At 50.9% G+C, this 115,343-nt stretch carries 108 protein-coding genes (1 of these 108 running past the window's edge); 61 read left to right on the top strand and 47 right to left on the bottom strand.

What is annotated here, in order from left to right:
- The first annotated feature begins 152 nt into the window (after positions 1–152).
- Positions 153–788: a glutathione S-transferase family protein gene (locus ABWW03_RS05895; RefSeq protein ID WP_353406971.1), complete on the top strand. Its 636-nt coding sequence runs from the start codon at positions 153–155 to the stop codon at positions 786–788.
- Between the two features lie 34 nt (positions 789–822).
- On the opposite strand, the gene ABWW03_RS05890 is transcribed toward ABWW03_RS05895, so the two are convergent.
- Positions 823–1,911 (bottom strand): alpha/beta fold hydrolase, encoded by a 1,089-nt coding sequence (locus ABWW03_RS05890; protein ID WP_353406970.1) that lies wholly within the window; start codon positions 1,909–1,911, stop codon positions 823–825.
- Between the two features lie 123 nt (positions 1,912–2,034).
- Between ABWW03_RS05890 and ABWW03_RS05885 the strand changes: the two genes are divergently transcribed.
- Complete coding sequence (locus ABWW03_RS05885) at positions 2,035–3,042, top strand: helix-turn-helix domain-containing protein (protein WP_353406969.1); 1,008 nt, start codon at positions 2,035–2,037, stop codon at positions 3,040–3,042.
- Between the two features lie 127 nt (positions 3,043–3,169).
- Positions 3,170–4,042: an ABC transporter six-transmembrane domain-containing protein gene (locus tag ABWW03_RS05880; RefSeq protein WP_353406968.1), complete on the top strand. Its 873-nt coding sequence runs from the start codon at positions 3,170–3,172 to the stop codon at positions 4,040–4,042.
- Between the two features lie 134 nt (positions 4,043–4,176).
- Here the strand turns inward: ABWW03_RS05880 and ABWW03_RS05875 are convergent, their stop codons facing one another.
- The gene (locus tag ABWW03_RS05875) at positions 4,177–5,427 is read right to left on the bottom strand and encodes a hypothetical protein (RefSeq protein ID WP_353406966.1); all 1,251 of its coding nucleotides are present in this window, start codon (positions 5,425–5,427) and stop codon (positions 4,177–4,179) included.
- Positions 5,428–5,681: 254 nt separating this feature from the next.
- On the opposite strand from ABWW03_RS05875, the gene ubiE reads away from it, so the two are divergent.
- From ubiE to tatC, 8 genes are all read left to right on the top strand, one after another.
- The gene (gene ubiE / locus ABWW03_RS05870; protein WP_353406965.1) at positions 5,682–6,443 is read left to right on the top strand and encodes a bifunctional demethylmenaquinone methyltransferase/2-methoxy-6-polyprenyl-1,4-benzoquinol methylase UbiE; all 762 of its coding nucleotides are present in this window, start codon (positions 5,682–5,684) and stop codon (positions 6,441–6,443) included.
- A gap of 17 nt (positions 6,444–6,460) precedes the next feature.
- The gene (locus ABWW03_RS05865; RefSeq protein WP_353406964.1) at positions 6,461–7,102 is read left to right on the top strand and encodes a ubiquinone biosynthesis accessory factor UbiJ; all 642 of its coding nucleotides are present in this window, start codon (positions 6,461–6,463) and stop codon (positions 7,100–7,102) included.
- A 5-nt stretch (positions 7,103–7,107) separates the two neighbouring features.
- Positions 7,108–8,703 carry a ubiquinone biosynthesis regulatory protein kinase UbiB gene (gene ubiB, locus ABWW03_RS05860; protein ID WP_353406963.1) on the top strand — a complete coding sequence of 532 codons (1,596 nt, stop codon included), beginning with the start codon at positions 7,108–7,110 and terminating at the stop codon, positions 8,701–8,703.
- Positions 8,704–8,781: 78 nt separating this feature from the next.
- The gene (hisI, locus tag ABWW03_RS05855) at positions 8,782–9,168 is read left to right on the top strand and encodes a phosphoribosyl-AMP cyclohydrolase (RefSeq protein WP_353406962.1); all 387 of its coding nucleotides are present in this window, start codon (positions 8,782–8,784) and stop codon (positions 9,166–9,168) included.
- 73 nt (positions 9,169–9,241) lie between these two features.
- The gene (locus tag ABWW03_RS05850) at positions 9,242–9,580 is read left to right on the top strand and encodes a phosphoribosyl-ATP diphosphatase (RefSeq protein WP_353407132.1); all 339 of its coding nucleotides are present in this window, start codon (positions 9,242–9,244) and stop codon (positions 9,578–9,580) included.
- Between the two features lie 50 nt (positions 9,581–9,630).
- Positions 9,631–9,882 (top strand): Sec-independent protein translocase subunit TatA, encoded by a 252-nt coding sequence (tatA, locus tag ABWW03_RS05845; protein WP_353406961.1) that lies wholly within the window; start codon positions 9,631–9,633, stop codon positions 9,880–9,882.
- 5 nt (positions 9,883–9,887) lie between these two features.
- Positions 9,888–10,295, top strand: a complete 408-nt coding sequence (tatB, locus tag ABWW03_RS05840) for a Sec-independent protein translocase protein TatB (RefSeq protein ID WP_353406959.1) — start codon at positions 9,888–9,890, stop codon at positions 10,293–10,295.
- On the top strand, positions 10,292–11,038 hold the full coding sequence (tatC, locus tag ABWW03_RS05835) for a twin-arginine translocase subunit TatC (protein ID WP_353406958.1): 747 nt from the start codon (positions 10,292–10,294) through the stop codon (positions 11,036–11,038). Before tatB ends, tatC begins: the two co-directional genes overlap by 4 nt.
- A gap of 68 nt (positions 11,039–11,106) precedes the next feature.
- Here tatC and dtd read toward each other — a convergent pair whose 3' ends face one another.
- Together dtd and pip are read right to left on the bottom strand one after the other, a co-directional pair.
- Entirely contained in the window at positions 11,107–11,547 is a 441-nt protein-coding gene (dtd, locus tag ABWW03_RS05830; protein WP_353406957.1) for a D-aminoacyl-tRNA deacylase, read from the bottom strand.
- A 104-nt stretch (positions 11,548–11,651) separates the two neighbouring features.
- A complete protein-coding gene (gene pip / locus ABWW03_RS05825) occupies positions 11,652–12,623 on the bottom strand; it encodes a prolyl aminopeptidase (RefSeq protein WP_353406956.1) in 972 nt (323 codons plus the stop codon).
- 163 nt (positions 12,624–12,786) lie between these two features.
- On the opposite strand from pip, the gene ABWW03_RS05820 reads away from it, so the two are divergent.
- Positions 12,787–13,380: a DNA-3-methyladenine glycosylase I gene (locus ABWW03_RS05820; protein WP_353406955.1), complete on the top strand. Its 594-nt coding sequence runs from the start codon at positions 12,787–12,789 to the stop codon at positions 13,378–13,380.
- Between the two features lie 63 nt (positions 13,381–13,443).
- The gene (locus ABWW03_RS05815; RefSeq protein WP_353406953.1) at positions 13,444–14,385 is read left to right on the top strand and encodes a DMT family transporter; all 942 of its coding nucleotides are present in this window, start codon (positions 13,444–13,446) and stop codon (positions 14,383–14,385) included.
- A gap of 88 nt (positions 14,386–14,473) precedes the next feature.
- On the opposite strand, the gene typA is transcribed toward ABWW03_RS05815, so the two are convergent.
- From typA to ABWW03_RS05800, 3 genes are all read right to left on the bottom strand, one after another.
- Positions 14,474–16,291, bottom strand: a complete 1,818-nt coding sequence (typA, locus tag ABWW03_RS05810) for a translational GTPase TypA (RefSeq protein ID WP_353406952.1) — start codon at positions 16,289–16,291, stop codon at positions 14,474–14,476.
- A gap of 225 nt (positions 16,292–16,516) precedes the next feature.
- Complete coding sequence (locus tag ABWW03_RS05805) at positions 16,517–16,987, bottom strand: hypothetical protein (RefSeq protein ID WP_353406949.1); 471 nt, start codon at positions 16,985–16,987, stop codon at positions 16,517–16,519.
- A gap of 156 nt (positions 16,988–17,143) precedes the next feature.
- Complete coding sequence (locus tag ABWW03_RS05800; RefSeq protein ID WP_353406948.1) at positions 17,144–18,097, bottom strand: hypothetical protein; 954 nt, start codon at positions 18,095–18,097, stop codon at positions 17,144–17,146.
- A 173-nt stretch (positions 18,098–18,270) separates the two neighbouring features.
- Here ABWW03_RS05800 and ABWW03_RS05795 point away from each other — a divergent pair, with 173 nt between their 5' ends.
- On the top strand, positions 18,271–18,753 hold the full coding sequence (locus ABWW03_RS05795; RefSeq protein ID WP_353406946.1) for an Lrp/AsnC family transcriptional regulator: 483 nt from the start codon (positions 18,271–18,273) through the stop codon (positions 18,751–18,753).
- Between the two features lie 33 nt (positions 18,754–18,786).
- On the opposite strand, the gene thiI is transcribed toward ABWW03_RS05795, so the two are convergent.
- Positions 18,787–20,241 carry a tRNA uracil 4-sulfurtransferase ThiI gene (gene thiI, locus ABWW03_RS05790; protein WP_353406945.1) on the bottom strand — a complete coding sequence of 485 codons (1,455 nt, stop codon included), beginning with the start codon at positions 20,239–20,241 and terminating at the stop codon, positions 18,787–18,789.
- Positions 20,242–20,656: 415 nt separating this feature from the next.
- Between thiI and glnA the strand changes: the two genes are divergently transcribed.
- From glnA to glnG, 5 genes are all read left to right on the top strand, one after another.
- Positions 20,657–22,063, top strand: a complete 1,407-nt coding sequence (gene glnA, locus ABWW03_RS05785) for a glutamate--ammonia ligase (RefSeq protein ID WP_353406944.1) — start codon at positions 20,657–20,659, stop codon at positions 22,061–22,063.
- 178 nt (positions 22,064–22,241) lie between these two features.
- Positions 22,242–23,300, top strand: coding sequence for a 1-aminocyclopropane-1-carboxylate deaminase/D-cysteine desulfhydrase (locus ABWW03_RS05780; RefSeq protein ID WP_353406943.1), 1,059 nt, complete (start codon positions 22,242–22,244; stop codon positions 23,298–23,300).
- A 120-nt stretch (positions 23,301–23,420) separates the two neighbouring features.
- On the top strand, positions 23,421–23,981 hold the full coding sequence (locus tag ABWW03_RS05775) for a DUF4124 domain-containing protein (protein WP_353406942.1): 561 nt from the start codon (positions 23,421–23,423) through the stop codon (positions 23,979–23,981).
- Positions 23,982–24,278: 297 nt separating this feature from the next.
- Positions 24,279–25,346, top strand: a complete 1,068-nt coding sequence (glnL, locus tag ABWW03_RS05770) for a nitrogen regulation protein NR(II) (protein WP_353406940.1) — start codon at positions 24,279–24,281, stop codon at positions 25,344–25,346.
- Between the two features lie 2 nt (positions 25,347–25,348).
- Positions 25,349–26,758: a nitrogen regulation protein NR(I) gene (gene glnG / locus ABWW03_RS05765; RefSeq protein ID WP_353407131.1), complete on the top strand. Its 1,410-nt coding sequence runs from the start codon at positions 25,349–25,351 to the stop codon at positions 26,756–26,758.
- Between the two features lie 21 nt (positions 26,759–26,779).
- Here glnG and ABWW03_RS05760 read toward each other — a convergent pair whose 3' ends face one another.
- From ABWW03_RS05760 to ABWW03_RS05745, 4 genes are all read right to left on the bottom strand, one after another.
- Positions 26,780–27,388, bottom strand: a complete 609-nt coding sequence (locus tag ABWW03_RS05760) for a GNAT family N-acetyltransferase (protein ID WP_353406938.1) — start codon at positions 27,386–27,388, stop codon at positions 26,780–26,782.
- A gap of 174 nt (positions 27,389–27,562) precedes the next feature.
- A complete protein-coding gene (secB, locus tag ABWW03_RS05755; RefSeq protein ID WP_353406937.1) occupies positions 27,563–28,066 on the bottom strand; it encodes a protein-export chaperone SecB in 504 nt (167 codons plus the stop codon).
- 215 nt (positions 28,067–28,281) lie between these two features.
- Positions 28,282–28,533 (bottom strand): glutaredoxin 3, encoded by a 252-nt coding sequence (gene grxC, locus ABWW03_RS05750; protein WP_353406936.1) that lies wholly within the window; start codon positions 28,531–28,533, stop codon positions 28,282–28,284.
- 10 nt (positions 28,534–28,543) lie between these two features.
- Positions 28,544–28,945, bottom strand: coding sequence for a rhodanese-like domain-containing protein (locus ABWW03_RS05745; protein WP_353407130.1), 402 nt, complete (start codon positions 28,943–28,945; stop codon positions 28,544–28,546).
- A 274-nt stretch (positions 28,946–29,219) separates the two neighbouring features.
- Between ABWW03_RS05745 and gpmI the strand changes: the two genes are divergently transcribed.
- From gpmI to ABWW03_RS05720, 5 genes are all read left to right on the top strand, one after another.
- Positions 29,220–30,773 (top strand): 2,3-bisphosphoglycerate-independent phosphoglycerate mutase, encoded by a 1,554-nt coding sequence (gene gpmI / locus ABWW03_RS05740; RefSeq protein ID WP_353406934.1) that lies wholly within the window; start codon positions 29,220–29,222, stop codon positions 30,771–30,773.
- A gap of 19 nt (positions 30,774–30,792) precedes the next feature.
- Positions 30,793–31,938: a murein hydrolase activator EnvC family protein gene (locus ABWW03_RS05735; protein WP_353406932.1), complete on the top strand. Its 1,146-nt coding sequence runs from the start codon at positions 30,793–30,795 to the stop codon at positions 31,936–31,938.
- Between the two features lie 115 nt (positions 31,939–32,053).
- A complete protein-coding gene (locus ABWW03_RS05730; RefSeq protein WP_353406930.1) occupies positions 32,054–33,361 on the top strand; it encodes a S41 family peptidase in 1,308 nt (435 codons plus the stop codon).
- A 6-nt stretch (positions 33,362–33,367) separates the two neighbouring features.
- Positions 33,368–34,138 (top strand): divergent polysaccharide deacetylase family protein, encoded by a 771-nt coding sequence (locus ABWW03_RS05725; protein ID WP_353406928.1) that lies wholly within the window; start codon positions 33,368–33,370, stop codon positions 34,136–34,138.
- Positions 34,139–34,270: 132 nt separating this feature from the next.
- Positions 34,271–34,504 (top strand): DUF6316 family protein, encoded by a 234-nt coding sequence (locus ABWW03_RS05720; RefSeq protein ID WP_353406927.1) that lies wholly within the window; start codon positions 34,271–34,273, stop codon positions 34,502–34,504.
- Positions 34,505–34,565: 61 nt separating this feature from the next.
- On the opposite strand, the gene ABWW03_RS05715 is transcribed toward ABWW03_RS05720, so the two are convergent.
- Positions 34,566–35,927, bottom strand: a complete 1,362-nt coding sequence (locus ABWW03_RS05715) for a hypothetical protein (protein ID WP_353406925.1) — start codon at positions 35,925–35,927, stop codon at positions 34,566–34,568.
- A gap of 217 nt (positions 35,928–36,144) precedes the next feature.
- Here ABWW03_RS05715 and ABWW03_RS05710 point away from each other — a divergent pair, with 217 nt between their 5' ends.
- From ABWW03_RS05710 to lepB, 3 genes are read left to right on the top strand one after another with little or no spacing between them, the layout of a single operon-like run.
- A complete protein-coding gene (locus tag ABWW03_RS05710; protein WP_353406924.1) occupies positions 36,145–37,065 on the top strand; it encodes a bifunctional enoyl-CoA hydratase/phosphate acetyltransferase in 921 nt (306 codons plus the stop codon).
- Positions 37,066–37,104: 39 nt separating this feature from the next.
- Positions 37,105–38,313, top strand: a complete 1,209-nt coding sequence (locus ABWW03_RS05705) for an acetate/propionate family kinase (protein ID WP_353406923.1) — start codon at positions 37,105–37,107, stop codon at positions 38,311–38,313.
- Positions 38,314–38,362: 49 nt separating this feature from the next.
- Positions 38,363–38,995, top strand: coding sequence for a signal peptidase I (gene lepB, locus ABWW03_RS05700; RefSeq protein ID WP_353406921.1), 633 nt, complete (start codon positions 38,363–38,365; stop codon positions 38,993–38,995).
- A 54-nt stretch (positions 38,996–39,049) separates the two neighbouring features.
- Here the strand turns inward: lepB and ABWW03_RS05695 are convergent, their stop codons facing one another.
- On the bottom strand, positions 39,050–40,339 hold the full coding sequence (locus ABWW03_RS05695; RefSeq protein ID WP_353406920.1) for a metal-dependent hydrolase family protein: 1,290 nt from the start codon (positions 40,337–40,339) through the stop codon (positions 39,050–39,052).
- Between the two features lie 37 nt (positions 40,340–40,376).
- Positions 40,377–41,717, bottom strand: a complete 1,341-nt coding sequence (pepQ, locus tag ABWW03_RS05690; protein WP_353406919.1) for a Xaa-Pro dipeptidase — start codon at positions 41,715–41,717, stop codon at positions 40,377–40,379.
- A 286-nt stretch (positions 41,718–42,003) separates the two neighbouring features.
- Here pepQ and ABWW03_RS05685 point away from each other — a divergent pair, with 286 nt between their 5' ends.
- The 3 genes from ABWW03_RS05685 to ABWW03_RS05675 all read left to right on the top strand — a co-directional run bounded on the left by ABWW03_RS05685 (position 42,004) and on the right by ABWW03_RS05675 (position 47,039).
- Complete coding sequence (locus tag ABWW03_RS05685; RefSeq protein ID WP_353406918.1) at positions 42,004–42,738, top strand: helix-turn-helix transcriptional regulator; 735 nt, start codon at positions 42,004–42,006, stop codon at positions 42,736–42,738.
- Between the two features lie 223 nt (positions 42,739–42,961).
- On the top strand, positions 42,962–45,286 hold the full coding sequence (locus ABWW03_RS05680; RefSeq protein ID WP_353406917.1) for a TonB-dependent receptor domain-containing protein: 2,325 nt from the start codon (positions 42,962–42,964) through the stop codon (positions 45,284–45,286).
- A gap of 91 nt (positions 45,287–45,377) precedes the next feature.
- On the top strand, positions 45,378–47,039 hold the full coding sequence (locus tag ABWW03_RS05675) for an alkaline phosphatase D family protein (protein ID WP_353406916.1): 1,662 nt from the start codon (positions 45,378–45,380) through the stop codon (positions 47,037–47,039).
- 78 nt (positions 47,040–47,117) lie between these two features.
- Here the strand turns inward: ABWW03_RS05675 and ABWW03_RS05670 are convergent, their stop codons facing one another.
- The 4 genes from ABWW03_RS05670 to ABWW03_RS05655 all read right to left on the bottom strand — a co-directional run bounded on the left by ABWW03_RS05670 (position 47,118) and on the right by ABWW03_RS05655 (position 52,099).
- Positions 47,118–48,527 (bottom strand): sensor histidine kinase, encoded by a 1,410-nt coding sequence (locus ABWW03_RS05670; protein WP_353406915.1) that lies wholly within the window; start codon positions 48,525–48,527, stop codon positions 47,118–47,120.
- Positions 48,517–49,380: a hypothetical protein gene (locus tag ABWW03_RS05665; RefSeq protein WP_353406914.1), complete on the bottom strand. Its 864-nt coding sequence runs from the start codon at positions 49,378–49,380 to the stop codon at positions 48,517–48,519. Before ABWW03_RS05665 ends, ABWW03_RS05670 begins: the two co-directional genes overlap by 11 nt.
- Before the next feature lie 75 nt (positions 49,381–49,455).
- A complete protein-coding gene (locus ABWW03_RS05660; RefSeq protein WP_353406913.1) occupies positions 49,456–51,381 on the bottom strand; it encodes a TonB-dependent receptor plug domain-containing protein in 1,926 nt (641 codons plus the stop codon).
- Between the two features lie 76 nt (positions 51,382–51,457).
- Positions 51,458–52,099, bottom strand: coding sequence for a response regulator (locus ABWW03_RS05655; RefSeq protein WP_166852837.1), 642 nt, complete (start codon positions 52,097–52,099; stop codon positions 51,458–51,460).
- Positions 52,100–52,199: 100 nt separating this feature from the next.
- Here ABWW03_RS05655 and ABWW03_RS05650 point away from each other — a divergent pair, with 100 nt between their 5' ends.
- Positions 52,200–52,925, top strand: coding sequence for a 16S rRNA (uracil(1498)-N(3))-methyltransferase (locus tag ABWW03_RS05650; protein ID WP_353406912.1), 726 nt, complete (start codon positions 52,200–52,202; stop codon positions 52,923–52,925).
- Between the two features lie 20 nt (positions 52,926–52,945).
- Here ABWW03_RS05650 and ABWW03_RS05645 read toward each other — a convergent pair whose 3' ends face one another.
- The 8 genes from ABWW03_RS05645 to pilG form a co-directional block, all read right to left on the bottom strand.
- Positions 52,946–53,416, bottom strand: a complete 471-nt coding sequence (locus ABWW03_RS05645; protein ID WP_353406911.1) for a chemotaxis protein CheW — start codon at positions 53,414–53,416, stop codon at positions 52,946–52,948.
- Between the two features lie 13 nt (positions 53,417–53,429).
- Positions 53,430–54,413, bottom strand: a complete 984-nt coding sequence (locus ABWW03_RS05640; RefSeq protein WP_353406909.1) for a chemotaxis protein CheB — start codon at positions 54,411–54,413, stop codon at positions 53,430–53,432.
- Between the two features lies 1 nt (position 54,414).
- Positions 54,415–60,402: a hybrid sensor histidine kinase/response regulator gene (locus ABWW03_RS05635; protein ID WP_353406907.1), complete on the bottom strand. Its 5,988-nt coding sequence runs from the start codon at positions 60,400–60,402 to the stop codon at positions 54,415–54,417.
- Positions 60,403–60,420: 18 nt separating this feature from the next.
- Positions 60,421–61,296, bottom strand: a complete 876-nt coding sequence (locus tag ABWW03_RS05630; protein WP_353406906.1) for a CheR family methyltransferase — start codon at positions 61,294–61,296, stop codon at positions 60,421–60,423.
- A 50-nt stretch (positions 61,297–61,346) separates the two neighbouring features.
- Positions 61,347–63,509 carry a methyl-accepting chemotaxis protein gene (locus ABWW03_RS05625; RefSeq protein WP_353406905.1) on the bottom strand — a complete coding sequence of 721 codons (2,163 nt, stop codon included), beginning with the start codon at positions 63,507–63,509 and terminating at the stop codon, positions 61,347–61,349.
- A 73-nt stretch (positions 63,510–63,582) separates the two neighbouring features.
- Positions 63,583–64,125 (bottom strand): chemotaxis protein CheW, encoded by a 543-nt coding sequence (locus ABWW03_RS05620; RefSeq protein WP_353406904.1) that lies wholly within the window; start codon positions 64,123–64,125, stop codon positions 63,583–63,585.
- Between the two features lie 31 nt (positions 64,126–64,156).
- Positions 64,157–64,519 carry a twitching motility response regulator PilH gene (pilH, locus tag ABWW03_RS05615; RefSeq protein ID WP_166852825.1) on the bottom strand — a complete coding sequence of 121 codons (363 nt, stop codon included), beginning with the start codon at positions 64,517–64,519 and terminating at the stop codon, positions 64,157–64,159.
- Positions 64,520–64,557: 38 nt separating this feature from the next.
- Complete coding sequence (gene pilG, locus ABWW03_RS05610) at positions 64,558–64,950, bottom strand: twitching motility response regulator PilG (protein WP_166852824.1); 393 nt, start codon at positions 64,948–64,950, stop codon at positions 64,558–64,560.
- A 449-nt stretch (positions 64,951–65,399) separates the two neighbouring features.
- On the opposite strand from pilG, the gene gshB reads away from it, so the two are divergent.
- The 4 genes from gshB to ruvX are packed head-to-tail and all read left to right on the top strand — an operon-like array spanning position 65,400 to position 68,316.
- Positions 65,400–66,347 carry a glutathione synthase gene (gene gshB / locus ABWW03_RS05605; RefSeq protein ID WP_353406903.1) on the top strand — a complete coding sequence of 316 codons (948 nt, stop codon included), beginning with the start codon at positions 65,400–65,402 and terminating at the stop codon, positions 66,345–66,347.
- Between the two features lie 57 nt (positions 66,348–66,404).
- Positions 66,405–67,274 (top strand): energy transducer TonB, encoded by an 870-nt coding sequence (locus ABWW03_RS05600; RefSeq protein ID WP_353406901.1) that lies wholly within the window; start codon positions 66,405–66,407, stop codon positions 67,272–67,274.
- Between the two features lie 16 nt (positions 67,275–67,290).
- Entirely contained in the window at positions 67,291–67,860 is a 570-nt protein-coding gene (locus ABWW03_RS05595; RefSeq protein WP_353406900.1) for a YqgE/AlgH family protein, read from the top strand.
- A 30-nt stretch (positions 67,861–67,890) separates the two neighbouring features.
- Entirely contained in the window at positions 67,891–68,316 is a 426-nt protein-coding gene (gene ruvX / locus ABWW03_RS05590) for a Holliday junction resolvase RuvX (RefSeq protein WP_353406898.1), read from the top strand.
- A gap of 17 nt (positions 68,317–68,333) precedes the next feature.
- Here ruvX and ABWW03_RS05585 read toward each other — a convergent pair whose 3' ends face one another.
- Together ABWW03_RS05585 and ABWW03_RS05580 are read right to left on the bottom strand one after the other, a co-directional pair.
- A complete protein-coding gene (locus tag ABWW03_RS05585) occupies positions 68,334–69,479 on the bottom strand; it encodes a PilT/PilU family type 4a pilus ATPase (protein WP_353406897.1) in 1,146 nt (381 codons plus the stop codon).
- Between the two features lie 24 nt (positions 69,480–69,503).
- Positions 69,504–70,538, bottom strand: coding sequence for a type IV pilus twitching motility protein PilT (locus ABWW03_RS05580; protein ID WP_353406896.1), 1,035 nt, complete (start codon positions 70,536–70,538; stop codon positions 69,504–69,506).
- 225 nt (positions 70,539–70,763) lie between these two features.
- Here ABWW03_RS05580 and ABWW03_RS05575 point away from each other — a divergent pair, with 225 nt between their 5' ends.
- The 9 genes from ABWW03_RS05575 to ABWW03_RS05535 all read left to right on the top strand — a co-directional run bounded on the left by ABWW03_RS05575 (position 70,764) and on the right by ABWW03_RS05535 (position 79,210).
- Complete coding sequence (locus ABWW03_RS05575; protein ID WP_353406894.1) at positions 70,764–71,501, top strand: YggS family pyridoxal phosphate-dependent enzyme; 738 nt, start codon at positions 70,764–70,766, stop codon at positions 71,499–71,501.
- Between the two features lie 61 nt (positions 71,502–71,562).
- Positions 71,563–72,387 (top strand): pyrroline-5-carboxylate reductase, encoded by an 825-nt coding sequence (gene proC / locus ABWW03_RS05570; protein ID WP_353406892.1) that lies wholly within the window; start codon positions 71,563–71,565, stop codon positions 72,385–72,387.
- Positions 72,388–72,485: 98 nt separating this feature from the next.
- Complete coding sequence (locus ABWW03_RS05565) at positions 72,486–73,082, top strand: YggT family protein (protein ID WP_353406891.1); 597 nt, start codon at positions 72,486–72,488, stop codon at positions 73,080–73,082.
- 6 nt (positions 73,083–73,088) lie between these two features.
- Positions 73,089–74,255, top strand: coding sequence for a homoserine O-succinyltransferase MetX (gene metX, locus ABWW03_RS05560; protein ID WP_353406890.1), 1,167 nt, complete (start codon positions 73,089–73,091; stop codon positions 74,253–74,255).
- A complete protein-coding gene (gene metW / locus ABWW03_RS05555) occupies positions 74,245–74,832 on the top strand; it encodes a methionine biosynthesis protein MetW (protein ID WP_353406888.1) in 588 nt (195 codons plus the stop codon). The genes metX and metW overlap by 11 nt, the downstream gene beginning before the upstream one ends.
- Before the next feature lie 8 nt (positions 74,833–74,840).
- On the top strand, positions 74,841–75,305 hold the full coding sequence (locus tag ABWW03_RS05550) for a DUF4426 domain-containing protein (RefSeq protein ID WP_353406887.1): 465 nt from the start codon (positions 74,841–74,843) through the stop codon (positions 75,303–75,305).
- Between the two features lie 57 nt (positions 75,306–75,362).
- Positions 75,363–75,965 carry an RdgB/HAM1 family non-canonical purine NTP pyrophosphatase gene (gene rdgB / locus ABWW03_RS05545; protein ID WP_353406886.1) on the top strand — a complete coding sequence of 201 codons (603 nt, stop codon included), beginning with the start codon at positions 75,363–75,365 and terminating at the stop codon, positions 75,963–75,965.
- Complete coding sequence (hemW, locus tag ABWW03_RS05540) at positions 75,962–77,095, top strand: radical SAM family heme chaperone HemW (protein WP_353406885.1); 1,134 nt, start codon at positions 75,962–75,964, stop codon at positions 77,093–77,095. Before rdgB ends, hemW begins: the two co-directional genes overlap by 4 nt.
- Positions 77,096–77,224: 129 nt before the next feature.
- A complete protein-coding gene (locus ABWW03_RS05535) occupies positions 77,225–79,210 on the top strand; it encodes an ATP-binding protein (RefSeq protein WP_353406884.1) in 1,986 nt (661 codons plus the stop codon).
- On the opposite strand, the gene ABWW03_RS05530 is transcribed toward ABWW03_RS05535, so the two are convergent.
- Both ABWW03_RS05530 and ABWW03_RS05525 read right to left on the bottom strand, forming a co-directional pair.
- Positions 79,211–80,662, bottom strand: a complete 1,452-nt coding sequence (locus ABWW03_RS05530; RefSeq protein ID WP_353406883.1) for a dihydrolipoyl dehydrogenase family protein — start codon at positions 80,660–80,662, stop codon at positions 79,211–79,213.
- Positions 80,663–80,677: 15 nt separating this feature from the next.
- The gene (locus tag ABWW03_RS05525) at positions 80,678–81,337 is read right to left on the bottom strand and encodes a TVP38/TMEM64 family protein (RefSeq protein WP_353406882.1); all 660 of its coding nucleotides are present in this window, start codon (positions 81,335–81,337) and stop codon (positions 80,678–80,680) included.
- 200 nt (positions 81,338–81,537) lie between these two features.
- Between ABWW03_RS05525 and ppk1 the strand changes: the two genes are divergently transcribed.
- The 7 genes from ppk1 (at position 81,538) to nhaD (ending at position 89,508) form a co-directional block, all read left to right on the top strand.
- Positions 81,538–83,646, top strand: a complete 2,109-nt coding sequence (gene ppk1, locus ABWW03_RS05520) for a polyphosphate kinase 1 (protein WP_353406881.1) — start codon at positions 81,538–81,540, stop codon at positions 83,644–83,646.
- A 192-nt stretch (positions 83,647–83,838) separates the two neighbouring features.
- Positions 83,839–84,162 carry a thioredoxin TrxA gene (gene trxA, locus ABWW03_RS05515; RefSeq protein WP_353406880.1) on the top strand — a complete coding sequence of 108 codons (324 nt, stop codon included), beginning with the start codon at positions 83,839–83,841 and terminating at the stop codon, positions 84,160–84,162.
- Positions 84,163–84,557: 395 nt separating this feature from the next.
- The gene (gene rho / locus ABWW03_RS05510) at positions 84,558–85,817 is read left to right on the top strand and encodes a transcription termination factor Rho (protein WP_353406879.1); all 1,260 of its coding nucleotides are present in this window, start codon (positions 84,558–84,560) and stop codon (positions 85,815–85,817) included.
- 203 nt (positions 85,818–86,020) lie between these two features.
- A complete protein-coding gene (folX, locus tag ABWW03_RS05505) occupies positions 86,021–86,386 on the top strand; it encodes a dihydroneopterin triphosphate 2'-epimerase (RefSeq protein WP_353406877.1) in 366 nt (121 codons plus the stop codon).
- Positions 86,387–86,394: 8 nt separating this feature from the next.
- Positions 86,395–87,072 carry a GTP cyclohydrolase I FolE gene (gene folE, locus ABWW03_RS05500; RefSeq protein ID WP_353406875.1) on the top strand — a complete coding sequence of 226 codons (678 nt, stop codon included), beginning with the start codon at positions 86,395–86,397 and terminating at the stop codon, positions 87,070–87,072.
- A 145-nt stretch (positions 87,073–87,217) separates the two neighbouring features.
- Complete coding sequence (locus ABWW03_RS05495) at positions 87,218–88,015, top strand: mechanosensitive ion channel family protein (protein ID WP_353406874.1); 798 nt, start codon at positions 87,218–87,220, stop codon at positions 88,013–88,015.
- A 248-nt stretch (positions 88,016–88,263) separates the two neighbouring features.
- Positions 88,264–89,508 (top strand): sodium:proton antiporter NhaD, encoded by a 1,245-nt coding sequence (gene nhaD / locus ABWW03_RS05490; RefSeq protein ID WP_353406873.1) that lies wholly within the window; start codon positions 88,264–88,266, stop codon positions 89,506–89,508.
- A gap of 38 nt (positions 89,509–89,546) precedes the next feature.
- Here the strand turns inward: nhaD and ABWW03_RS05485 are convergent, their stop codons facing one another.
- The 3 genes from ABWW03_RS05485 to ABWW03_RS05475 form a co-directional block, all read right to left on the bottom strand.
- Entirely contained in the window at positions 89,547–90,590 is a 1,044-nt protein-coding gene (locus ABWW03_RS05485) for a mechanosensitive ion channel domain-containing protein (RefSeq protein WP_353406872.1), read from the bottom strand.
- 39 nt (positions 90,591–90,629) lie between these two features.
- Entirely contained in the window at positions 90,630–91,904 is a 1,275-nt protein-coding gene (locus tag ABWW03_RS05480) for an O-acetylhomoserine aminocarboxypropyltransferase/cysteine synthase family protein (RefSeq protein WP_353406871.1), read from the bottom strand.
- Between the two features lie 83 nt (positions 91,905–91,987).
- On the bottom strand, positions 91,988–92,518 hold the full coding sequence (locus ABWW03_RS05475; protein ID WP_353406869.1) for a hypothetical protein: 531 nt from the start codon (positions 92,516–92,518) through the stop codon (positions 91,988–91,990).
- Between the two features lie 159 nt (positions 92,519–92,677).
- Between ABWW03_RS05475 and ubiD the strand changes: the two genes are divergently transcribed.
- Positions 92,678–94,171 (top strand): 4-hydroxy-3-polyprenylbenzoate decarboxylase, encoded by a 1,494-nt coding sequence (gene ubiD, locus ABWW03_RS05470; RefSeq protein WP_353406867.1) that lies wholly within the window; start codon positions 92,678–92,680, stop codon positions 94,169–94,171.
- Positions 94,172–94,222: 51 nt separating this feature from the next.
- On the opposite strand, the gene ABWW03_RS05465 is transcribed toward ubiD, so the two are convergent.
- The 7 genes from ABWW03_RS05465 to ABWW03_RS05435 all read right to left on the bottom strand — a co-directional run bounded on the left by ABWW03_RS05465 (position 94,223) and on the right by ABWW03_RS05435 (position 101,580).
- Complete coding sequence (locus ABWW03_RS05465) at positions 94,223–95,473, bottom strand: heme biosynthesis protein HemY (protein WP_353406866.1); 1,251 nt, start codon at positions 95,471–95,473, stop codon at positions 94,223–94,225.
- 1 nt (position 95,474) lies between these two features.
- Positions 95,475–96,722 carry a uroporphyrinogen-III C-methyltransferase gene (locus ABWW03_RS05460; protein ID WP_353406865.1) on the bottom strand — a complete coding sequence of 416 codons (1,248 nt, stop codon included), beginning with the start codon at positions 96,720–96,722 and terminating at the stop codon, positions 95,475–95,477.
- Between the two features lie 57 nt (positions 96,723–96,779).
- The gene (locus ABWW03_RS05455; protein WP_353406863.1) at positions 96,780–97,568 is read right to left on the bottom strand and encodes a uroporphyrinogen-III synthase; all 789 of its coding nucleotides are present in this window, start codon (positions 97,566–97,568) and stop codon (positions 96,780–96,782) included.
- 40 nt (positions 97,569–97,608) lie between these two features.
- A complete protein-coding gene (hemC, locus tag ABWW03_RS05450; RefSeq protein ID WP_353406861.1) occupies positions 97,609–98,547 on the bottom strand; it encodes a hydroxymethylbilane synthase in 939 nt (312 codons plus the stop codon).
- Between the two features lie 120 nt (positions 98,548–98,667).
- Positions 98,668–99,303, bottom strand: a complete 636-nt coding sequence (locus tag ABWW03_RS05445) for a TetR/AcrR family transcriptional regulator (RefSeq protein WP_353406859.1) — start codon at positions 99,301–99,303, stop codon at positions 98,668–98,670.
- Between the two features lie 411 nt (positions 99,304–99,714).
- Entirely contained in the window at positions 99,715–100,467 is a 753-nt protein-coding gene (locus ABWW03_RS05440; RefSeq protein ID WP_435372741.1) for a LytR/AlgR family response regulator transcription factor, read from the bottom strand.
- A 54-nt stretch (positions 100,468–100,521) separates the two neighbouring features.
- The gene (locus ABWW03_RS05435) at positions 100,522–101,580 is read right to left on the bottom strand and encodes a sensor histidine kinase (RefSeq protein ID WP_353406858.1); all 1,059 of its coding nucleotides are present in this window, start codon (positions 101,578–101,580) and stop codon (positions 100,522–100,524) included.
- A gap of 244 nt (positions 101,581–101,824) precedes the next feature.
- Here ABWW03_RS05435 and argH point away from each other — a divergent pair, with 244 nt between their 5' ends.
- The 3 genes from argH (at position 101,825) to ABWW03_RS05420 (ending at position 104,196) form a co-directional block, all read left to right on the top strand.
- On the top strand, positions 101,825–103,231 hold the full coding sequence (gene argH, locus ABWW03_RS05430; protein ID WP_353406856.1) for an argininosuccinate lyase: 1,407 nt from the start codon (positions 101,825–101,827) through the stop codon (positions 103,229–103,231).
- A gap of 275 nt (positions 103,232–103,506) precedes the next feature.
- Positions 103,507–103,956 carry a hypothetical protein gene (locus ABWW03_RS05425; protein ID WP_353406855.1) on the top strand — a complete coding sequence of 150 codons (450 nt, stop codon included), beginning with the start codon at positions 103,507–103,509 and terminating at the stop codon, positions 103,954–103,956.
- A gap of 18 nt (positions 103,957–103,974) precedes the next feature.
- Positions 103,975–104,196 carry a helix-turn-helix transcriptional regulator gene (locus ABWW03_RS05420; RefSeq protein WP_435372740.1) on the top strand — a complete coding sequence of 74 codons (222 nt, stop codon included), beginning with the start codon at positions 103,975–103,977 and terminating at the stop codon, positions 104,194–104,196.
- A gap of 13 nt (positions 104,197–104,209) precedes the next feature.
- Here the strand turns inward: ABWW03_RS05420 and ABWW03_RS05415 are convergent, their stop codons facing one another.
- The 3 genes from ABWW03_RS05415 to ABWW03_RS05405 all read right to left on the bottom strand — a co-directional run bounded on the left by ABWW03_RS05415 (position 104,210) and on the right by ABWW03_RS05405 (position 107,562).
- Positions 104,210–104,818: a hypothetical protein gene (locus tag ABWW03_RS05415; protein ID WP_353406854.1), complete on the bottom strand. Its 609-nt coding sequence runs from the start codon at positions 104,816–104,818 to the stop codon at positions 104,210–104,212.
- 85 nt (positions 104,819–104,903) lie between these two features.
- Positions 104,904–106,301, bottom strand: coding sequence for an alanine/glycine:cation symporter family protein (locus ABWW03_RS05410; RefSeq protein ID WP_353406852.1), 1,398 nt, complete (start codon positions 106,299–106,301; stop codon positions 104,904–104,906).
- 370 nt (positions 106,302–106,671) lie between these two features.
- Complete coding sequence (locus tag ABWW03_RS05405; protein ID WP_353406850.1) at positions 106,672–107,562, bottom strand: helix-turn-helix domain-containing protein; 891 nt, start codon at positions 107,560–107,562, stop codon at positions 106,672–106,674.
- A 160-nt stretch (positions 107,563–107,722) separates the two neighbouring features.
- Between ABWW03_RS05405 and ABWW03_RS05400 the strand changes: the two genes are divergently transcribed.
- Genes ABWW03_RS05400 through ABWW03_RS05390 form a run of 3 tightly spaced genes read left to right on the top strand, consistent with a single transcriptional unit; the run spans position 107,723 to position 110,895 of the window.
- Positions 107,723–109,066: a glycosyltransferase family 4 protein gene (locus tag ABWW03_RS05400; RefSeq protein WP_353406848.1), complete on the top strand. Its 1,344-nt coding sequence runs from the start codon at positions 107,723–107,725 to the stop codon at positions 109,064–109,066.
- 3 nt (positions 109,067–109,069) lie between these two features.
- Positions 109,070–109,801, top strand: a complete 732-nt coding sequence (locus ABWW03_RS05395) for a class I SAM-dependent methyltransferase (protein WP_353406847.1) — start codon at positions 109,070–109,072, stop codon at positions 109,799–109,801.
- 2 nt (positions 109,802–109,803) lie between these two features.
- The gene (locus tag ABWW03_RS05390) at positions 109,804–110,895 is read left to right on the top strand and encodes a prenyltransferase (RefSeq protein WP_353406845.1); all 1,092 of its coding nucleotides are present in this window, start codon (positions 109,804–109,806) and stop codon (positions 110,893–110,895) included.
- 25 nt (positions 110,896–110,920) lie between these two features.
- Here the strand turns inward: ABWW03_RS05390 and ABWW03_RS05385 are convergent, their stop codons facing one another.
- Entirely contained in the window at positions 110,921–112,144 is a 1,224-nt protein-coding gene (locus ABWW03_RS05385; protein WP_353406844.1) for a methyltransferase domain-containing protein, read from the bottom strand.
- 96 nt (positions 112,145–112,240) lie between these two features.
- Positions 112,241–112,858 (bottom strand): class I SAM-dependent methyltransferase, encoded by a 618-nt coding sequence (locus ABWW03_RS05380; protein WP_353406842.1) that lies wholly within the window; start codon positions 112,856–112,858, stop codon positions 112,241–112,243.
- Positions 112,859–113,060: 202 nt separating this feature from the next.
- Between ABWW03_RS05380 and ABWW03_RS05375 the strand changes: the two genes are divergently transcribed.
- Positions 113,061–113,576, top strand: a complete 516-nt coding sequence (locus ABWW03_RS05375) for a midcut-by-XrtH protein (protein WP_353406841.1) — start codon at positions 113,061–113,063, stop codon at positions 113,574–113,576.
- 6 nt (positions 113,577–113,582) lie between these two features.
- On the opposite strand, the gene ABWW03_RS05370 is transcribed toward ABWW03_RS05375, so the two are convergent.
- Positions 113,583–113,948 carry an acyl-CoA thioesterase gene (locus tag ABWW03_RS05370; protein WP_353406840.1) on the bottom strand — a complete coding sequence of 122 codons (366 nt, stop codon included), beginning with the start codon at positions 113,946–113,948 and terminating at the stop codon, positions 113,583–113,585.
- Between the two features lie 236 nt (positions 113,949–114,184).
- On the opposite strand from ABWW03_RS05370, the gene ABWW03_RS05365 reads away from it, so the two are divergent.
- Both ABWW03_RS05365 and ABWW03_RS05360 read left to right on the top strand, forming a co-directional pair.
- Entirely contained in the window at positions 114,185–114,907 is a 723-nt protein-coding gene (locus ABWW03_RS05365; protein ID WP_353406839.1) for an acyltransferase, read from the top strand.
- A gap of 67 nt (positions 114,908–114,974) precedes the next feature.
- Positions 114,975–115,343: the 5' end (the start) of a sterol desaturase family protein gene (locus ABWW03_RS05360; protein WP_353406837.1), read on the top strand. 492 nt of this gene lie beyond the right edge of the window; 369 of the gene's 861 nt are visible here — the first part of the coding sequence; the start codon lies at positions 114,975–114,977; its stop codon lies beyond the right edge, outside the window.

Raw genomic sequence — 115,343 nt, 5'->3', positions numbered from 1 at the left:
AACCAAAAACGTTATAACATAACACTATATTCAGTGATATATTGAGAGTCTACGGAAAAGATCGAAACCAATGCGGTGAGCCGTTCGCCTCATGAGACAAAATTCGACGGTTTCCGAATACAAGAAACGATGACAATAATAAAGGAGTTTCCATGATCGTTTTGCACCATCTGAACAAATCCCGCTCGAAGCGAATTATTTGGCTGCTGGAAGAACTTGGCGTTGAATACCGTATTGAAGCCTACCAACGAGATGCCCAGAGCAATCTGGCCCCCGAGGCCTTAAAAGCGGTCCATCCCCTCGGTAAATCCCCGGTGATTGAACACAAGGGGCGGGTAATTGCCGAATCCGGCGCCATCACCGAATTCCTTTGCCAGCAATATCGTCCCGATATGATTCCCGCCGCTGACAGCGACGATTACATCGATTATTTGCAGTGGATGCACTTTGCCGAGAGCTCCGCCATTTTGCCACTCCTTCTGAAGATGTTCATCGATAAAGACGGTGCCAAGATGAATATGTTGGACCAGTATGCCCAAGCTGAGGTTGCGAAGGTGATGGGCTTTTTCAACGACAAAGCCGGCGCCAACTTTTTGATTGGGAACACCCTCAGTGGCGCGGACATTATGATGAGCTTTATTGTGGACGCCCTGCATCGTAGTGGCGCACTGGCCTTCTTCCCGAATTTGCAACGCTATTATGAATTCCTGGCCAGTCAGGATCTCTTTCAAAAAGCAGACGAAATAGAAGCCAAACTGGATACTGCGGTGTCAATGGTTGAGGCTTAATGGGACAAGGGAAAGCAACGCTTTCCCTTGAAGTTTACGGTTGAGATTGAAGTGCCTTGATCGTCGACGTAATGCCCTCGGCAATATCCGAAAATTCCCATTCTTCAATGAAATGTCCTCGCTGCGGGTAGAGGGAGACGCGATGTTTAAGCTGGGGTAAATGCTGATACCACTGTTGTAATACCGAAGGTTTGGCCAACACATCCCATTGGCCAAAGTATCCAATCGCCAGAATACGCTCACCCCAAACTTCGGCTATATTTTCCTGTATATTTTGATAGAACCGATGACTGTCTTGCTTTCCCATGACATCGTCTTCGTACTGGTATCCATACCCCCAACAATGGGTCTGACGAGCATTCCGACGAGAGCTTCGACTGTTAATATCGCTTTTAAACATGTCGCGATAGAGTTTTTCCTGTTCACTCAATCTTCCCGAAACAGCGTCAACCAAAAACCCAAACAACTCTTTCGCGAAACTCCAGCGGCTGAAAATAGGCCGACAAACCACCAAGGCCGAAAGATACGGCCACAGGATGTTTGGCAACCAGTACGACAATCGATTCCATGATAAAAAACCTGAAAATGGAAAGGTGTCATAAGCCCATCCATCATCACGGGAAACGGGAAAAACCGTGGTATTCATAATCAGCATTGCCTTCACCCGATCAGGCTCATCGATCAAAGCACCTACACCAATAGGCCCACCCCAATCATGAATTCCCAGGAAGATATTTTGTAGATCCAGATGCTCGATAAGTTGCTTCAAATTTTGCGCGTGGTGAAAATCCACCATTTCGAAACTGGCCTGGTCGGACAAACCAAAACCAATGTGGTCCATCGCCACTATCCGAACATTTAAATCACTTCGGCCTGCCAAGTCGGCAATGATCTTGGCATAGGTGTAACTGCTCTCAGGGTTACCATGGACCAGCAACAAGGTTACCGAAGGCTCTTCTGTTCCAAAACTCACGTCGTAATAAAACAATTTTTTGCCGATATCTGGCCCCTTATTGAGTACAAGCCAGCGAGCATTATTCTGTCCACCAGGAATATAGTCTTCAGGCCAAGTTGTTAATAGAGTATTCCCTGGCTCGCGACTCACGGCATACGACACTGACATTAACCTTTCCCCTTTCATCGACACTCATATTGAGAGTTGTGAGTTTGGAACGAAACACAAGAATGAATGAGTTGAACTTGAGTCGATTTCGTGTCATTTTTGGCCAAAAATACAGGGTTTGTCATGATTAGTGTTTATTATGCACGGCTGGTGACCAGGGAATTGGAATTACTGGGCGTCGACCTCAAACAATTTTGGCGTCAAAGCCCCCTGAACGAAGAACAGTTACAGCGTGAGACGTATCTAGAAAACAGTGAATTTCAGGGGTTTTTGAGCTTGGCACTGACAATCAGTGAGCGTCCGGAGCTCGGATTATTGTTTGGCAAATATGCCGAAGCGTTTTCAAACGGGTTTGTCGGGCTTGCGGCCATCAGCGCTCCCAGCCTGCAGGACTGTCTACAGACCCATGTCAGCTACAGCCGCATGTTTGCCTCTTCCATCCATCTGGAACTCCACACCAAACAGTACAACGGACAACAGTATTTATGCGTTCAAGCGTATGAACTGGAAGACCTCGGGGACACCCGTCAAACCCAACTCGAGGTGTTTATGCGCACGGTGCAGAACTCTGTGCAAAATATTTTAGGGCGACCCGTTTACGATGGTCATTACCGCTTTGCCACGCCTCCCCCTTCCTACATCGAAAAATATCGCGAGTACTTCGACAGTCCCTGCTACTTTAATGAATCCGTCACCGCATTCGAAATTCCCGCACAGCTGGCCTTGGTTCGCCCCACAGCGTACAACCCCGAGTTATGGCAAGCAGCATTGGAGCGATGCAACCAGCAAAGTGATAAAGCCTCATCTCTGGGGTACAGCGAGTACACTCAACGCGTCCGGGAAATACTTCGTTGCAGCGGGCCTCCACTGTTGAAAGAAACAGATCTCGCTAAAGCCATGCACATGTCTCGCCGAACGCTCAATAGAAAGCTGGCAAAAGAAGGCTTTGGTTTCAGAATGATACAACAACAAGTTCAAATGGAATTAGTGACACAATATCTATGCAATAGTGCTTTGAGTATCGACGCCATTGCCAGTGTATTTGGATATCAGGAACCCTCGAACTTTCGCAGGGCCGTACGCCGATACTACGGCAAAACACCAATGCAGATTCGTACAGGTGTGAACTGAGACCAGCAACCATAGCCCCCATTCTCCACCGCACGCACTTCAGTAATTGCGGACACCAATTACTCCCAACAAAGGTGCTAGTCTTAGCAACACTTCCTCTCTTATCCAGTAGCAAAGGAACACCATTATGCTGGACGGACTCTCATTGACGGTTGCCAGTTTGCTTAAGCGTTTCTGGCAAGCCATCAGCGTCACCTGGCTTCTTACGTTATTGGAAACGGTATTGATGACATTGATACCGTTATTTATTGGCTTTGCTATCGACGGCTTGCTCGAAGACCGCCATGAAGATTTTATTACGCTCATGGCCGTGATGGCTGCACTCCTTATTCTCGGTGTCAGCCGAAGAATTTACGATACTCGGGTTTTTGGAACCATTCGTGTCGAACTGGGAAAAACGCTGACTCATCGATCCAGCGCACTGACCACATCCGTGGTGAACGCTCGGATAGGCATGGGACGAGAGCTGGTCGACTTCCTGGAACATCAGGCACCGGAATTAATGACATCCATTGTGCAGCTCATGATTTCAGTGCTTGTGCTTTATACCTTCCACCCAACCTTGGCACTGACGGCACTGGCAGCGGTTTTGATTATGCTGTTGCTATACAGCCTGTTTCATCGATACTTTTATCGTTTAAACTCGGCGTATAACCATCAGGAGGAAAAACAGGTCGATGTCTTGGAAACCCGAAAGCCGGAGCAGATTTCCCATCACCTGCGGCGTTTGAGGAAACTTGAAGTTAATCTGTCCGACACCGAATCCCTGGTATACGGATTGATCTTTTTGCTACTACTCAGCTTTGTTTCGTTCAACCTGTGGTTCGCCGCCAAGCACGTTGAAGTGACGGTGGGGAGCATTTTTTCCGTCATCAGCTATTCCTGGAGCTTTGTTGAATCCGCATTAATTCTTCCGGTGACACTGCAAGGTTGGTCACGATTGAGTGAAATCATGAGCCGAATCAATTCAGACATAAACACCGAGCAGAGCCTTAAATAGCACTCAAGTTGCGCACCCTCGCGCGCTTTCAACAAAGTGCAACTGGAAAGAGTCGGCCACCCTTCATATTCGGCTGAAATAAAAAAGGGATAAAGCCCAAGCGACTTTACCCCTTTCTTTTGACAGAACCCGCTTTATGCGGGTAGCGCTCTCATTTCAAAGAGGGCATCCAGAAACGCCTGACGTCGTGCCCGCATGGCTCGGCGTGCCACTTCCATTTCAGCTTTCAGCAATTCCAGTTTTTTGCGGAATTCAATTTTCGGCAATCTCGCCGCTTTTAGCTGTCCTTTCAATTGCACTTTTCTCTGCCGAAATTGTTCAAAACGCTGGGCCGCTTCCAACCATTCCGATTTTAACGCTTCCAGCTTTTCTTCCCAGGCTTGCCAACGTGCGGTTTTGGTTTGAGATTGCGCCTGGAGTAATTTTCGGCGAGCAAGAATTTCAGCTTCCTGACGCTTGTTCGCTCGATGCAAACCTCGCACCAAGCCGAATCCACGTAAGCCCAAAATAACGTAACGCGTCGGGTCCAACAACCAGCCGCTGACACCGAAGCCATTGCGGTAGTCACGAGCAAAATCGTGATGATCCGCATGGTGATTACCTTCACCAAGCGGCCCCAACCAAACGTAGTTATTCACTGCAGAACTGAACGCACCAGGAGTAAAACCCCACATATGTGTCACGCTGTTGACGGTCCAAGTGTTGTGCTGAGCCAGCACAAAACCGGCAATGCCAGCCATCATCATGCACAACATTCCAACAAACCCGGCCAGATACAAACCCAAGGCCATGGGCAGCAGGAAATTCAACACCACTAATAAAGGCAGATAGAGCTTCTCCTGCCAAACCAGAGCCGGATGATTCTTACTCTCGTAGGCGCGACGAATCATATCGTCTTCCGGGTGCTTAAAATAATAGGTCAGCATGTGAGACCAAACGAAATTGCGCCAAGCTTGCGGGAACCAGGTCGCGCTGTATGGGTCGCGGCGATGTTCACCGTTGCGATCCACGCCATGGTGGATAATATGCATCGCCGCCCAGCGGCGTACCGGGCCCTGTACGGCCATCACCTGGCCAATAAATCCGAACAAAATATGGACCGGCCAACTCACCATTTTCGCCGCGCCATGGGCAATCAAACGATGGCTGTACACCGTGGTAGCCAAACTGCCAATCAGTGCATGCAAAACGGTCCAGGCCAACATCCAGCGCCACAAACCTTCAGGGGCATAAACATAGGCGATGGGTGTGGCGATCAACGCCAACACATGGGTAATACTGAGAAAACTGGCGGTGACCCAATCTATTTTGAAGCCTTCTCTGAAGACATCACGAAATCGACTGTACAGCGGCGTTGGTCGTTGCTGAGATCCAGACTGCGACATAATAAACCTTAGTTACTACTATCTACTGAGCAAAATTGAAGTATAAACCATTTAAAAGTAGAAGCCCGCAGATTACGACAGGATTGACTCCAAATCGGCCAGTTTTGCTCAGAGGTCGCGGCCATGGACACGGCTCGCCCCCGAAAACCCTGCACTATCAGATTTCCACCGTTCAACTCTGACAGCCTATACGTGGCAATTACGCCCCCAGCCTGTAAAATAGCGCCCGACTTCAAACCAAGCGAAAAAGCACTATGAGCGAGCACAAACAGGATCAGGAAACGACCCATTTTGGCTACGAAACCGTCAATAAAGGTGAGAAAGCCGGTCGTGTTGCTGATGTATTCCACTCGGTAGCAGCCAAATATGACCTAATGAATGACGTCATGTCAGGGGGCATCCACCGTTTGTGGAAACGCTTTACGATCGAGCTCTCCGGTGTGCGCAAAGGCCAGAAGGTATTGGACATTGCCGGCGGTACCGGTGATCTCACCTTGAAATTCAGCCGTTTGGTTGGCCCGGAAGGCCAGGTCATTCTGGCAGACATCAACGATTCCATGCTGAGGGTCGGTCGAGACAAACTGATCGACAAGGGTGTTGCTGGCAATGTGCAGGTCTCTCAGGCCGATGCCCAATACCTGCCCTTTGCCGACAATACCTTCGATTGCATCACGATCGCTTTTGGCCTGCGCAATGTCACCGATAAAGACTTGGCTCTGCGCTCGATGCTGCGCGTTCTCAAGCCCGGCGGTCGGCTGCTGGTACTGGAATTCTCCAAACCCGCCAACCCTCTGCTGGAAAAAGCCTACGACGCTTATTCCTTCGCCTTTTTGCCGACCATGGGTCGCCTGATCACAGATGATGCCGACAGCTACCGCTATTTAGCGGAGTCGATTCGCATGCACCCAGATCAAAACACCTTGAAAGAAATGATGGCAGATGCCGGCTTTGCGGCCTGTGAATACCACAATATGACCGGTGGTATCGTCGCTCTGCACAAGGGCATCAAGCCCTAATCACCGAAGAGCCCACCATGGACCCCACGCTTATTACAGCAGCGTTCGCCAGCTTGGAGCGCATGATCAACAGCGCCCTGAACTACGACCCGGCCAGCCAGCAGCGCTTGCGGCAACTGGGCGATAAGACCTTGCACATTTGCTGTCAGGCCCCGGCGATAACCGCGTATGTCCTGCTCGAAGATGGTCGGGTGCATCTGCGCCAACACGACGATGGCCCCATCGACTGCCAATTAAAGGGCAGCGCCGCCGCGCTCGCCCAGCTGGGCTTGTCGAGTCAGCACAGCCTGGCGAATAGCGGCGTGCAAGTATTTGGCAGCACTGGCCTACTGATCGACCTGCAATCCATTGCCCGGGAGTTGGACATTGACTGGGAAGAGCCCCTGAGCCAGTTACTCGGTGATGTCGCCGGCCCAAGTCTGGCAGGCTTGCTTCGTAAAGGGATTCACTTCTTACGCGAACGTGAACCAGCCGTGTGGCAACGCAGTGGCGAAGCTCTGAGCGAAGAACTGCGCGCAACCCCTCACCCTTTTGAACTGGACGATTTTCACCAGGCCGTTGATAAAGTGCGCGATGACAGTGCCCGCCTAGAGGCCAAAGCCGCCAAGCTTAAACGTCGCCTGGACGCCGCCATTACTGCGGCCAAGCAAGGAAACTAAATCGAATGATGGCCTTTTTCCGCCTCCTGAAAATCATGCGCGTCGCAGCCCGCTACCGCTTGGACTTGCTGCTCGATGGACAGCAACAACCCTGGTGGCTCCGCTGCTCCAAACCCCTGCTGATCCTGTTCCCTAAGGGCGAACTGAGTCGCGGCCAACGCCTGCGCCACGCTCTGGAGGAACTCGGCCCGATCTTTATTAAGTTTGGCCAGCTCCTATCCACTCGCCCCGATCTCGTGCCTGCCGATATTGTCCGTGAACTGAACCATCTACAGGACAATGTCGCACCTTTCAGTGAGCGCGAATTCCAAGATATTGTCGAACGCTCTCTCGGCCAACCTGTAGAAGAACTGTTTGCAGAATTTTCTCCAGCTCCGCTCGCCTCTGCGTCGGTAGCCCAAGTTCATACCGCCACATTGAAAAGCGGTGAAGACGTTGTGGTGAAGGCCGTGCGTCCAGGCATTGAGCGCACTATTGCCGAAGATATTGCCTTACTGTTCCGCCTCGCGCGCCTGGTCGAACGTTTTAGCCAGGATGGTCGCCGCCTGCGCCCGGTGGAGATTGTTGAAGATTATCAGCACACCATATTGAATGAGCTGAATCTGCAGATGGAAGCGGCCAACGCCTGCCAACTGCGCCGTAATTTCGACCAATCTCCTCTGCTCTATGTCCCTAAGGTACACTGGGAATTCTGCCGCCAAAACGTCATGGTGATGGAGCGTATTTACGGTATCCCGGTCACGGATATCGAGCAGCTCGAAGCCCAAAACACCGACATGAAACGCCTGGCCGAACGGGGTGTCGACATCTTTTTCCGTCAGGTGTTTGAAGATAATTTCTTCCATGCAGATATGCATCCGGGGAATATTTTTGTCTCCCGAGACAACCCCAAGCAGCCGCAATACATCGCCGTAGACATGGCCATTGTCGGCAGTTTGAACCGCGAAGATCAGTATTATCTGGCCCGAAACATGTTGGCCATCTTTCGTCGGGATTATCGCCAGGTGGCCGAGCTCCACGTACAGTGCGGCTGGGTACCCGCCGACACGCCAATCGGCGAATTTGAGAACGCCATTCGCAGTGTTTGTGAGCCCATCTTTGAAAAACCTCTGGCCGAAATTTCTTTTGGCCAAGTACTGATTCAGTTGTTCCAGACAGCCCGTCGCTTCGATATGCAGGTGCAGCCGCAACTGGTGTTGCTGCAGAAAACCCTACTCAATATCGAAGGCTTGGGCCGCCAGCTCTATCCCGAGCTGGATTTATGGAGTACCGCCCACCCCTATCTGGAACGTTGGCTGAAAGATCGCTTTGCCCCGAAGGAGCTGTGGCGACAATTCAAACGCTATGCCCCGGAGTGGATGGAGAAGTTTCCCGAAATACCTGAGCTGATCTATGAAAACCTGGAGCGCCAGCGTTTGCGTCCTGCCGTAGCGACAGCGAAAGCCCCAGAGCCCCGAATACGCAAAGGCACATATCTGTGGCCTGTGATGGGCACCGCCTGCCTGCTGATGGCCGTCGGCCCAGCCGTGGTGAGCTGGTCTTATCAGTCGATGTTTCTGGGGGTTCTCGGCCTCGCCTTGCTCTGGTCCAGAGGCCGTTAACACTTCAAAACCCCAGGCAACTTTAGCCGGGACAGGCGCTATGCGATAATGCGGCATTGGCAGTATAAAGGTTGAGCAATGAATGATTGGCTAGACGAGGTAAAATGGGACGATGACGGCTTGGTACCCGCCATCGCCCAGGACAGCAAAAGCGGTCGAATTTTAATGATGGCCTGGATGAACCGGGAATCCTTAACCTTGACCGTCGAGCGAAACGAAGCGGTGTACTATTCACGCTCTCGAAAGAAACTCTGGCACAAAGGCGAAAGCTCTGGCCATACCCAAAAGCTTGAAGAAATCCGTCTGGACTGTGATGGCGACATGATCGTCATGCAAGTTCAACAAATCGGTGGTATTGCTTGTCATACCGGTCGTGAATCCTGTCTCTATCGCCGCTTTGAAAACGGCCAGTGGCAGGAAGTCGACCCGGTATTAAAAGACCCCAATGAGATATACAACAGCTGATTCCTGACCAAGAACGTTAATGCTCCAAGAGAGCATCAACAAGGAATCACAAAGCGAAGAGCGCAGCAGCACCATGGCAAACGACGTATTAACACAATTGTGTAAAATTTTGGAAGAGCGCAAACAAGTCGCCGATCCCGACAGTTCCTATGTGGCCAGTCTGCACCACAAAGGTCTGAATAAAATTTTGGAAAAAGTTGGCGAAGAGGCTGTTGAAACAGTGCTCGCGGCCAAAGATGCCCAAACCAGCGGCGACAACCGTGACGTCATTTATGAAACCGCCGACTTGTGGTTTCACACCTTGGTGATGCTCAGTCATCTGGGGGAAGACGCCAGCGCCGTCATCAATGAATTAGAGCGCCGCTTTGATCTTTCCGGTCTGGAAGAGAAAGCCGCGCGTAAAAACAGTTAAGCAACGACCGTCATAGAGCGTTGCACGATCTATAGAGCGAGGAAGTTATTATGGGTTTAGGTGGAATTAGCATTTGGCAGCTGTTGATCATTCTGGTGATCGTACTGCTGTTGTTCGGAACCAAACGTCTGAAGAATCTGGGCGGTGACCTGGGCGGTGCCATCAAGGGTTTCAAGAAAGCCATGAGCGATGAAGACAACGCTGAAAACAAAGATCAGGAAGAAACGCCCAAAGCAGTTGAAAAAGACAGCAGCGAGAGTGTGAACGCTGAAAAAACTGAAACTGAAAAAGCCGATAAGTAATCTCCATGTTTGATATTGGCTTTTTTGAACTGTTGCTGATTGCGGTCGTTGGCTTGGTGGTCATCGGGCCGGAGCGTTTGCCTGGAACACTGCGTAAGTTGGCGTTGTACTGGGGCCGCATTAAACGCAGCATCAGCGACACGCGCCAGGAAATTGAGCAACAAATTGGTGCTGATGATATTCGCCGCCAATTGCACAATGAAGAAGTCATGCAACGTCTGGCGCGCGCCGAAGCCGAGATGAACAAAAGCCTCGATCTTGAAGAGTCAGGTCATCACTCAAGCCACAGCGATCCTGCAGAGAATACCCAGCCGGACAACGCCGAACACACGCCCGCCGAGCAAGCTCCTGAGCCTGCAAGCGAAACCCGTTCAGCTAACGCCCAGCCAGAGAACAGCAAAACACCATCATGAGCGAAACCAATGAACAACAAGATGTTGAGCAACCTCTTGTTCAACATCTTATCGAGTTACGCGATCGCCTTCTGCGCTGCATCCTCATCGTATTACTGGTCTTTGCCGGCTTGTTTTATTTTGCCAACGATATTTACACCTTCGTAGCCGCTCCACTGCAAAAATTCTTGCCCGAGGGCGCCGGCATGATTGCGACTGAAGTCGCTGCGCCATTTTTAACGCCCTTTAAGCTGACCCTGTTTGCTTCCATCTTTGTATCGATGCCCTTTCTGATTTATCAAATATGGCAGTTCATCGCCCCCGCGATGTACAAAGAAGAGCGCCAGTTGGCCTTGCCGATTTTTGCTTCTAGCGTTGTGCTGTTCTACGCCGGTGTCGCCTTTGCTTATTATGTGGTGTTTCCACTGGTGTTTGGCTTTTTCACCTCAGTAGCTCCGGAAGGCGTCTCAGTCATGACGGATATGGGCAGCTATCTGGATTTTATTCTCAAATTGTTTTTTGCCTTCGGCATGGCCTTTGAGATCCCTATCGCCACGTTCATTCTGATTTCTGCCGGCGTCAGCACACCGGAAAGCCTGGGCGAGAAGCGGCCTTACATTATTGTCGGCTGTTTTATTCTTGGCATGTTGCTGACACCACCCGATGTTATTTCCCAGCTGCTGCTGGCGTTACCGATGTGGCTATTGTTTGAGGTGGGCATTGTTATGGGTAAAATGCTGGTGCGTTCGAAAGACAATACCTAAGGCGTTTCCTTCGTGACGAGCAAAATAGGTGAGGCAAGACGATATCAAGGCCCAGCTCCACCATAGTGTTACATTTCCAACATAAACGTCACCGGCCCATCGTTGCAGAGACTGACCTTCATATCCGCACCAAACTGACCACTGGCAACCTTGCCTTGATGTTTATCCCGCAAACGTTGTACAAAATAATCGTACAACACTTCGGCTTCCGCTGGAGGTTTGGCCGTTGAAAAACCGGGCCGCAAACCTTTTTTAGTTTCCGCCGCCAAGGTAAATTGAGAAATCGCCAACACACCACCTTCAATATCACTCACGCTCAAATTCATACGCTCTTCCGCATCAGAAAAAATGCGATATTTAAGCAACTTATCGAGCAGCTTATCCGCCTGCTCTTCAGTGTCATGTTTCTCAATGCCCAGCAATAACAGAATACCCTGTTCAATCGCACCAACTTCTTCGCCATCAATTACAACATTGGCATGACGAACTCTTTGAATTAAACCTTTCACATTTGTCCTTACTAAAAAGGCAACCGATAAGGGCTGCCTCTGAATGGGGGTTTGCCACACTGCGCATTGTGCGGCTTATTCCTAAAAGATCAATATCCCGCGAACTACGCGCCGCGATGAAAATCCCCCTTGAAGCGCTCAGCCATCTCTTCCGTGGCTCGAACCAGCGCATCAGTAATGCTCGGTTCGCTCGAGGCATGGCCTGCATCACGAATAATATGCAACTCGGAATCTGGCAGAGCATCATACAGACTCACCGCATTGTCCAAGGGGCACACCATATCGTAACGCCCGTGAACAATAGTGGTTGGGATACCCGCCAACTTATCGGCATGATCAATAATCTGGTTCTGCTCGATAAAGGCATCGTTTACGAAATAATGCGCTTCGATGCGCGCCATCGCCAAAGCCACATGGGGATCTGAAAAATGCGCTTCCTTATCAGCGCTGGGTCTTAGGGTAGAACAACGCCCTTCCCACAACGACCAGTGCTTGGCAGCGTTCATTTTTGCCAATTCATCACTTCCGGTGAGGCGTCGATAATAAGCCGAGATCATGTTCTCCCGTTCAGCCGGCGGGATAATCTCTTCATAGTCTTGCCAATAATCGGGAAAAATGTGGTGGGCACCCTCTTGGTAAAACCATTGCAGATCCCGATCTCGACATAAAAAGATCCCACGCAGAATCATGCCCATGACCTTATCGGCATGCGCTTGGGCATAGAGCAGACTCAGGGTTGACCCCCAGGAGCCACCAAATAGCACCCATTGTTCAACCTCCAGACGCTCACGAATCTGCTCAATATCGTCAATCAGCTTCTGGGTGTTATTGGCTTCCAGTTCAGCATGGGGCAAAGAGCGTCCAGCCCCACGCTGATCGAACAAAATGATTCGATACATTTCCGGGTCAAAGAAGCATCGGTCTTTCTGACTGCATCCGCCCCCGGGCCCGCCATGAACAAACAGCACCGGAATTCCCTCTGGATTTCCACACTCCTCAACATACAGTTGATGGCCATCCGAAACGGACAAATAAAACGTCTTATAGGGCTTGATGGAAGGATAGAGCATCAACATAGGTACAAGCACTCCTGGCGTTATGAATGACAACAGGCTAAAACGAGCCTCAGGAACAGTATAGAAGTTATTCTCCTGACAGTTTTGCAAGCATATCAAAGAAACGGCCCTTGCCCTAAAAAGCCATGCCCTTATGATAAGCAGGTCAATAAGGAGAGCATTCATGCCAAGCAAAAAATCCCCCTGCCGCTGCCCATGGCTAGACACCAGTAAAGAAGATTATGTGCGATATCATGATGAGGAGTGGGGCGTTCCCGTTTACGACGACAAGGTCATGTTCGAATTCCTGATTTTGGAATCAGCCCAGGCCGGGCTCAGCTGGTACACCGTGCTTCAGCGTCGCGAGGGTTATCGCAAGGCCTTTGCGAACTTTAATGCCAAAAAAGTTGCCAAGTTCGATACCGCTAAGGTTGATGAATTGGTGCAAAACCCAGGCATCATTCGACACCGTGGAAAAATCGAAGCCGCTATCAGCAACGCCCAAGTCTTTCTGGATATCCAAAAGGAATTCGGCAGTTTCAGCGACTATATGTGGGCTTACGTCGACCACAAACCCATTAAGAACAAGATCAGCAAATTGGAAGAATATCCCGCGACCACCGACATCTCGGATGCCATCAGCAAAGACTTGAAAAAGCGGGGCTTCAAGTTCTTTGGTTCAACCATCTGTTATGCCCACATGCAGGCCTGCGGCCTGGTGAACGATCACAGCCAAGATTGCTTCCGCCGCACCCAAGTAAACAAACTGGCGCGCTAAAGACCCTGCTTCGTGGTTCTGATACCATGGTCTGCTTTGCGTCATATTTAGCAGGTTTATACGATGATTCGCTCTGGAGTTTCGGCATTTTGGGCCCTGGTGATGGTGAACATTATCTGGGGCGGCGGCTTTGTGGTTATCGACAAAGCCATCGATATTGTGGCCGTCAATACCTTCAATACTTTCCGCTTTGGCTTGGCAGCTCTGTGCCTGTTACCTCTGTGGTGGGTTTCCAGGGAGCGTTCAAGCTTCAGTGGGCACGGCCCGGTACTTAAGGTCGGTTTTGGCCTCGGCCTGTTGTTGTTTTTAGGCTTCAGCACGCAAACCCAGGGCATGTTGTACACCAGCGTCTCCAATGCCGGCTTTATTACCGGCCTGTGTGTTCCATTAACCCCTGTCATCGCTTTTTTATTGTTCCGCAAACACGTGGACAAAGCCGTCTGGATCAGTGTCGCTCTTGCCACTGCCGGCCTCTACATGCTGACGGTGGGAGACAAACTGGAATTTAACAGCGGCGACATTCTGATCACCGTCTGCGCCATTTGCTTCGCCTCACACATCTGCTTCACCGACCGTTATGCCGATCGTTATCCGGTGGTATTACTGAGCGTGTATCAACTGGCGGCCGTGGCGGTGTACAGCGCCATCGCCGCCGTTTTAGGCATTGGCGAAACCCAGGAATATCCTCCACTGCTGGAACAACTAAGCAGTAGCATCGTTATTCAGGCGATTCTGTATTCCGCCATTCTGGGCAGCGCCTTCGCCTACTGGGCACAAACCTCAAGCCAACGTTTGCTTGAGCCTCACAAGGTAGCGCTGGTGTTTGCACTGGAACCCATCTTCGCCCATTTATTTGCGTATATTTTTTTGGACGAGCAACTCGGCGTCAAAGGATGGATTGGTGCCGGCCTGATCATCAGCGCCATGCTCTATGCGGAGCTTGGCGGGCGCCGAAAAGCCAAAATGCAACCACTGGACCAAACCAGCAGCCCGAGCCTGGATTAGAGTTTCAGAACACAGCCCCATGTTCGACAGACATAAAAAAACCGATGCCGTTAACGACATCGGTTTTTTTCGCTCAGCAGTTTGTAAACTACTTGGCGGCGTTTTTCGCGCGTTTACGCTCGTTTTCAGTCAACAGCTTTTTACGCAGACGGATGCTTTCAGGGGTGACTTCCACCAACTCGTCATCTTCAATAAATTCCAGCGCCTGCTCAAGCGTGTGCTTGATTGGTGGTGTCAGAATAGTCGCCTCATCAGTACCGGATGCACGTACGTTGGTCAGCTGTTTACCTTTGGTTGGGTTCACAGCCAAATCGTTGCTACGTGAATGAATACCGATGATCTGGCCTTCATAAATATCCACACCGTGCCCAAGGAATAAACGACCACGATCCTGCAAACTGTACAGTGAGTAGCTCAAGGTTTTCCCTTTCACCATGGAAACCAATACGCCGTTTTGACGTTTGGCCACTTCACCTTGCTTCACTTCACCGTAGTGATCGAAGATGCTGGTCATGATGCCGGATCCAGAGGTTAAGGTCAGGAACAAACCACGGAAACCAATCAAACCGCGTGACGGAACGATGAATTCCAATTTAACGCGACCTTTACCGTCAGGCTCCATGTTGGTCATTTCCGCTTTACGCAGACCCAACTCTTCCATCACCGCACCTTGATGCTGCTCTTCCACATCAATAACAACAGCTTCAAACGGCTCTTGCATAACGCCATCGATTTCTTTCTGAATAACTTCAGGGCGGGAAACACCCATCTCGAAACCTTCACGGCGCATGGTTTCAATCAACACTGACAAGTGCAATTCACCACGACCGGAGACAATAAATTTATCAGCACTGTCGCCCTGTTGTACACGCAGAGCAACGTTGTGAATCAGTTCCTGATCCAAACGCTCTTTAATGTTGCGCGAGGTAACCAGCTTGCCTTCCAAACCGGCGAATGGTGAATCGTTTACCATAAAGGTCATCGATACCGTTGGCTCATCAACACTGAGTGCTGGCAAAGCTTCAACATTTTCCGGATCACACAGCGTGTCAGAAATGCCCAGACCATCAATACCATTAATGCAAACAATATCACCCGCGCTGGCCAGCTCGGTGTCAACACGATCCAGGCCCAGGTAGCCTTTTACGTTCAGGACTTTACCTTTACGGGTAGAGCCATCGGCTTGGGCAATAACCACTTGCTGGTTCGGCTTCAAAGTACCACGGGTAATTCGACCCACACCGATTACACCCACATAGCTGTCGTAATCCAGTGCAGAAATCTGCATTTGGAAAGGCGCTTCAGGGTCTACATTCGGTGCCGATACTCGCTCGGTGATCATCTCAAACAATGGCGTCATATCTTCCGCCAGGTCATCAGGTTCATGACCGGCAACACCATTCAGAGCTGAGGCATAGATGATCGGGAAATCCAGCTGCTCGTCTGTCGCACCCAGGCGATCAAACAAATCGAAAACCTGATCGATAACCCAGTCAGGACGAGCGCCTGGGCGGTCAACCTTGTTCACGACAACGATAGGGTTCAAACCCTTCTCGAACGCTTTAGAGGTTACAAAGCGGGTTTGGGGCATTGGACCATCTACGGCATCAACCAACAGCAAAACCGAGTCAACCATCGACAGTACACGCTCTACCTCACCGCCGAAGTCGGCGTGCCCAGGGGTGTCTACGATATTGATGCGGTAACCATTCCACTCAATCGCGGTATTTTTGGCCAGGATGGTAATGCCGCGCTCTTTCTCCTGGTCATTGGAGTCCATCACGCGCTCGGCGCCTTCGTCGCGGCGGCTCAAAGTACCTGACTGGCTAAGCAGTTTATCCACCAGGGTGGTTTTGCCATGGTCAACGTGGGCAATAATGGCAATATTGCGTAAATTCTCGATCACTATGATGTATCTCTCTAAAAATCTGCCCTGCTGGGCTTAAGAAGGGGCGGCATTATACAGAGACTGCCTGACGAAATCATGACCAAATTTGGTTTTTTCCGGCCGGGGAGCTGACCGGGGAGAATACGGAGACTTTGGGGCCGCCAGCAAACTGGGAGTATGTGCTCACTTACTTTGTGGAAACATCGCTCAGACCCAATCGGCAGCGATGCCTGGACAAAAGGGCTATTGCCAACCGTAGCGGCTGCCTTTCTCTTTGCGTTGGGCTTTCACCTTCTCATTCTCGTTTTTGATCAACTCGTATTTCGCGAGATTGAGTTTGGAGCGATCCGAAGCGCAATTCACATAATAGTGATCGCTGGCGCCACCGCCTTCTTCGTTTTCATACAGATACGCTTCCATATAGACCAGGTATTGGCCTTTCTTCTTATCAAGGCGACTTGAACGGGTATCCACTGAAAGGGTTTTAAGCTGCTTGCCGAGACTCACCCGTGTGTAGCGTTCACAAGCAATGCGGGCATCGTTCAGAGTCAACTTACCGTAGACCGGAATGCCGTCGCTGAACGTATCCGGATCAGCCAATGCAGGCCCCTGGTTTGCGACAAACGCCCCCACGGCAATGGCCACCAACACCACCCCAACGATGATGCCTATGACCTTTTTCTGTTTGCTTTGATTGTGTGACGCTTTCGCCATGATCGCTTCGCCTGTCCGCAGCACTGTGCTTGATCGCCGTGCCTGATATAGGAGCTATCGGATAAACGGTCATGTTCTTTAGCGGCTTTTGGCATAAATGCTCATAAACTGGCGCTCACAATCACCAACAGCCGGCTCAACCTGAACGAAACAACACTACCTCGCGTCCGACACCCTGACATCTCGATAACAAAGGCGGGCGATGGAACGGTGATTGAACAAACGCGTCAGGACCGCAACCAGAACTAGGGAGAACACTAAGCGCCCCCAGAATACTGCGTTGAAATCGGCCCCAAGCAAGAGCACCAGCAAGGTGTCTTCGACCAAACTGTGGAGCAGGCTCAACATCATTATTGCGCTGAAGACGTCCTTTGGCTCAACTCGCCCCTGGCGAGCCTCATCGATCAGAATTCCCCCACCGAAAGCCATCCCCAACGTAATTCCTGTAATCGTGATTGTCATAGCGCTGCGGGCAATCCCCAAAAAACGCAATACCGGAGACAAGCACCAGGCCATCAGGGCTTCTACCCCAAGAATACGCAGCAGCCGCAGTACTGCCAGCAGCAAGGCCACAATCGCAAAAATCACCACAAAGCTGACCACCTGCTCCTGAACCCACGCCCACCAACTGGTCGCCACTTGGATCTCCGGTTGCCAGAGTAATTCCGCCGCCTGATCAGCGGGCCAGAATGCGTACATCTGCTTGAGCAACCAGGCAAAACCCAAGGCACCGGCAATGCGTAACACAAGGCTGAACATCACCGACACCCCCGCCTGACGGGCGATGGCGACTTCGACGGGCAAGCCGTGGGCAGTCAGCATCAACGCCCCCAGGATGCTGATCTGAGCCTGACTCAGAGATTCACCCAGTTGAACATACACCAGCATGCCGGCGTAAATATTGGAGAGCATGGTTGCCGCCCACACCAATGACATGGATTCCGGCAAGCCCACCGCATTCATCAGGGGCGCCAAAAACTCCGCCAGTACGTCGTTGAATCCCCAGTTGTCCAGCACCTTCACCACCACTACGACAGGCAACATGACTTTGAACAGGCTCCAGCAAACCCGATAGGTTTCCTCTGCCCAGGCTCGTAAAAATGACTGCATTCTTAGGTAGACCTCACAATACCGCCGCGCACAGGGCAGCGTGAAACTGACTTGGAAAGAGCCGTATTGTGCCTGATTGCTCCACACTTAAGTTTTTTAGTTATGCACCCTGGCTTAATATTTGATTTATTATTCTCCTAAAGCCTAATTTAATTTTTTAAAAAGCATCAGCCATGAAATCTCACAATCTGGACCGTATCGATATTGCCATCCTCTCTCAACTGCAAGAGAACAACCGCATTGCCAATCAGGCACTGGCAGCTGAAGTAGGGCTATCACCGCCAGCCTGCTTGCAGCGGGTCAAACGACTGCGCGACAGTGGCATCATTTTGAAAGAGGTCGCGGTATTGGACCCGCGTTTGGCCGGGCACGGTTTGCAATTGATCGTCAGCATCGAGATGGAGCGGGATCGCCGGGATATCTATCGAGCGTTCAGCGAGACCCTTCAAGACGCCAGGGAAGTCACCCAATGTTATGAAGTAACGGGTGAAATGGATTTTATTCTGTTGGTATCCGTGCGAGATATCCGCGCCTATGAACAATTTATCGACCGCGTTCTGCACAGCAATGTGAATATCCGCAAGTTCCACACGTCCATCGCCATTCGGACAGTGAAATTTGAAACCGCATTGGATCTACAGGCCGACAGTGAGTAGCCCAGGCGACTCACTGATAAACCGCCCCGGCGTTTAGGGGCGGTAAACCCCCACCTGGTACCCCTCATCGGCCAGGTGTCCGGCATGAAGCCTGCTCATAATGCCTTTGTCACAGTAGAGGTAGTGAGGCCCCCCTTCTTTCAAGCTGGCGGCTTTGCTGCTCAGACTGTAAAAGGGAATACACAGCACATCCTGTCCAGCCGGGAGTTTCAATGGGCTCTGTTCAACTTCATCGGGATGGCGGATATCCACCACCACCGCCGTGTCTGGCAATTGCTCCAGAATCTCAAGCTCAACATGGCTCTGCTCAGCATCCGCCATAATCTGGTCGATAGTCTGTAGTCGACGTTCCTGTACTGCACGTTCCAACACACTGAAATCAAAATTGTCTTCCTGCTCGAGCACATCGGCCATTTTGGCGGCGGTGGTCGGCTTTTTGGAAATCACACCGCAATATTCCGGCATCGCCGCCGCAAACTCTTCGGTCCCAATTCTACGAGAGATATCAATAATGTCGTTCTTATCCATGGTGATCAGTGGACGCAACACCAGAGTGTCGGTCACCTTATCAATTACCGACAGGTTGGTCAGGGTCTGGCTGGACACCTGGGCCACACTTTCACCAGTGACCAGCGCCTGAATCTCCATCTGCTCAGCCACCTGCTCGGCTGCGCGTAACATCATGCGCTTCAGCACCACCCCCATATGGGAGTTTTTAACATTCTTCAGAATCTCGCCCACGACCTCTTCAAAAGGCACAGTGACGAAACGCACTTTGTGGGACGCACCAAATTTGTTCCAGAGATAAAAAGCGACTTCTTTTACCCCCAGCTCATGCTCACGGCCACCCAGATTGAAAAAACAGTAATGGGTGCGCAATCCGCGCTTGATGGTCAGATAGCTGGAGACCGTGGAATCGAAGCCTCCGGAAATCAATGACAGCACAGAATCCTGGGTACCAATTGGGAAACCACCCAGCCCCTGGCGACGAGCCTCGACCACATACAGCTGATCATCTTTCACTTCCAATTGGACCGTTACATCGGGGTTTTTCAAACGTACACCCGCCGCCTCGGTGTGTTGATTCAAACCACCCCCCACATAACGTTCCAAATCCGTAGACGTAAAATCGTGGCTGCCGGCACGCTTAACACGCACGCAAAAGGTTTTATCCGCCAGAGCCTCTTTCCAGTGCAACATGGTTTTTTCGAACACATCGTGTTGGTCACCCAAAGGATATTGATGCACCAATGAGAAGTGCGCGATACCCGGGGTATTCGCCAACACCTGGCTGACCTTCTGAATCAACTCTGGATCATCACTCGGCGCCATAATATCGAGCTTCTCCCAGTCACGACTGACACGAACGGATGAATCCACGGGGCGGAGCAAATCCCTCAGATTATTACGCAACTGCTTAATAAAGCGCTTACGAACCGGGGCGCTCTTGATGGTGATTTCTGAGAAAAGTCGAACAATAATGTGCATAGGAATCGAATACTGGTCAGTGAACATTCTCGGCGGGGCCGAAGGGCGGGGGATTATAAAACAGTCGCCCGGATTTCTCACGGTTACTTTTTCATCACATTCTGCCTTCCCTATGAGCTCCGATTACAAATACCCGGCATGCCTCACATGCACAACGCACCAAAAGCGTTCGCAACACGGTCGAGGAAATCACAAGCACTACTTTGGTGCATTAAATTCAAAAAAACACCAATTTGGCGCACAACTTTGGTGCCATTTAAAGCCAAACCCACTGAATTAGGGGCAATCACCGAAATTTATGGCTGGCACGATATTTGCCAAGTGTAGATCCGTATGCATTAAGGCCGCACGACCAATAACGGTTTAGGCCGCGCATCTAATTTAGCCAATGACCATAGCCCCCTGGAGGTTGAACATGTCAGAGAATACCTTAAAGCTGATCGAAGAGAGCGAAGCCCGTTGGGTGGACCTGCGTTTTACCGATACCAAAGGTAAAGAACAGCACGTAACCATTCCCGCCAAAGTTGTTGATGAAGACTTCTTTGAAGACGGCCAAATGTTTGATGGCTCCTCAGTCGCTGGCTGGAAAGGCATTAACGAGTCTGACATGATTTTGATGCCCGATGATGAGTCTGGTGTTCTGGATCCATTCACCGATGAGCCTACCGTTATCGTTCGCTGTGACATCGTTGAGCCCTCCACCATGCAAGGCTACGAGCGTGACCCTCGCTCTGTTGCCAAACGCGCCGAAGAGTACTTGAAGTCTACGGGTCTGGGCGACACAGCTTTCTTTGGTCCCGAGCCTGAGTTTTTCGTTTTCGACGACGTAAAATGGAAAGACAACATGGGTTCTTGCGGTTACGAAATTAACTCCGAAGAAGCCGATTGGTCTACCGACAAAGAATTCGCCGATGGCAACATGGGTCACCGCCCACGCGTTAAAGGCGGTTACTTCCCCGTACCTCCTGTTGATAGCCTGCACGATATCCGCGCGGCCATGTGTAACGCTATGGAAGCCATGGGCCTGGACGTTGAAGTTCATCACCACGAAGTGGCAACGGCCGGTCAGTGTGAAATCGGTGTGGTTTTTAACACCATGGTTAAGAAAGCTGACGAAGTTCAGATTCTGAAATACTGTGTACACAACGTAGCTCACGCTTACGGCAAGACAGCGACCTTTATGCCTAAGCCCGTTGTTGGCGATAACGGTTCCGGTATGCACGTTCACCAGTCTTTCTGGAAAGACGGCGAGAACCAATTCGCGGGCAACAGTTACGCTGGCTTGTCCGAAACCGCTCTGTACTACATCGGCGGCATCATCAAGCACGCTAAAGCCATTAACGCATTCTCTAACCCAGGCACCAACTCTTACAAGCGCTTAATCCCGGGTTTTGAAGCACCTGTCATGCTGGCTTATTCCGCTCGCAACCGTTCTGCTTCGATTCGTATTCCGTACGTTGCGTCTCCGAAGGGCAAGCGTATTGAAGCTCGCTTTGCAGATCCAATCGCCAACCCATACTTGTGTTTCGCCGCTATGTTGATGGCTGGCCTGGACGGTGTTCAGAACAAGATCCACCCTGGCGATGCAGCAGACAAAGACTTGTACGACCTGCCAGCTGAAGAAGCTTTGGCCATCCCACAGGTTGCTGGCAGCCTGCGTGAAGCTCTGGATGCACTGAAAGAAGATCACGAGTTCCTGACTCGCGGTGGCGTTTTCACCGATGATATGATCGAAGCATACATCGACCTGAAGATGGAAGATGTATATCGCGTTGAGCAAACCACTCACCCAGTGGAATTCGATATGTACTACTCAGTATAAATCGCAACGCACTTGAAAAGGCCTCTTCGGAGGCCTTTTTTATTTCTCCGTTTTTCTTTTCAACCCACGACCCAGGGTTGATGTCCCTGCGAATCTACCGACACAATTATTCCTACTACCACGCCAACAAACGCGTATAATTGCTGCCCTAAAAACGTGCTAATTCGAGAATTCATCCATGAGTCGCCCGCTGTTTGAGGCATTCCCCCGCTTAAAGGATCGCATTCCTTTTCTGGCCATTGCCAAATTACCCACCCCCATTGAACGCCTTCCTCAGTTGGCGCCAAATTTATGGGTGAAGCGCGACGACAAAACCAACAGTTTGTACGGCGGAAATAAGATTCGAAAGCTGGAGTTTGTTCTCGCTGATGTCTTGCGCTCAGGAAAAAAAGAACTGGTGAGCTTTGGTGCCATCGGTACCAATCATGGTGTCGCAACATCCATTTACAGCCTGCAGATGGACATCCCCCTGCAGATGATTTTATTTGAGCAACCCATCACCAGCCAAGTGCAACAAAATTTGAAACTGATGCATCGTTTCAATGCACAGTTAAATTTCCGTGGCTCATTGTTAAAAGCCGCCGCAACGTTCTATTTGGGCAAATGGCTTCATGGCCGCAAACGTTATTATCTGACGGCAGGCGGTTCCACGATCCAGGGCTGCCTCGCGTTTGTAAACGCGGCTTTTGAATTAAAACAACAAATTGATGCCGGCTTATTACCCGAGCCCGATTATATTTATTGCCCGGTAGGCTCTAACGCTACCTTGGCCGGCTTAACCCTGGGCTGTGGATTAGCGGGCATTAAAAGCCAGCTGGTTGGTGTGCGGGTTGCGCCCTCTCACCTCGGCCCCATTCCGACTTGCACCTTCAGCACGGTACGCAAACTGCAGCGAGCCTGTTACCAGTTCCTCTGCCAAATCGATCCCGGCATCAAGCAACACTCACTCACCAAGTTCCGGTTAATTGACGATTATTATGGCCGTGGGTACGGCCATCCCAGTGATGAAGGTGAATGGGCCCAGACAATGTTTGAGCAGGCCCAACTTGAACTTGATCCGACCTACACCGCCAAAACTGCGGCGGCGGCGCTGAACTGCTGTGCGAATCACAATGATAAAAAAGTGCTCTACTGGCATACTTATAACTCGGCCAACGTCGCAGACATTGCCGCAAAAGCCGATCTGGCCAGTATGCCAAAAGCGCTGCAAGGGTTTATTCAGGCCCAGCCTTTATAGGCACCAAGAAGAATCGTACCGACAGGAGGTACTGAAAGGCGCCCCCCGCCCATCCAGCAAGGCACTTTTGGGTTCTCTGGTACTCTAAGTATCCGGTCTTATTCAGCACGGTAACAACATATGAAGCCTTATTTTGTTTTACTCCTGGCAGTTCTCGGTGCAGCGCCCTTGGCGGCTCAGATCTATAAGCACGTCGATGAAAATGGCAATGTCAGCTACAGCGACAAACCCGCTGAAGATCAAAAAAACGAACAAGTCGAGCTGAAGCCAATTAATACCACCCCCGGTATGGATCTGGAAAAACTGGCCAAGGAAAAACAGACAGTCGCCAGTCATTTCAACGCCGACTACCAGCTCTTTCTCAGCAGCCCCAGTGACGGCACTCACATGATGGCTCATCAACGCGACCTGCAGATCGAGGCCGGTTTCACCGTCACCATTCGCAGCAACAGCCCCGATCAAGCAAAAATAGAGCAGGAAAAACAGGCCGCGATGGCAGCGGCAACCATCGAAATTTATTTCAATGGTCGCAGGCTCGCCAGCGACAATGGCAAAGCCACCATCAAAGAAATCACTCGCGGGGAGCACACCGTCACCGCTCGCCTGGTCAACGGCAATGGTAAAGAGCTGGCTCCGTCGGCGAAAGCCACGGTTTGGGTGCACCGCCCCTTAAGACGATAAACACCCCATCCCAAAAATCCAGCTTGCCTCACAACGCCCCAAAAGCCCTCATGACTTGCACCACTTTGGTGCAAGAGTTTCCTGATTTCGCTATCATGCTTAAATCAGAGCGTGAATAGTCGTCTGACGTTCATAACTTTCCCTTAAAAAACAAATAGTTAAGATGTAACCCGCAATCCTTTCGCTACTTGGTTTGGTTTTTGCTGTATGCAGGGGGCATAGGGCAAATATGCGCTGAAGCAAGGCGGCCCCTGCCCAACAAGTGGCAAGCGGCCTAGAGGATTAGCCCAAAACGCGATGGAGCCTATGAATTATCAACAACTGCTCGATAGCTTGAATACTGCGGTGGTGATCGTTGATCCCGAACTGCAGTTGCTGCATATGAACCCGGCCGCCGAAAATTTGCTGGCGGTGAGTCGAGCGCAAGTGGCCAACCAATCCTTTCTGGCCTTCTTTCGGGAAAGCGATGAGGCCATCACCACTCTGCAAGAAGCCCTGCAGAAACAAAATCAATACACCAAACGCCGGGCCTGCTGGGTATTGCCCAATGGCAATCAATTGACCATCGATTACAGTGTGACGCCGCTTGCCGACCAGGAGGGCCTGGCCATTGAGATTCAACCTCTCGATCGCCTGCTGCGCATCTCCCGTGAAGAAGCCTTGCTCAGCGCCCAGGAAACCAGCCGAAACCTCGCCCGTAATATGGCCCACGAAATTAAGAACCCCCTGGGTGGTATTCGTGGGGCCGCCCAATTGCTATCCAAAGAACTCGACAGCGAGTCCTTGCGGGATTACACCCAAGTGATCATTGACGAGGCAGACCGCCTACGTAATCTGGTTGACAGAATGCTGGGCCCCAACCAGCCGCTGCAGCTCACTGCCGTGAACATTCACGAAGTTCTGGAACGCATTATTACGGTGATCCATGCCGAGGTGGGCAATCAGGTCGAACTGCTGAAAGACTATGATCCGAGTATCCCGGACTTCCCTGCCGACCCCGAGCAGTTGATCCAGGCACTTCTGAATGTGGCTCGCAATGCCGTGCAAGCTCTGCTCGAAAGTCATGTCGACAAACCCCAAATTACTCTGCGCAGTCGCGTACAAAGGCAATTTACAATCGGTCAACGCTTCCACCGCTTAGTGGTGCGGGTGGATATCATCGACAATGGCCCCGGTATCCCCAGCGCCATTCTCAGCCACATTTTTTACCCCATGATTACCGGCCGGGCCAGCGGCACCGGTCTTGGACTGGCCATATCACAACAGTTGATCAGCCAGCATGGCGGTTTGATCGAATGTGAAAGCGAGCCCGGCAATACTCAATTTTCAATTTATTTACCTCTTGGCAAGGCCAGCGAACCATGAATATGCAAGAGCAAACCGTTTGGATTATTGATGATGACCGCAGTATTCGCTGGGTGCTCGAAAAGGCACTCCAGCAAGCCAGCATCAAAACTGAAAGTTTCTCCAGTGGTGACGATGCACTGCATCGCTTGGAGCAGCAGCAACCCACGGTGATCATCAGCGACATTCGAATGCCGGGTACCGATGGTCTCTCTCTGCTTGCTCAACTTCAGGAGCGATTCCCGACCTTGCCCGTTATCATCATGACAGCACACTCGGATCTGGAAAGTGCCGTTTCAGCCTACCAGAGTGGGGCCTTCGAATATCTGCCCAAGCCATTCGATATCGACGAAGCGGTTGCTATGACGCAACGCGCTCTGACCCAAGCGGCCGAACAGATTCAGCAAAACCCGAACACCGAAGACAGTGATGCCGAAATCATCGGTGAAGCGCCGGCCATGCAGGAAGTTTTTCGCGCGATTGGCCGCCTCTCTCAGTCCAACATTACCGTTCTGATTAATGGCCAGAGTGGTACCGGTAAAGAACTGGTCGCCCAAGCGCTTCACCGACACAGCCCTCGACGTCAGCAGCCGTTTATTGCACTGAATATGGCCGCGATTCCAAAAGATCTGATGGAGTCGGAATTATTTGGCCATGAGAAAGGAGCGTTTACCGGCGCCAGCAGTCAACGCCAAGGGCGCTTCGAACAAGCCAATGGCGGCACTCTGTTTCTCGACGAAATCGGTGATATGCCCGCCGACACTCAGACGCGTTTGCTTCGAGTGCTGGCCGATGGGGAATTTTATCGCGTCGGCGGCCATGTGCCCGTCAAAGTAGACGTGCGCATCATTGCAGCCACCCACCAAAATCTCGAACAGCTGGTAGCCGAAAACCGCTTCCGGGAAGATTTGTTTCACCGCCTTAATGTCATTCGCATTCACATCCCCACCTTGTCCGAGCGCCAGGAAGACATCCCGAAACTGGCGGAGCATTTTATTCGCCGAGCCTCGAAAGAGTTGAATGTGGAACCCAAAATTTTGCTCCCCCAAACCCAGGCGTTTATGTGCTCGCTGGATTGGCCCGGCAATGTGCGTCAGCTGGAAAACACTTGCCGCTGGCTGACCGTCATGGCCTCCAGCCGGGAAATTCACATTGAGGATTTGCCGCCGGAGCTGTTGGAAAAACAACAGGGCAGTTCGAGTAGCGCAAATGGTGATTGGGAAAAATGCTTACGCCAGTGGGCTGACAATGCCCTGAGCCAGGGGCAAAAAGAAATTCTCAACAATGCCCTGCCCAGGTTTGAACGCGCCATGATTGAAACCGCCCTGAAACACACCGCCGGGCGCAAACGAGACGCCGCCGTTTTGCTGGGTTGGGGACGTAACACCCTGACCCGAAAACTGAAAGACCTGCAAATGGAACACAATGATTAAGGCCTGCCTGCTGGCAGGAATTCAGGAAAAACGCCATTCCATATAGCGATGCCCCGGTACTTCTGACACGGGTGACAGCCTCTCGGCACACACTTGAAACCCCAATCGCTCATAGAGCCTTTGGGCCGCGGGATTTTCCATCGACACATCCAGTGCCAAGCCGGCATAGCCATTTTCACGCGCGATGTCGGCGGCGTAATCAATCAGCTTGGAACCAATGCCCATACCCTGGGCTTCGGGCGCGACGGCCAGATGGGCCACCACCAGCATATCGTCGGCGGGAGGTTTGATCACCTCATCGATTACCGAAGAACGCTTTGCCACACCCCAAATACGCCAACGAAAAAAGCTCAGTACCGACATCACCGTTGGCAGATACATCGCACTCAAACCACGGCTGTCGTAATTAAACATAGACCCAAGAACGTGGCCATTGCTGCGCACCAACACATGGTTTCGGTGGGAATACTGTCCCTTATTGCGCTGCACAGCATGGTAGAGATAATCCTGTGCCGCTGGCGTCTGTTTACCAAAAACATAGTCGAACGCCTTCGGCCCCGAGCTGTATATCAGCCCGGCCATTGCCTCGGCATCTTCCGGAGCGGCATTTTCAATTTTGATATCTTCCATGGTGCCCTTAGGCAGAATGACTTCAGCCAGCATCGATGAATGGGGAAAGGATAAAGCATAGACCACTTATGGGGGCCAACACTAATCGATTTTGTTATTCGAAAGAGATTGTGCAGAAATAGACATAAAAAACGCCGCATATAGCGGCGTTTTTTCATCAGGAAAACGAGCTTCTTAGTGCGTCTCGTCCTGAGGTGCTTCGGCGGCTTGTTGCTGCTGTTGTTGAACAGCTTGTGCAAACAAAGCGTCGAAGTTAACCGGTGGCAACATCAGTGCAGGGAAACTGCCTTTGCCCACGATGTTGTCGATGGCTTCACGTGCGTATGGGAACAAAATGTTCGGGCACATGGTGTTCAAAACGTGGGTCAGCTGCTGCTCTTCCAAACCCGTGATGGTGAAGATACCTGCCTGGTGAACTTCGGCCAGGAATGCAGTCTCTTCGCCCAACTTAACCGTTACCGTGATGGTCAAGGTCACTTCGTAGTTGTTGTCATCCAACTTATTAACCTTGTTACCCAGCTCCTGGTTAACTGCGGGTTGCCATTGCTTGGTAAACGCTTCTGCGCCCATTGGGGCTTCGAAGGATACGTCTTTCACGTATAAACGCTGAACCGCGAATTGTTGACCTGCTTGTTCTTCTGCTGCCGCTGCAGCTTCCTGGTTATGCTCTTCAGCCATACTCTTGCCTACTCTTTAAATGTAAGGTGTTTAACACCCGTTATTGTCTACGTTCGATGTTACGAAACGATAAATCGCTTCGTATTGCTCCCATTAAACCGGCTAAAACCTGAGCTAAGCCACTGCGAAGCTAAAGTACCGGGTAATATCGATCAGATTGGGGTGGTTTTTTCGATTTCAAGGCCACCCGGCAAAGTTCACGAGATTCGGCGTGTCTAGGCCAGCAAAGGGTCCAGCTGACCCGCTCGTTCCAAGGTGTACAAGTCGTCACAGCCTCCAATATGGCGCTGCCCAATCCAAATCTGAGGAACCGTTCTCTGCTGAGCCTTGCGCATCATCTCGGCGCGTAACTCCGGATTACCATCCACCTTCAACTCGGTGTAATCGACCCCTTTAGAGGACAAGAGGGCTTTAGCACGGTGGCAAAAAGGACAAAAATCACTGGAATAGATGATGATATCGGTCATGATCCCGCCCCTATTTCTTCACAACGGGCAGATTCTGGCCCTGCCAATCCATCATGCCGCCACTCAGACGACGGACCGCAAAGCCACGCTGGGCCAACTGCTTACCCACAGCACCGGCATGTTGCCCCATTTTATCGACGACAACGATGGTTTTCCCTTCATGCTTGTCCAACTCAACAATGCGCTTTTCCATGGTCGTGAACGGAATATTCAGTGCATCCACGATATGGCCTGCATTGAAATCCTTGGTGTCACGAACATCCAGAATCACAGCCTCGCCGTCATTCACCAAGCGAGTCAGCTCATGACTGCTGATGGATTTGCCGCCTTTTTGCTTCTCTGTGAAAACATAGAAACAAATCAGGCCAAACAGAATACTGACCAACAACCATTGCTCAGTAACAAATACCAGTACGTCCACGCGTCTACCGCCCTCTTCATTGCTGCAGCCCCAAAGCGGGCCAAGCTTGGCTAAAATCAAAGCGCCGCAGTATACACGCTATAGCCCGTATATTTCATCCATGGGAGGGAAAATAAGGGCGCTGCTGGCCGATAGGCAGACGAAGTACAAAACGAACGGTCCCGCATCACGGAAAGTCTCCCAAGCCCCTCTGATTTCATGGTGTTACTGAGCTCAAAGAGGTAAAATTCTCGGCTTTTCAGTGATAGCAATTAAGGTAATAACAATGACGGCGGCGAAAGGCCCTCTGGTTCTGCTCATTTTGGATGGTTTTGGCTACTCGGATAGTCAGGAGCACAACGCGATACACAATGCCAACAGCCCCACCTGGGACGCTCTGGTGCAAGAACGGGCTAACACCTTGATTGCCACTTCCGGAATGGCTGTGGGCCTTCCCGAAGGTCAGATGGGGAATTCCGAAGTCGGCCATATGACTCTCGGCGCTGGCCGCGTCGTTTACCAGAATTACACGCGTATCAACAAAGCCATTTCTGATGGCGATTTTTTCGACAACCCCAGCTACACCAACGCCATCGACAAGGCCGTTGCGAACAACGGCGCCGTGCACATTATGGGCCTTCTGTCGCCAGGGGGTGTACACAGCCACGAAGCTCACCTGAATGCCGCAATCGAGCTTGCCGCACAACGGGGGGCCAAGGAAATCTATTTGCACGCCTTTCTTGACGGTCGCGATGTTCCCCCTCGAAGTGCCGAGCCATCCTTGCATGCAAGCGACGCTCTTCTGAGAGAAAAAGGCCTGGGTCGCATTGCTTCAATCAGCGGTCGTTTCTTTGGTTTGGATCGAGACAATCGCTGGGATCGCGTACAACAAACCTACGACCTTATGACACTTGGCAAAGCCGACTACCGTTACGCTGACCCCATCAGTGCATTGCAAGCCGCGTACGCCCGTGGTGAAGACGATGAATTCGTAAAAGCCACAGTTATTGCCGACGACAACGAACAGGCCGCCACCGTCAATGATGGCGATTGTCTTCTGTTCATGAATTTTCGCCCGGATCGCGCGCGTCAAATCAGTCGTGCCTTTGTAGATGATAGCTTCGATGGATTCGAACGTGAAGCGCGCCCCGCTCTGGCCGACTTTGTGATGACCACAGAATACGCTGCCGACATTCCAGCCAGCTGCGCCTTCCCGCCTCAAAATCTGATCAACTCTTTCGGCGAAATCATGGCCAAACAGGGCAAGCAACAATTGCGTATTGCCGAAACTGAAAAATACGCCCACGTAACCTTCTTTTTCAGCGGCGGGCAGGAAGAATTATTCGAAGGTGAATGCCGCGAGTTGATCCCGTCTCCCGACGTGGAAACTTACGATCAAAAGCCCGAGATGAGTGCACCGGAAGTCACCGAAAAACTGACCGCTGCCATCGAGTCCGGCAAATACGACGTCATCATCTGCAACTATGCCAACTGCGACCAGGTCGGGCACACCGGTGATTACCACGCCGCGATTCAAGCTGTCGAAGTTGTGGACGACTGTCTCGCCAAAGTTTTTGCAAGTGTTGATGCTGCTGGTGGCGAAGCCTTGGTAACAGCTGATCACGGCAATGTGGAAACCATGTTCGACAATGAAAGTGGTCAAAAACATACCCAGCACACAACCTTGCCAGTACCCTTCGTTTATTATGGACAACGAGATATTCGTCTAGCCGATGGCGGCAGTCTGGCCGACGTCGCCCCTACCATGCTGGCCTTGATGGGTATTGATCAGCCGAGTGAAATGGATGGCAATAATCTGGCCATTCTGGCGGCACACTAGACTACGGAGATAGCTTTATATGCAGCGTTTGTTAACCCGAGTTGGCCTCTGTGCCTGTTTGATCTGGTCGCCGGTTTTACTGGCTCAGGATTCCGCCACGGAATACGAAGATAAATTAAAACAATTGCGCGACACCATTGCGGAACTCAAACAGGAGATCAACTCGGTAAAATCCAATCGCAATGCGCTGCAAAATAAACTGCAAACCTCCGAAGAAGATATTGCCGAATTGCTGAAAAAGATCGACCGCCTCAAGGGAGATCTTGCCAGCCAAAAAAAGCAGCTAAGCCGGCTCAATAAAGAGCGGGCGCAACTTCAGCAAAAAAAACTCAGCCAGCAAAAACATATTGGCGAAGAAATTAATGGCGCTTACCGCCTAGGCCAACGCGGCAACTTGCGCCTCTTGCTCAATCAGCAAGAGCCTGACAAATTCAGTCGTCAACTTCGCTATTACCATTACATCCTGGAAGCCAGGCAAGAAAAACTGGCTGAGTTTCGCGATACCATCACAAAGCTCGATGAAATCGAGCCTGCGATCCTGGCCAAGACCGAGGCAATTGGCGAACAACAAAGCCGCCTGCAAAGCCAACACAAGGAACTCAGTTCCCGGCAATCCGAACGCCGCCGCACCCTCGCTGCATTGAACAAAACGCTGGCCTCGAAAGACGCGCAACTTCAGAGCAAAGCCGCCGACCAAAAACGCCTGCAAAAACTATTGGACGAGGTCAGCCAAACTCTCGCCAATATTAAGTTACCTGGCAGTGGTGTCGCGTTTAAAAAGCGCAAAGGCAAACTTAAATGGCCCAGTAGCGGACGCATTCGCCACCGTTTTGGCAGCCCCCGAGCCGATGGCAAATTGAAGTGGCAGGGCGTTTTCATTCGCGCCAATGATGGCCGCCCGGTCCGCGCCGTTCACCACGGGCGCGTGGTCTTTTCCGATTACCTGAAAGGCCACGGCATGTTGATTATTGTCGATCACGGCGAGGGTTATATGAGTCTGTATGCCCACAACCAGACTCTTCTGAAAGACACTGGAGACTGGGTCAACAGCAACGATGTGATCGCCAAGGTTGGCAATACCGGCGGACTGGAAGAGCCCGGGGTTTACTTCGAGATTCGCTACAAGGGGAACCCTACCAACCCGGCCCGCTGGTGCCGAGCCTGAATACGCTGCAATACACCGTTAGAGCCCTTAAAAATACGCTCTGCAAGCACTAAGTGTGGTATGGTTGCGGCTGAACACCCGCCAATAAGAACTACCGGATAATGGACGTCAAATTATGAGGCCGAGCCGACTAAAGCACATCAGTCTTGCCCTTTGCCTGAGCCTTGCAACAGGCATCAGCCATGCGCAAGATGCCGCCACCGAGGAAGATGCCCAGCAAGGTCGCCTACCCTTGGACGACCTGCGTACGTTTACCCGAGTCTTTGAAGATATCCGCAGTGGTTATATTGAAGAAGTCGACGACGCAACCCTGTTCGAGTACGCCATCAAAGGCATGCTGAGTGAGCTGGATCCCCATTCAACCTTTCTCGACGCCAGCAATTTTGACAATCTGAAAGAAAACACCACCGGTCAATATGGCGGCCTTGGAATTGAAGTGGGCATGGAAGATGGTTTTGTAAAAGTCATCAGCCCCATGGACGATACCCCAGCCTCAACGGCCGGTATTGAAGCCGGCGATCTGATTGTTCAGATCGATGGTGAAAGCATCAAAGGTAAAAGCCTTGCCGACGCCATCGAACTTATGCGTGGTGAGAAAGGCAGTAAAATTACCTTAAAGGTAATGCGCGAAGGTTTAGAAAAACCCAAAGATATTGAAATCATTCGCGACTATATCAAGGTGACCAGCGTGCGCTCTCGCCTGTTGGATGATCACTACGGCTTGATCCGCATTGCTCAATTCCAGATTCCAACCGGTAAGGATTTCGTCAAAGCGATCGAAAAAATGAAGTCCGAGGCCGAACCTCTCAAAGGACTGATTATTGATCTGCGTAATAACCCGGGCGGCGTGTTGCGAGCATCTGTACAAGTTGCCGATGCCCTGTTGGATGGCGGCCAAGTGGTCTACACCGAAGGCCGCATTAAAGGCGCCAATGCCGAATTTAATGCCGAGTCTGGTGATATTGCCGACGGCTTACCAATCATTGTTCTGATCAACGGTGGTTCTGCATCGGCTTCGGAAATTGTTGCCGGAGCATTACAGGATCACGATCGCGCTGTCATATTGGGCACACGCAGTTTCGGCAAAGGTTCTGTGCAAAGTGTGATTCCCATCAGCAAAGAGAAAGCCATTAAACTGACGACCTCTTTGTATTTCACGCCCAATGGCCGTTCTATTCAGGCTCAGGGAATTGAACCGGATATTGAAGTCGAGCGCGCCCGTTTGACTGCCATTAAACCCCGTGCTCGTGTTACCGAGGCCGACCTTTCCGGCCACTTGGGTAACGCCAATGGCGGTGAAGAAAATGATGCCGCCGAACGTGAGCGCCGCCAAGCCAACGGCCGCAAGCTTCTGGAGCGCGACAATCAACTCTATGAAGCCTTGAATATTCTGAAAGGCCTAAGCCTGCTGAGCAAAAAATAAGTCTGTATGAAGTTCTGTTTTACCCTATTTATCGCGATCGCGAGCATGGCCTGGGTGCCAGCTCATGCTCAAAAACCCCGCTTGGCCATCATTATCGATGACATTGGCTATCACCTGGAGAACGGCTACCGGAGCATCCAACTACCCGTACCTGTCACCCTGGCGGTTATTCCTCACAGCCCGAATGCCCGCGAGCTGGCAACAGCTGGGCATGAAGCGGGCAAAGAAATCATGCTGCACCTGCCCATGGCCAGCCACGACGAAGATGCCCCCCTGGACGAAGGCGGCCTGACGCCTGCAATGGCGGAAGAGGAATTTAAGAATACCGTTCGTCTGGGGCTGGCAGCGGTTCCCCATATTCGCGGCGTAAACAACCATATGGGCTCAGCCTTAACCGAACAGCCTCAGGCGATGCAATGGCTGATGGACGAGTTGCGGGAAACCTCCTTCTTCTTTATCGACAGCCGCACCAGCCCGCTGAGCCAGGCACAAGTGCTGGCCCAACAGAATCACGTCCCCAGTGCCAGCCGGGACATATTCCTGGACAACAGTCGACAGCAGATCGACATCCTGACCCAGCTGGAAAAAGCGATCAATCATGCGAAGCGCCATGGTCATGCCATTGCCATTGGCCACCCCTACCCTGAAACCCTCGAAGTCCTTGAGAGACTGGGCCCTCCCTTGCGTATGGCCGGCATTGAATTCGTGCTTGCCTCGACACTCATAAGCGGAACTGCGTCACAAAACGGTCTTGAGCAAGTAGCGAGCCACCCTTAATTGATCTATTTTTAGTCAGGTTAGGAGAATAGTATGATTTTCTCCTGATGAGATTTAACTATAATCGCATTAGGAATGATCAAAAAGGCCAGGATAGGGCCACAATATTTGTGCGAACCAGGGAGGAACACCATGAAAGCACTTAGCACAGAACCGAGAAAAGGCGAAGCAGGACGAATTCCGCCTCGCAGCGAACGTTGTTTCAAGTCTGGCGACTACTGGTATTACAGTACTCGCGAGCAGATCGACATCGGTCCATTCGACGATCGAGATCAAGCGACCGCTGGCGTGGACGCCTTTGTTGAATTTGTATGTGAGAAGCCAACCTTTTCAGATACCTTAAAACGGTATAAGTCAGCTGCCTAAACGCTGCGGCCATTAGACAAATTTCAAAGCCCGGATAATTCCGGGCTTTTTTCTGCCTGCCTTAATCCGCTTCCGCAGCCTCGGCTTTAAAGTCCACCAGAAACACACTCATCAGTACAGCCAAAATCAAACCCAGCCATGGGTCCATCATCGCCAGACACATCGCTGACAGCAGCATACAACCACGTTCAGCATTATTTTTGGCCTTGGCCATCGCTACATAAGCGCAGGCAAAACCTGTCAGGGCCAATGTAACTGCTAAGGCAATCGGCATCATAGGTTTGATACCCGTCACCACGGGTGCAAGAAAAAAGATAAATGGCAGGCCCAGCATGTAGTAGGAAGAGATACCATCGAACAGCGACCCCATGGCCTGTCGACCCTGTTGCCAGCGCTGCGCAATCACAACATGAATGCCGGTCCACAAAATGCCCTGAGTCGGAAAGAACGGCGCAATCAATGCACTGATGGCATTGCGGATGGCGACCGAAATATGTGTGCGGGAGTCATTAAAATTTAATGGTTCGTCCTCTCGGTTTTTGGCCACCATGGCGAGCACTTCCTTACCGGTAAGCAGATCCCCAAAAAACAAAATATAACCGATCAGCGCAAGCGGCATGCCCTGAATAAACATCTCCAGGCTCGGCCATCCAATCGCGAATGGACTGACTTTGTTAAACATGTCCATCATAGGCAACGCAAAAAAGCCCATTTGAATATCAAATTGCAGCTCGCCCATAACAGCACCAATAACAGCACCTAAAACAAAGCCGGGAAGCAAACCCAAGGCCACCAGCCTAGCCAACATTGGATACCGTGCCGCCAGGCGATGCAGCGGCGCCGAGAACGCCAGCAACAAAGACAAGCCAATCGCAACACTGGCACTATACGGGTGCGTATTAAAAATGTTGTCGGCGGCCTGCAGATCAAACACTTTCAGAAAAGCGGCGATTGAAGCACCGAGGATCACGGCCCCTTTAAGCACTTCGGGCATGACTTTAATCAGCTTCGCTCCCAAACCACTGACTCCGAGCACGGCCAACAACAAGGCAAAATCCAGGGAGATTGCCGTCATCATTTGCAAACGTTCAGTTGGGTCGGAAAAGCTATCGGACAATAACAGAGTTAACACAAAGGGTAATGCCGGTGTAAGCCAACCCGAAGCATAGGGTTCACCAAAAATCATCCAGGATGCACTGATCAGAAAACTGTGCAGAAAAGACATGGCAATGGCTTCTTCGAAACTGAGACCAAAGTAAGTGGTCAACAAAGGAACCAACGCCAGGGCCGTTGCTGCTGAAACCAAAATGCCTTGAAAAAATTCCGGCCAGCAAACACGAGTATGCAAAATGGGAATGCGTGCAGTAAATCCTAACCAATGAAAACCTGGCTGCTGCGCAGCACGCTCGCGTTCATTACTCATATTGGGTGTCCGTTTTTATGGTCGTTATTGTTATTGTACAAGCGGCAGTATACTGGTTTTTTTCAAGAAACCACCAACACTAATTTAGATGCCAGAATCGATTCCGATGCAAAACCACACAATCATCTAAATCATCGCCTATTCATCGAAAGACGATATACTGCCTACAGCGTCATAAACGCAGCAACATAAAGAAGGTGAATAGGAATTCAAAATTATGATGAATGTATCCCAAGGCCAGCTGGAACAATTTATAGAGCAAGCAATTGCCGCACGCCCCATTCGCACCGCCGTTGTCCACCCTGTTGCGCAAAATGGATTGTGCGGCGCAATCGAAGCCGCAGAGAAAGGCATTATCGACCCGATACTGATCGGTCCGGAAACCCGTATACGTGCCTGCGCAGAGGAAGAAGGCTTGGATATCTCACCTTATGTCCTGATTGATGTAGGTCACAGTCACGCGGCCGCTGACAAGGCCGTCGCATTGATAAAAGAGCAACAAGCCGAAATTTTAATGAAAGCTGATTTATCGACGGCTGAACTTCTGGAAGCGGTCATTGATAAACAGCACGGGATTCGTACCGAACGCCGCCTGTCCCATGTCTTTGTTCTCGACGTACCCAATTACCACAAACCACTGTTTATTACCGATGCCGCTATTAACATTGATCCCAAGCTTCCCCAGAAAAAAGACATTATTCAAAACTGCATTGATTTCTGCCAAGCCCTAGGCATTGCTAAACCTAAAGTTGCTATTCTTGCTGCGGTCGAAAAAGTTAAATCCTATATGCCGGCCACCATTGATGCCGCGGCATTGTGCAAAATGGCTGATCGCGGACAGATAAAAGGTGCAATACTGGATGGCCCCTTGGCGTTTGATAATGCCATCTCCAAACAAGCTGCGGAGGATAAGCATATCCACTCTCCGGTATCCGGTGACGCCGATATTTTACTTGCGCCCGATCTGGAGTCCGCCAATATGTTAGCCAAGCAATTGATGTACCTCGCCAACGCCAAGTCGGCAGGTATTGCACTGGGAGCCAAAGTGCCTATCGTTCTGAACAGTCGCGCCGACGGCACGCTGGCACGATTGGCTTCCTGTGCTCTGGCTTCTCAGCTGGTACTTCATAAAGCTTAAAACACTGCATTCAAAACACTTCACAACGACGGCAGCACCATGAACACAATTCTAACCATCAATGCCGGCTCTTCCAGCCTGAAGTTGGGCCTGTTTTCCATGGACAGTCAGGCGTTGTTATTGCGCCTGGATACCTCCGATATCCATGGTAATGCCCAGCTTAAGATCAAACCGGAACCGGTATTTGCAGACAAATTATCGAAGCAAAGTCTCCAATTATCAGAGCTGGTCGGCACCGCTGCCTGGCAAGACGATGAGTTCGACGCACACCACTACTGTTTGGAATACGCACTGCAATTTATACGCAAATTAGATGGCGTCACCATCAGCGGCATAGGCCACCGGGTGGTGCACGGCAGTGAGCACTATTCCACATCTTGTGTGCTTGATGAAAAACACATTGAAAAGCTGAAAACCTTCATCCCACTTGCCCCGTTACACCAGCCTTTTAATTTAAAATTGATCGAGCTTTGTCAACAACTGTGCCCCAACACCGCTCAAGTAGCATGCTTCGATACCATGTTTCATGTTGGCCAAAGCCGATTGGAACGTTACTACGCCATTCCTCGGCAGTACAGTGAAGCGGGCGTTCAACGGTACGGCTTTCACGGTTTGAGCTATCAGTATATTGCCGGTGAACTACGCGACCTACATAGTGACAGCCCAAAAGCCATCGTCTGCCATCTCGGCGCGGGTGCCAGCATGTGCGCCCTCGACAACTTTACATCGGTAGCATCCAGCATGGGCTTCAGCGCGCTGGAGGGACTACCCATGGGCAGTCGCACAGGCAGCATCGATCCCGGTGTCTTGTTATATCTCCAACGCGAACAGGGCCTAAGCCTGGATGAATTGGAAGACCTCTTATATCGACAAAGTGGTTGTCTGGGTGTTTCGGGCATCAGTTCGGAAATGAAACACTTACTTGAGCATGACAGTCCAGAGGCAAAACTGGCTGTCGATATGTTTTGCTACCGTGCCGCACTTGAAATCGCCCGCCTGGCGGGCGTTCTTGAGGGACTGGATACTCTGGTGTTCACCGGCGGCATTGGCGAAAACTCTGCGCTTATCCGTGAACACATCAGCCAACGTTGCCGGTGGTTAGGGCTGCACCTCGATCCAATCCTCAATGCTCAAGGGCAACTCCGCATCAGCCACACGGAGTCTCGTATCGCCTGTTATGTCATTCCTACCAACGAAGAAAAAGTGATCGCCCAGGAATCCATTAAGCTGCTGAACACAACGAACTAATTTGCCTTTTCCAGCTCTAACGCTAAACCACACATTTTAGGGCCATGATATGAAACGCATTTTCCAGGAAAACCGGAGTTTCTTTCTCTTTATCCTCGGCATGATGATGTTCCGCAGTGCCATTGCCGATTGGAACGATGTTCCCACCGGATCAATGTTGCCAACCATTACCGAGGGAGATCGCATCACCGTCAACAAAATGGCTTACGGTTTACGCCTACCCTTTACTGACCAGCTGTTGACTTCTGCTGAGACCGCCAAGCGAGGAGACATTGTTGTCTTTGATTCTGAAGCAGCGGATAAACGTTTGGTCAAACGTGTGATCGGTCTGGCCGGTGACACTGTCGCCATGCGTAAACACCGCTTAATCATTAATGGCCGTCCATTAGCGTATGAAACACTTGAGAACGACATTCTGATAGAACATCTCGCAGGTCACTCTCATAAAGTGCGCATAGACAATGTGAACAGCCCACTCGCAAACTTCTCCGCCGTTACGGTTCCCGATGGGCATTATTTGGTTTTGGGCGATAACCGTAACAATAGCGCCGATTCACGCGTCTACGGTTTTATTCCGCAAAAAGAATTACGCGGCCGTGCAGACTCTGTGGCGATCTCCTTCGATTATGAGAACTATTTTCTCCCTCGCCAGGAACGCTTCGGCTTGAAGCTGGATGAATAAAACGCCCAATCAAAAAGGCCAGCAGTGCTGGCCTTTTTTATTCAGAAACGTGTTTTATTGTTTAAACACCTTCCCGTCTTTCATCACAAAATCCACATCAAGCAGCTCTTTGATATCGTCAAGTGGATTGCCATCGGTCGCAATGATGTCGGCAATTTTTCCAACTTCCAACGTACCCAGATCCTGGCTGCGATCGATAAGATCTGCGGCATTGACAGTGGCCGATTCCAGAACATCCATTGTTGTCATACCCGCTTTTGTCATCAGCACGGCTTCCTGTGCATTGATACCATGACGGGATACTCCGGAGTCTGTACCAAAGGCAATCTTCACACCGGCATTATAGGAACGGGCAAAATTGGTCATCATGTCGCCGCCCACCCTCACAGCTTTGGCTTTAATGGCCTCGGACATAAAGTTTGACTTCTCAGCCATTTGCTTGACCGTATCACCAGCCAACAACGTTGGCACCAAGTAAGCGCCCGTTTTACGGAATAGCTTAATGCTCTCTTTGTCGGCATAGCTGCCGTGTTCAATGCTGTCGACCCCGGCCCGCAGTGCAGCGTTAATGCCTTCCGCTGCGTGTGCATGACTGGCGACTTTACGCCCCAAAGCGTGCGCCGCTTCCACGACTTCTTTCAGCTCATCGTTGGCCATTTGTTGGCCCGTACCGGTATTGGTATCTGACAGCACGCCACCTGTTGACGTAATTTTAATAACATCCGCATTGAACTTGATGGCTCGACGCGTGGCACGGCGGCAATCATAAGGGCCATCACAGATGGTTTTAGACGTGTATTTTTCCAGCAAGTCATGGCGCATGCCATCCACATCACCATGACCACCAGTAACCGATACGCCACCGGAAGCGATAACACGCGGTCCCTCTACCCAACCTTTGGCGATTGCATCGCGCAAGGCATAAATATGTTGAGGGCTCTGGGCACCAAGATCACGCACAGTGGTAAAACCGGCCAACAGTGTTTTCTTCGCAAAATGCGCACTCTGCATCGCCACATCGGCATCGGACATACGCAAACGTTCACTGTCGTTGTTCGGGCCCAATTCACCCTGCAGATGCACATGCATATCCATCAAGCCTGGCATCACAAAGCTGTCTTTCAAATCGATCAGCTTCGCGTTCTTGCCTGCCTCAGAAACCGGAATGAAACCTGATTTTACTGCCTGAATGCGACCGTCTTTAACAATAACGCTTTGCTGCGTCAGTGGCTTTTCCCCAGGCACACTAAGCAAGGTGCCCGCATGAATCAATTGGGTATCCGCGATACTCGGCATACTTAAGCTTGCCAGTACCAGCGTTAACAGTTTATGTTTTCTCATCATACTTGCTCTTCTTTTCTATGGGCTTTGTCAGCCAGGGTTAAGGCAAAAATTTTCGAGTGTAATTTTGATTGCCGTTCGCACTGATGGCGACATTGTCTTCAATGCGGATGCCTCCAAATGGACGCAAACTGTCAAGCAGGTCCCAATTGACACAAACACTCTGACTGCTACTCTTCAGCTCAGCCAGAAGGGGCTCGATAAAGTAAATTCCCGGTTCAACCGTGATCACCATATCTTCTTCCAGCTCTCGGTTGAGACGCAAATAAGGGTGCTCGCTTGGCGGCTCGCTGATATCGCCCATTTCATTTTGCTGCCAACCACCCAGGTCGTGCACCTGAACACCCAATAGATGGCCGAGACCGTGGGGCAAAAATTTACCGGTAATGCCTTCAGCCAATGCGCTCTCTCCGTCAACCTTGAGGATGTCCGCGGCATGGAGTATATCACCGACACGCCGATGCATATCTTTATGAGCGTCAAGATAATGCATGCCCGGCTTCAATTCATCGATGAGCGCCAATTGGGCTTTGTCCAGCTCATCAATTAGGTTTTGGAAGCAGGACGCGGCCTCACCCTGCTCACGACAATAGCTGCGACTGATATCCGCAGCATAACCATTCACACTGAATCCAGCATCAATCAGGAAGGAGCGACTGCGGTGCAACGCTTCAGTTTGCAAATGTGTATAGTGCAGGATAGCGGCGTTTTCATTCACCGCGATAATGTTGCCATAAGGCAATTCATGCTCACGTAAATTGAGCGCCCCAATATAGGCTTTATTAATCTCGAACTCACAGGCACCGGCCATAAAAGCTTCTTTTGCCGCGGTATGGCATTGGGCCGCTTGTGCATTGGCTTGTTCGATACTTTGACGTTCGTATTCACTTTTCCGAGCGCGGTAATACTTCAAATGGTTCAACACTGCACTGTCGTTGTGCAGCCATTCAACACCGCTGACATCCGGTATCGCGGCCGCAAGACCAATGAATAAGCTCGGTTCGCCGAGCGCACTCAGTAAGCCACTCAACAAGGTATTCAGCTGTTGGGGTTCAGAGTATTCCAGAATATCAAAATGCGTTACCCAGAATGCCTCAGGCAGGTCACTGACCTTATGCCAGATATCCACGGGTTTGTGGAAAAACAAACTGGGGCGTCCGTTTTGTCGAATGAGCAGATAACAATTAGGAACATTCAACAGTGGCAGCCACTCTTTGAAGAATGGGTTCACCACAAAAGGATGATAATAATCGTCCTGAAAGATCGGCTCCTGCACACCCGAACTGATCAACAGAGCCGGCTGCCCGCAACGCTGCAAATAGGACTGGGTTCTCTCTAACTTAGCGGCCAGATGGCTGCCGTAGCTTAATTCAAAATTCACATCATCCTCACATCAAAGCTGGCGATCGGTATGTCGAGTCTGGCGATTCTCGCCAGGCCTATTCGGTCTTGGTACTGGCCTTTTTGGACTTTTTTTGTCCAATTCAGCGCTTAAACTCGCCATAGCCCAGGGTTATGCCGTTTATTTTTCGCTCAATCCGTCATAGACTAAGCAGGCGCTCTTAGATAATAAACGCTGTGTAAATGCAGGGCTCGTACGTACATTCATTATGGTCCTAAGATAGGACGTAGCGGCCGCGCACAGCCTCAAACAAGGTCACAAGAAGATGGGGCTTTCCCAACGGCAATGGCAGGATACTCTGGGACTGATTGAACACTTCAGCGCCAGCGAAGACCCCTTCCAACTGCGTAAGGATTGCGGTGAAGCTCTGCTGCGCCTGCTTAACGCCGATCATTTCGCGTCTTATATATGGCAGGTGGAGGACGATGAATTCCAAAGCCCTTGCCAGCTCAACCTCGACGATCGAAATCTGGCTCGCTATCAAGACTACTATCAATTTCACGATCCCATCACTCATAAAATGCGCCGCTTCCAACAGGCCGTTTCAGTTAATCAAGTCATTAGTCAAAGCGAGTTAATGAAAACTGAGTTCTATCAGGACTTCTTGGCCAAAGATGGCATGCACTATGGCGTGAACCTTTATGTGTTCGATGACAGAGGCAGAAACCTGGCCGATTTTCGGCTGTGGCGAAATCGGCACGGTGATAACTTTGAAAATTGTGATCTGGAAATGCTGAATATCATAGCGCCGCATTTCAGAAACAGCATGCGCCGACTGATCAAGAAAAGTGGCCGAACGCTCATTAAACAATACGATTTAACACAGAGGGAGTTCGATGTACTGTGCCTGCTTAACCGCGCCTACAGCGATCAGAAAATTGCACAGAAACTTCATGTGAGCCTGAGTACTTGCCGCACTCATATCCGCCGAATTTATCAAAAACTCGACATACATCAGCGCGCACAGCTATTGGATTTTTTAAAACCCTATCAGCTTTGAGCTTTACTGCTGTAGTATTTTCGTCACGAAATCGTCTTAAGTTTTTCTAAAAACCGTCACACTTGCTGACTTTTCAGTCAATCCAGATGAGTCAGTTGCCAAACTTTTCAAAATTCAAAAATTTTACGGAAGATCTTCAAAAATCTGCAATCTAAGTGTCACACCCAAGGGACATACTCGCCGCCCATGAAATCATCTGACCCCATGTCGCGAGAGTAAGTTCATGAAAAAGAATTTCCCTGTAAATGTTTTGGCGATTGCGATCGCCGCCAGCGCAGGCCAAGTATTGGCCGAAGAGATTGACTCCAGCGCCAATCTAGAAGAAGTAACAGTCGTAGGCAAAAGCGTATCCTACGCAAACAACGCCAGCAGCCTGGAGATGGTCAAGCAGCAATCTGCCATGACCTCGCCGATGGCTGTCATCGATAATCTGCCAGGCGTGCTGGTGAATGAAGGTGACACATTTGGCACAGACGATTGGTCGACCACCGTTTCTATTCGTGGCTTCCAGTTGAGCCTCGACGAGCAACAAGTCGGCATCACCGTTGATGGCATTGCCAACGGCAACTCAAACTACGGTGGCGGCGCGAAAGCCAACCGCTTTATCGACACTGAAAACCTGCAAACCGTAGAAGTATCCCAGGGCACTGCCGATATCGCTTCTCGCTCCAACGAGGCTTTAGGCGGGACACTGAACTTCACCACCATTGATCCCGGTGAAGAAGAAAAATTGACCATCAGTTTCACCAGCGGCGACTTCGACGCTCGAAAATATTTTGTCCGTTATGAAACCGGTGAAATCGCTCCAGAAACCTACGCCTGGGTTAGCGTTTCCAGTACAGAAAACGGCGACTGGATTCAACAAGCCGCAGAAAACACTCGCGATCACATCGCCGCAAAGTTGATCAGCACGATCAACGATATCAATATCACCGCCTACCTGTCTTATGACGATACTCACGAAGACAACTACCAGCGTGTTTCTCTGAGTCAATTCGAAAGCAATCCCGGCTGGGATCGTCTGACCAGTGATTGGACAGGCACGCCTTACGTTGATCAGCTGTATCGTCGCGGTTGGTCTACTCTGCGTGAAAATTTCCTGACCTATTTGAAAGCCGATTTCAATGTGGGTGAAGTGGAAGTACAAACCAATGTGTACTTCCATAAAAATGATGGCCGTGGTGATTGGGTACCACCTTATCTGGTCGACGTCACGGATAACGGAGCCAACGGTCACAGTGAGTTAAACTCCGGCACAACCGTTCTCGGCGGCGCACCAATCGGTCGCATTTTCTTCGTGGACGCGAATGGAAACTCGGTGGCGCCAATTGCAGGATGTCAAAGCTCAATCACGTTCCCATACGGCGGTGCTGGTCCGGAATACGATCCAACTTGTTATGCAGCAGGCGCAATTCCCGTCGGCTCGTATCGTCATACCCACTACGATAAAGAACGTACCGGCTTCAATGCTGACTTTATTTGGGAAACCAATTTTGGTGATGTGAGCAATACTCTGCGCGGTGGCATTTGGTACGAAGACTACAAACGCCAAGAATATCGCGACTGGCACAAAATCATCGACTCGCGCGTGGGTTATCAGTTTGATCACAAACCTTACTGGGTTCAATACAGTAACGCGTTCCCGGTCGACACCATGATGATGTACCTGGAAGATCAAATTGAAGTGGGCGCGATTACCGCTCGCCTTGGCGTGAAACGTTTTGACGTTGAGTTGGAAAAGCAAGATAAATTTGCCCAGACCAGTCTGACAGTGGATTCCGATTCAGATACTTTGTTCTCGGCGGGTATCGTTGTTCGCACACCAGTGGAAGGTTTGGAATTCTTCGCGGGTTACGCGGAAAACTTTGCCGCGATTAAAGATGCTGTTCTTGAACGCGATGCGTCTACTTTACAAAACATTGAGCCTGAGACCGCCGACAACATTGACGTGGGCTTGCGTTACGACGGCGAAAACATCAGCGCCAGCGTGACCTACTACACCATTGAGTTTGAAAACCGCTTAACCTTTATCGCTCCGGACTCCCCAGATGGCATCGATTATTTGATCGGCACTAATGGCAGCTACATCAATACCGGTGGTATTGAATCCAAAGGGATCGAAGCGTCCATCTCTCTGGACATCAATGAGAATTGGATGTTGTTTGCATCTTACACCAACAATGATTCGACCTACGCCGATCGCACACCGGGCTTTCCAGCTGGCAACACGGTCTTCGGGTCAGCAGAAGATATGGCGGTTATTTCCATCGATTGGATCAAAGAAGATTATTCTGCCGGCTTGTCCACCAAATGGGTAGGAGATCGCTGGATGGATGCGGCAAACACTCAACGCGTTGATGCTTACACCGTCGTGGATTTCTATGCCGGCGTGAGCCTTGGCGATTTAAGTGAGGCGGTGAAGGATCTGGAAGTACGCATGACCGTCAACAATCTGTTTGATGAGTCATACATTGGCGGTATCGCGGGTGGCAGCGGCTGGATCGGCGCTCCACGTACCACGGCAATCAATTTGAAAGCCAGCTTCTAACGCTGAAAACGATTGGCAGTTTGGCCTCGGCGTCTGTGGCGCCGGGGCTTTGTTGTTTTCTAGACTACCTGACATGTTTAAGGTCAACGATATGAATCTCTCTTTAACTCGACGCCGCTTATTGCAATCTGGTTTACTCGCCGCAGGCAGCGGCAGCTTCATCGGCCAAGTTCTGGCTCACAGCCAACAGGCCGATGTGCAAACTATTTTCAGTCATGGCATCGCCAGTGGTGAACCCCAGGCCGACAGCGTGTTGTTGTGGACTCGCGTCAGTGTTGCGCAAGACAATGACGTCGTTGAGTGGGAGTTGGCGGCAGACCGTCAGTTTCAAAACGTGTTGCAACGTGGCACTCGCCATGCTGATAAACATCACGACCACTGCATCAAAGTGACAGTTTCAGGCCTTAGAGCAGGCCAAGTCTATTACTATCGCTTTAAATGCCAAGGTGTCTACTCAGAACCTGGTCGCACCCGAACATTGCCCAACGGAGACATCGATCAGTTGAGCTTCGCCATTGCCTCCTGTTCAAATTTCCCGTTTGGGTATTTTAATGCCTATGAAGTTATCGCAGCCGATCCGGACGTTCAGTTCGTTTTGCACCTTGGCGATTATATTTATGAATACGGCCATAAGGGCTATGGCGGCACTACAGGGAAAGCCATCAACCGCAACCATGAGCCAGCCCATGAAATTCTCAGCCTGGCTGACTATCGCCAACGCCATGCACAATACAAATCGGATATGGCCTCACGGCTCATGCACGCTGCACACCCACTCATTCCGACCTGGGATGATCATGAATCAACTAACAACCCCTATATGCAAGGCGCACAGAATCACCAAGCCCACGAAGGTGACTGGTCAGAGCGTCGCGAGGCCTCCCTGAAAGCCTATTACGAATGGATGCCAATACGTGAACCCGAGCAAGGCTTGAATCGAAAACAACTCTGGCGCCATTTCCAATTCGGCAATTTGGCCAGCCTGCTGACCCTCGAAACTCGACACACCGGCCGCAGCATCCAGATAGATTACAAAGATCACTTAAGCAAAATCACCACCAAAGAAGACCGGGATCTATTCCTCAAGCAGGTGCTGGGCAACCCGGAACGGACTATGCTTTCGGAAAACATGCAGAATTTCTACAATCAATCTCTGCAAAACAACAGCAGCCAGTGGCATCTACTGGGCAATCAAATTCCCATGGCACGAACCCATGTGCCAGACATAAGTCAATTTTTGAAGAATAAAAGCCAGGAAGGTTATGACCCGGTCGCGGAAGAACATGCCCAGTTCCGCCGTCTTGGCGAGTTGGATCTGCCCATTTACCTTGACACTTGGGACGGCTATCCCGGCGCCCGCCAAGCGTTCTATGAGCAAAACCAAAAACTTGGCATTGAAGATCTCCTGGTGCTGACTGGCGATAGCCACAGCTTTTGGACCAATCAATTATTCGATGACAATGGGAAGGCCATGGGTGTTGAAATAGGCACGGCTGGCATCACCTCACCGGGAGATTTTGAAAGTTATGGCCCGAAAACGGCCAGCGCGATGGACAAGCTGGTTGCCGACCACAATCCTGAAATTGTCTGGACTGATTGCCAGCATCGAGGCTTTGTCAAACTCAGTCTGAATAAGCAAAAGGCTCGGGCCGACTTTATCAGTGTGACCGATATTCTGACGGAAAAATATCAGGTAGAAAGAATCAAACGCGCTGAAATTATTAAGAAGGGCAATAGCCTGACTTACACCTGAGGGTGAAAACTGACGGTCTTTTGGAGTCACCAGCTGAATTTCCGGCTGGTGGTTCCAAAACACTCATTGGAAAATGATTCACTCTCTATCCACCGGAAACGACAAGCTGGCACTCGCACCACCCTGCTCATTTTTGCATAATGCAAACACGCCCTTCAGCTCGCCGGCTCGCCAATGCATATTTTTGAGGCCATGCCCACCCTTGTCCTCAGGCTCTTCAAAGTGACCGTTATCATCTACGGACAAGTGTACGTATTGACCGTCCAAGCTCACTCTCAACACAATTTCATTGGCTTCACTGTGCTTTAGAATATTGGCAAATATCTCTTGCAGGATGCGCAGCAGATGCAAGCTCTGCTGGGGTTGAATATTAACCTGGTCAACTTCCATGGCAACTTGCCAACTCAGCCTCACCTTCAGTTTGCTGAGTTTTTTGTTAATGCGATATTTAAAATCCGCCAGCAATGCCTGAAGGTTACTGTCACTCACGTTCAATGACAAAATAATCAGGCGAAAATCGTCCAGACATTCTCTCAACGCAGAGGAAATATTGTCTCGAATTTCACTGTTTCTCTCTTTTTCGATCATCGCCAGCGAGGCGACCAACTGCCCACCAATGCCATCATGCATGTCTTTCATGATTCGGGCACGCTCATCGGATATGGCCTTGCTTCGTTCCAATTCAATTGCTTCCTGACGCTGCTGCTCCAGCTCAGTGTTTTTACGAGACAAGGCGTCAACCGATTCATTCAGTGATTTGGTCGCATGTTCTATGCGATTTTGCAGATCAGCTTCATTCTCCTGCAAGCTGCCCACCATTCGATTGAACAACCGCTGCAACTCAAGAATTTCGCCTTCACCGTTTTCTGGGCTGCGACGGTCAAGGTCCCCCATCTTAACAGCCTTTGCGGCCGCGGCCATTTCGGAAAGAGAACCACTCATTCGGCGGCCAAACAAATAAACCATGAACACGCCCAAGGCTATCGCGGACACGGCAACCAGCATGATCCGCAAATAGGCTTTTTCTCTGAGATTGGAATGCTCATCTCTGGACAATGCAATTTCAATTTGGCCCAGCCGTTCTTCCTGCTCATCATCAATTCCTGCCAAAGCCGACACCTCATCCGGTGAGACATCTTTGCTGTATATTGGAATGATAAACAAGCGATCTTTGTTCAAGTGTTCGCTGTGCTTTCGTTGTTCAGCCAAAATCCTATTGTTGGCATCCACAAATCGAACAGAGCTAACGGCCTCAATATTAATCAAAATACCCGCGATTTCGCTCAGGCGCTGTACATCACCGGTATAAAAATAAAATTCCGACATCAATACCGCTTGGGTGGAAATGTCATTTCCTCTTCGCTCCAAACTGCTTTCAATATCATCCAGTGATTCAGACAGCATAAAGACACTGACCGCCGCCACTACCAGCAGCAAAGGCATCAGCGCAATAAATAAAACCTGACTTCGAATATTTCTAGCGAGCACTGCTGTACCTCCCTAGAACTTCTTCACGTGATGCACCTTCCTTGATTTGCTGACGAATTCGATCCGGATCAAAACGCAACGCCCGGGCAATATTGTCATTGATATCAATATTCGCCGCTGGATAAATAACGGCTTGTTGGCCAAAGCTGTTCGCCGCCAACCAGGTATACGCCAACTCAGCGGTTTCTTCAGCAACTTCTGACTTACCCAAATACAAGGCCATCATAGCGCCAGCTTTGGTGAACGCTCGACTATGGGCAATAACCGGCACTTTGTAACTGTAAGCTTGGTGCAACAGCAGGCGAGCATTTTTCCCGCGCCATAATGTTCGGTCCAAGGGCGCCAATACCAAACCAGCCTGGTAGAACTCGTCTTCTAATCTGGCAATGTCTCTTGCATTCGCCTCGATGCTGCGATGAAGAATGTGAACATTCGGCTCAACGGGCAAGTTGGCAACCTGCTGATTGACCAAATCGTTGTTCAGGCTATTGGCAATCAGTACGGTTTTCTTGTTTCGCTCGCGCAATAACAAGTCAGCAAGCTTTTGCATTCGGACCAATGGCTGATTGATGACCACTGCGGCCCAGCTGCCTGGTTTTCGAGCCGCCGTTTTTTCTCGGATGAACGCTTCTTCTACATACGTAAAAATCAGTACATTGTGTTTGGAATTCTGCAGGGCATAACTGGCCGCCTGGGGGCCCAGGGTCAGAATTAAATCATGGTTTTGAAACGCCGGCGTGGTATTTTCCAGCCCGAGCTGGAGGTGCAGCTCATCTTCCTGAACCCCCTTTTGACGAATAGCGTGTTTGATTTCTTCCGCCGCTTCAATCAGGGCCGGCCGGTTTTCAGGCACAAGGATGTGAATATCAGCAAACCCCGAGGTACTGCCGACAAGAAGAAATAGCAAGAGAAGGTAACAGACCCTCATCTAGCGCTTAGCCAGGGTGATACCGAGATAGTATTGAGGATCAATAGACAATTCCTCATTAAATTCTTGGTATGAGTCATTAAACGACAATGCACCAAATTTTAACTCCAGTTCCTTGTCACCAATTTCCCAGGTTCGGGCCAGAGAGAAATCCATACGGGTATAGGACTTCACACGGTCACCAAAACCATCCCAGTAGACATTGTCCATGTACTGGATCGAATAGCCTGCTTGCCATTCTCTGATCGGGTAGGACATAAACAGGCCCGCACTCCACTTCGGTGCCCTATCTTTATAGATTCTTGTCACAGATGGGTTTAAGCGCAATAGCGAGTAATGGTGACTGCTGCCGCGGTTGAACTGAAAACGAATAAACTTGTTTAACTGAGGGCGGTAGCTGATTTCACCCTCAATGCCGCGACTGTCGTAGCTGTCATAATTGCCTACGCGGGTTGAAAAGTTCATCAGGGCATCAATCACAGACTGATCCACCGCATAATCAATCATATAGTCCAGCGCTTCGCGATAGGCACTGATCTCCCACTGCCAAAAGCCTCGCTTGCCCTGATAGGCGATATTGAAGTTGACGATTTTTTCCGCGCGCAATTCATCGTCAGAGATGTAACGTTGATCGAGTAGAAAACCGTTCGACAAAACGGTTTGAGTATCGAAGTTGGCTTCCAACAATGAGGCTTGGCGATAAGCTTGTGAGGCGCCAATGCGAATACTTTGCTGAGGTTTGAAATCCCAGTTCAAACTTAAACGTGGCGACCAGTGACTGCCAAAGTCGGCAGAGTACTCATACAGCAAACCGAGATTCAACATAAACGCTTTCGGCAATGGCTGTTGCACATTGATAAAACTGCGTAAACTGGTTTCTTCGACTTCTCCCTTTTGTGGAAAGTAGGAAATACTCTTCAAAAAGTCCTGACGAATACCCAGTCCCAAAACCGCTTTGAAACCCTGTTCATTGTGCCAGTTATACTGTCCTTCCAAATCCGCTCGACGGCCCTTATGGGTACTGTAGCCCGTACGATAATCGATGTCATCAGAGCCGGTAACTGCCTGGAAAACTTCACGGCTCACGCCAATGATCTCATTCAACGGAATGGTAAAAGTGAGATCGTCTTCATCGCGATCACTGTAGTAGGCTTTGATGCCGAAATCACTGTTCGCACTGTAATTTTTCTGCCAGGCCAGTTTGGCCGAGAAACCGTTGACCTTGCGATCACGCGGTCGAAACTCAGGAAATTCTGCGGCGCCGGTTTCACCGTTGTAAAAATGGAATTCCATATCAAGGCTGGAACCATCCTCAAGATGACTCACCCCTGCAAAACTGAAATTGTCGTGGTCTTTAAAATCGTGGAAGTTATCCAGTCCATTTGACCTTCGTTTCCACAAGGTCACCCGGTAATCCAGATAGTCATTTTGATCAGACCAGCTCGCCTGATACTCACGTTCGCCTTTGTTACCAACGCGTACCGAATAACGATAAGGATCGCTCAAGCTGGGCTCTCGAGTGATGATATTGATCGCGGCAGAAAATGAATTTGAGCCGTAGGCCGAGGCTGAAGGGCCACGTACCACTTCGATTCGTTCTATGTCTTTGATGTGAACACCCAAGGTATCCCAGTCAACGACTGACAAGGTCGGCAGATACGCTGTGCGACCATTTACCAATACCTGCAGACGATTATTAAACTCCCATCCCCCACCATGTGAGTTCACTGAATAGGTCCGTCCATCTGCACGCAGAACCTGGAAGCCTGGCACCAGTCTCAAAACATCGGCAATATCAGTATAGGCCGTCGCCGCGATCATATTCCTGTCGATGACAGTAACGGCAGAAGGGCTGTGCAAAATGGACTGGTTCAAACGGCTGGCACTGATCACCACCGGCAAATCCAGTTCGAGAGATTCATCCATTCCCCATACCGGCAAACTGGCCAGTAGAGCAAATGGCAGAGCTATTCTTTGGGTAAACACGCTTAACGATGGGCCTCTAAATTATGCCTTTTTTCGTGGCTTCATAAATGGCCCCCGTGCGATTGGTGACCGCGAGTTTTTTGTAAATATTTTTGACGTGGGCATTCACTGTGTGGAAAGAAACATTCAACATATTGCCAATTTCTTTTGAGGTATACCCCTTGCTCACCAGCAACAGGATCTCGTGTTCCCGCTCGCTCAAACTGTTATGGGTTTCTTCCTCATTGGCAGGTGCCGGCTTAAATTCCTGCAACAGGTAACGAGCCACACCCGGACTGATAGGCGCACCACCTTCCTGCATTTGCTTAATCGCGCTATTGATTTCAAAGAACTCATCGTCCTTCAAAAGATACCCGGACGCACCGGCTCGCAGTGCATTGATCACATGGGCTTCATCACCAAAAATAGTGATAACAATCGCCAGCTGAGTGCTGACCTTACTGTGACGAAGCATCTTGATTAGATCGATACCGTTGCCATCAGGCAAATCGAGGTCCGTCAGAAGAATATCCGGGGAAGAGTTTTCCAACATTGCGGCGGCGGCTTTGAAAGTACCCACAGAGCCCACCAGACGAAATTCACCGCCTTCAATAATGGCCGTTTCCAATCGCTCGCGAGCGGCTTCACAGTCTTCTACAATCAACAAGGTCGCTTTCATCACTACATCCATATCTTAGGTTTGACCGGCCGATTCTGTTATTATGGCCAGCCACTGGCGCCCAGTCGCTGAAATTAACAAGCTCTCCAGCTATTAAGCTATGCGCATTCCGAGAATCTACACCCCACAACAATTGCAAATTGGCTCGACCATCCGCCTGGAAGAGGCCGCCTCACGCCATCTTGGCAAAGTGCTGCGCATGACGCCTGGGCGAGAATTAATCCTATTTAACGCTCAAGGGGGCGAATACTCGGCTATTATTCATGAGGTCGGCAAAAAAGTCACTCAGGTAACGATTACCGAGCATAACACGGACGACCGGGAGTCCCCGCTGCACAGTCATTTGGCGATTGGTGTTTCTCGGGGCGATCGCATGGACTGGGTGCTTCAAAAAGCGTGCGAACTGGGTGTGAGTGAAATCACACCACTGTTCACGGAACGCACGGAAGTCAAATTAAGCGGCCCGCGGCTGGAGAAAAAACATCAACACTGGCAGCAGATTTTGATCAGCGCTTGTGAACAATGCCAGCGCAATCGTTTACCACAATTACGTTCCCCTTTAGCTCTGGGTACTTTTCTTAGCCAGCCTCTCGATGGGGAAAAATGGGTGCTTCATCATCGCGACAGCGAAGGTCTGGACCCCGGCAAATCTGTCGACAAAGCGTGTATTTTGATTGGACCAGAAGGCGGTTTGAGCGAAACAGAGATTGATTCGGCCAGAGAGGCAGGCTTTGCACCGTTAACTCTGGGGCCCAGAGTTATGCGAACCGAAACCGCCCCATTGGTGGCACTCAGTCTGCTGCAGCAGTACTGGGGCGATTTTTAAATTAAACAGACTCACACAATCTACAGTTCGGCGGCAGTTACTTCCAATGCCGGTACATCCGGGATCACCGCTTCCTGACCCTCCACCACAACGGTCATTTTGACGTAGGGAAAATCATCCGCATCCGTCAGTTCCTGAATCGCCTCTGGCGTTACTCGAGCAACGTGGGGAATACCCTGAGCGATAACCGCCACATAGGCAAGTTCGGAGTTAACACCCGTGGCGTTGATGATTGCCACCTGGTTATAACCCGAGACCTCACCGCGCGGTAAACCGTTCAACTCCTCAAAAGACAGCAGCGGCACTTTCTGATCACGCCACTCATAGCGCCCAAGAAAACCAGTCGCCTCTTGTTCGGCAGGAATAAAACGCGATTTACGATACGGAACCATTTCCGCTACCGAAATGGTCGGCAAGAGCAGGGTAAAGCCGGCAACTGGCACAGCCAGGCTGGGCACTTCATTGGGACGTTCTTGTGTGAGTTGTTCCATAATTGACTCCAGACTAGCTCGCGACTTTTTCCAGGCAGGTCTCTTCGGAATCTTCTGATTCCGACACACTCGCCAAGTGTTCACAGAGCTTCTCTGCTAATTGTTTAGGGCTACCACTGAATTTTACCTGCGCGGTTTCAGCGGTGGCCATAGGCATAAAAGGACTGATGCAGGACTCCGGACTCTGGGTCCAGATTTCCACACCTCGCTGCTGAGCAAAACGACAGGCTTCCGCACCATCACCGGCCATGCCACTGAAAATAATCACACCCAGCTGACAGTTATTCTGACCAGAGATTCGACTCGCAGCCGAATAGACAAATTGATCAATGCTGGGAGAGAAATCACTGGCCCAAGGCTTTCCATCGCTCTCTAACAACCCCTGACTGTTTAACAACAAACGTCGGCTTGCGCCCAGCATCCAGACTTTGCCAGGCGCTACCGCCTGACCTTCTTCAGCCAGGGCCATAGGGTACACGCTGCGTTTGGCAACCACCTGTCGAATCAGAGGTTCTCCGGAAACACTGCTGTGCTGAATATAAATAAAACCGGCATCCAAATTCGCGGGTAACTCAGATAAAAATTCACCTACCGCTTCTGGCCCACCGGTTGAGGCTGCCAATACCCAAAGCTGCTTTGGCCATTGAGGTTTTTCTTTGTGAACCTGGGTAAGCTTGCGCAATTTTTGCAACCAGCGTTGGCGCCATTCCGGATAGGCTTCAGATCGGCTAGCGGGAACCGCCTCATCTGCCAGCATGACAGTGATGGATTGCTCTGCCAGCCAATCATCCAGTTCGCTGTTGTCCGCATCATCAACACAAACAATCCAGGCATCGGGCTGCACATCGGTAATCGCGCCCTGCCAATCGATCTCAGATAACACTTCCCCGTACGGGCATTGGCAATCAAATCCATCCAACATCTTTTCCAGACGCTGCAAACTCGATTCGTCGTTGGCAATCAACCCCAGTCGCAAGCCTGTTAAGCTCTGCTCCATATCAAGCTTGCTCTAAGGCACGCGGCACAATTCCAATCAGCTCATTGATATTTTCCAACAGAGCTTCTTCCTGGAACGGCTTACCCATGTATTTGTTGACACCCAGCTCCATCGCACGCTCACGGTGTTTATCACCGGTACGAGAGGTAATCATAATAATCGGTAAATCCTGCAAGCGACGGCTACCACGAACGTTTTTGGCCACTTCAAAACCATCCATCCGAGGCATTTCAATATCCAGCAACATGATCGCCGGAATTTCATCCTGCAGAACTTTCATCGCTTCCATACCGTCTTTCGCGGCAATCACTCGATAGCCCTGACGCTCCAGGAAGCGTCCGGTTACTTTACGTACGGTTACCGAATCATCCACCACCATGACTGTGATTTCATCATTCTCATTGCTCGGTACAGAAATGTCTTCCGGCAGGTATTGCGGCTGATAGCTCATCGCTTCCTGGCGACGAATCAAGGCCACCGGATCGATAATAACAACTACGCTACCATCACCCATTACGGTCGCACCGGATAAACCCTGCACGCTGGCAAACTGTGAGCCCAAACTTTTCACCACGATCTCGCGGCTGCCCATCAATGAATCCACCTGAATCGCCACCACATGCTCTGTGGTTCTCACCAACACAACCGGCAGTGGTAGAATTTGATCTTCCAATTTCGGCTGAGCACCGGTGCCCAGCATCTCACCGAGATAGCGAACCTTGTAGTTCTCATCGGCGTATTCAAAGCGCGCCTGGGGATCTTGATAGTAGTGTTCAAGCTCAAACGGGCTAACACGCACAATACCTTCAATAGTATTCAGTGGCAGTGCGTAGGAATCGTCGCCAATCTGCACCATCAAGGCACGGTTTACCGATACGGTGAACGGCAGACGAATCAGGAATTCTGTTCCCTGGCCCTGCTGGGAATTAATGGTAACGGCACCACCCAGCTGTTTAATTTCACTGCTTACAACGTCCAAACCTACACCGCGACCGGAAATCTGGGTCACCGATTCTGCGGTAGAGAAACCTGCCTGCACAACAAACTGCATAATGTCGCGATCACTCAGTTGAGCATCGGCAGACATCATGCCACGTTCAATCGCTTTGGCTTTCACTTTCTCCAAATCAATACCACGACCGTCATCGGCCAAGCGCAGAAGAACATCACCGCCCTCTCGACTCAAGCTCAGATTAATTCGACCCGTGGCAGATTTATTTTCAGCAGCACGCTCTTCGGCGGATTCGATACCGTGGTCCACCGCATTACGCAACATGTGTTCAAGAGGCGTCACCATTCGCTCCAGTACCGAGCGATCCATTTCACCTTCAATGTTTTCCATCTGCAGGTTAACCTGCTTGCCCAATTCGCTGGACACCTGACGAACGATTCGACGCAAACGCGGCACCATGCGCGAGAACGGAACCATTCGAGAACGCATCAAGCCTTCCTGCAAATCGGTATTAATACGCGATTGCTGCAGCAACAGCTGTTCGGCATCGCGAGCCTTTTCAGACAAAGTATCTTTAAGGTCCAACAAGTCAGAAGCAGACTCTGTGAGCGATCGAGACAACTGCTGCAATTGAGAATAGCGGTCCATTTCCAGCGGATCAAAATCTTCGTGCTGTTGCAACTGCTCCTGACGGAAAAGAATCTGTGCTTCGGTTTCAATATCCAATCGACGCAGCTGCTCTTGCAGACGCGAAATGGTTGAATTCATTTCATCCAGGGATTGACCCCAGTCGGAAACCTGTTGCTCCATTCGACCACGCGAGATCGACGTCTCACCAGCAAGGTTAACCAGACTCTCAAGCAGATCAGCAGGCATCTTGATAACTTCCTGCGGCGCACTGCGCTGCACCTGCAAGGCACCTTGTTCACCTTGAACGGGCGCTTTGCTCTGCACCTGAACCTGCTCAGCTTCAACAATCGCTACCGCTTTTGGCTCTTCAGCTTCTTCCGGCTCCTGAACCGCAACAGGTTCTGGAATATCATCCCCACTGGCTTTGACTCGTCGGATTAAACGATCCTGGTAGTCGTGAACCTGCTCAAAGAATTGCGGGTCTTTACTGGCATTGTCCGCGTGGTTAATCAGATAGGTTTCAAAATCGTGCGCGAGGTCGCCCAAGGTCGACAGACCCGCCAAGCGAGCACCCCCTTTCAAGGTGTGCAGAACACGCTTCAATTCATCCGCATGCTCACTACTATTGGGCGCACTCTCCCATTCGTGAACGGCTTCTTCAATCTCTTCGATCTGTTCTTCAGCTTCTTCGTAGAAGATTTCCAGAATTTCCGGATCGACCTCGTCGTCGAGTTCATCTTCCAAGTCATCCTGAACAGTTGTTGCGGCAGCAGCTGCCAGCAGCCCACTGATGTAACCACTGGTTTCCGTCTCAGCGCTCAGAGCTTGCTCCGCATCCGCTTCTTGCTCTTGCTCTTGCTCTTGCTCTTGCTCTTGCTCTTGCTCTTGCTCTTGCTCTTGCTCTTGCTCTTGCTCTTGCTCTTGCTCTTGCTCTTGCTCTTGCTCTTGCTCTTGCTCTTGCTCAGCAAATGTTACTGCCGTGTCGGATTCAATATCGACATCTTGCAGCTCGGCTTCTTCCACCTCAGCTTCATTCGCTTCAAACACAGTGGCTTCGGCTTCGGCTTCGGCTTCGGCTTCGGCTTCGGCTTCGGCTTCGGCTTCGGCTTCGGCTTCGGCTTCGGCTTCGGCTTCGGCTTCGGCTTCGGCTTCATCAGAAGTAGAATCCGGCTCGACATGATCCGCAAGCATTTGAGCATCCGCCGCCAACAAACCAGCCAACTCTTCGCGAGGCAAAGGCAGCTCCTGAGTCGCGGCTACGGCGTCCAGCATATCCAGAATGCCTTCGTGACCTTCTTCCAGATGCATAAGCACATCGTGATCGAGGGTTTCGGTACCTTCCGGAATTTCTTTGTAAACCGCCAGCAACTGTTCGCTCAGCGAAGCGACCTGCGGCAAGCGCGCCTGTTCGGCAGCTTCATGCAAGGCATGCAATTCTGTCGTGATCTGAGCCACATCTGCTGCCGGACCACCCGAGCGCCAACTGACCAAAAGGCGATCGGCATCGAGCAACAAGTCCATACCGCCGGCCATAAACGCCGTCAGTTTACTTGGGTCGGCCGAGCCCAGTGGCGAATCCTGTTCCTGATGAATCAGGTGACCAACATTGAGTTCGTACTGCTCAGCAACACGCGCCAGGAACAAGGTCTTCTCGGGAATCACAATATCCTGGCGAGATTTAATTTGCTCCAGAGCTTTTTGAATATACTCACGCGAATCAATAAACAGTTGCAGGCTGTCTTGATTCAAAATCACTTGGTAGTTGCGCATCTCTTTGGCGAGACCTTCGAGAGGCGTCGCAATCTCGGCAACTTCCGTAACTCCAGCCATATGAGCACTGCCTTTGAGCGTGTGCAAAGCTCGCTGCATTGGGTCGCTGGGTGCTTCATATAAAGGAGCCGCATTCAACATGCGTTCATTAAAACGGCCAACTTCGTATAAGTGACCTTCTGCTTCGGATACGAAAATGTCCCAAAGCTGGTACTGTTCTTCGCGCTCTTCGTCTTCAGCGCTCAGTTCCGCATCACCCTCAGCGTCAGGCGCCGAGGACAAGTTTATCTCGGACACAACGTTATCGGAGCGGTCATCGCTGGATGCTGGCCCACCGCTGTCGGCTTTGTCTTCCAACTCCGCAACATGGCCGCCATCGGCCAGTATTGCACCCCAGTTTTGCAACTGTTGTAATTCTTCTTCACCGTCAACAGGCACGTCATCTGCAAACGCGGTCACCATGCCCGGCAGGCGTTCACGGACGCGATTGATCAAACTAACCTGTTGTTCACTCGGCTCAATGGCGCCGTCAATGATTCGATTGAGCATATTCTCAACCGACCAAGCCAGTTCACCAATGCTAAAGGCCTTAACTAAACGACCACTGCCTTTCAGTGTGTGGAATGCGCGGCGGAATTCGCCCAGTGATTCATTGTCAGAAAAGTCCATCGCCCAGCGTGGGAAATAGTCATCGATAGATTCAATAACTTCCGTGGCTTCTTCGATGAAAATTTCTCGAATTTCACTATCGACCTCATCGTCATCACCCGCATCGTTTGCCGGCGTTACCGCAACGTTTTCTACGGGGGCTTCGCCACTGTCGAGGCTCACGGCTGGCAGTTCAACGTCCAGATCATCGGGTTCGTCATTACTCGCCTCGATGTGTTCGCCAACACCAACCAAAGCAATATCGACAGTTTCGGGCGCTTCCTCGTCACTGGAATCGATGTATTGAATGTCGACTACCGCATAGCCGAGATTGGCCAGGCTTTCTTCAGCCACATCCAACAATTGATCTTCGCTGTTATCAACACCGGCACGCAGTTTTTCCAGGTAGTATTCCACACTGGAAATGGCATCAGCTAAGGTGTCCAACTCAACCCATTGCGGAGCACCTGCATCGCCAATCAATAACTTGTCATCGATATAACGTGCCGAGGTATACAAAATATTGGCCGCACGCTGTAAAGGAATAATGGCGAGACCACCCGCAATTTCCTTCAACAAACTCGGGGCGCTTTGCAAATGTGTCACGTCCCATTGAGACGCAATGTATTCCACAATGGACTGTTTAACCGTTTCGAGACGGGCGTAGGATTCCTGGACCACGGCCTGTTGCGCATCATCAATACGCAATGCCGCCAGAGTTTTGTTATCAACCGTTTCCTGCAGTCGGCCCGAGCTGGCAATGGCTTCCAGCTGATGCTCCACATTAAGAATCTTTTCCGCAAACTGCATCAACTCTGCGCTGTGCAGCTCGCCCTCACGCAACTTCAGACGCAAGGATTCTTCAATTTCATTAACTTGTTTGGGCAGTTCATTAACGCCCATGACCATCATGGTGTCAGCCACCCGCTGGAAGACAGGTAAAATATCTTCCAGAGGCTGCGCGTTCCCACCATCTTCGTTGAAACGCTCAAGGGTCTGTTTGATCTCGTCCAGCTCTTCTTTCAGAGCTTTAGTCACGGAACGGATGGTGTCCAACTGGGGTTCGGAAACGCTGCTGATGGACGATTGCTCGTCGTCGCCAAACGCCTGATCCAAAGCATAGCGTTCACGTACGGCGCGAATCGCGTCAGAAGACGCTGTGCTACAAGCCACATAAAACAATAAGGTACGCAGCAGTTCCGGGCTGGGCGCTGAATTTAACGCCGGCACACCTTGCTGGGAAATCAATTTAATATCGCGATGCAGATGACGCATCAGCGCGCGCACAGCCAAGCCCCGAGACAGATCTTCATTACTCAGACTGTCCAACCAGGCCTTGGCAATATCCCACTGCTGAAGGCGAGGACTGGCCTGACTTATCGCCTTCAAACGCAGAAAAATTTTATTCAGATAGTCGCGGTTATCCTGAACATTCATGCCGCGCAATACACTGGCGGCAGCGAACTGGAACATCTGCTGTAATTTTTTCGCAACCGCTAGAAAGTGTTCCTGCTTGTCCAATAACTTAGGCGCAACACCAAAACGTAACTGCAGGGGCGACAGGTCAGGGTTAAAACCCACAGAGTCGATAATTAAGGAATCACCGCGTGCTGAGCGCAGCTCATTGACCAGAGGGAAGACCGCGGAAGAATGAAAGCCCTGCCCCTGTTGAATTTGCTGCAGAAACAAAGGCAATTGCACAATAGCTCGCATGAGCGTATTGGCCACTGTACTGTCTGCCGCGACCGCACCGTTCAGCATTTCCTGGGTCAATAGCTCCATTTCCTGGGCCAACATGGTTGGACCTTCGAGCTCGACCATCTGCAAACTGCCGTAAACCTGGTGCAGGTGTGTCAGGCAAAAACGTAATTGGGTAATGTCCTGGACATCGCCCATATAGGCTTCTAGGGCTTGACGAGATTGATTTAATGACTCGGAAATTTCTCCAAGCACCCAATCCAGTGCAGTTAAGTCTCTTTTTTCTTCCATAGCAGGAAGCTTCCCCAATTATTCTACGTTGCGCTGATAAACCTGAACGGCACCAATATCCACAGCCTGCATGCGCGGATTATGCCATTTGGTTACCTCGCCTAAACCCAACACCAAAAACCCACCCGGTTTCAGTCGCTCGGCAATGTAATCTAATATTCTCAGGCGCTGAGGTTTACGGAAATACACCAACATATTCTGTGTAAACACCAGATCCATTTTCACCATCGGCATGTTGTCAATATCAACGATATTTGCCTGGCTAAAACAAATATTCTTCGCCAATGCTGCTTTAACTTTATAGCGCCCGTCGTTTAATTTTTCAAAGTAGTGCTGCTTTTGTGCATCTGGCACAACCCCCAAACGCGAAGCGGCGTATACTCCGTTACGCGCCAGGGCAACCGCTTTGTGGCTGATATCCGTTGCCACCACGCTGTAGAAGCCCGAGCCGTAGAGATTCTTCTTGGCGAGTTGATCTTCGAGATCCATCGCCAAGGAATACGGTTCCTCTCCACTCGCGCAACCAATACTCCACACATCAAAACAGCTGTTAGCCGATTCACCCTGAATCGCTTTTTGCTCCAGAAAACGGGCAAACGCCATGCTGACAAAATCATAGGAGGCCCGATGCCTGAAAAAGCTGGTTTCACCTACCACCAGTTTTTCAATCAGCAAAGCCTGCTCAAGCCGGCCACCCAAACCACTGCTCACAAAATCGTAGTAGTCCGAGTAGTCTTTGTACCCTATGGTTTGCATGCGCTGATTTATTTGCACCTGCAGCATGCTACGCAGCTGATGACCAACTGCGATGCCCGCTCTTTTTTCCAGTAGTTTTCGCCAGCGGTTGAACTCTAAATCCGTTAAGCCCGTTGAAACTTGTAAAGACCAGGACATCTACATTTTTAACTTCTAAATTATTCGCTTATAAAAGCGTCAACAGGCCCTTATTGGTTACCCGCAACCTCTAACACTTCTTCATCGTTGTCGTAAGAGGCATCCAAACCATCGACATCATCCAGATTGAGTTCAACGTCTTGCTCGTCACCGCCATCGAAGACAACATCGTCTTCATTCGCAGAGTCCATACGCATACCTTCCGGTAAGGTGAAACCCGCAACCGAATCCTGCAGATCGGTTGCCATATCAGCGAGGTTACCAATCGATTGTGCCGTTGCACTGGTACCCGAAGACGTTTGCGAGGTGATTTCCTGAATCACGTTCATCGTGTTGGAAATGTGGCCCGCAGAAGAGGCCTGCTGACGTGCTGCGTTCGAAATGCTCTGAATCAATTCAGCCAAGCTGGACGATACGCCCTCAATTTCTTCCAGTGCAACACCCGCATCCTGTGCCAGGCGAGCACCTTTCACTACCTCGGTGGTGGTTTGTTCCATCGACATTACGGCTTCGTTGGTATCGTTCTGAATCGCTTTTACCAGGCCTTCAATCTGCTTGGTTGCTGCGGCAGAACGTTCCGCGAGTCGCTGTACCTCATCCGCTACCACCGCGAAACCTCGACCGGCGTCACCCGCCATCGATGCCTGAATCGCGGCGTTCAATGCAAGAATGTTGGTTTGGTCAGCAATGTCGTTAATCAAACTTACGATATCACCAATCTCCTGGGACGATTCACCCAGTCGTTTAATACGTTTCGAGGTATCTTGAATCTGTTCGCGAATCGTATCCATGCCCGTGATGGTGTTCTGTACCACTTTCGCACCATTGCTCGCGATCGTTACCGATCGCTCCGCAACGCCCGCGGATTCGGCAGCGTTAACAGACACCTGGTCAATCGTTACGGCCATTTCATTTACCGCCGCCGATGCACCCGCAATTTCCTGGGCCTGGTGCTCGGACGCTTCGGCCAGGTGCAGTGCGGTTTGCTGGGTACCCTGTGCGGCCGAAGATACGCTGGTGGAGGTTTCGTTAATTCGGGATACCAGAATACGAAGTTGGTCAATCGCGTAGTTCACCGAGTCCGCAATGGCCCCGGTGAAGTCTTCTGTTACCGTTGCGGAGGTGGTCAAGTCACCATCCGCGAGGTCGGCCAGTTCGTCGAGGAGTCGTAGAATCGCCTGCTGGTTACGTTCGTTCGCTGCCGCAGATTCTTCCAGGCGCTTACGAGAACTACTCAACAACTGCGCACCGATAACAACCAACAGAACAACGCCGATCAAGGCGATGATGGCGATGGTCGTATTGTTTGGTTGACGCTGCTCAGAGGCACTGGAGATACCGTCAGTTAAATCACTCAGGGTTTCCAGCAGTACGGGGGAGTCATCCAGCAGTGCATCCGCTGCCTGACGCGCCTTAAACAGTGAAGGCGATGCTTCGAAAATTTCTTTTACCGAGGAGCTTACAAAGTCGAACAGCTCTTTAATTTCCACCAATGAGTCGATGGCGTCCGGGTCGGTTACTTTGGAGATGCTCATGGCCACATCACCGTCGCTCATGCCTATCAGTACCTTACCGAACAAGTTCGCATCGAGGTTGAACTGGTCCGCTGATTCCATCGCATCAGAGCCACCACGAAGCATCTTGTCCACGTTTCGACCGATACGTTCCGCACGCCAGGACTGCATCTGGGCTACCGCCACCTGATCCGCCGGAGCGTTACTTTCCAGAAGGATCTCAACAATGTTGTTATGCTCAGCCTGCAGTTCCGGAAGGGACTGGTTCAGGGTGTTCGCAACATCGTTCAGGAAGATAATGGTATCTTTGTTGTTAATAATGGTGCGGGAGTTTGATTTAACTCGTTGCCATACACTGTCGAAAGCCGCGTATTCCGTCGCCATCATGGTACGGTTGCTGTCATCCTGTGAGCGCAGGGATTGCCAAGTGCCATCCATCGTCGCAACCACTTTAGACAGCTCCGAGAAGGCTTTCTCATCACCGGACGTCGATTCCCGGGACAGAGCCGTCAATCGATAGGACAAAGCTCGCAGCTCGGCCGTTAACTGGAGCTGCGCCTGGTCTTTACCAGCATCGCGCTGAAGTAAATAGAAGCTGACCGCCATGGCGACCAACGACGCGACCAATGCCGCAATCAACGCCGCCATAAACGGGTTGCTGCGTATGGTTAAGGCAAAACTCTTAGAATCATTTTTCATGCTAGGCGCTCCTGACCTACGAGCATTAGTGTTTAAATTTCCCAAAGACTCGCCGCAAAATACGGCACTGTCATTAACTCAACGCTGCGTTGGAAAATCTTGGGTCTTCGATTAATTTTGCAGTACTGAACACCTGCCAATTGTTTTCGGGTAACTGATAACAACCGGCGAGGCAATCCTGTACCGCCTCCAATTCGCTATTGGCCTGTTCCTGAAACGTTTCCTGAGGGAAATGCTGCATTCCGAATACGTGATCCACAATCAGGCCAGCGTAAATATTTTCCCGCTCCAAGATCAGCACACGGTGCTGTCTTTTGGCGGCGCTGAGCTTGCCGCCAAAAAAGGCAGCCATATCAAACAAGGGCAACAATCGGCCACGCACATTAGCCACACCCGTCACCCAGGGTTGAACGCCGGGTAAGCGAGTTGATGCCGGGATTTCCAACATTTCGGAAACCTCACCAACCGGGGCAATAAAGTGTTCGCCAAAGAGGGAGAAGCCGATGCCGCTCCACTGCAATTGAGCTTCAGCGTCGAGGTCTGTGCCGGCGCCGCCGGGCTTCGCTGTCAGGGACAACTCAGCCAGTACGTCGAAAGCGGTAGCTGTTGCGCTCATAGTGTTACCTGCTGTTTCAGCTCCTGCGCCATCAAGACATTACATCGCTGATCGTTTGCAGCAGCGTTTTTTCTTCAATCGGCTTTGTTAAATAGGCTTTGGCACCCTGACGCATACCCCAGACCTTATCGGTTTGCTGGTCTTTAGTGGTCACGATAATCACGGGAATGTTTGCCGTTTCAGGTGACTTGGTTAATTGTCGAGTTGCCTGGAAACCATTCAGACCTGGCATGACGATATCCATCAATACCACATCCGGACGTTCCGCTTTGGCTTTATCCATGCCCGATTCGCCAGTGTCAGCTGTGATCACTGCGTGTCCGTTCTTACTTAACATACCCGAGAGTTTGTGGGTCTCTGTCGGTGAATCATCGATAATAAGTACGGTTGCCATATTCCCCCCAATGCTGGCTTATAGTTGTTGTTTAGAGATTAGGCACTGGTCAGACGCACTTGGGATTCGATTGCGCCGATCAGTTCACTCTTGCTGAAAGGTTTGGTCAGGTATTCATCCGAACCAACAATCCGCCCCTTGGCCTTATCGAACAAGCCGTCTTTACTGGACAACATGATCACTGGGGTAGATTTAAATTGACTGTTATTTTTGATTAATGCGCAGGTCTGATAGCCATCCAAACGCGGCATCATAATGTCAACGAAGATAATGTCTGGTCTGTTGTCGGCAATCTTCGCCAGTGCATCAAATCCATCTGTCGCCGTGACTACGGCGCAACCTACTTTCTTGAGCAGGGTTTCAGCCGTACGACGAATTGTCTTACTGTCGTCGATGACCATCACCGTAAGGCTTTCGAAATCTACATCCATCGGATCGTAACCTTTGAGTAGTAGCTATAATAATTATCCGCTCGCGCGGGGCTGTTTATTGGCTGAATTAGTGTCGTAAAGCCGGGATGCCCCCTGACTTCCAGCAATATTCGTCCGGCCAATTGGCTGGCTGGCGGTTCTCCAGCGCAACAATTGCCACAGCCAAGCAGCCAGTTTTTAACACAGTTCCTAGCTTTTATCCATAACCTGTTGAAATAGATAAGCAAAGGCTCACAGAGTTAAGGGATATGTCGTGCCAGGAAGACATAAAAGTACAGCCATTTCTACACCAGGCGGCGTTTGAACAAAGAATACACAGCGCCAGCAGGCGTAGATTTGCCCGCCACTGTACATCATTCCTTTGACAGTACTTTGACACAAAACAGCATTTGCCTAATGCCACACAAGTTCTTATGCTTGCCCTCCACATATCTCGAAGAGGCTTGATCATGCAGGTAAAACTTGGCGTCGTAATGGACCCAATATCCGCCATCACATATAAAAAAGATACCACTTTAGCATTATTATTGGCTGCCGCTGATCGGGGATGGGAACTTTTTTACATGGAGCAGGCAGATTTATACCTGGACCAGGGTCGCGCCATGGCCAATATGAAGCCTCTGAAAGTATTCGCCAACCCGGAAAAATGGTTCGAACTGGGCGACGCCCAACCACAGGCAGTGTCGGAGTTAAATGCCGTTTTAATGCGCAAAGACCCGCCGTTTGACTCTGAGTTCATCTACTCGAGCTACATTCTGGAAGCGGCCGAACGCGAAGGCTGCCTGATCGTCAACAAGCCTCAGAGCCTGCGCGACTGCAATGAAAAAGTGTTCGCCACACAATTTCCAGATTGCTGCCCTCCGGTTCTGGTAAGCCGCAGTGACGAACAGCTGCGCGCCTTTCACCAGCAACATGGCGATGTCATCTTCAAACCTCTGGACGGCATGGGCGGTGCAGGCATCTTCCGCTGCAAGCAGGACGACCCCAATGTGGGCGTCATTTTGGAAACCCTGACCCGCTTCGGTCAGGAAACCATCATGGCCCAGAAATTTATCCCCGACATCAGCAATGGCGACAAGCGCATTCTGGTCGTGGATGGTGAAGCCGTACCTTATTGCCTGGCCCGCATTCCTGCCGAAGGAGAAACCCGAGGCAACCTCGCCGCCGGCGGCCGAGGCGTAGCCCAGGAGTTGAGTGAACGTGATCGCTGGATTGCCGCTCAGATCGCCCCCACCCTCAAAGAAAAAGGTCTATTGTTTGTCGGTCTGGATGTCATTGGTGATTACTTAACCGAAATTAATGTCACCAGTCCTACCTGTGTTCGCGAAATCGACGCAGCCTACGGCACCAACATTGGCAAGCAACTGATGGACGCTATTGAAAAACGCCTGAATTAATTTCCAATAAGCCAACAGCAGCGTTTGCTTGCGAGCCAGCGCTGTTATAATCGCCCGATGTCTATAGCCGCCCCCACTCCAAGCAGCAATGATCGCCTGTACTTTACCGCCTTTGTCGCGGTGGCCGTGCATGCGCTGATTATTCTGGGAATGACCTTCGACATTGACATGAAGCCCAAACCGGCGGCTTCCTTGAACATTACACTGGCCACTCACAAAGACCAAAACGCGCCGGAAAACGCCGACTTTCTAGCCCAAAATAATCAGCAAGCAAGCGGTAGCGTTGACGAGGTGAGAGAACTCACCGTCGACAGACAAGCACCGATTGCAGACACACAGATTCGCGAGATTACGCCGCCGACGGAACGTCTGCGCAGCGAACAGGAAGCTCAGCAACAGAAGTTGATTGCGAGCACTGGGGAAAGCCGAAAAGTAAATCTTGCTCAGGATAAACAACAACGCCAACAGGCCAGCGATGGAAAATCCAATGTGGCGCTGCAGCACAGCGCTGAGATTGCCAGCCTGCACGCCAAGCTGGCCCGACAGCGTCAAGCCTATGCTAAGCGCCCACGCATACGTCGCATCACCTCGGTAGCGACTCGTGCGTCCATTGATGCCGAGTATTTGAGCAAATGGGCCAGCAAAATCGAATTTGTGGGCAATCGAAATTACCCTGACGAAGCCCTGCGTCGTGGCATCACAGGCACCTTACGCGCCGCCGTAACCCTGCTGCCGAATGGCAACGTTGATAAAGTTGAAATTCTGCATTCCTCCGGACAAAAACTGCTGGACCGGGCAGCGTTGCAAATCGTCTATCTGGCCTCGCCATTTGCCCCATTTCCTAGTGAAATTCGCAAGACAACTGATAAACTGGAGATCATTCGCACCTGGCATTTTGAAATTTCAGGTTTGAGCACCAGTCGCTAAGCGCGGGGGGGCTACCATGCCAACACCGAAACAAACCATGAACCTCGCCAATCAGTTTTTGATTGCCATGCCCGGCCTGAATGACCCGAGCTTTGAACGCAGTCTGATCTATATTTGCCATCACGATGATGAAGGCGCTATGGGCCTGATTATCAATCAGGAGACCGACGCTCAACTCGATGAATTGCTGGAACAACTGGAGATCAGTAGCGAACAGGATTTACCCCAGAAAGTGTTGCACGGTGGTCCGGTGAGACAAGAACAGGGATTTATTCTTCACAGCACCGACAATGGCCCTTACCCCAAGTCCGACATTATTTGCGAAGAGGTTGCCCTGTCAGGATCACTGGAAGTGTTGGAACATATTGCTACCGGCGACGGTCCCAAAAAGTTTCTGGTCAGCCTTGGCTATGCCGGCTGGGCACCCGATCAGCTGGAAGATGAAATTCAAAGCAACAGCTGGTTAACCGCACCCGTTGATGTAGACATATTGTTTGGGGTCCCCAGTCATCTGAAATGGAAAAAAGCCGTCGCCTCATTGGGCTTTGATCCGAACACACTTCAAAGCACGGCTGGCCACGCCTGAGCTTTGTCATGACCTTTTCCGAGTACGCCCATGAGTAACAGTAAAACCGTGCTGGCCTTTGACTATGGCCTGCGCAATATCGGTCTCGCCCAAGGCAATCAGTTCAGCCGCACAGCCCAGGAATTGAAACCTCTTAAGGCCAAAGACGGCACCCCCAACTGGGACGACATCAAACGCCTTCTGGATGAATGGCAGCCTGACGTGGTGGTGGTAGGCTTACCACTGAACATGGATGACAGTGAAAGCGACCTTAGCAAGCGCGCTCGAAAATTTGCCAATCGCTTGCACGGACGATTCGGGGTTGCCATCGAAATGATGGACGAACGTTTATCGTCTTTTGAAGCCAAAGAAGAAGCCAGCGAACGCGGACAATTTGGCAATTATTCCAAACAGCCGATTGATTCCATTGCCGCGCGCTTAATTTTGGAGAGTTGGCTGGCGAACCAGCCAGAATAGACATGCCCGACAGGCGCTTAGAACAAGCGCCCTTTATCATCACCTTCTTCCGCCTGCAGCGACAACTCATTCGCCACATTGGACAGATAATCTGCATCGGTTTCCGAGCCGAGCTTGATCATCAAACGCAAATCGTTTGGTGAATCCGCGTGTGCCAAAGCATCTTCGTAGGTAATTTCCCCAGAGTCGTACAACTCGTACAATGCCTGGTCAAATGTCTGCATACCCAACTCATTGGATTTTTTCATCAGCTCCTTGAGCTCATGAACATCTCCCTTTCGGATCATATCTGCGGCTAGCGGAGAATTCAGCATCACTTCCAGACACGCGCGACGACCATTGCCGTCTGGGGTTGGAATCAATTGCTGGGCTACGATGGCACGCAGGTTCAATGACAAATCCATCCACAATTGATTGTGGCGATCGGCTGGGAAGAAATGAATGATCCGATCCAAAGCCTGGTTCGCGTTGTTCGCGTGCAATGTACAAAGACAGAGGTGGCCGGTTTCAGCAAAGGCAATGGCATGCTCCATGGTTTCGCGAGTTCGCACCTCGCCAATCATGATCACATCCGGCGCCTGACGCAGAGTATTTTTCAGAGCCACCTCAAAGGAATCCGTATCAATACCCACCTCGCGCTGGGTAACAATGCAGCCCTGATGCTGATGAATAAATTCAATCGGGTCCTCAATGGAAATGATGTGGCCCTTCGAATTGCTGTTACGATGACCGATCATCGCCGCCAGAGATGTGGACTTACCGGTGCCTGTTGCCCCAACATAAATAATCAGACCACGCTTAACCATCGCGAGGTCTTTAATAATCGCCGGCAAACCGAGATCGTCTATTTTGGGAATAATGGTTTCAATTCGACGCAGCACCATACCTGCCAGGTTACGCTGGTAAAAAGCACTGACCCGGAAACGACCAATCCCTCGCGCACTGATTGCAAAGTTCAACTCGTGGGTTTTAATAAATTCCTGGCGCTGCTGCTCATTCATTACCCCGAGCACAACTTCGCGGGTTTTTTCCGGGGACAATGGCGTCGTAGTCACCGGCACCACTTTACCGTGCAATTTAATTGAAGGAGGGACACCCGCGGTGACAAAAAGGTCAGACGCCCCTTTTTCCACCATCATTGCCAGTAAGCGTTCAAATTCCATAATGATTCCTTAGCCCAAACCTGTTTAGAAATTTTCAGGCATACGGGCTTTCTCCCGCGCTGTTTCACGGGAAATAATGCGTTTATCAACCAGATCTGCCAGGCATTGATCCATAGTCTGCATACCAATCGAACCACCGGTCTGAATCGCAGAATACATCTGGGCCACTTTGTCCTCACGAATGAGGTTACGAATTGCTGACGTACCGCGCATGATTTCATGAGCGGCGACACGACCACCTTCCTGGCGCTTCAACAGCGTCTGGGAAATAACCGCCTGCAGAGATTCCGACAACATGGAACGCACCATGGCTTTCTCTTCCGCCGGAAATACATCGACCACACGGTCAATGGTTTTTGCCGCTGAGGTGGTGTGCAGGGTGCCGAATACCAAGTGACCGGTTTCTGCGGCGGTCAGAGCCAGGCGGATGGTTTCGAGGTCACGCATCTCACCCACCAGAATGATATCGGGGTCTTCACGAAGCGCAGATCGTAAAGCGTCACTAAAGCTGTGGGTATCACGGTGCACTTCACGTTGGTTCACCAGACACTTTTTGGATTCATGAACGAATTCGATCGGATCCTCAATGGTCAAAATGTGTTCGTATTTGTTGTCATTGATGTAATCGATCATCGCCGCCAGGGTTGTCGACTTACCCGAGCCAGTAGGCCCGGTTACCAGACAAAGGCCACGGGGAACTGCAGAGATCTCACGAAAGACCTGGCCCATGCCCAGCTCTTCCATGGTCAATACTTTTGAAGGAATGGTACGGAACACCGCACCGGCACCTCGGTTTTGGTTAAAGGCGTTTACACGGAAACGGGCAACACCTGGCACCTCGAATGAGAAATCCGTCTCAAGGTGCTCTTCAAAATCCTTACGCTGCTTATCGTTCATGATTTCATAAATCAGGCCATGCACCTGTTTATGTTCCATGGGCGGCAGGTTAATGCGACGTACATCACCATCCACACGAATCATGGGTGGCAAACCAGCCGACAAGTGGAGGTCCGATGCCCCCTGTTTAGAACTAAACGCTAACAGCTCCGTAATATCCATAATGGCCTCAAAACAGCTAAACCGTGTGTGCACATCCGCACGCGGACATTGCCCAAAGCGTGCCAGATGGCTATTTAATGGCGGGTCCGGGCCCGTGTTCTATATTTATCAGCCCTGCGCCATGCCACCTCAATTATAGTTGAGGTGTTTTCCTTTGCTATACGGTAAACTTTGACCCAGCAGCCCCAGAAAAGCAAATACCCATCCGCCTATTTTTGCAAAAAGATGTCCGATATTGCTCAAACGATCAGCGAACGTTTAAAAAAAGTTCAAACACGCATACGCGATGCGGTACAGACCGCTGATCGCTCCCTAAACGATGTCCAATTGCTGGCGGTCAGCAAGACCAAACCTGCTGAAGATATCTGGCAAGCGTACCAGGCAGGCCAGCGGGATTTTGGGGAAAACTATCTTCAAGAAGCGCTGGAAAAACAGGCGCAGCTGGTGCAGCGTTATCCCGACAATGAGATCTGTTGGCACTTTATCGGACCCATTCAATCCAACAAGACTCGTGCCATTGCGCAACATTTCAGCTGGGTGCACAGCGTTGACCGCGTTAAAATCGCCCAGCGCTTGTCCGAACAGCGCCCCGACGATCTGCCGCCGCTCAATATTTGCCTGCAACTCAATTTGGATGGTGAAGAAAGCAAATCCGGCTTCCGCCCTGAGGCACTATCTGAACACGCTACTCAGATCAGTGCGTTACCAAATCTCGCTGTTCGGGGTTTGATGGCGATACCCAAACCTCGGGATGATTTCCCTGGCCAACTGGCCAGCCTGCAACGATTGCAGCAATTGCGCTCTGAACTGCAAACAGCTGGTGTGCATTTGGATACGCTCTCGATGGGCATGTCCAATGATCTGGAAGCCGCCGTCGCCGCAGGCAGTACGATGCTCCGAGTGGGCAGTGATATATTTGGCCCACGCGAGCCAAAACCCCAGTCGCCAAGCGATCAACACTGATGCACAGCTCGGTACCTGAGCGTAATCACTCCCTTACAACCATTGTTAGAGATACAAAAAGATGAACAACAAGGCACCTAAAATTGCATTTATCGGCGCTGGTAATATGTCCAGCGCGGTTATTGGCGGCATGCTGAAAGGTCACTTCAACGCTGAGCAAATCATCGCCTGCGCCCCCAGCGATAAACACCTCAAGCCCCTGTCTGAGCAGTTTGGTGTGCACACGGACCACAACAATGCTCGGGCATGCGCGGCAGCAGAAGTCGTGGTGCTGGGCGTGAAGCCCCAGATGCTTGAACAAGTCGCCAACGAGATCAGCGCTCATCTGGCCCACAAGCCGCTGATTATCTCTCTGGCCGCCGGCATTCCATCGGCCAGCCTCAGCCAATGGCTAGGGGAAGATCTGGCGATTGTGCGCGCCATGCCTAACACCCCGTCACTGGTTGGTGTGGGAGCCGCCGGCCTGTACGCCAACGACAATTGCAGCGCTGAGCAGCGGGAACTCGCCGAGTCGATTCAGGCTTCTGTGGGGCTGGTAAAGTGGCTTGAGGAAGAGGCCTTGATCGATTCCATTATCGCTGTCTCAGGCAGCGGTCCGGCATACTTCTTCCTGGCCATGGAAGCGATGATCAACGAAGGCGTTCAACAGGGGCTTGATCGTGACAGCGCTACCGAACTCACGATTCAAACCGTTTTGGGCGCCGCCACCCTGGCACAACACAGTGATGTCGATGTGCTCGAGCTGCGCCGCCGCGTGACCTCTCCCGGCGGTACCACCGCCCAGGCCATTGCGCATTTTGAAGAACACGGTTTACGTGAGCTGTTTTCCGGGGCCATGCAGGCCTGCAGTAACCGAGCCCGCGAAATGGCCAAAGAACTGGGCTGAACTGTAAACCAGCGCAAAGTCAGCAGCGAGCAACGGCGCGATAGCCTATAATTCGCTGCACAAAAGCAAAACGACGCTTCGTTTTTAAGGAGATTACCATGGGGGCGCTCAACGAGATTGGCCTGTATGTTCTGCAAACGCTGGGCAGCTTATATATAGCGCTTATCGTGATACGTTTTCTGCTGCAACTGGCGCGCGCTGATTTTTACAATCCGGTGTCGCAATTTCTGGTGAAAGCCACCAACCCATTGTTGCTGCCGTTGCGCAAAATTATTCCGGGCTTGTTTGGTCTCGACATGGCCTGCATCGTCCTGGCGATCGCATTGCACTGGTTGCTGATTCAGGCCTGCGCGGCCGTGATTGGCGCCGGCTTCCTGAACCCTTTCCATGTATTGACCTGGGCGATTGTCGGCCTGGTTGGCCTGATCCTGAACATCTACAAATGGGGTTTGTTTATATCCATTATTCTGGGCTGGATTGCTCCGCATAATCCAAACCCAGCCGTCTTGTTGCTCAATCAGTTGCTGGCACCCATGATGCGCCCGTTCCGCCGATTGGTTCCGGATTTGGGCGGTTTCGACATCAGCCCGATCTTTGCCTTTTTGGTACTTGGAATTCTGGGCATTCTCTTGAGCAGCCTTGCCTATGAGGTGGGCATTAGTCGCTCGATCGCCAGCTTAGTGATCGGTGTGTAGGCGCACATGACCAAGATAGACGATCACAGTGTCGGCCTGGTCGAAACTCAGTGCGCGGAATTCAGTGAACCACTGCCTTTGGCTTCGGGACGAACTCTGGACCAGTACCAGCTTTATTATGAATGCTATGGCGAGCTGAATGCGTCTGCCAGTAATGCCATTCTGATTTGCCACGCCCTGTCTGGTAATCACCATGCCGCCGGCTTCCACAGTTATGAAGACAGCAAACCCGGTTGGTGGGATGCCTATATCGGACCGGGAAAACCCATCGACACCAATCACTTTTACGTTGTCTCTCTGAACAATATCGGTGGCTGTGACGGGTCCACTGGTCCTAGCAGCATCAACCCGGACACCGGTGAGCCCTGGGGACCGGATTTTCCCCGACTGCGCGTGCGAGACTGGGTTAACAGCCAGGCACGCCTCGCCGATCGTCTCGGTATCGAATGCTGGGCCGCCGTGATTGGCGGGAGTCTCGGTGGCATGCAGGCCATGCGCTGGTCGCTGGAATACCCAGAGCGAATCAAACACTGCATCGTTATTGCATCCGCCATGAAGCTCACCGCGCAGAACATTGCCTTTAATGAAACCGCGCGCCAAGCGATTTGCAGTGACCCTGATTTTTCCGACGGGCACTACCAACAAGAAGACAATATTCCCCGAGCCGGTCTTTCAGTTGCGCGCATGATTGGGCACATTACCTATCTATCGGGCGATGGCATGGGAGAAAAATTTGGCCGCCAGTTGCGTTCCGGCACCTTCGAACAAGGGCAGGACGAACCCGTCGAATTTCAGATTCAGAGCTACCTGCGCTATCAGGGCGAAAAGTTTTCCACCAGCTTCGACGCCAACACCTATATTCTGATGACTCAAGCATTGGATTATTTTGATCTGGCTCGGGAATACCAACACGACGCTGCAGAAGCCTTTAGCCACGCACGCTGTAAGTTTCTGGTCATTTCCTTTACCAGCGACTGGCGCTTTGCGCCTGCACGCTCGAAAGAAATTGCCGATGCCCTGATGGCCGCAGGTAAATCCGTTACCTATGCTGAAATCGAATCCGATGCGGGGCATGACGCCTTCCTGCTACCAAATGAGCGATACGAGACCGTGTTCAGCAATTACCTTAAAGGTGTTGCCCAGCAAATAGAGAGCCAACAACATGCGCAGTGATCTGGACATCATCAGCACCTGGATTCAGCCAGGTCAAAAAGTTCTGGATTTGGCCTGTGGTGACGGTGCACTGCTGGAGCGCCTTCAGCAAAAAGAGGTGAACGGCTATGGCCTGGAAATTGATCCCGACCAAATCAGCGCCTGCGTCGCTCGCGGTGTCAACGTTATTGAACAGAATCTCGATCGCGGGCTCGGCAATTTTGCCGACAACAGTTTCGATACCGTGGTGATGACCCAAGCTCTGCAAACCATGCGCTTCCCCCATTTGGTTTTGCAGGAAATGCTGCGCGTCGGACAAGAATGCATTGTGACCTTTCCAAACTTTGGTCACTGGCGCGCGCGTTGGCATTTGGCACTGTCCGGACGCATGCCCGTGTCCGACCTATTACCGTATCAATGGTACGACACGCCAAACATTCATTTTTGCACAGTGAAAGATTTTGAAGTGCTCTGCCAGGAACTGGCTATTGAAATCATCAGCCGACGCGTCACTACGCAAGGTCAAGGCAGACTGATCAAACAGGCCCTGCCAAATTTCTTCGGTATTACTGCGATATATCATTTACGCAAACGATAGGTGTCATCATGCCTCACATCAAATCCTCGTTCCTACTCTTTTTCAGCCTATTCCTGTTTGGCCTAGCCACCAACAGTCAGGCACAGGAAGCCCGAGAGCTTGGCAAACCCTATGAAGAGTTTGGCGAGTACAAAGTATTCTTTAGTGTCTTTAACAGCAGTTTCATTCCGCCCGACATTGCCAAAGCCTATGACCTTGTTCGCGGTGCCAATCGTGCCTTGGTGAATATAGCCGTGTTAAAGAACGGCAATATTCGAGGGGGTTCTGCGCAAGTGACCGGTGAGTTTAAAAATTTGATCCAACAAACTCGCCAACTGGTGTTTAAAGAGATCAAAGAACAAAACGCCGTCTATTATCTTGCCCCCCTGCGGTTTGACAATGAAGAAGTTCTGCACTTCCACATCACTGTTACACCCGAAGGCTCGGAAAAAAGCCACAGCTTTCGCTTCCATCGAAAAATGAACACCGATTAGCGCACACATAAAGATCGTGAGCCACCAGTCAAACTTCGTGATAACAAGCAGACCACCATGAATGATAAAACCATAGTCCTTGCCAGCAATAATCAGGGCAAGCTGAAAGAATTCCAGGCTCTGTTTTCTCCTCTGGACATCCGCATCAAACCCCAGCGTGACCTGGGTGTCGAAGACGCCGAAGAAACCGGCCTGAGCTTTGTCGAAAACGCCATCATCAAAGCACGCCACGCTTGCGCAATTACCGGCATGCCTGCAATCTCGGACGATTCTGGATTGGAAGTGGACGCACTCCAGGGCGCTCCGGGTATTTATTCCGCCCGTTTCAGCGGAGCGAACGCAAACGATCAACGCAATAATGAATTGTTACTGGAAAAGCTCCAGGGATTATCGGATGCAGAGCGTAGCGCCCGTTTTCATTGTGTGCTGGTTTATATGCGCCATAAAAAAGACCCCACTCCGTTGATATGCCATGCCAGCTGGGAAGGACGCATTCTGCATGCACCCCGGGGAGAGCAAGGCTTTGGTTACGACCCACTGTTTTGGCTGGAAGCGCAACAATGCAGCTCAGCCGAACTGGATCGTGCGCTTAAAAATAAAATCAGTCATCGCGGCCAGGCCTTGGCGCTGCTCATGAATGCCATGGAAGCTCATCGGTGAATACACCTCCTCTTTCGATGTACCTCCATGTTCCCTGGTGTGTGCGCAAATGCCCTTACTGTGACTTCAACTCTCATCGGGCGGAAGAAGAATTACCCGAAGCGGCCTATTGCGAAGAGCTGATCAAGGACTTGAAGCAAAGCCTTGAATGGGTACAAGACCGTCCCTTGCAATCCATCTTTATCGGCGGCGGTACTCCGAGTCTATTCAGCCCGGCGGCCTTCGAAAAAATACTCAGCCAGATCGAAGCCCACATCCCCTTCAGCGACGACATTGAAGTCACAATGGAAGCCAACCCAGGCACTGCGGAACAACAACGGTTTAAGGGGTATCGTCAAGCTGGTATTAATCGCCTGTCGATTGGTGTGCAAAGTTTTGGCAATGAACAATTGAAAGCCCTGGGCCGAATTCACTCAGCCGAACAGGCAGAGAAAGCCATGGACATGGCTCGACAAGCGGGCTTCGACAATGTGAATCTCGATTTGATGCATGGCCTGCCGCAACAAAGTGTGGCCGCCGCCAAAGCCGATTTGCAACGCGCCATCGACCTGAAGCCCGAACACCTGTCCTGGTATCAGCTCACCATTGAACCGAATACCGAATATTTCAAACGCCCACCCCAGCTGCCTATTGATGATGATCTCGCCGAGATTCAATGGCAGGGGCAAAACTTTCTGGCTGAACACGGTTTTGCACAATATGAAGTATCGGCGTACAGCCGAGGCAAGCAAAGTCGCCACAATGTAAATTACTGGCAGTTTGGAGACTATTTGGGACTCGGCGCCGGAGCCCACAGCAAAATCACTCGCGAAGGGCAAGTCCATCGTTTCTGGAAAACCCGCCTGCCCGCTCACTATATGGACGAGAACAAGCACTTCACTGCTGGCCATGAGGTTATTGAAGGCGATCAACTGGCCCTGGAATTTATGATGAATGCCCTGCGCCTGACCGGTTCAGTTGACCTGTCACTGTTCGAACAACGAACCTTCCTGCCGCTCTCTGCCATTCGCGGCCCACTTGAGCAGCTGGAAACTCAAAATTTGATTGTCCTCAGCAATGGGCAACTGCAAACAACCGAGCTTGGGCAGCGCTTTCTGAACAACACCATTGCCGCTTTTATGCCGGACTAGTCTATACAAACTCACACAGACCCGATCTGGCCTATGCTTGGCATATGGGCGCAGGTCGACTAATCTGTAAAGGCTTTCCCGGCAGCCGACAATAAAACAAACCCAAGAAGCGGCGGGCTCATTAATACTATGTGGGATTTCAACGGCAGTGCAACACACCATTCGCTCACAGTGAAACTGTTGGCGTGGATTCTTCTGATCAGCTCAGGCATCACACTGGTTGCTGTCGTGTTGCAACTACGCGCTTCCTTTAACGAGGACCTCGCCGATCTGGAATTGCGTATGGAGCAAATCCGCCTTAGCACGTTGCCCAGCGTCACCAAAAGCCTCTGGAATTTCGATGAAGAACAATTGCGTCTTCAGGTTCACGGCATGCTCGATGTCAACGACGTTGTCCAGGTTACGGTCAACTGGACCAACTGGGATGATCACCCGAGAGCCATCACCGCGGTGGATCAAAATGAAGCCATTGGCGAGCGCCATATGACGCGCGTCTACCCGCTGATTTACAAAGACCTCAACACCAAAGAGCAGCATCTGGGTGACCTGACCTTACTGATCAGCCTTGACGGCGTGTATGACAAACTCTGGCAACGCACCCGCTTTATCGCTTTGGCCCAATTCACCAAATCATTGCTGGTTTCGCTCGCGATCTTTCTACTGATTCGCAGCCTCTTCACCCGCCATCTCGCTCACATCGCCAATTATGCCAGCAAGCTGTCTTTACGAAATTTGAATGAACCTCTCCAGCTGGAACGCGAAGGCGAACACAATGATGAATTGGGCAATGTGGTTCGGGGGTTTAATATTATGCGCACCAGCCTGCTGCGCGACATTGAAATGCGCCGCACCATGTCCCAACAACTGGTACAAGAACAGCAACAAAAATTAGACTCCATCAAACAGCAGCAGGAAGCTGAACATGCAAGCCAGGCAAAGAGCTTTTTTCTGGCTGCGATGAGCCATGAGATCCGCACACCCATGAATGGCATCATCGGCATGACCGAACTGTTGAGCGATACAGACTTAAATGAAACCCAGTTGCATTATGTAAACATTATGCGACGCTCTGGAGATTCCCTGATCCACATATTGAATGATGTCCTTGACTACTCGAAAATCGAGGCCAACAAAGTCGCCTTTGAGACCCACCCTTTTGATTTGCACAGCCTGCTTAATGATTGCAATCAGATTTACATCGGTCAGGCTCGACAAAAAAACTTGGGATTTCATTTAAATATCGAGCCTTCGGTCCCTCAAAATGTGGTTGGCGACCCAACTCGGCTGCGCCAAGTTCTTGTCAATCTCTTGAGCAACTCCATTAAGTTTACCCAACAGGGGGAAGTTCGCTTATCTGTTTCGCTGGAAGAAAGTATCGATCGACAAGTTCTGATTCGATTCTCGGTAAAAGACACCGGCATTGGCATTGAGGAAAATGCCATCACCAACCTTTTCACACCCTTCAACCAGGCCGACAACAGCACTACCCGTCAGTACGGTGGCTCAGGCCTCGGCTTGGCCATTTGCAAACGCCTGGTGGAATTTGCCCACGGTCATATCGGCGTAGAAAGCACGCTCGGTGAAGGTTCAACCTTTTGGTTTACCTTCCAACTTAATGTGCAGGTAGAGCACACCACTAACGGCGACAGCCAATACACAGTCGACCAACAGGGTCCTGATCAATCACGCCAGTTACCCCAGGCCCGAGATGGTTTAAATGTTATGCTGGTGGACGACAATAGTGTGAACATTATCGTTGCACAGAAAATACTCTCAAAATTTAATGTCGAACCTGTGGTCGCCAAAAATGGACTGGAAGCGGTCGAACTTTTTGAATTGTATCCCGGGAAATTTCCCTTGATCTTAATGGACATCGAAATGCCCGTCATGGACGGCATCAAAGCCACCCAAATGATTCGGGACATTGAACGTAAGCGGCAATTGGCCAACTGCCAGATTATTGCAATCACTGCACACGACAAAGGTGAACACACCGACAATGCTTACCGAGAAGGCATCAATGACCACTTAAGCAAGCCTTTGACCATTCAAGCCTTCTCAGAATTGTTTCACCGCATTGGAATAGACGAAATGAAAAACAACGCTTCGTCTTGATCAACGACGCCAGGCGTGTAACTTTTTCAATATGCGCAACGCCCACTGGGGTGCATGCTTACGCTTCCATTGTCCCGCCAGGTATTTGTTCGCCTCACTGAAGCTTGGGTAGATATGAATCGTACCCAGAATATGATTCAAGCCCTGGCCATTTTTCATCGCGTTTACAAATTCAGTCAGCAATTCAGCTGCGTGTGCACCCACAATCGTCACACCCAGAATCTTGTCACTACCGGCTTTAGTCAACACTTTGATAAAACCCTTGGCCTCTCCTTCAGCAAGCGCTCGATCCATATCATCCAGAGGGAAGTTAATGACCTCATAGGGAATTGACGCCGCTGCCAACTCGGATTCCAGTTTACCAACCGAAGCGATTTCTGGATCGGTAAACACCGCCTTGGGAACAATTCGGTAATCGACCTTAAACTTTTTCACAAAACCAAATAAAGCATTCACCGTGGCATACCAAGCCTGATGAGATGCCATATGAGTAAATTGATAGGGTCCGGCCACATCGCCACAGGCAAGAATATTCTTATGGCTGCTGCGGAGATACTCATCCACTTTCACGGTGCCATCTTCATTGAGCTCGACACCCACCTCTTCCAAGCCCATGCCTCGGGTATTGGCTTGGCGGCCAACAGCCAGCAATACATGTCCGAAGTTTTCCCAGTGTTCGTCACCGTCAGCCGTACGCAAAAGCACATCAACGCTTCCCCCCTCAGCCGCGCGCACTTCACTGATACGGGTATTGAGTTTGACATCAACCCCTTCATCCTGAAAAGTCTTCAACATGAACTCGCCCGCTTCGGGTTCCTCTTTATTCAAGATCGACGATGAGCGCTGCACCATACTGACCTTGGTTCCCAATCGGGAAAAAGCCTGAGTCATTTCACACGCAATAGCGCCTGATCCCATCACCAACATAGATTCAGGCAAGGTTTCCAATTCCCATATATTATCGGAGGTCAGGTACTGAATATTTTCCAATCCCGGGATATCGGGAACAAAGGGCCTTGCCCCCATGGCAAGGATAATGTGACGCGCACGAATTTTTTGATCGTTGACCAGCACTTCTTCCGGTGAGACCAAGGTCGCATCACCGGTCACGCAGTCCACACCCAATGAGGTGTACCGCTCAATCGAATCATTGGGTTCAATATGTTTGATCACCGACTGCACTCTTCCCATCACGGCAGGGAAGTCCACAGAGGCCTCGGAGACCGTCAAACCGAAGCGATCGGATTCGGAAATCAAATGTCGAATTTTAGCCGAACGCAATAGAGTCTTACTTGGCACGCAACCGGTATTGAGGCAATCACCACCCATCTTGTGACGCTCAATCAATGTCACCTTGGCATTCAGCGTAGCGGCGATATTCGCGGAAATCAGTCCAGCGCTGCCAGCACCGATAACCACAATATTAGTGTCATACTTTTTCTTGGAAAACATAAACAGAACCCGTGCTTAACTGTCTTTGCGCAGTGCTTTCAGTAACGCTTTCGCCAACCAGGGAAAAACACCCAGAAGAACAAAAGCCAAAATAATCTGTGGTGTCAGTACGCCGGACACACTCAACTCTTCAACCGTGGCCAGCTGGGCACCTGCATTCACATAAACCGCCGTGCCTGCCAACATTCCCAATTGACTCACCCAGTAAAATGTCCAGGTTTTAATACGACTCAGGCCGAACACCAAATTAATCACAAAAAACGGAATCACAGGGATCAGTCGCAACGTGAACAAATAAAAGCCCCCTTCTTTTTCCAGGCCTTCATTAACCGTTTTCAAATGATCACCAAACTTACCCTGCACCCAGTCACCAAGAAGGCTGCGAGAAATCAGGAAGGCCAGTGTGGCGCCAATACTGCTGGCGAAAGACACCAGCAGCAAGCCCCAGGAGAACCCAAATACCGCGCCGGCAATGAGAGTCATAATGGCCGCCCCCGGTAGAGATGCCGCGGTTACTCCGACATAAATCAGGAAAAACAACAAGCCGGCCTTCAGAGGCTGCTCTGCAACCAGCTGTTTGAAAAAGTCCAATGAGAGATACTGTTCACCCCCATTCAGGTAAAAGGCGGCAATGGCGATTATCAGCACCGCGAGAATGGCGATTTTTTTGATCATGTCAGAATCCTTAAATACCCACTGGCGGCAATACATTAACTGCCCAACAGCTTAAGTTGTAAATCACATAAAAGTGTCACAGACCTCGCATATTATTGTAACAATCTCTGCCAGGGCTATACTCCTACGCTACGCCAAAGCAAAAAAAGCGTTTCAGGTAGCCACCGCGAACTTGAAATAACAGCAAAGAAAGACCCACTATGCCTAGCAACACCAGCAACAAGAGCCCGTCGGAAAGCTCTAACGATATTGATATCAGCGCTCCCGAGTATTACATCAATCGTGAACTCAGTCATTTGAAGTTTAATCAGCGGGTCCTGGCCCAGGCACTGGATGACAGCCATCCATTGCTGGAACGGCTCAAGTTTCTACTGATTTTCAGTTCCAATCTTGACGAGTTTTTTGAGATTCGCGTTGCGGGTCTGCACCAACGCCTCAAGTTAGGGCGAGACAACCCGGGCCCCGATGGTCTCCTGCCCCAGCAGATTCTGGATCAGTTGGCCGAAGAGTGCCACGCCACCGTACAGCTGCAGTACGATACCCTCAATCACATTCTGATTCCCGCCATGGAACAGGAAAATATTCGCTTCCTCCGTCGCCACCAATGGACCGAAGCCCAGGCCGAATGGATTGCGGATTTTGTCCATAAGCAAGTGCTGCCCGTGGTCAGCCCAATCGGCCTGGATCACGCCCACCCTTTTCCCAGGCTGGTCAACAAGAGCCTGAATTTTATTGTTGAGCTGGACGGGAAGGACGCCTTTGGCCGGGAATCGGGTCTTGCGATTGTGCCGGCACCGCGCTCACTGCCCCGCCTGGTGCGGTTGCCCGATGAGCTGTGCGAGCCTGGCGATAATTTTGTGTTTCTGTCGTCGATGATTCATGCCCATGCCGAAGAGCTGTTTCCAGGTATGCAGGTCAAAGGCTGCTATCAGTTTCGAATTACCCGCAATGCCGATCTGGATGTAGACACCGAAGGCGTTGAGGATCTGGCCCGCGCCCTGCGCGGCGAATTGCACTCCCGCCGCTTTGGTAACGCGGTGCGCTTGGAAGTCGCCGACAACTGTCCAGATGCAATGGTCGATTTCCTGCAGAAGGAAATCGGCTTGAGCGATGATGAGCTCTACCGCGTCAACGGCCCGGTAAACCTCAAGCGCATGATGAGCGTGCCCGGCATGGTCAACCGCCCAGACCTCCTCTATCCGGATTTCGCACCCGGCCTGCCCAAGGGCTTAACCCGAAAAGATAACCTTTTCGGGGCCTTGACCAGCAAAGACCAGTTGCTGTTGCACCCGTTTGAATCCTTTAATCCTGTAGTGGACCTGCTGCGGCAGGCCGCCAAAGACCCGAACGTCGTGGCTATCAAACAGACGCTTTATCGCACCGGCGACCAAAGCCCTATGGTCGATGCCTTAATTGAGGCCGCTCGCCACGGTAAGGAAGTGACGGCTGTGGTAGAACTGCGCGCTCGCTTCGACGAAGAGGAAAACCTGGAGCTGGCCAGTCGACTCCAAGAAGCGGGTGCCGTGGTGGTATACGGTGTCGTGGGCTATAAGACCCACGCCAAAATGCTGCTGATCGTGCGCAAGGAAGGCGACAAGCTAAAACGCTACATTCATTTGGGCACCGGCAACTACCACAGCGGCAATGCCCGCCTGTACACCGATTACTCATTGCTATCTGCGAACCCGGAACTCGGCGAGGATGTGCACAAGGTTTTCCAGATGCTCACCGGCATGGGCAAAACCGAGCGTTCCAATCATCTTTTGCATGCGCCGTTCACTTTGAAAAAACAGCTGCTTAAGCTGATCGATGATGAAATCGAGGCCTGCAATAAAGGCAAGGATGGCCATATCATTCTGAAGGCCAACGGCCTTACCGAACCCAAAGTGGTTCAAGCTCTGTATCGCGCCTCACAAGCCGGGGTCAAGGTGGATTTGGTGATTCGGGGCATGTGCAGTCTGCGCCCTGGGCTGCCCGGCGTTTCCGAACACATTCGGGTCTACTCCATTATCGGCCGCTTTCTCGAGCACACCCGCGCTTACTACTTTGCCAATGCCAAGCCGCAAGTGTACTGCGCCAGCGCTGACCTGATGGAACGAAACCTGAACCGTCGGGTGGAAACCTGCTTTCCGATTGCCAAACCCAACCTCGCCAAACGCATCATCGGCGAGCTGAAGGGCTATATCGACAGTGAGCTCGGGCGTTGGGAATTGAACGCAGAAGGCAACTACCTTCCACCGCATCCCAAGCAGGATTCCGAAGACAAACCCCAACAACAGCTACTGCTGGAATTACTGGGGCAATTGTAACGGCAAAGCACCGTGTCATGCGGTGCCAAGCCCGTATTTCGGGTGGCGGAGCCTGATAGCAGGCTCTAAGCTTATGCCGCAATTGACTCAGCAGGACCATAACAGCTCTTGTCTCATCGCCAGCCAATCCTTATGATTACGCTAAATTTTCGCTGGCAGCCAAATGCCACGCCTCATTTTCGGAGAATCCCCATGAGTAGCATTGTTCACGTAACCGACAGCAGCTTTGAAGCCGATGTTTTACAAGCCGAAGGCCCAGTACTGGTTGATTTTTGGGCAGAGTGGTGCGGCCCTTGTAAGATGATCGCTCCTGTTCTGGACGAGCTGTCCAGCGATTACGGTGACAAAATCAAAATCTGCAAAATGGATGTTGATGCGAACAAAGAAACGCCTGCGAAGTTCAATATCCGCGGTATTCCCACTCTGATGATCTTCAAGGGTGGCAATATGGACTCCATGAAAGTGGGTGCATTGTCCAAAACCCAGCTGGTCGAATTCATCGACGGTAGCCTGTAATTTGGTCAATCGGCGGCCTTCCCGGCCGCCGAAGCCTTGCAAGGGGCCAAAAGTGCGCTATAATCCTGCCTATTAAGCGCGTTTCGCGGCTGATCTTCCCAATAGATTCTCCACAGTTAGCTATTTATTAGACTCAACGAACGGTTTCTTTTATTCCTTTCGATTAACCTGTGCTGATTCAATGGAACATTGCCATTGCCCTATTTATTACAGTATTCGCGCACGCTGGTAGAGCGGTAACAACAACGATAGCCCCGAAAGCCTGCACCCTATATTCCTTGAATTTGAGCGCGTTTAAGCTCAAAGGTTAGAAATTTACAGTTATATTGATCCAAACATAACGTTCACTCACCACTGGCCACTTCTCTCGGCCTTCTTTTTCCAATTCTAATTCTATGAATTTAACAGACCTAAAAACCAAACCCATTGAAGAACTGCTGAATATTGCAAAAGACGTTGGCCTAGACAATGTCGGCCGCTCCCGCAAGCAGGACATTATTTTTAACATTCTCAAGCGTCACGCCAAAAGCGGTGAAGACATCTACGGAGACGGCGTACTTGAGATCCTACAAGACGGTTTTGGTTTTCTGCGCTCGGCAGACTCTTCCTACTTGGCAGGCCCCGATGACATCTACGTTTCACCGAGCCAAATTCGACGCTTCAATCTGCGCACGGGTGACACCATTGCCGGGAAGATTCGCCCTCCGAAAGAAGGCGAGCGCTATTTTGCCCTGTTAAAAGTTGGCCAAATCAATTTTGATAAGCCAGAGAACTCCAAGAACAAGATCCTCTTTGAAAACCTGACACCACTATTTCCGGATGACCGTTTGCACCTGGAAGCCGGTAACGGTTCAACAGAAGATCTGACCGGTCGAATCATTGATTTGGTTGCCCCTATCGGTAAGGGCCAGCGCGGCTTGATCGTTGCACCTCCGAAGGCCGGTAAAACCATCATGATGCAGAACATCGCCCAAGCGATTACTCGCAACAATCCTGAGGTGCATCTGATCGTATTGCTGATTGATGAGCGCCCGGAAGAAGTGACCGAGATGCAGCGCTCTGTGCGCGGTGAAGTGGTTGCCTCTACATTCGATGAGCCGCCGTCACGTCACGTACAAGTTGCGGAAATGGTGATTGAAAAAGCCAAGCGCCTGGTTGAGCACAAAAAAGACGTTGTGATCCTACTCGACTCTATCACTCGTTTGGCGCGCGCCTACAACACCGTAATCCCAAGCTCCGGTAAAGTACTTACCGGTGGTGTTGACGCCCACGCCCTGGAGCGCCCAAAACGTTTCTTCGGTGCCGCACGTAACATTGAAGAAGGTGGCAGCTTGTCCATCGTTGCAACAGCCCTGATCGACACGGGTTCCAAAATGGACGAAGTTATCTACGAAGAATTTAAAGGTACCGGTAACCAGGAATTACACCTGGATCGCAAAGTCGCTGAAAAACGCGTTTACCCGGCCATCAATGTGCGTCGCTCGGGCACTCGTCGCGAAGATTTGTTGATGAAAGAAGATGAGATGCAACGTGTGTGGATTCTGCGCAAGCTGCTGCACGATATGGAAGATATCGCCGCCACAGAATTCCTGGTTGATCGCTTGAAAGACTTCAAAACCAACGATGAATTCTTCCTGTCGATGAAGCGCAAATAAGCGCTAAAAACCCGACGCAAACTAACGGCACCTGACTTGGTGCCGTTTTTGTATCGAAAGTGGCAAAGCCCCATAGATACAGGGGTTTATAGAATTTATTCCCCTTAGCGTGTAGCATCTATGATCGAGTAGCTGCACAAAGGCGTAAAAGCGGTAAGCGCAATGTCCTGTGCCAAGGCAAAGGACACGCGTCAAGGGAACCAATGAAAACACGTTTAGCCAAAATACATATACGCAACTTACGCCTGCGAACTCTTATCGGCTTTAATCCCGAAGAAAGAGAAAAGCATCAGGATGTAATCATCAATGCCGAAATTCACTATATGGCTAATCCGGCCATTGCCAGTGACGATGTTGATAGCGCCCTGAATTACAAAACGATTTGTAAGGCTATTATCCAGCATGTCGAACAAGGGCAGTTTTTGTTACTCGAAAAGCTGGTTAACGATGTACTGGAAATATGCAGTGAGCACCCCAGCATTGAATTTGCTGAAGTCTGCATTGATAAACCCCACGCTTTGCGCTTTGCCGATTCGGTCGCTCTGAGCTTGTGCTACCATAAATCCTAGGAAACACCATGAACAAAGCGATAGCCCCCATTAGCACAGAAAACGGCATTAGTCCGGAAGCTCAAAAAGTGCAAGCCGCCCTCGTGGCAGCTGGTCTGGAAACTCCCATGCTCGCCAACCAACTGAGCAATGAGGAAAAATATCAGCGCATCAAGGAATTGATGGGCGATGTGGTCAGCACTCTCGGTCTGGACTTAAACGACGACAGCCTCGCGGAAACACCCCACCGCATTGCCAAAATGTACGTTCATGAAATTTTTGCCGGTTTGGATTACAGCCAGTTTCCAAAGATCGCTCTGATCGAAAACAAAATGGCTGTGGACGAGATGATCAAGGTGCGCGATATCGATATGACCAGCACCTGTGAACACCACTTTGTCACCATCGATGGTACGGCCAAAGTCGCTTACATCCCTGGGGACACCATCATCGGCTTGTCCAAGATCAATCGCATCGTGCGCTTTTTTGCCCAGCGCCCTCAGGTTCAGGAACGGCTGACCCAACAAGTGCTGATTGCACTGCAAACGCTGTTGGCAACCGAGAATGTCGCAGTGAGCATGGAAGCGACCCACTATTGCGTAAAATCCCGCGGCGTAATGGACAGCAGCTCACAAACCAGCACCATGGCCCTGGGCGGTTGTTTCAAAAACGATAAAACCTATCGCGCGGAATTCCTCAGTAATTAATCCTAGCATTACAGGTTGTACCTCAGTCTTAAGCTTGGGTACAGCCTGCCCCCATATACTCTTCCAAATCCCCTGGCGAGCTCTGAAACTTAGCGCTATGCTAGGACTCGCTGTACTTAACAGACCATTTTATTAGGAGATTTTTATGGACGCTGTTTCCCAGTTTGTTGCCGCCTGGGCCCCGCAAATCGGCCTGGCGATTGTTGTTCTCATCGTTGGTTGGTGGTTAATTGGTAAAGTCGTCAATCTGACGGTTAAAGCCATGGAGAAGAATGAACTAGACGTCACTCTGCAACGTTTTCTAAGCAGTATCATCGGCATCGGTTTGAAAGCTCTGCTGATCATCAGCGTCGCTTCCATGGTAGGCATTGCCACCACCTCCTTTATTGCCGTATTGGGTGCCGCTGGTTTGGCCGTAGGTCTGGCTTTGCAAGGCAGCCTGTCCAACTTTGCGGGTGGTGTGTTGCTGATTTTGTTCAAGCCATACAAGGTAGGCGATTTCATTGAGACTCAGGGCCACTCAGGTGTTGTTCAATCGATCCAGATTTTCAATACCATTTTGAAAACCGGTGACAACAAAACCATCATTATTCCGAACGGTCCAATTTCCAATGGCAGCATCACCAACTATTCAACCGAAGCGACCCGTCGTGTAGACATGAGCTTTGGTATTGGTTACGACGATGATATTGATGGCGCCCGTGCCGCTCTGGAAGAAATCATTGCCGCCGATGAGCGCATTCTGAAAGATCCGGCGCACTTGATCGTTGTCGCTGAATTGGCAGACAGCTCAGTAAACTTTACCGTACGTGTTTGGGTTAACTCAGCCGATTACTGGGGCGTATTCTTCGCCATGCAGGAACAGGTGAAGAAAACCTTCGACGCCAAAGACATTTCTATTCCTTACCCACAGCAAGACGTGCATATGCACAACGTTGCTTAAGTTGTCGATTTGTCGCTGAGATTTCCGGGAAGCCCCTTCGGGTTTCCCGGTTTCAGTGTCAAGAAACCATGCCCTCTCGACACGCTCTAGACACCCCCCTTCGCCTTCTCAAATACGTTCTCTGAGCTTTCGACTATTTACTAATTGCCCCTGCAAAATATCTGTGTTTTTATGCGCAGCCTGCCGAGGTACAACAATAGTCCATAAACACCTTAGCCCTGGTTCCACCCGACTATTGAGAACGCACAATGTTAGAGTATTGTCTGATCGCCCTGGCCATATTGGCCCTGTTGAGCATCGTTTTTGAAGATTTGATTCACATCAACAAAGCCAAAACCACCCTGTTCTTTGGTTGTCTCTCCTGGCTTATTCTGTTTATTGCAGCTGATTCAAAGGAAGCCTCGGCACAGGTTCAGGAACAACTCAATGAAAATCTGCTGGAAATAGCCACCCTGTGGTTGTTTCTGATGTCAACCATGACGTTTGTGGCTTACTTAAATGCCAAGGGCTTGATCCAGAACTTAGTGCAAAAAGTGGTTCCTCAGGAACTCGGTCTAAGAACCCTGATGTTTGTTGTCGCCATCTTTGCGCTGTTACTGTCCGCCATTTGTGACAACGTCACAGCAACGCTTGTCAGCTTGGGGTTGCTTCAGGCGTTCAAACTGGAGGCAAAGCAGCAAATCAAACTCGCCACTCTCGTTGTCTTTTCGGTGAACTCCGGTGGTGTTGCGCTAATCACGGGTGATGTCACTACCTTAATGATTTTCCTGGACGGCCACCTCAGTATGCAACAGCTGATCGTCTTGTTGATTCCCGCCAGCATCAGCGTCTTATTGTTGGCAACACTGCTCAGTATTGGCGCTCAGGGACGCGTGTCCGCCAGTCTGGTTTCCGCTCATTTTCACCGCATTGATATCATCATTGCCACAATCTTTTTCAGCACCATCGGCGCGACCATGCTGTTGAATCTGCTCTACGGCGTGCCTCCAGTACTGACCTTTTTGAGTGGACTGTCCTTGATGTTTTTGGTTGGGCGCAGCATCAAAACCGATGCCGAGCAAACTCGCATTCTGGAATACATACGGGAAATTGAGTACGACACCTTACTGTTCTTTCTCGGAATTCTGTTGCTGGTGGGCATGCTGCAAGAGATCGGCATTCTGGGCAAGCTCGCCGAGCAGTATCGTAACGTCGATCCTCGCTATGCGAACTACCTTGCCGGGGCAGGTTCTGCCCTGCTGGACAATGTGCCGCTGACAGCGGCCCTGTTAAAAGCCGCGCCGGACTTGAACACACAAAACTGGCTTGGGCTCACCTACGCCGTGGGGGTCGGCGGCTCCCTGTTAGCCATAGGATCGGCCGCCGGCATCATTGCTATGAGCAAGATTGAACGTCTGGGCTTTATGAGTTACCTGCGTTACTTTCCCGCTCTGGCTTGCGCCTATACGGCGGGTTACGTCATGACGCTTTTACTGGCGGAAGTCATAGCTTGATATAGGGCCACCCGAACGATCGCGAAGCTGTTGTCTCATTACGATTCTTTGCGATCTTCCAGACGTTGAATCAGCAGTCGGATGGCTTTCTTTCGGCGTCTCATTTTTTCGAGTTTTTCACTCTGCTCGTCTTTTGCGCTCTCGGCTTCAAGCTTGGCCAAGTCCTGCTTAAGTTCCTCGTAATCGTCTTTCAACTCCTGCAAGGATTGAGCGCGCTCGGCCTTGTCAAATACGATGGCTTCCGGCTCCGGTTCGTCACCCACCTTGGCACGATACCGAGGTTGCGGAATAAAGCTTTGCTCACCCACTTGACGCTGGTTCATGAAGTTAGGAGAAACAATTTCTACTCCAGCCCCATGCAAACTGTCCAACATATGCTTACGCAATTTACTGCGTGCGGAAAGCAACTGGCGAACGTTCTGTAAAAACCCCGCCACACGATAGCAGACCGAGAAATCACCAAGGTCCATAACGTAAACAAAAGGCTCTTCCAAACCCGCATCGACGGCCGCTTCCTTCAGTAGCTTTTCGATCGCGTGATGATCCAATTCATAACCCAGAGTCACTTCAGCCGTCACCACCGTACCACTGGCGTGCACCACTTTGACGGGATTGGCCGCGACATACACATTCGGCAAGGTGAGCAAATCCCGATCTTCCGTTTGGATTTCAATGTGAAATAAATCCTGCTCAGTAACCCGACCAAAATAATTATTGACTTGAATGAAGTCACCGGGCTTGAAGTTCTCCAGAGAGCGAATCATCAAACCGGCCATGGCATTGGCGGCGATCGTCGTTGAAGACAGTGTAATGATTGCCGTCAGCAGCAAACCCAACATGGTGAGCAGATTTCCCTGCAAGCTATCACTGACCGGCAGAACGATAATGACGCCGCACAGCGCCACCAGTACCACCAACAAAGTCATCCACTGACTTCGATAGCGAGCCCCTTCTGAGGGCTCACGACCTTTTTTGCTCAGATAAAACAGTAAAAGCCCGGCTATGGCCACCACCGCCAACAACGGCAGCAGTGGCGTAAGTAAATTGGGAAGTTGGGCTAAAAGTGATTCCAGTTTAGCCATAATCGTATCCTTTTACTGTGCTTCTCAGTGGCTCTTAATTTACTGAGCGGCGTTTAAAGCCTGGTCGATATCTGCAATGATATCGTCGATATGTTCAATACCAATCGACAGGCGAACCATTTCTTCACTCACACCGGCCGAAGCCAACTCTTCGGGCGACAGCTGGCGGTGGGTCGTGCTGGCCGGGTGACAGGCCAATGATTTGGCATCACCAATGTTCACCAGACGTAAAATCATTTGCAGGGCATCAATAAATTTACCACCGGCTTCGCGACCACCTTTGATGCCAAAACTCAGAATGCCCGACGCACGGCCGCCGCAAATTTCCTGGCAATTGGCATGGTGTGGACTATCAACCAAGCCTGCATAGTTCACCCAGTTTACGGCGGGGTGTTGTTGTAAAAATTCAGCCGCCTTCTGAGCATTTTCGCAATGACGCTCCATGCGCAGAGACAATGTTTCCAAGCCCTGCATGATCAGGAAAGCACTGTGTGGAGAAATCGCCGCCCCAGTATTACGTAGAGGCACCACACGACAGCGACCAATGTAAGCCGCCTCACCCAATGCCTCTGTGTACACTACGCCGTGATAAGACGGGTCCGGAGTGTTCATCACCGGGAAGCGCTCTTTATGAGCCGTCCAATCAAATTTACCGGAATCCACAATGGCACCGCCAATCGTGGTGCCGTGACCGCCAATGTATTTCGTCAGGGAGTGCACCACGATATGTGCACCCAACTCAAAGGGACGACACAAGCTTGGGCTGGCTACCGTGTTGTCCACAATCAGTGGTACACCGTGGGCATTCGCGATGTCCGCCCAACGTTTCAGGTCCACCACATTGCCTGCCGGATTGCCAATTGACTCGCAGAACAAGGCTTTGGTGTTGTCATCAATCAGCCCCGCAATAGCATCGAAGTTGTCAGCATCCACAAAGCGCGTTTCGATTCCCTGGCGAGGAAAAGTGTGGGCAAATAAATTGTATGTGCCGCCATACAATTGCGAGGTGCTCACAATGTTACTGCCCACTTCAGCAATCGCTTCAATCGCATAACGAATCGCTGCCATGCCTGACGCCAGAGCCAGGGCACCAATACCACCTTCCAAAGCAGCCAGGCGCTTTTCCAGCACATCGGTCGTCGGATTCATAATGCGGGTATAAATATTGCCCGGCACTTTCAGGTCGAACAGGTCCGCCCCGTGCTGGGTGCTGTCAAAGGTATAGGATGTGGTTTGATAAATCGGTGTGGTCGCTGAACGGGTGGTCGGATCACCTTCATATCCGCCATGCAATGCTATGGTTTCGGGCTTCATGTAAACTCCATGCTTACTTTTTGTTGGAATAGCCCTCTATTGTGATTGTTGCTGCCGCCCTGAGCAAGAGCGGCAGCAATCACTTACTCGTTTGTCTGACCGCCTTCAATCCATTTTGCAATTATCAGACCGGCCAATAACCAACTGATCACCGAATCGACGATCATCACCAATACATACGGCGTTGAGAAGTTCATCCAGTTCCAGTACGGAAAATGACCGACAAAACCAATGATCAAGCCCAGTAAACAGATATACCCCAGGCGTTGACCATACGACAGACCATGGGTCATTCGCAGCGCCACCACGACTAGAAATGCCGAAATGATGTAGCACAGCAAGCCTACCCCCAGCGTGAGAGGCATGTTGAGGTGATATTCGGGAACAATACTGGCGAACATGGACGCGCCACCTTCTTTGAAACCCTCTTCTTCAAAAGGCAGAAAATACATTCCCGCCTCAGGGGCCTGGGCTTTAATGCTCGCTTCCATCACGGCCTCATCGCTGAAACGGTGGGATACATCCTGATGCCAGGATAAAACCGTCCAGGAAATAAAACCCCAGAAAAACATAATGATGCCAGCCACAACACTGGCCATGAGAACTTTTTTCATCACTTAACTCCGCTTGTTGTTATTGTTAAACGGGCGTCGCGAACGACGGATACCTCACACCGCATAGCAAAGAGTCATAAATGCTTGTATATGAATCCAGTCAAACCTTAACAGGACTGGCTTTCATGTTAAAGTTAGCTTTTTTACTGCGGAAGCCCAATGAAATACAAAGATTTGCGCGATTTTATCAAGCTGCTCGAAAAGCGCGGTGAGTTAACGCGCATTACGATCCCCGTAGATCCCAAGCTGGAAATGACCGAAATCTGTGACCGGACCTTGCGCGCAGGCGGACCAGCTCTCTTATTTGAAAACCCCGTGGGTTCCGATATACCCGTGCTGGCCAATTTATTTGGCACACCAGAACGCGTCGCCCTGGGTATGGGCGAGGAAAGCGTCGAATCCCTCCGTGAGGTCGGCAAGCTGCTGGCCTTTCTGAAAGAACCGGAACCCCCCAAGGGTTTAAAAGATGCCTGGAGTAAAATGCCGATCTTTAAAAAGGTGCTCAACATGGGTCCGAAAGTGCTCAGCAAAGCGCCCTGCCAGGAGATCGTCAAACGCGGTGACGAGATCAATCTCGACGACATACCCATTCAAACTTGCTGGCCCGGCGACGCTGCCCCACTGATTACCTGGCCACTGGTGATTACCCGAGGCCCGAATAAAGAACGACAAAACCTGGGCATCTACCGTATGCAAAAGCTCGGAAAGAATCGCCTGATCATGCGTTGGCTGAGCCATCGGGGTGGCGCTCTGGATTTCCGAGAGTGGCAGGAACAACACCCAGGAGAACCCTTTCCAGTCAGTGTCGCTCTTGGGGCCGACCCAGCAACCATTCTGGGAGCCGTCACCCCTGTCCCAGATACTTTGAGTGAATACGCCTTTGCCGGTTTGCTGCGAGGGGATAAAACGGAAGTCTGTGAATCCACCAGCAATACTCTGCAGGTACCCGCCAGTGCCGAGTTCGTGCTCGAAGGTTTTATTTATCCGAATGATATGGCCGATGAAGGCCCCTATGGTGATCACACTGGCTATTACAATGAGGTCGATCGCTTTCCTGTATTTACAGTGGAAACCATCACCCACCGTAAAGACCCCATTTATCACAGCACCTACACCGGGCGACCGCCCGATGAACCGGCGGTTCTTGGGGTTGCACTGAATGAAGTGTTCGTACCCATTTTGCAAAAACAGTTTCCGGAAATTGTTGATTTTTATCTGCCTCCGGAAGGCTGCTCTTACCGTCTCGCGGTCGTCACGATGAAGAAGCAATACCCGGGTCATGCAAAACGCGTGATGATGGGTGTGTGGTCATTCCTGCGCCAGTTTATGTACACCAAGTTTGTGATTGTGACGGACGATGATGTGAACGCTCGAGACTGGAAGGATGTCATCTGGGCAATCACAACACGAATGGACCCAGCTCGCGATACTACCCTGGTTGAGAACACGCCCATCGACTATCTCGACTTTGCATCACCTGTCTCAGGACTCGGCTCAAAGATGGGCATGGACGCCACCAACAAGTGGCCAGGTGAAACCGATCGTGAATGGGGTGAAACCATTACGATGGATCAAAATGTCAAAGAAAAAATAGACGAACTGTGGGATCAACTGGGTATTGATCTACCCGAGCAGAACAAGAAACTCATCTAATCAGGAAAGCGGGAGTGTCTGCCAACCACAGCAGACACTCCCTTGATTCATTTAGGCGGGCTTTGGCAACGGCAGTTTGGACTGAACATTCGCTGCACTTTTTAAACCCTGCTGATAATACTGGGTACTCAACTCATGTTCGCCCATTGCGGCCAGTAGGCGACCAAGCTCCGCACAGGCTTCCGCACTGGGCTTTTGCTTGATGGAACCTTGATAATACTCTCGAGCTTTACCCCAAAGCTCATTGCGCAGGCTTAAACGAGCCAGCGTCAACAATAAGGCAGCATCAGCCGGACGTTGTTTTAACCAGTTCTCAGCCTGAATCAATTGTCGATCCAGATCCTCACCGGCCAGCAAACCGTACAAACTGATGAGTTCATCCTGCCAATCTTTTTGCAGGTGACGACGCAACAGATTCTCTGCAATAGCGTCACCATCATAACGACGTAATTGTTGCACATAAGCGCCAACCATAGCCGGGCGCTTTTTCACTTCTTTCGGCAAGTCTTCCCACACTTCCTGCAAACGTGCAATGGCATTTTTGGTTTGCATTCGACTGGCCTGCTCACCAGCCAGATCAATCAAGGCCAAGTAAAGCTTATCCGACAAAGCCAGGCGCTCTTCTTCACTGCCGACTTTATTGCGGTTCAACTCAGGCAACAGGCGTTCCAATGACTCCCAATCTTCAAGTTCAGTGTAGACGTTCCGCAAATACTCCAGCACCAGTACATTGCGCGGTGAAATTTTTCGGGCTTTTTCCAGCGTAGCCACACACTGCTCGTACTTCTTGGCCGAAAACTGAATGCGCGCTTGAGTAATAATAATGGCCAAACTGTCTTCGGAGGCAACCTCTTCGGCCTTGAGTAATAACTCATTGGCCTGGGTTTCGTCACCCAACTCATGGGCACTTCGCGCCGCAGCCAAGTAGTTGAGGACGGGGGCCTGAACATTATGCGCCGACTTGAGCAAGTCTTTGCGAGCGGCCTTAAAATCACCTTCAATAAATTCAACCAAACCTTTTTCAGCACGCTTTTGTGCCGCAGCGGCACTGCCGAATAAAATAAAGCCAGTGCTCTTTTTAACAAGATTTACACTGCCTTTGGAAATTTTGCTGGTCCAGCGAACCAATAACAATAACGTTACAATAAGAACAACGGCAAACCAGAAACTCATCTCAATACTGGTGTTCCCGAACGCAATTAGGACATAACCGCTATCGTGCTGAACCAGATAATCGAGATAAAAAATACCTGCGATAATCGATAACAAAATCAGCAGTTTAATCTTCCATGGCAATTTCATATCAAGCCTCCTCAGTCACGCTGGACTGCGGGGCTTGAGGCTGTGTGGATTTCACCTTGTGCAAGCGTTCAATATAAACTCTCAGTTGCTCGAGCGAAGAGGTAATATCGGGAAGAGGAACAACAATTTCCTGATTTTCCAACTCATCAAGCTCAGCAATGAAGGCTTCGATCTGACTGTTCGGCGGAAACTGAGTTTGCAACCACTCTCGAGCCTGTTGAATAGAGGTTTCGTAAATAACCTTCTCTTCTCTCAGCATCGCCAATTGCGCTCGCTCAATCATAAAACGCAGATTCAGTTTCACATAGGCTTGAGCTTCGGGTGGCAACAGTTTATTAACAGGTTGATTTCTTCGAATCTCTACAAAGCGCAGCAAATACTCATAAACTTTGGTCATGCCATCCTGAAACTTATGCAGCCACGTGACATTTTCAGGTAGAGTAGACTCTTCGATAGTGACGTTTCTTTCAACCATCGGAACACGCTTTGGCAACGTCGGCAAATTATCGATCTGCTTGGCCAAGCCCGCCATGCGTAAAAACAACCCATCACGATCCACTTTTGGAGCCAACTTCAAGGCCGCCAGGTCTTCACCAATGGCCTGGCGAATGGGAAACAAATCCACATCGTCCATCTCGGCCAGAATGTTATCCGCCGTTTCCAGCAAACCCTGGGCACCGGTTGTGGCCCGCTCGGTCAGCAAACGTTGATTGGCCAGACGCAAGAGATACTCAGCTTCCGCCAGCAACCAATCGTCACGACTGGTCGAGGAAATACTGATCAAACGTTTATTGTGTGCGTCCAAACGCTGATGTACCGCCTGCAGAGAATCTTGTACGGTTTGCGCCACTTCATCGGTGCCCGCAACGGATTCAGTCACAGATGCTTGTTCACTCTGAAGTTTCTGCAACTTCGCGGACTGGCTTTCGATCAGCGCGGTCATCTCAGCCTGCCGGCCTTTGTCCTGCTGCCAAAACTGCCAGCCGAAATAACCACCAGCACCCACCGCGCCACACAGTAATAACACGATAAACCAAATAAAGAAGCCGGCACCGGAGCGCGTTTCCTTCGCTGCCGCTTGAGCTTTTTTACTCTCACCGCTGGCCGGTTTCGCCGCCTTGGCCGGTTCCTCTTTCTTGGCCTCAGGCTTTTTATCCTCGGGGGCCTGCTTCTCCAGCTCGGGTTGTTGTTCCTCAACCTTGGCCTTTTCGTCGGCGGGCAATTGTTCTTTGTTGTCTGTATTGCTCATGTGAACTCCATTTGTGCAAGGTCACCCTAGCAGCGGGATTTTTAAAAATAGTTCGGTTTACGTCGGCGTTGCAGCCAACTGCTGCAACGCCCTCAACATAGCGGCTTCGCCAGCATTTCTGGCCGGATAAACCGTGTTGAAACCCAAGCCTCGGGCCAGTTCGGCCACCCTCTGGCTTGGGCAAATCAATTCATAGTCTTGCCAGGAGACCAAACCGGCCTCATGAATTCCCCGGTGCAGATTTTCCAGTGATTCCCCACTGTGCACCATAACGATCTTGCGTCCGGAGGCTTTCGCAAAAGGGCTCACTGACAAACGTTCAGCCAGACCTTCAGGACAAGCGCGTCGATACAATTCGCAATAGTCTACTGTAGCACCTCTTTGGCGTAATGCCTGGGCCAGGGTCTCTCTTCCTCCCTGCCCCCGAAAAATCAGGACTTTTTTATTACGCAGCTCCTGCAATATTGGCAGCGCCAACAACGCTTCGCTGTCCATCGCGCCCTGGGCCTGCGACATTTCGGCGAAGCCCATATTGGCGGCCGCCTCAGCCGTCGCAGTACCAATCGCCAGATAACGCTGCCCCATGGGGAGCTGGGGCCAGTATTGGTCAATCCAGGACCCTGCGTATTTGACGGCGTTTTGGCTAATAAAGATGACATAAGGGTAATGATCAAAATCCAAAATCCGGGATTTGATCGCTGCCACGGCCTGGGGCTCATCAAGCCCGACAATCTGCATGCAGGGCTCGTGGAAGCATTGGCCTCCCGCCGATTCGATCGTCTGCTGCAGCGATCCCCCTGCGTGCAGCGGTCGGCATAGGAGCACGTTCAGGCCTGTAAAGTTCATTGTGCCCATTACCTTTAAACCTAAGCTGAATTAGGCCCCATTAGGCCTGAACCGTATTGCCGTAGACCTTATCCAGAATATCTTTGGCACCCGCCGACAACAGGCGTTCGGCCATGGCCACTCCCATTGTCTCGCCAGCATCCTGTTCACCTTCCGCTTCCTCGAAGAGCATTTTGCTGCCATCCGGGTCACCGACTAAACCGCGCAACCACAACTTACCCTCTCGTTCGATGGCGAAACTCGCAATGGGCACTTGGCAACCACCTCCCAAGCGGCGATTCATTGCACGCTCAGCACGCACACAACGGGCGGTAGCTTCATCATGTAAGGGGGCCAACAGTGCACGGGTTTCATCGTCGTCCATGCGGCATTCAATCCCCACGGCACCTTGACCGCCTGCGGGCAAGCTCACTTCTGGGGCAATAAATTCTCGGATACGTTCGCCCATCTCCAGGCGAATCAAACCGGCCGCGGCCAGGATAATCGCCTGGTATTCTCCCGCATCCAGCTTGGCCAAACGGGTATTCACATTGCCCCGCAGGAATCGGATGTCGAGATCCGGACGCGCAGCCAGCAACTGACACTGACGGCGCAGGCTTGAGGTCCCAACGACCGCCCCCTCTGGTAACTCATCAAGCTTGGAAAATTCGTTGGAGACAAAGGCATCGCGAGGATCCTCTCGCGGGCAAATCACCTCCAACCCCAAACCTTCCGGAAACTCCATTGGCACATCTTTCATCGAGTGAACGGCGATGTCGGCTCGTTTTTCCAGCAGCGCGTGTTCCAGCTCTTTCACAAACAAGCCTTTGCCGCCCACTTTTGCCAGGGGAACATCGAGAATTTTGTCACCTTTACTCACCATGGGCACCAGACTGACTTCCAGTCCAGGATGATGGCGTTCGAGTTCAGCTTTAACGTATTCAGCCTGCCAAAGGGCCAAGGCACTCTTTCGGGTAGCAATGCGGATGGATCGGGACATGGGTGGGACACTTAATCAATAAATCAAGCCCCCATAATACCAGAGCAGAGAATTCGCTCCTATGTTTTAACTCAGACAAACTGCGCCACCAATCTGTACAAAAATTCAGCAGACAGGTTCTCAGAAAGGCTCTTCAAGCAGTACTTCCGTGGCCGAACTCTTTTCACTGGCGTCGCTCGCCAAGCTCTTCAGTAAACGATCGGCTGCTCGACGTCCATCACTGAGAAACTCTTCATTGGAACTCAGGGCCGCAAGCAGCTGTACATTAAACAGAAGACTGACAATACCCCAGGCAACTTCATTGCGGTCAGCATCACTGGCATCTGGGTAATCAACTCGAATCACCTGACACAAAACCAACACGAAGTTGCGATGCCATTGGGTCATTTGTTCTTTGATCGCCGGATACAAATCAACACCGGATACTAAGGCCTGCGCAACCAACACGCGTCGCCGCTCTTCATCGCTGGTATCGGTAAAAAAATAATCGAGCAATGCGAGGCTGGTGTTGGAGGACGGCATAGCCGCAAGAAATCGGCGAGCCTCTTCGCGGGAATTCTTTATGTAGCGATCAGCGAGGGCTTGAACCATTTTGTCACGGTTGCCGACATGGTAGCGCAGCAGGCTGCGACGCAAACCAGATTCTTCGGCAATGCGCTCGAGGGTTGTCCCCTCAATGCCCAGTCGAGCAACACATCTCTCGAAAGCTTCGAGTATTTCTTCTGTGCGTTCAGCTTTAACACTGGGTCGTGCCATTTGGTTTCGCCTCCCTGTCGAATTCAGATTGTTGTCGCGGATACTAACACAGGGATTTAGACGAAACATTATTTCAAGCCAGAGATAGAGACCTCAATCAACAAAAAATCTATCCCGAGAAACAACTGGCTATAAATAAAATGCCCTGAAGATATATTTACCTAAAAAACACACAATAAACTGTCAGAAATGAAAATTTAAACTCGAGTTGTTTTTCCTTTTTGGCAAACTACACACAGAAAAAACTCTGTAAATATCGATGCAATTACACCAATGAGACCACTTACAAACATGAAATACCCAACCCGAAAAACTCCACTCATGCATCGACGGAAATTTTTGAAGGCTGTAAAAACAAAAAAGCCTCGATACCATCGAGGCTTTTTTGCAGTGCTTATTCGAAAAAGAAATCTACATTTCAGCAAGCATCGCGCGAATTTTACTAACATGGCGACGGCTTACGATAGGTTTCTCCTCGCTATCACGCAAACGCATAACGTAATGTCCTTCCGGTGCACGTTCCATCCCTTCAATATAAGAGCGCGCCACCAAAGCATTACGATGAATGCGAAGAAAGCTGGCCTCAAACTCAGACTCAAGCTCCTTCAAAGTATCATCGATCAGCGTTTCCCCACCGCGATGATAAACCGTGACATACTTCTGATCGGCTAGAAAATAAAAGATATCTTCCAAAGGAATCAATTCAACACCACGTCGAGTCTTCGCACTGATGTGTTTGCGTGCATTCGGACGATCGGCTTTATTCATATCGTCCAGCGCTGCAATCTGCATGCGGTTTAATTTGCGCGCATTCTGCAAAACCTGCTCGAGCTGTTCTTGACGCACCGGTTTCAGCAAATAACCCACAGCCTGGGCCTCAAAAGCCTCAACAGCGTGCTTGTCGTAAGCCGTGCAAAACACCACTGCAGGTGGGTCTTCCATCGTGGATATACGCTTCGCAGCCGATAGGCCATCCTCACCCGGCATGGAAATATCCATCAGTACAACATCGGGGCCTGCGGCTTTTATCGCTTGAAGGGCCTCGTCTGCGCCAGCAGCCTGAGCGACGACCTCACACTCATCCATGCGGGAAATCATACGAACCAGCCGCTCTCTGGCCAGCGCCTCATCATCGACGACCAAAACATCCATGATTGTGCTCATTACTAAGATCTCACTTGTTTTTTACTGTGTTGAATTATAGCTATCGGCAGCAGCCTATAAATTCTTCAATTGGTAACGAATATTAATTGTGTAAAGTTCTTCGCTCTGCTCGATATTCCACTTTACCTTGTCGCCAAAATGCCCACACAGGCGAGCCAATACATTATTTAAAGCCAGCTGATTGCCGGATGAACGCGTATTTTGGGCGAGCGGGTTACTCATTATTAAGTGTAGCTCGTCATTCTGCATCAGCACCTTAATCTCAATTGTGCCGCCCTGCGGCAGATGATGAATACCATGTTTGATGGCATTTTCCAGTAATGGTTGCAGAACCAGGCTGGGAATGGGCATCGATCGGGCCTCTTCTGCCACATCCCACTGAGTATGTAAGCGCTCACCCATACGAAGCTTTTCCATCGCAAGGTAGCGTTCACAGAGCGTAATCTCATCGCGCACGCTCACCAGCTTGGGCTCCGCCAGGCTGGCGCGAAACAACTCACTCAGATCTTCAACCGCCTGCTCGGCTTTCTCAGGATCGACTTCAATCAAACAGGCAATGGTATTCATACAGTTAAACAGAAAATGCGGCTGAATACGCGACTGCAGTGCCTGTAATTGGGAATGCAAATGGGCCTGTTGCTGATTGCGGTATTGCTGCTGCAAATACATATAACGTAGGCCAATTCCCGTGATGATCATCGAAATCAGTAAAAACTGCCCCAAGTGCCAGTAACTCAGCTGCAATACATGGCCATACTGGGCGATCACAAAGCCGAAGAAACTGAGGGTCAACAACTGAACAATCAAAAAGCAGCTGATGCCTGCAACGGCCGGATGGCGCTGGTTCAACCATTTGGCCATCAAGGCCAACACCAGCAGGGACGCCAGAGCGATCCACTGTACCGCCAGAGAAACCATCCCCAGCTTCTGCCAATCGAAGGCTTGCAAGCCAAAGGCTGCCAGGCTGAGAACAATCGCCAGTAATTCACAGACCAGCACAATGCCCAGAGCCACAGGTGGGCTTTTTAAATCCGGTAAAAAATCGCCTTTGATATCCAGGGCTTCGTTGACCCCTTGTTCCAGAGGGCGCTTTTTATTCTCTATCGTAAACAAACTGTCTCCTAACCCCTCCCCCGGGGAAGGCCTTATATAAGCAAGTGCCCCATTTACAGTAATGGGGTTTAACAGGCTCTGGATTGTACGGTTTTCGTCACATTTCGGCTGGACTCAAAGGTCAAATGGTTGATCAGTTATCATGGGCGGCTTCAGGCACTATAATGCCAGCCCCAATAGGTGGAATCTGCTCGCAAGGTGGGGCACCGCCTAACACTAATGATGAAAAAGCCAGGATTTAACCATGAGCGATAGCCAAAACGACGCCACCAATCAGCAATGGGGCGGTCGCTTTAGTGAGGCAACCGATGCCTTTGTACAACGTTTTACTGCCTCGGTGCAATTTGACCAGCGCATGTACAAGCAAGACATTCAGGGCTCCATCGCCCACGCGACCATGTTGGCGGAAGCCGATGTCTTAAGCGAGAAGGAACGAGATGCCATCATTCAGGGCCTGAAAACCGTTCAAGACGACATTGAAGCCGGGCGCTTCGACTGGTCTATCCCCCTGGAAGACGTTCACATGAACATCGAGTCGGCCTTGACCAAGGCCATTGGCATCACCGGGAAAAAACTGCACACCGGGCGTTCTCGTAATGACCAGGTCGCCACCGATATTCGCCTGTGGCTGCGCGATGAAATCGACCTGATAAGCACTGAAATGAGTCGCCTGCAAGATGGCTTAATCAAATTGGCGGCATCCGAAGCCGATACCATTATGCCGGGCTTCACCCATCTACAGACCGCCCAGCCCGTCACCTTTGGCCACCATCTGCTGGCCTGGAACGAAATGCTGGAACGCGACTACGGTCGCCTCCAGGACTGCCGGAAACGTCTGAACCAGTCGCCGCTGGGGGCTGCCGCACTCGCCGGTACCAGTTACGCCATCCAACGAGACATGACGGCTACGTTGCTGGGCTTCAGTAAACCCACGGAAAACAGCCTGGACTCCGTATCCGATCGAGACTTTGCTATCGAGTTTTGTGCCTTTGCCAGCCTGTTGCTGACCCATATGTCACGCATGTCGGAAGAATTGGTACTGTGGACATCGGCGCAGTTTAACTTTATCGACCTGCCCGACCGCTTCTGCACGGGCTCATCCATCATGCCTCAGAAGAAAAATCCGGATGTGCCGGAACTGGTGCGCGGCAAAACCGGTCGAGTGAATGGCCATCTGATCAGCCTTCTGACGTTAATGAAATCCCAACCTCTGGCTTACAACAAGGATAATCAGGAAGACAAAGAACCGCTGTTCGATGCGGTTGATACCGTAAAAGATTGTCTACGCGCCTTCGCCGATATGATTCCTGCCATTGAGGCAAAATCCGAGATCATGCTGGAAGCCGCCAAACGAGGGTTCTCAACCGCGACAGACCTGGCCGACTACCTGGTGTGCAAGGGCGTGCCCTTCCGCGATGCCCATGAGATTGTAGGCAAATCAGTAGCTTACGGTCTGGAGAACGATAAAGACCTGTCCGAAATGAGCCTGAGCGAGCTGCAACAGTTCAGTGATCAAATCACCGACGACGTCTTTGATGTTCTGACGCTCGAAGGTTCTGTGGCTGCACGTAATCATATCGGTGGCACCGCACCCAATCAGGTCCGGGAAGCCGCCACACGTGCTCTGGCACTATTGAGCGAGCGCGCATAATCCCGCTGGGCCTGCCCAAACCGGGCAGGCTTGTCCCTGACTGACCTTATTATTCTTTATTCTCGGTATCACCCTGCTGACTCTTGCGCCGCCCCTTCACTGTTCCCTTGTCTTCCTTCTTACAGACTGCCACGTAAACATCACTACAGATGTTAAGTCTTGCAAACATGATGTATAAAATATTTGACATCAATACTAACCGAGACTAAGCTCTGCCCAATGTTAAATATCTTTTACACATAGTTAATATTTCCATACAACGAAAGGAGACTAACATGGCCTATCGAGAACAGGTGTTGTGGGTTGACGGGCTGATCATGCTGGGGCTGATTGGCTACACCGTGAAGCAACTGCTGCTGGCCGGCGATGCGGCGCTCTTTAACGTGGAACAAGCATACGACGTCGTCGCGAGTGTGCTGTTTATGGCCGTCGTGGCTTATGTGCTGTGTCATATCGCCATTGCAGTCGTGTCTAATAAAGAGACTGAAGACGCTCGCGATGAACGTGAGCAGCAGGCCGTTCAATTAGGTGCCTACTGGTCATCCACCATCAGCCAAACCACGATCGTGCTGGCGCTGGTTCAGTTTGGGCTAACCGTTCAATTCGGTGGCGCGCGCGAGGAACTCAGCCTGGCGCATCCATTATTGCTGTTGTTGATTGGTCTGATTCTGGCTGAACTCAGTAATACTGGTCGACAGCTCTGGTATCTGTACCGCGGTGTATAATGGCGAGCGGAGACCCTTATGAGCAAATGCAAGATTAACAATCAGATTCGCCGCCTGCGTTTTGAACACAATGAAATGACCCAGCAGGCGCTGGCTACTGAGGTCGGTGTCACCCGGCAAACCATTTTAGCAATTGAAGCCGGCCGCTATTCACCGTCCCTTGAAGTGGCCTTTAAAATTGCCAACACCTTCAAACAGCCCCTTGAAGCGGTGTTTCAGTATGAACCCGAATCGACCTGAATAAGGGGCACCATCAGCTATCCACTTTAGTGACGTACACCCAGACATTACTCAAGCCCACAATGATCGGTGGGCGTGCCACCCGAACACTGTCATTCGCCAGGGCTTCACCAATGACTTCCTTGCAATAGGTGAACGTCAGATCCAGCATTTCTTTGCGATACGGCGCACAGGCAAACATTTGTCTCGTCGTATTTAAGTGCAGTACATCGCCGGTATTGAGCGGACCAGTCGGGTCATTGAACAGAGCATGCTTCCAATGCTTATCGCGATAGCGACCAATATAGATATAGCCCGATTCCCGAACCGACAGGTCCTCATCACCACGCGTGATAATGCCGTTGACGGCCATTTGAGGGGGACCACTGTCAGACTTTTGGGCTTTGGTTTCCTGAACGATGAGGGGAATCGCCGGTTGGCTGTATTGAAGGTAGGCGTAACAAAGGGCAATCAAACCGAACAAGGCCAGGGACAGCAGAGAAACGCGCAGGTTTTCACCCATATCCTGCAACAGAAGAAAACCCAGCACCCCCAGACAAAATAAGCAGCTGGCGATAATGCCCTGCGGACTCGCCAATGCCGCCCATAGCGCCGGCCAACTGGCGTGAAAAACCAATTCCATTAGTACACCTCCCTGTAAGAGGCCCAATGTAGAGACAGATGCCGAGCAGATCAAGCGCTCGTCAGTTACACCTTATTACAAGCTATCAATCAAATTGGCCTTCACGCAATCGCTTAAAATAGTGCCTCGCGGCAGCATTCACTTTCGGTGCGAGCATAAAGCTCGAGATCATCGTAGGAATGGCCATGATGGCATAAACCCCAACCAGTAAACCGTTCACCACATCGAGAGACACCACCGCCCCAAGCACGATTAAAAAGACATAACAGGGCGTGTAGTAATGCTGACGTTCAGCCCCAATCAAAAAGCCCAGGCATTTAGCGCCATAGAACCAATAGGTCACAATGGTACTGAAGCTGAGCAAGGCCACCATAAGAATCAACAGATAGATGCCGCCATTGGGAAACACACTCTCAATCGCCGCCGCCGTCATGGTCACGCCCGCACCTGTGCTCGGGTCCTGCCAGACGCCGGTTAGCAAAATAATCAACGCCGTGCACGTGCAGACCACCAGCGTATCGACCACCGGCCCGATCATTGCGACCACGCCCTCTCGAATCGGCTCATCCGTTTTGGCGGCACCGTGAGCCATGGATTCGGTACCGATACCGGCCTCATTAGAAAATGCACCCCGTCGCACGCCAATCATAATCACTGTTCCCAATGCACCGCCGGCAGCCGCTTGGCCAGTAAAGGCATCGCTGACAATCAATGCGAACATTGCTGGAATCTGTTCAAGGTGCTGAAACAAGACAACCGCGGTAAATAACAGATAAATCGTCACCATGGCCGGCACCAGTCGAACCGTTAAACGACCAATCCGCTGGATGCGGCCAATGATCACCACAACCGTCAACAACGCCACACAGCTGCTGGCAATAAAATCAAAGCCCAAGTGAGACTCAGCCGTCGCCCAACCCGATGGAATAGCGACCGCATCGCGCAACAACTGAATCAGCTGATTGGCTTGAAACACCGGCAGCGTACCGATCATACCCGCCAGACAAAACAGATACGCCAGAGGCAAAAAGCCCTTAGGCAGGGCTTCTCGAATCACGTACATCGGCCCGCCCTGGGTTTCGCCCAGACTGTCTTCACCGCGAAACATCACCGCGAGGGAAGCGGTATAAAACTTTGTCGCCACCCCAATGACGGCCGTGACCCACATCCAGAAAATTGCCCCCGGCCCGCCACTGGCAATCGCAATGGCCACACCGGAAATATTCCCCAGCCCCATGGTACCCGCCAAGGCCGTCGACAATGCCTGGGAATGACTGACCTGCCCCGGCGCGCTCGGATCATCATAACGTCCTCGCAAGACGGCCACACTGTGACCAAGATATCGATAGGGCTGCAGACGTGAATAGATGGCAAAAAACAAACCGCCTCCGACCAGCAAAACAACCAGTGGGGTACTCCACATGGCATCAGCAAACTGATTGAGCGCGGATTCGATACGGGGCAGATACTCGGCGAGGGACATATAAGCTTCTTTTTATTCGTGGCGTCTGGTTTTTATCGACGTAAGAAAACAAGTCTATGGGCCTGCCTTCCCAGGGTCAAACGAACTGTCCCAGTTGCTCGAGTGGAAATTCATAAAGCGGCGGAAGATCTATTGACGTGTATCAATATCACCTCCATGGCACAGGCGTAATCTAAACCCATACACATTGACTGAATTGCCCCGCTTGCGGGCACCCGGAAACCCTGTCGAGGACAAGACCATGACCGTAACAGCCGCTGTAATGATCGTTTTTTTAGCGGGTATTTTTGCAATTTTGACCGTGGGGTCTTTGCTGGCCTATGCCATTGATGCGCGAGTTGATCACGGCGAGCACTGAGTCGCACCGAAACTAGCCGGTGGCCAGAGCCAATAGTGGATGCTGTAAATCCTGATAGCCGTCTTTTTCCGCAGCGGTTCGCCACCACGCTTCTGTGGCGTCATCTCCAGGAAAATAACTGTGCAGCTTAAAAGTGCCTCCGGCACTCAAATTCATCGGTTCGATCCCGGTCACCACCGTTTTCATACGATAGCGGCTTTCCGGCAAAGTCACGTCGATATCGTAACTCGAATTAAAACGCACCTGGCGTGCTCGTTCAGGCCAGTTAGCCGGAATTCCCGGGTAGGCTTCCAACCATTCCATCAACTCATTCAGCTTGGCATCGTTGGTCAGCAATTGCTGTTCTTTGACTTGCAAAAGTAAGGCACAGCTAAAATCTTCCCAACCTTCAATCAGATGGCGCATCCCCTCTTCTGAAAAAAACAGGTGATACATATTCATCTGCAAGCCAACCTCACAGGCGCCAGCACGCATCCCCGCTTGCCGCATTAAATTCAGCCAGGCACGGTTAAACATCAGCACATCGCCAAGATTGTTTACAATAAAGGAGGGATAAGGCTCATGCTTCAAAAGCATCCAGCTCATTTGTCGCTTCAGGCGTTTCCCCATAGTGGCGGGGTTGACCATCGAATGGGGCAGAAAGCCCGCCGACTGTAACAACACGTTGTTCTCACGGGAAGAGAGTTCGAATTCCTGCTGCAAGCGCTGAATCATTCCACGGCTTGGGCGGCTGCGACCGGTTTCCAAAAAACTGATATGGCGGCTGGATGTCCCCAGGCGGGCGGATAACTGAGCCTGAGACAGACCCATCTGTGAACGCCAGAACTTGAGCATCCGCCCGAAGGCGGCCTCTTGCGCGGCCAGTTCATCGTCCGACTTCGTGCTGAGCTCATCTTGGCTCAATGTAACCCCCGTACCCTGGCAGAACTGGTCGAAAATGACACCCTCGGAACAGCCCGACCATGGCGGTCATTACCTGAGAGGGAATTGCCGAGAGATTATAGGCTGTGTCACACTGTTCAGCAATTTGCAGGCTTATTTAGCCCGCTTCCCGGTGCGCAAAATGAGCGCGAATGCCAAGCCTATACAACGTAATACATCTATCGTGAACAGCCTAACAACAAGCCTTGAAACCGACAGCACAGCCGCAGCGTCTTCAGCGCCACAACGCGCGTTACGCATTTGCCTTCTGGGATACCGCAGTGCACCTTTTGTCGGCGGGCAAGGTATTTACATCAAATACCTCAGTAAAGCCCTGGTCGACGCGGGGCATCAAGTGGATGTAATTTCAGGCCCGCCGTATCCGGATCTCGATCCACGCGTAAACCTGATCAAGATGCCGAGCCTGGATTTATTCAGTGCGCCCAACCATGTCACGGCATTGCGACCACGTCACCTCACCTCGTTCAGTGACACCTTTGAGTGGTGGAGTATGCTCACCGGTGGTTTTGCCGAGCCCTATACCTTCAGTCGTCGAGTGGCGAAATATTTAAAGCTTCATGGTCACCGCTACGATGTGGTGCACGATAATCAATGCCTCGGCTGGGGCTTGCTGAGCATTCAAAAACGCGGCCTGCCTGTAGTCGCCACTGTGCACCATCCGATTACTCGAGATCGACAACTGGCCCTGGATGCGGCACCCAACTGGAAGCACCGTTTGTTGGTAAAACGCTGGCATTCATTTTTGCGCATGCAAAAACGTGTGGTCCAGAAACTGAATCATATCGTTACTGTTTCCGAGCAGTCGCGCCACGACATTGCCGAAGCCTTTGATATCGAAAGTGAAGACATCAGTCTGATTTACAACGGCATCGACACCGACACGTTTCGACCGCGCACCGATGTTGAAAAACAGGACTTTCAATTGATCACAACGGCTTCCGCCGATCAGCCACTAAAAGGCCTACGCTATCTATTGGACGCCATGGCAGAACTCGGTCCCGAATTTCCACAACTGACATTATTGGTGGTTGGCAAACTACGGGAAGACGGTGCCACAGCCAAGCAATTGAAAAAGCTTAGCCTGGATGATCGTGTGCGTTTTGTATCCGGAATCAGCACAGAAGAGCTGGTGCAGCACTACAATGCTTCAACCATTGCCGTTTCCCCGTCATTGTACGAAGGTTTTGGTTTGCCCGCAGGCGAAGCCATGGCTTGTGGTACGCCGGTCATTTCCAGTGATGGTGGCGCGCTGCCCGAAATTGTCGGCGATGCCGGCACCATCGTGCCCGCCGCCAACGCTCCGGCATTGGCACAAGCCATTGCTGAATTGTTAAAGGATCCCGACCGTCGACTCATCATGGGGAAAACCTGCCGGGAACGCATTGAACAAAGCTTCAGCTGGAAAGTGGCCGCCGAACAATTTGTTAATTACTACTTGAAGATGCTGGCCGAAGAGAAAAATTAAACCATGCAAACCATTAACTTTCAGCGCCTGGAACTCAAAGACGGCGAGCGCTTTTTAGATGTCGGTTGTGGCGAAGGTCGCCACACCATCGGGGCATATCTGCACGCAAATGTAGAAGCCATTGGCGTGGACTTGAGCGAAAACGACCTTGCCACCGCGCGGGAACGCGCCGAACAATTTGTGGATGCGGACAATTCTAACAAAAGCATTTCCTTTCAGCCCGCAAATGCTCTCGAACTGCCCTTTGAAGACAACAGCTTTGACAAAGTGATCTGCTCTGAGGTGTTGGAACACATTCCTGACTTTCAAGGCGTATTAAAAGAACTGCAACGCGTGGTTAAAAATGACGGCGTGATTGGCATCAGCGTACCGCGTGCGTGGCCAGAAGATATTTGCTGGCGCTTGAGCAACGAATATCACAGAACACCCGGCGGACACATTCGTATTTTTAATGCGACCCACTTACGTCAAGAAGTGGAAGATCTGGGCTGGCAGCGCTATTACCGCCATTGGGCCCATGCGCTGCACGTGCCTTACTGGTGGTTAAAGTGTAAATATTGGGGCCAGGAAGATGATCAGGTTTGGGCACTGCGTAATTACCATAAATTTCTCGTTTGGGATTTAATGCAACAGCCTCTGTTAACACGAGCATTGGACAAAGTACTGAACCCTATCATGGGCAAAAGCATTGTTATGTACTTCAAGAAAAACTCAGCGATGGAACAGGGCGAATAATTATGGACGGCTTACTGCTGAGCAAAGGCCTGTTTCCCGAGCAGTTTTTGCGTAAAACCGTAGATTATATTTTAAGCCAGCAGTTGGACGACGGCTTGATTCCTTGGTTCAAAGGCCACAAAGCTGACCCCTGGGATCACACCGAAGCTGCCATGGGCCTCTCTATCGCTGGCGAGTTTGAGGCGGCCGAGAAAGCCTATCAGTGGCTGGCGAACAATCAATTGAGCGACGGCAGCTGGTACGCAAACTACCAGGATGGCAATGCGCTCTACAAAGAAAAACGCGAAACCAATTTCATCGCTTACATCGCCACAGGCGTCTGGCATCACTATCGCATCAGCGGAAACCGGGATTTCCTGGAAAACATGTTCCCAGCAGTTAAAAACGCAATGGACCTAGTGGTCAGCATGCAAGCCCCAACGGGGGAAATCTACTGGGCAATCGAAGAGGACGGCCAAGCATTTGAAGATGCTTTAATTACCGGCTGTTCATCCGTATACAAAAGCCTCGAATGTGCCATCGCTATCGCCGAAGAGCTGGACCAGGATCGCCAGCATTATATCGATGCTTACAAAAAACTTGGTCTGGCCTTATCGGAACACCCGGAATATTTTGACCGAACGTGGGAAAGCAAAGAACGCTTCTCCATGGATTGGTTTTACCCGATTCTTGCAGGCGCCATCAGCGGAGAAGCGGCAAAACAACGAATCGCTGAACGCTGGGAAATATTTGTTCGCGACAATATGGGCTGCCTATGCGTCAGCGACGAACCCTGGGTGACTGTTGCGGAATCCTGCGAGCTGACCATGGCCTTACTGGCCGCCGGCGAACACGCCAAAGCCGTGCAAGTATACAGCTGGCTGCATCAATGGCGCGATCATAATGACGGCGCCTACTGGACAGGCTACCAGTATAAAGAAAAGGTTATTTGGCCCGAAGAGAAGACCACCTGGACAGCCGGCGCGATTTTATTAGCCGCCGATGCGCTCACCCAACACACGCCAGCCTGGAATATTTTTCAGTGCTCTCAGTTGGGCAGGAAAGAGACGCGTGATGACGCATTAGCGAGTGAGAAAAGTGCCAGCCTGGCTTAAGCCGGGTTGCTTCCATTGAAGACGCTCATGTGAGCTTTCCTATTCGCGCTGCGATGGGCCACACGATGGTTTTGTCGTTGCCTTCACTCCAATGCCGCTCAAGGCGTTTAAACCAATTCTGGAACACCGGCAATTCATTTTGCTTAACCGCCACTTTATACGCCGACCAGGTTGAGATATACCCAAGCAGGGCCTCAAAAGACAACGTCTTTTTTATACAGACATTTGGCAATGTTATTTCTTCAAAAGGAAAAAACAGATTGCTATACCCCTCTTCAACCGGCCGACGCTGCTCAGGCCAGAAGGAAAAACAGTCCTGCCAATACCCTTGCTGAAACACGGCATTCACAGGGTCCTCAATATATGGAACGCCATAACTGATCAGCGCCAACAGGGCATTCGCTTTTCCTACTCGGCGAGCCTCTCGATAAAAACGCTCCAGATCAAACCAATGCGCGGCCTGAGCGGCAACAATTAAATCCGCACTGTTATCGTCGAGTCTTAACTGTTCAGCCCTGCCTTGCTGATAGTGAATATTCATATGTGCACGCGCCTCAGAAATCTGCTCGGCACTGCTGTCCAGGGCAATGACCCGTTCAAAGTACCCAGCCAACACCTGGCTCAACTGGCCGTTGCCACAACCAACATCAACAACACAATCGTGATGTTTACACAGACTTGCCAGTGTTTGCCCCAGTTCATCTGGATAACTCGGCCGATAGTGGTGATAATCATCCGCCGCAATGGAGAACAGCTTATCGGCGCCAGAAGAACTTGGCGTATCGATCTTTTGCTTGGCTTGCTCGACTCTCTGAAGAAAAGAGTGTTCACCCAACGCCCGGCGAGTTGCCTCCAAATTGGCACGAAGCGGAACACCCACGTCCTTTTCCAGCTGTTCAACCGCCTGCAGAATACCCTGCCAATGGGGTTGCAACACGGTCAATGCGTTTTCACCTTCTCGAGAAAGCTTGATCACGCTTTGGCGCGCGTCTTCCCCACTGTACTTTTCAACCAAACCGTCTTCTGACATCAATCGAATACTTTGACTGACCGCCCCTTGGGTCAAGGACAGTTGCTCGGTCAGCTCACTGACGATCTTCGGGCCGCTCGCCAATTCTCGCAATATGGGTGTGTACCGGGCCCGATAGGCAAATGGAAGCTGTTTATACCAGCGATCCATTTCAGCGTCGGTCAGTTCAAGTAATTGTCTCAGGGCCTCACCCAGGCCGGGGGATCTTTGAATACGCATATCCAGATAATACATTAGCGCTAATGCATTTCAATGTTTTCAGAACAATCTGCAAGCTTTAAAGGGAGGCCGGGCGCCAGAGCACGCCCTTCAACACTATTTGCGGCGGAACAGCCCCAGAGTATTCACCATGGGTAACTCGTCGAAAAGACCGGAGGCTTTCGCCAACTTCCAAATATTGTAAGGTGCCTGGCCACCATCGGCCGGATTCGGAAAAATATCGTGAATCGCCAGAATGCCACCTGGCGTAATATGGCTTACCCAGCTGCGGTAATCCGTTTGAGCCGCCGCTTCGCTGTGCCCCCCGTCGATAAAGACCATGCCCAATGGGGTATGCCAGGCGCGGGACGCGACCGCTGAACTGGCCACAATAGGTACCACGGTATCTTCCAGCCCGGCTTTGCGCATGGTGCTGCGAAACGCCTTGAAGCTGTCCATCAATTCAACACTGCTGTCATACAGGTCCGGGTCGTGGTATTCCTCGCCCAGCTGATGCTCTTCTGAGCCACGATGATGGTCAACCGCATAAACGACATTGCGACTGCCCTTGCAGGCTGCGCCAAGATAGACTGTTGATTTGCCACAGTAGCTGCCCACTTCCAATACGGGTCCCAGCTGACAACTTTGCTGAGCGTATTGATAAAGTGCTTCGCCTTCATCCTGGGCCAGGAAGCCTTTTATCTGATCAATATCGATGGGCAGTTCAATGCTCATTCTTTCTCCTATAGCGGTGCCGCAACTCTTATTCAATGGCACATTTAATAGTTAAAAAAGAACTAAGGCAATGCCCAAAACCGTCAAATCTATCTATGGACCCCAATGAAAAAAACTGCGAAGATCGTGCCGGCGAGAACGGACCTCGTACTCTAAAACAGTGAGATAACATAATAAGTTTAGCCCCCTTGGAGGGAGCCCAATGTCATATCGAAATATTTTTAAAATCCTGATTCCATCCGCTGTACTTTTTGTCGGCCAAGCCGCAAATGCCCAAATAATCATCGGGCCAGTAAACCCCCAAGAAGTACCTGCGCTTGGAGCACCTTTGTTATTCGCTCTGGGTGGTTTCATGATGTTTTTAGCTTATAAGCTTGGTTTAGCAAATCAGATTCGCCGATCCTCTCTTGCCATAATGGCAGGATTACTGGGTGTAGCCAGCATCGGCAGTGCGATATATCCCTTTGCAGATGCTCAAGCAGGCGCACCTTCTCCCAACACCATTAATATCGCTGGAAGCAGCCAAAATAGTCACAACATTCTCGTCTCTGGCGGCGGCAGCAATGGTTACAATCGCTACGACAACAACAGCGGTATAACTTTGGAAGTAAAAAGTATTACCTTGCCTGGAACCTGCAATAACAGCGCTACCGCAAATCAGTGCACTGTCGGGCTTGCCATTGCGAACGGCAGTTTCTGCGCGATCGATTGTAACTAAATCCACTTAATCTCTTGCTGAGAGACCATGTGCCTGGGGCTTGCCCCGGGCATCAACCGCAACCATTACAATTTTCTCCACCCGAATGATGCCCTGCTTGCTTTCCTTGTTACGCACCTCGCAGGCCAGGCTGATAGAGCTCCGCCCCACCGCTACGGTTTCAATTCCGATTTCAACGATATCGCCAAGCACGGCCGAAGAAAGAAAGTTAATCTCGGACATATACTTCGTGACCAATCGTTTGGTACCCAGCTGACAGCTGGCGTAAATCCCGGCCTCTTCATCAATCCAGCTTAATAATGCCCCACCAAACAGTTTTGCAGCGGGATTCAGGTCCGCATGTTTAACGACGCGGCGATTCAAATACTTCATAAGCGAGCTCTTTTTCCACGATGTGCTTAACTGAATTACCAAAAAGCATGCCAAGAAAAGGCGCCTGTCGTACGGCGTTTACCCTGCCGGTTCGCCGATTTTCGCACCAAGCTATCGCAGCATCGCTCAAACCCACGGCATATCGCGCTGAATTTGTGCATAGTGACCACATACCTTTGCAAAGGTAAATGCTATGCTTTTATGCCATCGCACATCGAATACTCGGAAGAACCATCGTGAGACAAGAACACCGTCCCTATTGGCTTAAAAAAATCAGCAGTCAATTCAATGCCTGGTGGATAGAGAAATTCCTGCGCCCGCAGTTCGACCACCTCGGCGAAGGGGCGGCTATTCTGGAACCTCGCAGCCTGGAAGTTTTTGGCCGTAACATTGCAGTCGGCGATTATGCACACATTATCAGCTCGTCCTATAAGCCTGTGCGACTGACCAGCTGGAGCGGAAAAAACCTGGATGGCCAAATTAAAATAGGCCATTACTGTTTGCTGTCCCCTGGCACCACCATTACCTCCGCTGTTTCGATTACGATTGGTGACAATTGCATGTTCGCTGCCGATTGCTATATCGCCGACAGTGACTGGCACGGGCTCTACAACCGATTACGCCCTTTTCGTTGCAGCAAACCCATTGTCTTAAAGGACAATGTCTGGATTGGCCACGGCGCGAAAGTTGGAAAGGGAGTTACCATTGGAGAAAACTCTGTGGTTGCCGCCGGTGCCGTCGTGGTGAAAGATGTGCCGGATAATGTCGTCGTGGGCGGCAACCCAGCCAAGGTCATCAAAGAACTCAATCCTAATCGCCGCATGCTCAAACGCGAGCTCATGTTTCGCGATGGTGACTTTTACCAGCAAAACCAGGCCGATCTGGATCGCTGGGTGATGCGAGACAACAGCCTGTTGTCTTGGCTGAAATCGATTTTCCAAAGAAATAAAAGTCATTAAAGCCCAGCGATTATTTCGGTAGAATGCGCTCACTGATATTTTTTGGCGCATCGTCTTGGAGGCGGGCTTGTCCGACTATTTATTTCATAACCCTCAACTCGCCCTGATCGCCGGAACCATCATCAGCATGATGTTGTTTTTACTGTGGGACGATATCAACAAGCGATCCGGGGCCGATCAAAAGATTCAAACGCGCTGGCCCGGCAACCTGTTCCTCGCGGCTCTCAACACCTTACTGGTCGCTTATGCGTTAGAACCGGTTTTGATTCCTTTCAGTCGGATGATCGAACAGTTCGCCTTCGATACACTGAGTTGGGCAGCGCCCCTCAGCCAAACCCGCTACCATTGGATCTATTATTTTATACCGGGCGTTTTGGTGTACGAATTTATCGATTATGTATTGCACCGCTTTGCGCATCGATTACCATGGTTATGG

It is taken from the genome of Pseudoteredinibacter isoporae, from assembly GCF_040372805.1.
Lineage (GTDB): Bacteria > Pseudomonadota > Gammaproteobacteria > Pseudomonadales > Cellvibrionaceae > Pseudoteredinibacter > Pseudoteredinibacter isoporae_A.
The sequence above is the reverse complement of the archived record's forward strand: the minus strand, read 5'-3'. Positions and strand labels throughout refer to the sequence as shown.

Bases quoted from the DNA above. Each gene is read 5' to 3' on its own strand.
- ABWW03_RS05720 (WP_353406927.1), top strand. From the start codon at position 34,271: ATGAAAGCACTTAGCACAGAACCGAGAAAAGGCGAAGCAGGACGAATT.
- metX (WP_353406890.1), top strand. From the start codon at position 73,089: ATGACCAAGATAGACGATCACAGTGTCGGCCTGGTCGAAACTCAGTGC.
- ABWW03_RS05475 (WP_353406869.1), bottom strand. From the start codon at position 92,518: ATGAAAAAAGTTCTCATGGCCAGTGTTGTGGCTGGCATCATTATGTTT.
- rdgB (WP_353406886.1), top strand. From the start codon at position 75,363: ATGAATGATAAAACCATAGTCCTTGCCAGCAATAATCAGGGCAAGCTG.
- ABWW03_RS05795 (WP_353406946.1), top strand. From the start codon at position 18,271: ATGAAATCTCACAATCTGGACCGTATCGATATTGCCATCCTCTCTCAA.
- ABWW03_RS05460 (WP_353406865.1), bottom strand. From the start codon at position 96,722: ATGAGCAATACAGACAACAAAGAACAATTGCCCGCCGACGAAAAGGCC.
- ABWW03_RS05820 (WP_353406955.1), top strand. From the start codon at position 12,787: ATGCCAAGCAAAAAATCCCCCTGCCGCTGCCCATGGCTAGACACCAGT.
- rho (WP_353406879.1), top strand. From the start codon at position 84,558: ATGAATTTAACAGACCTAAAAACCAAACCCATTGAAGAACTGCTGAAT.
- ABWW03_RS05680 (WP_353406917.1), top strand. From the start codon at position 42,962: ATGAAAAAGAATTTCCCTGTAAATGTTTTGGCGATTGCGATCGCCGCC.
- ABWW03_RS05625 (WP_353406905.1), bottom strand. From the start codon at position 63,509: ATGAAAAATGATTCTAAGAGTTTTGCCTTAACCATACGCAGCAACCCG.
- ABWW03_RS05805 (WP_353406949.1), bottom strand. From the start codon at position 16,987: ATGGCGAAAGCGTCACACAATCAAAGCAAACAGAAAAAGGTCATAGGC.
- ABWW03_RS05885 (WP_353406969.1), top strand. From the start codon at position 2,035: ATGATTAGTGTTTATTATGCACGGCTGGTGACCAGGGAATTGGAATTA.
- ubiB (WP_353406963.1), top strand. From the start codon at position 7,108: ATGATGGCCTTTTTCCGCCTCCTGAAAATCATGCGCGTCGCAGCCCGC.
- ABWW03_RS05380 (WP_353406842.1), bottom strand. From the start codon at position 112,858: ATGAGCATTGAACTGCCCATCGATATTGATCAGATAAAAGGCTTCCTG.
- ABWW03_RS05705 (WP_353406923.1), top strand. From the start codon at position 37,105: ATGAACACAATTCTAACCATCAATGCCGGCTCTTCCAGCCTGAAGTTG.
- ABWW03_RS05535 (WP_353406884.1), top strand. From the start codon at position 77,225: ATGTGGGATTTCAACGGCAGTGCAACACACCATTCGCTCACAGTGAAA.
- ppk1 (WP_353406881.1), top strand. From the start codon at position 81,538: ATGCCTAGCAACACCAGCAACAAGAGCCCGTCGGAAAGCTCTAACGAT.
- tatB (WP_353406959.1), top strand. From the start codon at position 9,888: ATGTTTGATATTGGCTTTTTTGAACTGTTGCTGATTGCGGTCGTTGGC.
- ABWW03_RS05395 (WP_353406847.1), top strand. From the start codon at position 109,070: ATGCAAACCATTAACTTTCAGCGCCTGGAACTCAAAGACGGCGAGCGC.
- argH (WP_353406856.1), top strand. From the start codon at position 101,825: ATGAGCGATAGCCAAAACGACGCCACCAATCAGCAATGGGGCGGTCGC.
- ABWW03_RS05585 (WP_353406897.1), bottom strand. From the start codon at position 69,479: ATGGAATTTGAACGCTTACTGGCAATGATGGTGGAAAAAGGGGCGTCT.
- ABWW03_RS05385 (WP_353406844.1), bottom strand. From the start codon at position 112,144: ATGCGTATTCAAAGATCCCCCGGCCTGGGTGAGGCCCTGAGACAATTA.
- ABWW03_RS05455 (WP_353406863.1), bottom strand. From the start codon at position 97,568: ATGAACTTTACAGGCCTGAACGTGCTCCTATGCCGACCGCTGCACGCA.
- ABWW03_RS05550 (WP_353406887.1), top strand. From the start codon at position 74,841: ATGCCTCACATCAAATCCTCGTTCCTACTCTTTTTCAGCCTATTCCTG.
- ABWW03_RS05815 (WP_353406953.1), top strand. From the start codon at position 13,444: ATGATTCGCTCTGGAGTTTCGGCATTTTGGGCCCTGGTGATGGTGAAC.
- ABWW03_RS05645 (WP_353406911.1), bottom strand. From the start codon at position 53,416: ATGGAACAACTCACACAAGAACGTCCCAATGAAGTGCCCAGCCTGGCT.
- hisI (WP_353406962.1), top strand. From the start codon at position 8,782: ATGAATGATTGGCTAGACGAGGTAAAATGGGACGATGACGGCTTGGTA.
- tatC (WP_353406958.1), top strand. From the start codon at position 10,292: ATGAGCGAAACCAATGAACAACAAGATGTTGAGCAACCTCTTGTTCAA.
- gpmI (WP_353406934.1), top strand. From the start codon at position 29,220: ATGACGGCGGCGAAAGGCCCTCTGGTTCTGCTCATTTTGGATGGTTTT.
- ABWW03_RS05575 (WP_353406894.1), top strand. From the start codon at position 70,764: ATGTCCGATATTGCTCAAACGATCAGCGAACGTTTAAAAAAAGTTCAA.
- ABWW03_RS05675 (WP_353406916.1), top strand. From the start codon at position 45,378: ATGAATCTCTCTTTAACTCGACGCCGCTTATTGCAATCTGGTTTACTC.
- ABWW03_RS05865 (WP_353406964.1), top strand. From the start codon at position 6,461: ATGGACCCCACGCTTATTACAGCAGCGTTCGCCAGCTTGGAGCGCATG.
- grxC (WP_353406936.1), bottom strand. From the start codon at position 28,533: ATGACCGATATCATCATCTATTCCAGTGATTTTTGTCCTTTTTGCCAC.
- ruvX (WP_353406898.1), top strand. From the start codon at position 67,891: ATGAGTAACAGTAAAACCGTGCTGGCCTTTGACTATGGCCTGCGCAAT.
- ABWW03_RS05465 (WP_353406866.1), bottom strand. From the start codon at position 95,473: ATGAAATTGCCATGGAAGATTAAACTGCTGATTTTGTTATCGATTATC.
- ABWW03_RS05890 (WP_353406970.1), bottom strand. From the start codon at position 1,911: ATGTCAGTGTCGTATGCCGTGAGTCGCGAGCCAGGGAATACTCTATTA.
- pilG (WP_166852824.1), bottom strand. From the start codon at position 64,950: ATGGATGTAGATTTCGAAAGCCTTACGGTGATGGTCATCGACGACAGT.
- ABWW03_RS05725 (WP_353406928.1), top strand. From the start codon at position 33,368: ATGAAGTTCTGTTTTACCCTATTTATCGCGATCGCGAGCATGGCCTGG.
- ABWW03_RS05495 (WP_353406874.1), top strand. From the start codon at position 87,218: ATGGACGCTGTTTCCCAGTTTGTTGCCGCCTGGGCCCCGCAAATCGGC.
- ABWW03_RS05530 (WP_353406883.1), bottom strand. From the start codon at position 80,662: ATGTTTTCCAAGAAAAAGTATGACACTAATATTGTGGTTATCGGTGCT.
- ABWW03_RS05775 (WP_353406942.1), top strand. From the start codon at position 23,421: ATGAAGCCTTATTTTGTTTTACTCCTGGCAGTTCTCGGTGCAGCGCCC.
- ABWW03_RS05525 (WP_353406882.1), bottom strand. From the start codon at position 81,337: ATGATCAAAAAAATCGCCATTCTCGCGGTGCTGATAATCGCCATTGCC.
- ABWW03_RS05445 (WP_353406859.1), bottom strand. From the start codon at position 99,303: ATGGCACGACCCAGTGTTAAAGCTGAACGCACAGAAGAAATACTCGAA.
- ABWW03_RS05595 (WP_353406900.1), top strand. From the start codon at position 67,291: ATGCCAACACCGAAACAAACCATGAACCTCGCCAATCAGTTTTTGATT.
- trxA (WP_353406880.1), top strand. From the start codon at position 83,839: ATGAGTAGCATTGTTCACGTAACCGACAGCAGCTTTGAAGCCGATGTT.
- glnA (WP_353406944.1), top strand. From the start codon at position 20,657: ATGTCAGAGAATACCTTAAAGCTGATCGAAGAGAGCGAAGCCCGTTGG.
- ABWW03_RS05410 (WP_353406852.1), bottom strand. From the start codon at position 106,301: ATGTCCCTCGCCGAGTATCTGCCCCGTATCGAATCCGCGCTCAATCAG.
- ABWW03_RS05730 (WP_353406930.1), top strand. From the start codon at position 32,054: ATGAGGCCGAGCCGACTAAAGCACATCAGTCTTGCCCTTTGCCTGAGC.
- ABWW03_RS05425 (WP_353406855.1), top strand. From the start codon at position 103,507: ATGGCCTATCGAGAACAGGTGTTGTGGGTTGACGGGCTGATCATGCTG.
- ABWW03_RS05390 (WP_353406845.1), top strand. From the start codon at position 109,804: ATGGACGGCTTACTGCTGAGCAAAGGCCTGTTTCCCGAGCAGTTTTTG.
- ABWW03_RS05780 (WP_353406943.1), top strand. From the start codon at position 22,242: ATGAGTCGCCCGCTGTTTGAGGCATTCCCCCGCTTAAAGGATCGCATT.
- ubiE (WP_353406965.1), top strand. From the start codon at position 5,682: ATGAGCGAGCACAAACAGGATCAGGAAACGACCCATTTTGGCTACGAA.
- ABWW03_RS05630 (WP_353406906.1), bottom strand. From the start codon at position 61,296: ATGTCCTGGTCTTTACAAGTTTCAACGGGCTTAACGGATTTAGAGTTC.
- ABWW03_RS05420 (WP_435372740.1), top strand. From the start codon at position 103,975: ATGAGCAAATGCAAGATTAACAATCAGATTCGCCGCCTGCGTTTTGAA.
- ABWW03_RS05800 (WP_353406948.1), bottom strand. From the start codon at position 18,097: ATGCAGTCATTTTTACGAGCCTGGGCAGAGGAAACCTATCGGGTTTGC.
- folX (WP_353406877.1), top strand. From the start codon at position 86,021: ATGAAAACACGTTTAGCCAAAATACATATACGCAACTTACGCCTGCGA.
- thiI (WP_353406945.1), bottom strand. From the start codon at position 20,241: ATGCACATTATTGTTCGACTTTTCTCAGAAATCACCATCAAGAGCGCC.
- ABWW03_RS05880 (WP_353406968.1), top strand. From the start codon at position 3,170: ATGCTGGACGGACTCTCATTGACGGTTGCCAGTTTGCTTAAGCGTTTC.
- ABWW03_RS05480 (WP_353406871.1), bottom strand. From the start codon at position 91,904: ATGAAGCCCGAAACCATAGCATTGCATGGCGGATATGAAGGTGATCCG.
- ABWW03_RS05640 (WP_353406909.1), bottom strand. From the start codon at position 54,413: ATGGAGCAGAGCTTAACAGGCTTGCGACTGGGGTTGATTGCCAACGAC.
- ABWW03_RS05565 (WP_353406891.1), top strand. From the start codon at position 72,486: ATGGGGGCGCTCAACGAGATTGGCCTGTATGTTCTGCAAACGCTGGGC.
- ABWW03_RS05850 (WP_353407132.1), top strand. From the start codon at position 9,242: ATGGCAAACGACGTATTAACACAATTGTGTAAAATTTTGGAAGAGCGC.
- ABWW03_RS05875 (WP_353406966.1), bottom strand. From the start codon at position 5,427: ATGTCGCAGTCTGGATCTCAGCAACGACCAACGCCGCTGTACAGTCGA.
- pilH (WP_166852825.1), bottom strand. From the start codon at position 64,519: ATGGCAACCGTACTTATTATCGATGATTCACCGACAGAGACCCACAAA.
- ABWW03_RS05485 (WP_353406872.1), bottom strand. From the start codon at position 90,590: ATGGCTAAACTGGAATCACTTTTAGCCCAACTTCCCAATTTACTTACG.
- ABWW03_RS05735 (WP_353406932.1), top strand. From the start codon at position 30,793: ATGCAGCGTTTGTTAACCCGAGTTGGCCTCTGTGCCTGTTTGATCTGG.
- ABWW03_RS05695 (WP_353406920.1), bottom strand. From the start codon at position 40,339: ATGATGAGAAAACATAAACTGTTAACGCTGGTACTGGCAAGCTTAAGT.
- gshB (WP_353406903.1), top strand. From the start codon at position 65,400: ATGCAGGTAAAACTTGGCGTCGTAATGGACCCAATATCCGCCATCACA.
- pip (WP_353406956.1), bottom strand. From the start codon at position 12,623: ATGTTGATGCTCTATCCTTCCATCAAGCCCTATAAGACGTTTTATTTG.
- ABWW03_RS05400 (WP_353406848.1), top strand. From the start codon at position 107,723: ATGAGCGCGAATGCCAAGCCTATACAACGTAATACATCTATCGTGAAC.
- folE (WP_353406875.1), top strand. From the start codon at position 86,395: ATGAACAAAGCGATAGCCCCCATTAGCACAGAAAACGGCATTAGTCCG.
- proC (WP_353406892.1), top strand. From the start codon at position 71,563: ATGAACAACAAGGCACCTAAAATTGCATTTATCGGCGCTGGTAATATG.
- secB (WP_353406937.1), bottom strand. From the start codon at position 28,066: ATGGCTGAAGAGCATAACCAGGAAGCTGCAGCGGCAGCAGAAGAACAA.
- ubiD (WP_353406867.1), top strand. From the start codon at position 92,678: ATGAAATACAAAGATTTGCGCGATTTTATCAAGCTGCTCGAAAAGCGC.
- ABWW03_RS05600 (WP_353406901.1), top strand. From the start codon at position 66,405: ATGTCTATAGCCGCCCCCACTCCAAGCAGCAATGATCGCCTGTACTTT.
- metW (WP_353406888.1), top strand. From the start codon at position 74,245: ATGCGCAGTGATCTGGACATCATCAGCACCTGGATTCAGCCAGGTCAA.
- ABWW03_RS05895 (WP_353406971.1), top strand. From the start codon at position 153: ATGATCGTTTTGCACCATCTGAACAAATCCCGCTCGAAGCGAATTATT.
- lepB (WP_353406921.1), top strand. From the start codon at position 38,363: ATGAAACGCATTTTCCAGGAAAACCGGAGTTTCTTTCTCTTTATCCTC.
- ABWW03_RS05620 (WP_353406904.1), bottom strand. From the start codon at position 64,125: ATGAGCGCAACAGCTACCGCTTTCGACGTACTGGCTGAGTTGTCCCTG.
- nhaD (WP_353406873.1), top strand. From the start codon at position 88,264: ATGTTAGAGTATTGTCTGATCGCCCTGGCCATATTGGCCCTGTTGAGC.
- glnL (WP_353406940.1), top strand. From the start codon at position 24,279: ATGGAGCCTATGAATTATCAACAACTGCTCGATAGCTTGAATACTGCG.
- glnG (WP_353407131.1), top strand. From the start codon at position 25,349: ATGCAAGAGCAAACCGTTTGGATTATTGATGATGACCGCAGTATTCGC.
- ABWW03_RS05635 (WP_353406907.1), bottom strand. From the start codon at position 60,402: ATGGAAGAAAAAAGAGACTTAACTGCACTGGATTGGGTGCTTGGAGAA.
- ABWW03_RS05655 (WP_166852837.1), bottom strand. From the start codon at position 52,099: ATGAAAGCGACCTTGTTGATTGTAGAAGACTGTGAAGCCGCTCGCGAG.
- ABWW03_RS05440 (WP_435372741.1), bottom strand. From the start codon at position 100,467: ATGAGCACAATCATGGATGTTTTGGTCGTCGATGATGAGGCGCTGGCC.
- ABWW03_RS05370 (WP_353406840.1), bottom strand. From the start codon at position 113,948: ATGAAGTATTTGAATCGCCGCGTCGTTAAACATGCGGACCTGAATCCC.
- ABWW03_RS05685 (WP_353406918.1), top strand. From the start codon at position 42,004: ATGGGGCTTTCCCAACGGCAATGGCAGGATACTCTGGGACTGATTGAA.
- ABWW03_RS05415 (WP_353406854.1), bottom strand. From the start codon at position 104,818: ATGGAATTGGTTTTTCACGCCAGTTGGCCGGCGCTATGGGCGGCATTG.
- ABWW03_RS05710 (WP_353406924.1), top strand. From the start codon at position 36,145: ATGATGAATGTATCCCAAGGCCAGCTGGAACAATTTATAGAGCAAGCA.
- ABWW03_RS05715 (WP_353406925.1), bottom strand. From the start codon at position 35,927: ATGAGTAATGAACGCGAGCGTGCTGCGCAGCAGCCAGGTTTTCATTGG.
- ABWW03_RS05660 (WP_353406913.1), bottom strand. From the start codon at position 51,381: ATGGATGAATCTCTCGAACTGGATTTGCCGGTGGTGATCAGTGCCAGC.
- hemC (WP_353406861.1), bottom strand. From the start codon at position 98,547: ATGTCCCGATCCATCCGCATTGCTACCCGAAAGAGTGCCTTGGCCCTT.
- tatA (WP_353406961.1), top strand. From the start codon at position 9,631: ATGGGTTTAGGTGGAATTAGCATTTGGCAGCTGTTGATCATTCTGGTG.
- ABWW03_RS05650 (WP_353406912.1), top strand. From the start codon at position 52,200: ATGCGCATTCCGAGAATCTACACCCCACAACAATTGCAAATTGGCTCG.
- ABWW03_RS05580 (WP_353406896.1), bottom strand. From the start codon at position 70,538: ATGGATATTACGGAGCTGTTAGCGTTTAGTTCTAAACAGGGGGCATCG.
- ABWW03_RS05760 (WP_353406938.1), bottom strand. From the start codon at position 27,388: ATGGAAGATATCAAAATTGAAAATGCCGCTCCGGAAGATGCCGAGGCA.
- ABWW03_RS05375 (WP_353406841.1), top strand. From the start codon at position 113,061: ATGTCATATCGAAATATTTTTAAAATCCTGATTCCATCCGCTGTACTT.